This is a genomic window from Pseudoalteromonas sp. SR41-1, assembly GCF_014164015.1.
Classification (GTDB): Bacteria; Pseudomonadota; Gammaproteobacteria; order Enterobacterales; family Alteromonadaceae; genus Pseudoalteromonas; species Pseudoalteromonas distincta.
On the sequence record NZ_JACJEK010000003.1, the window covers coordinates 115343 to 230685 of the forward strand.

The window sequence follows — 115343 nt, forward strand, 5'->3', positions numbered from 1 at the left end:
CTGACGGTAATAACGTAGGCGAGCACGAAGGCTTAATGTACCACACACTTGGACAACGCAAAGGCTTGTTAATTGGTGGTATGAAGGAAGGTTCTGGCGAACCATGGTACGTAGTTGATAAAGATTTAGAACGTAACGTACTTGTTGTTGGCCAAGGCAAAGATCACCCTCGCCTATACAGTAATGGTCTTAATGCAAACCAATTACATTGGGTAGACCGCGTTGGCCCTAAAGGTACCACTCGCTGCACAGTTAAAACACGTTACCGCCAAGAAGACTTAAGCTGTACCCTACTTGTAGGTGAAGACGGCATGGCTCGTGTATTATTTGATGAACCACAAAAAGCAGTTACGCCAGGTCAATCTGCTGTATTTTATGCAGAAGATGTGTGTTTAGGTGGTGGTATTATTGACTCGGTGATTAAGTAATGAATGAACACCAAGTCATGGCGCTTGCCGCCATGTGCCAGGTTGCTAAGCAAGTTCAAAAAATTGCCCAGTACGGCAGTAATAATGAGCACGACTTAGAAGTATTACTTTCAAGCATTATTCAAACATCACCGGCATCGCCAGAAGATGTTTACCAAGGTACTGACAACTTACGTGATGGCTATAAAACATTAATGGCGCAGCTAACTGCTGGCGCTCAAAAAGATGTTGAAATAGTAAAATACGTAGGTGGTTTGATGCAGCTTGAGCGAGCACTAAGTGCAAACGACAAAAGCTTAAACGAATTAGGCAAACGAATTGATGATATTCATCGTCGTTTAGATCATTTTGCTATTACCGACGAGAGCGTTGTTGCCGGTTTAGCAGATATATACTCGTCGGTGCTGAGCCCCCTTGGGCACCGAATACAGGTTTATGGTAAACCCGAGTTATTAAAACAGCAGCTCACTCAAAATAAAATCCGTGCGTTATTATTAGCCGGCATTAGAAGTGCAGTATTATGGCGACAAATGGGCGGTAAACGCCGTCACTTTTTCTTTGCAAAAAGAAAAATACTCGCCATTGCTAAAACAAAAATTTAACTATCGTTCAAACTAAAATTTAGGAGTTATTATGGAGCTTTCAGCGTTAACGGCTATCTCTCCAGTGGATGGTCGCTACGGCAGCAAAACCACTGAACTACGCAGTATTTTCAGCGAATTTGGCTTAATTAAATACCGCGTAATTGTTGAAGTGCGTTGGTTGCAAGCGTTAGCTGCAGCAAGCGATATAAAAGAAGTACCTGCATTTAGCGAAGAAGCTAATGCACTTCTAAACGCCATTGTAGATAACTTCAGCGAAGCTGATGCACAGCGCGTTAAAGATATTGAACGCACTACAAACCACGATGTTAAAGCGGTTGAATACTTATTAAAAGAAAAAGTAGCCGATAACAGTGAGCTTCATGCAATCAATGAATTTATTCACTTCGCTTGTACTTCAGAAGATATTAACAATCTATCTCATGGTTTAATGCTTAGCGAAGCACGGAACAAGGTTTTGCTTCCTTATTGCGATGAGCTTTTAAGCGCAATTAAAGAAAAAGCGATTGAGTACAAAGCAATCCCAATGATGACTCGTACGCACGGGCAACCAGCTACACCATCAACGATGGGTAAAGAGTTTGCTAACGTATACATGCGTTTAAAGCGTCAACGAGACCAAATTGCTCAAGTAGAAATGCTAGGTAAAGTTAACGGTGCTGTTGGTAACTACAACGCTCACCTTAGTGCATACCCAGATTACGACTGGCATACTCACGCAGATAAATTTGTATCAAGCTTAGGTTTAACACTTAACCCATTTACTACACAAATTGAACCGCATGACTATATTGCAGAGTTGTTTGACGCAATTGCACGTTTTAATACTATTTTGCTCGATTTTGACCGTGACATGTGGGGTTACATCGCACTTAATCACTTTAAGCAAAAAACAATTGCGGGCGAAATTGGCTCATCTACAATGCCGCATAAAGTTAACCCAATTGATTTTGAAAACTCAGAAGGTAACTTAGGTTTAGCAAACGCTATTTTTGCTCATCTTGCACAAAAATTACCAGTTTCTCGCTGGCAGCGTGACCTTACCGATTCAACGGTATTACGTAACTTAGGTGTAGGTATGGGTTATGCGATCATTGCATACCAATCAACACTTAAAGGTGTAAGCAAGCTTGAAGTAAACGAGCAACGTTTAGCTGACGAGCTTGATCAAAACTGGGAATTGCTAGCCGAGCCGATTCAAACAGTTATGCGTAAATATGGTATTGAAAAGCCATACGAAAAACTTAAAGATTTAACACGCGGCAAACGTGTAAATCAAGAAATAATGGCTGACTTTATCGATGGTCTTGACCTTCCAGAGCACGCTAAAGTAGAAATGAAAAAACTAACACCTGCTAATTACATTGGTCGTGCTGTTGAGTTTATTGATGATTTAGTTTAAAAACTAAATTGCTCTTTTAAAAAGCGAAAGGATCATCCTTTCGCTTTTTTTGTTTTAACCCCATTGCACTAACTAGTAGGCATAATGTATGTATCATTTAAAAATAAATAATTTGTCTGAGCAAGAGTTTTTAAGCCATTTTTGGCAAAAAAAGCCGCTTTTAATCAAACAAGGTTTTGCTGATTTTCAAGACCCACTTGATGCTAATGAACTTGCCGGTCTCGCAATGGAAGAAAGTATAGAGTCACGTATTATCACCAATCATAAAAATGATTGGCAAACGCACCAAGGTCCATTTGAAGACTTTGAAAAGTTAACAGACGAAAATGCCACCTTATTAGTGCAAGCTGTTGATCATTGGCATCCTGAAGCTGCACAACTACTAGAGCCATTTAGGTTTATTCCAAACTGGCGCATAGATGATTTAATGATTAGCTATTCAACGCCTAATGGTGGTGTTGGCCCACATTTAGACCAATATGACGTATTTATTATTCAAGGCGAAGGTAAACGTCATTGGCGCGTAGGCCTGCCCGATCCAACACTTAAGCAGTTTGCTCAAAACAAAAAATTACTGCAAGTAGAAGCATTTGAAGCCGTAATCGATTGCATATTAGAGCCTGGCGATATTTTATATATTCCACCAGGGTGCCCTCACGAAGGTTACGCTGTAGAAAATGCACTAAATTATTCAGTTGGTTTTAGAGCGCCAAACCAACAAGATTTATTGTCGAGCTTTGCCGATCATATTATTGATACCGAAAGCGGACAAAAACGTTATACCGATCACAACATCACATTAAGAAAATCAAAGGGTGAACTTACAAACCTTGAAGTTGATAAAGTTAAAACATTGATGGCGGCACTTTTAGAAAATGACGATTTATTTAAACAATGGCTAGGCTCAACGCTTAGTCAGCCCAAACATGAAATGGATTTAGCGCCAGTAGAGCCTCCATTTACGTCAGAGCAAATAAGCGATGATTTAAGTAATGAAGAAGCAGTGTTTGAACGCTTAGGTGGCACACGCGCTATTTATCAGCAACTCGATACAGAAGTTTTACTAAGTGTTAATGGCGAAAATTACGCTATGCCGTTAACCGACTTAGCGGCGGTAAAACTACTTACCGATAATACTGAGTTTGAAAGTTCAGCATTAAATTTAATAAAGCCAAGTTTAGTTTTTACTCAAACTTTTACTACACTTGTTAATGAGGGGATCTGGTTTAATATAGACCACGAGTAATAATACCAATTTTATTAATAATGATGAGCACGTTACAGCGTAAGATATTATGTATACAGGTCAGTTAAAATTTTTAATTTTCATCTAATATTGGCTTAAATAATTTTGCTGTGATTGCTTACTCATTCTAATTTGGTATCAATAGGAGTTTGCAATGGGCTATCTGGTTGATAAGGTTGAATGGGATATAAAAAAAGATATGCTACAAAAAATTCGAGAGCGGGTTTTTGTTTACGAGTTACATATCCCCAAGCATATCGAATTTGATAGCCTAGATAAAATTGCATTACATGTACTTGTTACAGACGATGCAAACTGCCCAATAGCAACAGGTAGATTATGTAAAGATGGCTTAATCGGCAGAATAGCTGTATTACCTGAGCACCGTAATCGCAAAGTATATAAATCGCTTCTCAACTTTATTGTAGAATTAGCGTCAAACCAAGGTATTGAAGAAGTAAGCATTAATTGTATTTTAAATGAAGTAGAGCGTTTTAAGCGCAATGGCTTTATTCAGCAAGGGAATGTATTTATGGAGGCGGGAATTCCTAGGCAACGTATGCAATGCCCTGTTTCGGCGTTTAATACTACTCCCTTCACACTTGTCCATTAGATAAAGAAAAGGGCGATAAATAAGCTATCACCCTCTCTTTTTTACTTAACCCAAACCGTCGTTACTTTGCCTCATTTGCCCACAGCGGCTCATTATCATACATTTCGTACAAGCCATGTGCTCTATTGATAAGTAAGTTAGCAAAGTCTACCTGTGTTTTATCACGCGCGCCTGTACTCATAATCTGATCCGCTTTTAATTGCCACTGCAAAGAAAAGTAACGCATTGCATCACGAGCATCTGTAGCTGCACTTACTTCAGCATGATCTGTAGGTAACCGCCCTGTTACTACCCAATATGTTTTACCGTTCTGTGCTTTAAATTTCCACATTGCACAAAGTGGTGCTAAAAATCGACTGTCTTTATCAACTACTGATTTTGGCATAATGCCCTTTTCGGCTAAATGCTTTTGCGCTGTTTGAAAACATTCGCGTTGCCACTGCATTCTTTGCTCATCAGTTATAACTTGTTCTTTTGCTGTTAACGGCTTTTTTTCTTGTTGCTGCATTTTTATTAACCTTTTACTTCTTTTTTAACACTCTAAGGGCTTAGTAAATAAGGTGCAAGTATAAAACGGTCATTTGCACCTTAAAGCGCTCTGTTTGCTGTGTTTTTAGCCAAACTATTATTTTATATCGTGATCAAACGAACCCACATCACCCGGAAATACTACTGGCGACTCAACACCGTCTTTACTGACAGAGGCTACACCAAAGTAATAATTATCAATCACTACGTTTTTAAGTGTGTACTGTGAAACCTTACCAACGTATTTACTAAACTGCCATTGCGGCTCGCTCGTGTAACGCCAATAAATTTTATAGCCAGCAATATTTTCATCACTGCTTTGTTGCCATGAAAACGACGTATCAGCTGTAACAGCTCCCTTTATTTTAACTTCTTTTGGTGATGCGGGCGCCCACGCCATAGATGCCATCGTTACCGCATTAAGTGAAGTTAACTTAGCTGTATAATCAAAATCAACGCCTTCAATAGTATCGCCATACTCAACGCCATTTTCAGTGCGTAAATCTTGATGCTGACGATCGTAGTGCTCGTTAGTCTCCATAATACGCACTGCTGCAAAACCTGCATCATTAAATGGACGATGATGCCCACCACGGCCAAATCTATCTAATCGATATACAAGCATTGTATCTAGGTTAGGAATGTATCTGTCAGCAATAGTATCTATGTAGCGCGCTAAATTTCGACTCGCCGAATCAACTTCACCACCCGTAAAGCGGCGAGTATTAGCTTGCTCTTTTGTTTCTACAACACGGGTACCTTCTGAAAATATACGCGCAGTTGTATTATCAGTTACCCCATTAATACCGGTAATATTGCCAATCATATCGTTGTTTAAAACGCCATGAACTTGCCAGTCATGCTTTTGCGCATAAGCCGTTAATATTTTTCCACCAAACAAACCCTGCTCTTCGCCCGAAAGCGCCGCGTAAACTACCGAACCATTAAATTTGTATTTACTTAAAACACGAGCAGCTTCAATTACTCCCGCTACACCTGATGCGTTATCATTTGCCCCAGGTGAATCACTCGTAAAGTCCATAACATCACTTACACGAGAATCTATATCACCCGACATAATCACCATGCGATTAGGTTCGCTTGACCCTCGTTGAATAGCCACAATGTTAACCACTTCAACAGGATTAGGAATGCGTTTTTCGCCCGATATAGTGTCCTTTACTTCAATGATTTCCAAACAACCGCCACACTGCGCGGATATTTTTTCAAATTCATTTTTTATCCAGCGCCTAGCCGCACCAATGCCTCGAGTATCCGATTTAGTTTCTGAAAGCGTATGGCGAGTACCGAAATCCACCAGCGTTTGAATGTCACTACCAATACGTTCGGCTGATACTTGAGCTGCTATGTCATGTAATTTTTGCTGTTCTGTGTATTGAAGTTGTGTTTTCCCATGTGCTGATAGTGCAAGTGTGCAGGCACCTGCAATTGCAGTAAATTTAAGTAACGTTGTTGTGATTTTCAAAGGTGTTTTAAGCATCTATTAGCTCCTAATTATTATAGTGTAACCATTACTTAACTAAGGTTTTATGGCAATACATTTGAGGTAGATGCAGAAAGGAGCACGCTAAAGCGCATTTACTAGAGGTTACTAGGAAAGTAAAAAGCCCACTACCTTTAATAGGTACTGGGCCAAAATTTATTATGCATACTTTTAATGAGTGGTTTTAATATCAAATTCTTTCAAAAAGGCCTCATGTCCTCCTAAGCTTGCAAGCACACCAGCAGAAAACATAAATATTAATACAAATGCTAAACAGCTCAAAAACTCCGAACTATTTTCAGGCTTAATATAGTAGTTAAGTAAAAAACCACTCAATACACCTATAAAAGCTATTTTGCTAAATAAAAAGTAACTTGGGATCTCAAATGCCCAAACTGAGGTATTGTTTACAAACTGCCTATATCCATACGTCATAAAAGCCAACATACCAACAATACTAATTGCAAAAGTAGACACTGTGGTTAACACGCTCATATTTTTATAAATAAGCACATACCCTAATCGTAAAGAATAGATAAATACCGCAAACCACGCTAAAACAGCAGGCCCTAAAATCAATCCCATTTCCAATCCTTGAATAACGTCTAAGTGATTAATTGCTAATACAATATTATATTTAGAGGTTAAATTACAAACCTTGTTACACAATAATCTATAAAAAAATGCGATTTTCGTGGCACACTGTGATTGTGTATACATTAATAGTTTAAGTTATGCGTCAGCTAAAAGAAGATACAATTACAAGTAACCTTATTGAGTCGCAGCAAAGCGCGTACGGCCCCGTATGCGTGTATCAAAATAAAGAATACCGATGGTTAACGCTTGCACAAAAAACCAATGAAGACATAACAATTCAAGGCGTTATGAACCTTATACACCCTGAGCAAGTAATCGTACCGGTAAACCAGTGTATGATGTTATTTTTACTTAAACCGGTAGATACACTAAATATATTAAATCTAGGTTTAGGCACTGCTGGGTTTGAGCGAATTATGTATCACTTACAAAGTAGTACGCCTTACATAAACACCATCAATACATTTAACACGGTAGAAATAAACCCAAACATTGCCTTAATCGCCGCCCAGCACTTTAAGTTACCAATTAAGCACAGCAGCTATTTACAATGCGCCGAACAATATATTACCCAATGCTCTGATCACTTTAACGTAATCACTATCGATATTTTTAGTGGTGAATATCATCAGCCTTTTTTAACCAGCGATAGCTTTTGGCAAAATATAAATCGCTGCAGTGAGCAAAATACGCAAGTAATCATTAATTTAAACCCACAAACAGGCCAAGAGCTGCAAATGCTTTTAGTACTTTTAAGGCAACATTTTAAGTGCTTAGCTATAATAGAGTTTAACGAATACAAAAATATAGTGATCATACTAAGCCAGCAAACATTAATGCATATAAACGTTGATGAAATACAAAACTCACCGGTGTTTATAAACTTTGCACCAAACCTTTATAAAAGTATTAACAGCATTTACCACATTGAATAAAACGCTTTATCGACCAGGTTCATGTTTTTCATAGCACGGTAAGCTTGTTTCGAGCTGCTCCCAGTTAGCTTTAGACGTAACAAAATTATGCGATAATACCTGCTCAGTAATATCGGTATCGAATATTCCTAAACGAATTCGTATTCTGCTTTTGTCATCACTGTTGCTACTGTAAACAGGCGAGCCACAACATCTACAAAAATAACGTGTGCGCCCTGCTTTAAAACTATATTCACTGAGTCGTTCTTGACCTTTTGTTATTGTAAAGTCACTTGTATTTACAAAGCCATTGGTTGCAAATGCAGTCCCGCTGTTTTTTCTGCACAGTGAACAATGACAATGAATAATGCTGGTTATACTGCCCGACACTTCAACGTTTACTGCACCACACAAACACGAACCCGTATACATATAACATCCTAACTATTAAATTATTTTTATACTCAGTTAAAATTTGCTGAGTTGATTTTATAAATACAATAACAACATTATATTTCTCAAGCTCTATTAAACCATAACTTTTGTTTTAGTGATTGACATAAAAACATTAAATTGGTTACATAACCTTTACTTTAAAGTTATAGCCAAAACAATAATTGGTTAACCAAAAACATCTAAACTTACTGAGAGCCAATTATGCATTTTAAACACATGTCACTTTTATGTTTTTTAAGCGCGTTAGCGTCGTGTTCAACCATTCACAAAAGTACATCGAGCGATTGGCTGCTTATTGATAATTTTGAAAACTCTCTTAGCGACTGGCAAAGTGTCGATACCCAAAATGAAACTAAGCCACAGGTCAAAAACCCTCAAATCACGGTTATACAACCAGAACAAACAAACTCATCAACAAATCATTATTTACTCAAAAAGCCTGCGGCTGAGGGCATTGTAGGAAATCGTAAAGCGCTTTCTTATACAAAGCTTCCACAAGCGGTTGAAGTTGGTCAAACCTACACATTTTATATGCGTATAAACGTGGCTGCGTTTCCTAATAACCATGCTTTTGGATTGAGTAACCTTACTCCAGCGCTAATAAATAAACATGCGTACGATGCGTTTGAGCCAACACTTCGCGTAACCGATAAAACAGAATCAAATGGGTTTGTAAACGATGGCGCTTTAATGGTTAAAACCGACAGCGGATATAGCAACATTCAAAACTACACTACAAACCAGTCAGCTAAACCTCTGCAAACAAATACTTGGTACGACATATGGTACGTTGTGAATAACGCAGCAGCCTCAGAGCAAGGTCAGCAATATGATGTTTACGTAAAAGGTGGTGAGTTTAACAGTCAAACCCTGGTATATAAAAATGCACAATTTAGAATGAAGCGCGAACAACCTCTTATATACTTTTTAGCAAACTGTAATACAGGCCCAATTAAAAAGCCTTACGGAAATGGAGGTCTCAGATATGACGATTTATACATGAGCGAAGGAATAAACCTAAGTAACCCAACGCAATAAATAAGAATAATACTCATAATTAATGGCCTACAAACCTGCATTTAAAAATACTTAAATGGTATGATACTCGTCATTATTTGCCATTTAAGTTTTTAAAATGTATCGATTATTTGAAAAAATGACAAAAGCATTTCCTGAGGACCAACCCACTCAGCCGCCTTCTACTTTATTTGCTTTTTGTCGCCACTACACCAAAGGAATGGAACTGTCGTTGGTGCTTATGTCAATCAGTGCCGCCATGCTCGCTATTTTAGAGGTTTCTTTATTTAGCTACATGGGCCAACTTGTCGATTGGTTAACGGCCTATACACCCGAGACTTTGTTTGTAGAGCAAAAGTCAGAACTTATAAAAATGGCCGTAATGCTGTTAGTTGTGCTGCCCGTTGTTGTATTTTTTCATTCTGCTATTTTGCACCAAGCATTGCTTGGCAATTACCCTATGTCGATTCGCTGGTTAGCTCATCGCTATTTACTGCGCCAAAGTGTTAGCTTTTATCAAAATGAATTTGCAGGAAGAATAGCCACCAAAGTACTGCAAACTTCTTTAGCCGTTCGCGAAACAGTGACCAAACTACTCGATGTATTAATGTACATAGTGGTTTATTTTGGCTCAATGGTATTTTTAGTTGCCGAAGCTGATTGGCGCTTAATGATCCCTTTATTAGTTTGGTTGGTTTTATACATTTGCGTGCAACTTTACTTTGTACCACGCCTTAAAAAAATTGCCAGCTCACAAGCCGATGCGCGCTCAGAAATGACTGGTCGTATTGTTGATAGCTACACCAACATTTCAACTATTAAATTGTTTTCGTATACCCAGCGTGAAGAGCAGTACGCAAAACAAAGCATGGATGTATTTTTACAGCCTGTGTACAAGCAAATGCGCTTAGTAACCAGCTTAAACTTTGTTATTCAAAGCTTAAATTACCTATTAGTATTTTCGGTTGCCGCTGTATCACTTTATTTATGGTCACTTAGTGCAATTAGTGCCGGCGCCATTGCAGTTGCTGTTAGCTTAGCGCTCAGATTAAACGGTATGGCGCAGTGGATCATGTGGGAAATAAGCAGCTTGTTCGAAAACATTGGCACCGTAGCCGATGGTATGAAAACACTGTCAAACCCTATCGAAGTTGCCGATAAACCAAACGCTGATACGCTTAACGTAAGCCAAGGTGCTATTGAGTTTAACAACGTACACTTTAACTACGGCAAAGCTGCAAAAGAGACTAATCGCAGCCCTGTAATGAACGGTTTAAACTTAAATATTAAACCTGGCGAAAAAATTGGTTTAGTCGGTCGCTCTGGCGCGGGTAAATCAACACTTGTTAACTTATTACTGCGCTTTTACGATACCGACTCTGGAACAATAAAAATTGATGGGCAAAACATCACAGACGTTAGCCAAGAAAGCCTACGCCGCTACATAGCAATGGTAACGCAAGATACCTCCTTGCTTCATCGCTCAGTAAAAGACAATATTTTGTACGGTCGCCCCGATGCAACCCACGATGAGATGATCAACGCGACCAAACAAGCTAAGGCGCTTGAGTTTATAAACGACTTGGTCGACAGCAAAGGCAATAAAGGCTTTGATGCACAAGTGGGCGAACGCGGTGTTACGCTTTCAGGCGGTCAACGCCAACGTATTGCTATTGCACGTGTACTACTTAAAAATGCACCCATACTAATACTCGACGAAGCCACCAGCGCACTCGACTCAGAAGTAGAAGCCGCAATTCAGGCAAGTCTTGATGATTTAATGACAGGTAAAACAGTTATTGCCATAGCGCACAGGCTATCAACCATTGCACAAATGGATAGATTAATTGTACTTGATGACGGCGGCGTAGTTGAGCAAGGCACTCATGAACAATTAATCGCTAAGGGTGGAATATACGCAGCCCTATGGACACACCAAACAGGCGGGTTTATAGGCGTCGATTAGCCATTAATATTACATTACGGTAGAGGTAGTTTTATTCTGCTTCTACTTTAAACAAAAAAGCGAAGATGCCTTAAAGGCTCTTCGCTTTTTTTATCGTTATAAATAAATTTTATAACTTTTTTATAAATTAAGAGATTAGCCTTAACCCTATCATTATCAGCATAACCACATTAGCAAGTACGCCGATTAAAAAAAAGTAACTACGTGGGCTTGGGTTTTTCTCCGTTGCTATAGCGTAGTACAGCGCCATGTGAATTAAACGCGCAATTAAATACACCCAAATACACATTGCAAAAATCGGGCTTTGATAATTAATTACAAACGCAAATAACACCGTACCTATAAATAATGCACTGTTTTCAAGCGTATTATGAAACGTACGATGTGCTCTAAATATAAAGCTGTCGTGCGATAAATCCTCGTCAATTTTACCTGGTACAGCATTTGGTTCTTTAGCTTTGCTAAAAGTAGCCACAGCCCACTGTACAAGCAACATAATTAAATAGAGGTAAAATGCCAAATAGGCCGAAAGTGCAACTTCAGTCATTATTAAATCCCTTGTTTTGTTTTTAACTTAGTATTGATTGCAATTTTGAAGCCTAAGTTAACACACTGATATTCAAAGGGTTAATCTAATAAACATAATTACATATGTAAGTAACACACAGCATTGTATAAAATTTACTTGTTATAATTTTAAAAAATAACATCAAAACTAAACTGTAGACTGCTGGATTTACTCCGATCTATAAAGTTTAAACTCTTCAAGCGAAGCATCCCATAACGCTACCTGATTACGCCCCAAGGACTTAGCCTCATAAAGAGCTAAATCAGCCTGTTCAATCAACTCAGAAGGTGTTCTGGCTTTAAATTTAATAGACGTAACCCCAAAGCTACACGTAACAGGAATATCATCAAATGTCGCTTTTTCAACTTTAATACGAATAGCCTCAGCTATACGTATTGCTTGCTCTTGAGTTGTGTTGGGCAAAATAATACAAAATTCTTCGCCACCAAAACGGGCCACGCTATCACTTTTACGTATATTAGCTTGTAAAAGTTCGGCTACGCCACAAAGTACTGTGTCGCCAATGCTATGCCCATAGGTGTCGTTAACGCTTTTAAAATGATCAATATCGACCATTAAAATACAGTACTCTTCAATCTGAGGTAAATCCAAAAAGTCGCGATTCATAACCTCAAATAAAATACGACGGTTATAACAATTGGTTAAAGGGTCTCTTGCTGCCAAATAGTCTAACTCTTCATTACGTTTTTTAGAGGCAATAAAACTTCTATAAACCAGTAATACAATAGCTAAACAAGCGGCTAATAAAAATGCGAGCGCAATACTGGCGTATTTATTCTTTGAAAGCTCTAGCTCTGATATAACTCTAGCTTGGGCGGCGATTTCAATTTGATTATTTTTCTTTTCAAGCTCAAGCTGATGGCGTTTTTCTTTTTCTCTTAACGTCTCAAGCTCTATTTCCATTTTGTACAAATGCAAATGTGCTTTTTCAAGCGCCAATTTATCTTCATTTCTTTCATTTTGAATAATATCGGTTAGGGCTATTTCTTCTTCTGCATAACGAAGTGACTCTTCTATACGACCACGCAATTTTTCTGCTATTCGAATTTCACGATAGGCATATAGCATATGTAATTTATCATCTATTTCGGTTGATAAAGAGAGTGACCTTTTCAGTAAAGAAATCGCCTCATTTGTATCAATACCAATTAAAATGCCCGCAAGCGCAGTAAGCGACTTTATCTCATAAAGTTTACCACCTGTTTCTCTGGCAAACGACAATGACTCTTTGTAATACTCTATAGCCTTGTTGTTATTTCCTTGGGCACGATAAATATTACCAATAATACGTGCTGTTGTAGAAATGTACGATGTAAGGTTTTTGTTTTTATAAGTGATATAAGCTTTTTTAGCATATTGCATTGCTGATGCTAAGTCGCCAGATTCGAGGTTAATAACAGCCATTTCTCTTAAAGCTGAAGCGAGCGTTTTTTCCTCGACCATACCTTTTGGCAAATCGATAGTTATTTGATAGAAAAATTCGGCCTGATCAAACTGCCTTAATCGTGTATATACCAGTCCCATTTGATTTGATGTTTTAGCAATCCCAAGCATGTTATTTACTTTTTTATAATATAAATATGCCTCATTTATATGTTCAAGTGATTTTTCATAAAGATTAATATGACGATAAATAATACCCGCCCCTAGTAATGCTTTAGCAAAACCAACAGGATCGTCAATGTCTTTATATATTTCTAATGCGCGAGTGGAGTAATCAAGGGCTAAAACTAAGTTATCTAAATAACGGTGTGCTTCTGCTAGTGTATTTAAGGTACGCGCCATTAGCTTTAAATCACCTAAACTTGTGTATATTTCTAAAGCTTTTGTATAAAAGTGAGCCGTTTGCTCTCTATTTTTGAGGCGTTTATATGACTGAGCTAATTTTTTATACGTTTCACCTAACTGTCTTTGTATTAATTCGTCTTCGTCAACAAGGTATTTTAAAGCAGATGCGTATTGCGCGTTCGCGTTATCGTACTTTTTTTGTTCATAAAACGAATCCCCCTTAGTGAGGAGCACTTGCGCTATAAAAAAGTCATCGCCATACACAAGGGTTGTTGGTAATAAAGTTTCAATGCGGGTAGTAAGTTCGTCATAACGTTTTTCTTCTAATAATATATTTATATAATTAATAGACGCCTTTATTTGGTTTCGTGAATCATTTAATTTGCTGTAGTAAACAGAGGATTGTAAAAAGTGCTCGAGAGATTCATTAATATTGTTATTTTTTTTATTCGCCCTACCTAGCAGGTTATGTAGCTTTGCGCTGAGTAACATGTCATCAGCACTTTGCGCTTGTGACAACAACGACTTACTTAGTTCAATACTTGTTATAACGTCAGTATCTATAAGTAATTCAGCTCTTTTAAGCAGCCCTGCATTAGATTCATTAGTTAAACTGTATGAGGTGGTTTCTTGTGCGTAAGCGCTGTTTAAGCTAACAAACAAAGCAAAAAGCAAAGTTTTCACTAAAAATGTAAAATTATAAATTCGCTTTACAATGAAACTATGTATTTGCGAAGTTAAATCCATATTTCGCTTATGATTCAAGTAGGTATAAAATTCCATATTTACCATTTTAGTAATTTATTATTAATACAATTCAAAAGGCTGATGATAAAATATACAAACCGGCGCAATACATCAAGTATTGCTGCTATATGAATACTTTTAATTTATAATTTTAGCATAATTATGCATAGAGCAAGCCTAGCTTCTTAGTTTTAGTGTAACTAACACAATACCATGATCGGTACTTAAATCATCACGCTCAAATTCGGGGTTAATTAAGTGACGATCATAAGTATTATACTCAATCACCTCAAAAAAACTGCCAAGGTAGCTGGCATCAAACTCACATGATAATAAAATATAATCAAGCACGGAGCTGCTCGCGCCATAATAATGTGTTGGCGCTCTTAAGGGCATAAGCTTAGTTGCATTAACATTTTTTGCTTCGTTTTCATCAGCTAAATCAAAAATGCTATTGCTTTCACTATCGCTTATTTCATCGCTAGTCATTGCCTCACCATTAGACAGTTCATCTTCGCTTAGCTGCGACTTAACAAACAAATCCCATGAATCATTTAAACAATATTTAGCGAGGTAGGTTTTAGCATCAAATGCAGGCGCAAAGCGTAGCGTACTTGTCAGTAAATGGCTTAATACGCCATCCGCTAGTTCATTATTAAAGTCCCCCATTAATAGCATGGGTTGTTGCGTAGCTTCGCGACGGGCAATCATTTGTATCATTAGTAATGTAGCTTCACTTCCACGCTGAATAGTTGAGCCCCACCCACCCGCTACATTCGCTTTTAAAATTTCAATTATGTTTTGCTCGGGTGTAAGCTCTTTATTATGCTCATCGACATTAATCATTGGGCGCTTAGATTTAAAATGCACCACATAACAATCGGTATTACCTATATGCGGCAGCGTTATAGTTGCTCTTAGTACTTTACGACTAAAAGTAAACTCACTATTAAGGCCAAGCGCATTTGCAAGCTCACTATCGTGCTCAACCGCTGCTACTTCAACTATGGGGTATTTAGAGGCGATTGCCACTACAGGGCGTTTATAAATAAAGTCATCAATCACCTCTGGCGTATCAACTACAGCAAAGTAATTATAACCTTGCTCGCCTACTAGCTCTTTTAATGAGTCAATGCTAAACACTTCCTGAAAACCAATCACATCAGGGGCATGTTCTGTTAAGTAATCAACAATCCAACGCTGCTTTTTAGCCCACTGCTGCGCGGTATAAATTTTCTCAAACTCATAGTATGCATTGGGCGGCTCAAGATAGTTAAACAGGTTAAATGTGGCTATTTTTAGTTGAGTGTTAATAATTCCAGATTCATCACTTTTTAAATCTGTATCTAACTGTTTAAGATCTTGATTGCTGATGGGGTTCGCCTAAGTAAAGTTGAAAGTGTTGCTGGCTTATAAACTATCATTTTATTACATGTTTACGTAATAAATCAGCCAGCTTAATTGTAATTTTATGCACTCTTTTATTCTATACCAATCCGCAATAATACTTAATCATTTTGCGGGGCTAAACGTGTCGCTACCTGTGTTAAAAAATTATCATTTACGACTGCATGGATGCAGAAGGTAGAGCAATGCAGGAGCAATTGCCGAGAACAACTAAATAGCGAATTTTTTGCCTAGCTATCAACACGTTTTTCCAGCCTCAAAATAGATCACTTAATTAAGCGAATTGGTATTAGTCTTTATTATATCCCTCAATAAATAGCATTAACGTGCTTAACCATATAAAATTCGCGGCAATTAAATATGAGCGAAGCGACATTGTAATGAGTAGAAAGATTGAACTATTAGCCCCAGGCGGTGATGTTAACGCGGTAAAAGCCGCCATTGTAGCCGGTGCTAATGCGGTTTATTGTGGGTTAGATACCTTTAATGCACGTAACCGAGCGTCTAATCTTTCGTTTGATGAGCTTAACGGCGCACTTCGCCTAGCCCATGAATACGGCTGTGAAATATTTTTAACGCTAAATATAGTTATATTAGAGCACGAAATGGGCGCGCTATTTAAGCTACTTAACCAACTCGTAAATACCACGCTCGATGGCATTATTGTGCAAGATTTAGGGCTGTTTAATATAGTTAAAAAGCACTTTCCTACTTTGCATATTCACGCATCAACTCAGTTAACCACCCATAACGAATCACAGGTTGAGTTTTTAGCGCGCATTGGCGCTACACGTGTAAATTTATCGCGCGAGCTTAACTTAACTGAAATTAAAATATTGACCGACGTAGCGCACAAATGCGATGTATTAACCGAGGTGTTTGTACATGGTGCATTGTGTATTGCGTTTTCGGGGCAATGTTATTCAAGCTCAGTAAGTGTGGGTAACTCAGGTAACCGTGGACGTTGCTCACAAGCATGTCGTGATGAATACGAGCCAACCGCCATGGGTAACAAACATCCGTTAAACTTAAAAGATAATTCAGCCTATTTTGATTTACCGGAGTTGGTAGCCGCTGGTGTTGACTCGTTAAAAGTAGAAGGCCGCATTAAAGGTGCTAACTACGTTCATACCGTTATTGATAGCTGGCGCAAACAAATAGATACCTTTGTACAAACAGGTAATTTAATTGAAGACGATTCAAGCTTATACAAAGTATTTAACCGTAATTTTACTAATAAGTTTTTGCAAGGTGACATGACAAAAAACATGTTTACCGACAACCCGCGCGACCATAGCTTTGATCACGCTAACGAAAAGAGTAACGCGATTTCGGTTGTGCAAATTTACGATGCACAGCAAGAGCTCGCCGCAGAAAAAAATGACATTGATACGTTAGTTAAAAAGAAGATTGAGTTTTTAGATATTTCAAAGCGAGAACTACGTTTTGAGTTTGGCGGCCAATTAAACCAGCCATTTACAGTAACACTGACAATAAACGATAAACACGACAACACCGTAGCAGAACAAAGCGCCCTTCAACCTCTACGCTTTGAAGTTCAATCGCAAATGCCTATGCAAACCGCCGATAAATCGGTTGTTGATATTGCAGCTATTGATAAACGCTTTAAAACCTTTAGTAATGCCAATTTTGAAATTAAAAATATGGATTACTCAAACTTAGGCAACAACTTAAGCATTCCGTTTAAAGAGCTTGCCCGTATTAAAAAGCAAGTCGCGTTTTTATTAAACGAAGGCAAAGACGTCCTCGCCCCTGTTGAACTGCCAAAACTAGTAAACCACCCTAAAGCCGATAACAAAACAACACTCTCTATTTTAATATCGGACATAAAAGACGTTCATCTATGTGATTTAACAGATGGCGATGTTTACTTTAAATTACCAGAGAGCTTTAGAACCGATAACGATAAATACATTAATGTATTTTTAGAGCACCCACATTTAATTCCGTGGTTTCCGGCGGTGTTAATTGGTAAAGATTTTGAAGAAGCGGTACGTTTGCTCGAGGTTGTAAAACCTAAGCTTATTATTAGTAACAACACAGGCGTTGCATTTAAAGCAGTACAAATGGGTATTGACTGGATTGCAGGCCCATTATTAAACACCACAAATTCTTACGCGTTACTAACACTACAAGAAGATTTAAACGCAAAAGGCGCGTTTATTTCAAACGAAATAAACAAACCACAAATGCGTAATATTAAACGCCCTAACAACTTTAAAATGATGTACAGCATTTATCATCCAATACTAATGATGACTAGCCGACAATGTTTTTTCCAGCAAACAGTAGGATGTAAAAAACCACGCATTGACGCAAGCTGTATGCTGAGCTGTAAAAAAGAAACCACCGTTACCAATGTTAAAGGTATTAGCTTTGCTATTGATAAGCAAAAAGGCGGCTACCCAAGTATTTATAACCATGAGCAATTTTTAAACATGGATATTGTGAGTGACTTTGCCGACAAATTTGACGAGTTTATGATTGATTTAACCGACATTGGTTCAGGCGATAAAGAAAAACTGGATAAAGCCGTGTTACTTGCGCATTTTCAAGATTTAATTAACGGGCAAACACAAGCGGTTGAACACTTAAATAGCTTAGTTAAAGTACAAACCCGCCAGCAGTATGTTGAAGGCCTAAACAGCTAAGGTAACTAACATGACATTGCCATTATTATATTCATTACAACACTGCCCATACGCAATGCGTGCACGAATGGGTATTTTAATGGCAGAGCAACAAGTACTACTACGCGCTATAAAAACTAAAAATAAACCGCCGCATCTATTGCAAATATCGCCTAAAGGCACTGTGCCTGTTTTATTACTGCCTAATAACCAAGTTATAGATGAAAGCCTCGATATTATGCTGTGGGCTTTAAAGCAAAACGATCCGCATAATTTACTGCATACTCAAGACCCATTAGCACTTGAGCGCATGCTTGAGTTAATTAAACTAAACGATACGCAATTTAAACCGGTGCTCGAAAAGTACAAATTTTATGCTCGTACAAAAGACATGGCACAAATTTATTACCAAAAAGCCTGTGAAGAGTTTATTAAGCAATTTGAAGCAAAACTAACCACGCATAAATACTTAATTGGCGATGAAAAAAGTCTAGCCGATTATGCCCTGCTGCCATTTATTAGACAGTTTGCCCGTGTAGATAAACACTGGTACTTACAAAGTGAATACACGCATGTACGCGCATGGTTAAACGAGTTTTTACACGCCCCTATGTTCACCAAAGTCATGGCCAAATTTGATTTGTATATGGACTCCGGCGAAGAGTTTTTGTACGGCGTTAAAAAGCCTTAACTTAGCCTTTGTTTTATAAGGAATTACATTACTATAACTAGCTGTAAATCTTAGCATTGAATTATTCTCATCATCGGATTTAAGCCCAATATTTACGCTATACTGCCTCCCCATTATTAACAAACACTATGCATTATGAACTACTCAAACTTTGGCACTAAATTTACACAACCCAACGGCATTACCCAATTAATGGAAGACTTAGGCGGGGCTAAAAACAGTAACAATCCTAATATTGTTATGCTGGGTGGCGGTAACCCCGCATTAGTACCACAAGTAAATGAGGTTTTTTTAAGTGAATTACAAAAACTTGTTGCCAGCAATAAAGTATCGCAAGTATTTGGGCTTTACGATGGCCCAACCGGTAACGACGAGTTTAGAGCAGCATTAGCTGGCCAGCTAAGTAAAGAGTACGCATGGGATATTAGCGCCGATAACGTAGCACTTGGTAATGGCAGTCAAGCTAACTTTTTTGTGCTGTTTAATATGTTGGCAGGCGAAATGCCGGATGGCAGCCATAAAAAGATTTTATTTCCCCTTGCGCCAGAGTATATAGGTTATGCCGATCAAGGTTTATCGGCTGATATGTTTGTTGCCATAAAGCCTGATATAGAAATTTTAAATACAGGTAGTGCATCAAAACAGTTTAAATACGTCATTGATTTTAAAGCAGTTGAAAAAACACTAGCAAACGACAGCAGTATAAGCGCGCTGTGCGTATCACGCCCTACTAACCCAACAGGTAATGTAATTACTGACGATGAAGTAAAACACCTTGATTTGCTCGCTAAGCAATATGGCATTCCACTCATTATTGATAACGCATATGGCGATCCGTTTCCAGGTTGTATTTACACCGATGCAAACCTAACGTGGAACTCAAACATTATTTTATGTATGTCACTTTCAAAACTGGGCCTACCGGGTTTACGCAGCGGTATTGTAGTTGCAAACAATGAGATTATTAAAGCAATTGGCCGCGTAAACGGCAGCATGGTTTTATCGCCAAATAGTATTGGTCCGAGCTTAGTGACACGCTTAATTAACGACAACGAACTACTGCCACTGTGTCGTAATGTTGTACTGCCTTTTTATCGTAATAAAGCACACATAGCGATTGAGTTGTTTGACGAAGTATTTACCGAATTGCCTGTTTATTTGCACAAAGTTGAAGGTGCATTTTTTATGTGGCTGTGGTTTAAAGATGCAAAAATAACAAGCGAGGTGTTGTATCAACAACTTAAAGAGCAAGACGTGTATGTGATCCCAGGTCACAACTTTTTTATCGGCATTGACGATGATTGGGCGCACAAGCACGAGTGCATCCGTATTAACTATGCTACCGATGCAGATACCCTAAAAAAAGGCTTAGAAGCGATTAAAAGCCTAATAAAGTAAATATACTGATGCCGATATAAATATCGGCATCATTCATTTAATTCGCTTATATATTCGTTTGAAATTCATGCAAACGCACTGTATCCCCTTTAAATTTATATACTAGTTGGTATCCTACGCGCCCTTTTTTAATAGCAATTCGCTTAATTAAGTGATCTATCTGAGGTGAGAAAATCGTGTCGATAACCAGGCAAAAATTTCGTTATTTAGTTGTTCTATATCAGAAATTTTTAACGCAATTAGCGTCAGATTTAATCCCTCAAATTGATTAAGTATTATTGCGGATTGGTATAACATATGCCTATTAAAAAAGAAATCGTCAAGGAGCGAAACTGCTGCAAGGCACTTACTGTAAGTGACAGCTTTAACACAATCGGCATCGCGTATAAATATTGGTTTTAAACGTAAGATGTAACTTTAAATAGCAACATGCAATAGCACTATTAAGGTCAATTATGCGATTAGGACCAGGACTACTCGTCACCGCTGCCTTCATTGGACCAGGGACCATTACTACCGCCAGCGTGGCAGGTGCAAACTTTGGTTTTGCACTTATATGGACATTACTGTTTTCAGTAATTGCCACTATATTATTACAATCTATGGCGGCGCGCCTTGGCGTTGCCACCGGGCAAGATTTAGCCCAAGCGCTCAGAGCACATATTCAAACGCCCTTATTCAAATCTTTAGCTATATTTTTAGTCATTAGCGCGATTGGTGTGGGCAGTGCAGCTTATGAAGCGGGTAATTTAAGTGGCGCTAGCATGGGATTAATTGAAATATTCCCTCAAGTTAGTCCTCAACTATGGACACCACTTATTGCTTTTTTAAGTGCTGCTTTACTATATAGCGGCAAACATAAAGTGGTTGAAAACGCGCTAATTTTACTCGTTATTCTAATGAGCTTAGTGTTTATATCAACACTTGTAATGGCAGCGCCTTCACTGGGTGATGTATTTGCTGGTTTTATTCCTAGTATGCCTGAAGGCTCTATTACAACCATACTAGCTTTAGTTGGCACTACCATTGTGCCGTATAACTTATTTTTGCACTCCGGCGTACTCGCTGCTAGACACGACAGTAACAGCGACATGCAAAAAATGATTAAACAAACAAATGTTGATACAGGCCTATCAATCACTTTGGGCGGTGTGATCACTTTAGCTATTTTATCTACAGCTTCAGTTGCATTTTATGGCACCGATGCGGGGCAAATTAGTGCGGCCAATATGGCCGTGCAGCTAGAGCCATTGCTTGGTGACGCCGCTCATTACTTTTTTGCTATTGGTTTATTTGCTGCAGGTTTAACAAGTGCTATTACAGCGCCACTTGCGGGTGCGTATGCTGTGTGTGGCATGTTAGGCTGGTCTAACGATATGAGCAACACGCGCTTTAAAGGCGTTGCTATTGTTATTTTATTGTTTGGTGCTGCGGTGGCCTCACTCGGTTTAGACCCTGTCGCGGTAATTATATTCGCGCAAGCGGCTAACGGGTTATTACTCCCTATTGTTAGCACCTACCTTGTATGGCTGGTTAATCAAAAAGGGGTTATGGGAAACTACACTAACTCTTTGGTATTAAACCTGGTGACCCTACCCGTTTTAATCCTAATTTTTGGGCTAAGTAGCTACAAACTAATTAGTTTAATTTTTTGATTAAATTCTAAAAACCATATTTAAAGGCCGCTGTTTACAATAAACAGCGGCCTTTATTTATTAATCACTAAATAACGTATAAGCCGTACTTATATTCACACATCTAATACGCTTTTTGGTTTTTAGTTGCCTTAACTAATTGCGAAAACGCAAAACCACCTACCGCGCCTGCAAGCAGTTGAGCATAAAAACCCCAGCCTCTTGCGCCCGCTATAATATGAATATTCATAATTGACTCAATGGCGATTAACACAATAGCAAATGCCACAATGCCAGCAATAACAAATAGCTGAGTACTGTATTTTTGAACCTTTTTATAAAGCTTTGTTGTAGCAATAAAAGCGATGGCAAGTGCTAGGGCAATAATAGCGCCGTAGGTAGGTAATAGGCCTAACCAATCATCAAGCGTTAAACTAACGCGATCACTAAAGCCCACCACTACACCTACATTAACTAATTGATTGACAACGTATTGGCTATGAAACAAGCTAGCAAGTGTGAATGTAAGTAACCAAGAAACTAAAAATGAAGGCAATACACGTGTTAAAAACGACATGGTTATCTCAACTTTAAATAAAGCTTTTCTCTTATACTAGTCATGCTAGCAAAGGCTTGCCCCGTAAACAATGTATCTCTTTTTTTACTCTGCTTTCGCTTCTTTCGTTTTCTGTTAATGCAGATGCTACGTTACCAAAGGAGCAATACAGTACAAAAACACTGGCTACGCAATTACAGTCTCCGTGGAGCATGGTTGAACTACCAAACGGCACATGGCTAATTACAGAGCGTGATGGTCACGTAGTTATAGTTAAAAACAATGCGCAATCAAGAGTAAAACTAAATCTAACAGGTTTATACGTTGCAGGCCAAAGTGGTTTACTCGACATTGTATTATCACCAGATTATAACGACTCAAAAGAAATTATTTTTACCTATGCCCAAGGTGATGCAAGCGCAAACAGGCTGGTTGTTGCCAAAGCCACGTTTAATGGCACTGACTTTTCAAAGCCTAACGTTATTTATAAAGTAGCGACTGATAAAAACACACCGCAACATTACGCAGGACGCGCCCTTGTCTTACCCGACAATACATTATTAGTTTCAACGGGCGATGGGTTTGACTTTAGAGAGCAAGCACAAGCTATCACCAGCCAACTTGGTAAAATATTACGTATAAACCTAGATGGCACCATTCCAACAGATAACCCATTTATTTATCATAAAAACCTAAATGCACATGCTGTCTACTCACTTGGTCATCGTAACCCTCAAGGCTTAGTTTATGATTACGATACGCAGCAAATTGTTAGCCACGAGCACGGCCCTGCAGGCGGTGACGAGCTAAACTACTTAACCGCTAGCACTAATTACGGCTGGCCGGTAATCACCTATGGCAAAGATTACTCGCAAGCGCGTATTTCACCCTTTACCGAATATAAAGGCATGCAAAAACCAAGTGTTAATTGGACTCCATCAATAGCGCCATCAGGCATGGCATATTACGGCTCTAAACATGCAGCTTTTCCTTCGTTACAGCAACATGTGCTTATCACTACCCTTGTTGATAAAAAACTCTACAGCGTTAATCTGGCAAGTGGTGAATTTACCCAGTTTCACGTACTTCCTAAGGCCGCAGGCAGGTTAAGAGATGTGTTTATAACTGATAAGGGTAACGTCGCGGTATTAACAGACGGTAAAGAGGCAAAGCTAATGTTGATGACATCAAATTAATTCACAAAGGAGATAAGAGCCGCTGCGATTTTAAAGTAAGTAGCGGCTTTAGTGCATCTAAGTTCTTATGTATGAAGTCTATATTAACCTTTCATCTATAAAAAATAATTCTCATAAATTTTAACGATTTTTAATAACTTTAATTTATCTACTAAGATTAACACTTTAAATTAGGTACATGCCTGTTGTCTGTATAGTAGTGCGAATGCGCACCTCTTAAGTCCATCATTATCTGCTCCTTTTATTATTAAGAAGCAGTTCGTAATTAAGCTCAAGTAATCGTTCCCAAAATAATCACAATTTTAACGCGCTATTTATTTACAAATAAATCAATTGGTTTACAATTCGTACAAATTTAATTAAGAAGGAACTGAAGATGAAACAATCATTTACACTCATCGTAGTGGCTTTAGCTGTTGCCGGATGTGCTAGTACCAAAGTAGAAGATACAACTCCACTAAATCCAACTTCTGTACTGAAGGCTGAGTATGCAATTAATGGTTTATATGTACCTGACTACACAGGAAAGCAAACTGTACTAACTCGTGAATCGAAGCGAGTTATCCATGAAATAAATACATTTGATAGCTGGCTAATGCGCTGGGCAAATTCTGATAAGTCTCGTGTTTTTGATTCCCCTAAAAATAAAAGCTATTACATTGACTATGATGACGAGACATATAGCGAATGCCCTATGGCAGGTTGTGATGAAGTAAGCTTTACTGATAGCATTTTTGAGAAAGATGAAGATGCTGAAGAATATCAAACATACGAAGAAGTTGGTTGTAGTGTTGACTTGAAAGAGAATTCATTTGCTGTAGATAAAACGGGAAAAAGCCGAATAATTAATGGGTTCGATACAGAGCAGTACGTTGTTAACTGGACTACCCGCTACCACGATACCACTGGTGCAGAAGATAAAAACATCGTGACTTTTGATTTTTGGACCACAGCGCAAAATGCAAAAACTAAACGTGCATTACAAGTTCATGAGAAGTTTCAAGACAGCTACCTTAAAGCTATTGGCGATGACAATGCATTAATGAACTTATTAGGTGCGCAAGCCTATAAAGCTATTGCTGGATTTACAGGTGATATAAGTAACGAAGATAATCAGTTCGTTGGTGAGATTGGCCAAAAATTAGCAACTATTAAAGGTTACCCAATTTCAGTTAAACTTGAATGGAAACAACAATTGAAAGCCTGTAAAACCGCACGTAAACCTGTTGATTACAGCGCCGGATTAGATGAAGTTGGTTCACAACTGCTTGGTGGGCTAATGGATAAAGGTAAAGAAATGGTAATGGATCACTGGCGTAAAGATCCTGTAGTGCGCTATGTTTACGAAATAAAGTCTGTTGAAATGAAAGACGTTCGCGATAGTAAATTTGCTGTACCTAAAGATTTTAAATTAATAAATCGCTCGTAACCACTTAGCCATTAAAAGTACCGACACTTAAGTAAAATTTATATGTGTCGATAAAAATTAGTACCGATATAAATTTTTACTCAATAACAAAGCCGCTGTTTTTTAAACAGCGGCTTTTCTTTTAAAGCTTAACTAAACTGATTTTTATTGTTTACCAATCACTTCAAGCCCACCCATGTATGGGCGTAATACTTCTGGTACGACTACTGAGCCGTCGGCTTGTTGGTAGTTTTCTAGTATGGCTACGAGTGTACGACCAACCGCTAAACCTGAACCATTTAGTGTATGGAGTAACTCTGGTTTTTTAGCGCCTTCACGGCGAAAACGTGCTTGCATACGGCGCGCCTGAAAGTCAGCCATATTTGAACAAGACGAAATTTCGCGGTAGGTATCTTGTGCCGGTAACCATACTTCTAAGTCGTATGTTTTAGCTGCGCCAAAGCCCATGTCGCCCATACATAAAATTACTTTACGGTATGGTAGTTCTAGTGCTTGTAAAATTTGCTCTGCGTGGCCTGTTAGCTCTTCAAGCGCTTGCATTGAATCTTCTGGTTTTACTAGTTGAACTAGTTCAACTTTATCAAACTGGTGCTGACGAATTAAGCCGCGTGTATCGCGACCATAGCTGCCTGCTTCACTTCTAAAACACGGCGTGTGCGCAGTTAAGCGAATCGGTAAATCGCTTTCTTCGTAAATCTCATCGCGTGCGCTATTAGTAAGCGGTACTTCTGCTGTTGGGATTAAGCTAAAGCCAGCTTGTTGTTCACCGTCGTCGTTTACTAGGCCTAATGTATGGAATAAATCGCCTGCAAACTTAGGTAATTGACTTGTACCGTAAAGGCTTGCGCTATTTACTAAGTACGGTACATACATTTCTGTATAGCCGTTTTTATCTGTGTGGGTATCTAGCATGTATTGCGTAAGCGCACGGTGCATACGCGCTACTTGGCCGCGCATTACTGTAAAACGTGCGCCACTAATTTTAACGCCCATTTCGAAGTCTAGGCCGTTTAGGTCTTGGCCTACATCCACGTGATCTTTTACTTCAAAGTCGTACTTTTTAGGCGTGCCCCAGGTAAGTATTTCAACGTTGTCGTCTTCATCAGCGCCTTCTGGTACTGATTCGTCTGGCAAGTTTGGAATTGCTAATGCAATGTCGTTAATGGCGTTGAGTACTTCGTCTTGCGCTTTTTTAGTTGCGTCTAATTCGCTGCCTAAATTTGCCACTGCGTCTAGTAGTGGTTGTGCGTCTTCGCCTTTTGCTTTTGCTTGACCAATTGCTTTTGCGCTTGCATTACGTTGACTTTGAAGTTCTTGCGTTTTTACTTGTAATGTTTTGCGTTTTTCTTCAAGTGCCGTTACCGTCGCTACATCGAGTTCGTAACCGCGCGCCGCTAAACGTGCTGCAGTTTGTTCGATGTCTTGACGTAAAAATTTAGAATCTAACATGTTAGTTTTTTAACCTTTTTGCATTACTAGCTGAAGGCCCAGCCAAGCCATAAAAATACACACCATCACGTTTAAGATGATATTGAGGGCCATTTTAATAAAGTGACCTTGTTGTAATAACAACAACGAGTCCATTGAGAATGTTGAAAAGGTGGTTAATGCACCTAAAAAGCCAATACCGATAAGGGTTTTGGCGGGGCTTGCGGTGATAATTTCTTTATCTATCAAACCGTACAAAATGCCCATTAACAATGAACCCAGAATATTAACCGTCAACGTGCCAAAAGGGAATCCCCTACCGAGGAGTTTTAGCATGCTTTCGCTAATAAAAAACCGTAAACACGCACCTGAGGCTCCGCCAAGGGCGATCATCATATAAAGTTTAATCATTTTCGTATCGTCTAAGTGGGCTTTGCGCATCGCGCTCTTTTAGGTAATCGAGTTTTTGTCTAATTTTTTGCTCAAGTCCGCGCTCGCTCGGTAAGTAATATTCTTTGCCGTCCATTTCTGGTGGTAAGTATTTTTCACCTGCGGCAAATGCGCCTTCTTCATTGTGCGCATAACGATACTCAGCGCCGTAGCCTAAGTCTTTCATTAAGTTAGTTGGGGCATTACGTAAATGCTCTGGTACTGGGTAACTTGGCTCGTTTTTGGCATCTGCTTTTGCTTGATTAAACGCCATATAAACTGCATTACTTTTAGGTGCGCTGGCTAAATACAGTGTGGCTTGTGCTATTGCACGCTCGCCCTCGCTTGGGCCAACACGTTGAAATATATCCCACGCGTTTAAAGCCACTTCCATCGCACGCGGATCGGCGTTACCAATGTCTTCTGTAGCTATGGCAAGTAAACGCCTTGCTACATACAAAGGGTCGCCACCACCGGCTAAAATTCGGCAATACCAATACAGTGCACCGTCGGGGGAGCTACCTCGTACTGATTTATGAAAGGCCGATATTAAATCGTAAAACTCATCTCCGCCTTTATCGTATTTAGCTAAATGCGTTGGTAACACTTGGCTAAGTACGTGCTCATCTACGTTGTATTGACCGTTTTGCTCGGACGTTAAGTCAACTGCTTGTTCAAGTAAATTAAGTACTTTACGCGCATCGCCGCCACTTGCTTGGCAAAGTGCCTTTTTAGCGTTGTCGGCAATAGTGATGTGTTTTTGGCTTAGCTGCTCGTCTTGTTTAAGAGCGCGTTCTATTACGGTGTATAAGTTGGTATCGGCAAGCGATTTTAAAACATACACGCGTGCACGCGACAATATAGCGTTGTTAAGGGCAAACGATGGGTTTTCTGTGGTTGCACCTACAAATATAAAGGTGCCGTCTTCTATGTGCGGTAAAAAGGCATCTTGTTGGGATTTATTAAAGCGATGAACTTCGTCAACAAACATAAGGGTGCGTTGGCCACGGCTTTCTAGGTTGTCCCGCGCTTGCGTTACGCTGTCTCGTATATCTTTTACGCCTGCAGTTACCGCCGACATTTGAATAAGCGAAGCATCAGCATGGTTGGCAATTATTTGCGCAAGTGTGGTTTTACCCACACCAGGCGGGCCCCATAAAATTAAACTATGGCATCGCCCCGCGACAATTGCTTGATACAGTGGTTTATCAGCGCTTAATAAGTGCTGCTGACCAATGTATTCATCAAGCGTTGTAGGGCGCATACGCGCAGCAAGTGGGCGTACATCGGGCCCAAAATTAAAACCTAAATTACTCACCGTTACTCTGATCGTCTATTTCAACACCTTCAGGAGGCGTAAATTCAAAAGTGCTTTGATCAAGCGGTGTATTAACTTGGGCATTGTTAAACGTAAATGACGATAGCTGCCCAGAGTTGTCGGTAACCACTAGTTTAGCAAGCCCTTGCTCGTTACCCGCAAATGCTATATCAAGTTGTTCTACTTGGCTTTCTACGCCTTTATTTGGCGTTACGCTAAAGCCTGTACTTGTTGCAAGTACGCTGTATTTTTCCCACTGTGCTGGGTCTTTTGATGTCAGTAGCACAAATGGTGTTGAGTCGATTAGGCTGCTGGTTTTCATAATCGTTACTTGCTCAGCAAAGCTGTCGAAGTAATATGTTTTATCACCGTTTGATACAAATAACGTATCGTCTGGATTAGTTTGCTGCCAGCGAATCATCATAGGCTGTTGAAGCGCTATTGTGCCCTCGCCTTGCATAACTGCTTGGCCTTCTTTGTCTGTTACTTGTTGTGCAAACTGCGCTTTAAAGCTTTTTAAAGTGGCAAGTCTGTCTTGTAATGCTTGGCTGTCGTCAGCAAAGCTTGGTGCGGCAAGTACGCTGCCTAACACTAATAATAAGGCGTTAACTTTTTTCATGAATTTGCTCCATTAGGTACTAATACATCGCGAGCACCGTTATGACCTGGTGAACTCACGATACCCGATGTTTCCATTTGTTCTACTAAACGTGCTGCGCGGTTATAGCCAACACGTAATTTACGTTGCACTGACGATACCGATACTTTGCCGGTTTCAATTACAAACGACACAGCTTCGTCGTATAACGGATCAGATTCTTCATCTGCATTTTCGCTAGCTTCACCCGGTAATAAAATATCTTCAGTGGCATCGCCATTGAGTATTTCGTCAATGTAATTTGGTTTAGCACGTGCTTTCCAATCGTTTACTACGGCGTGTACTTCGTGGTCGTCTACAAACGCGCCATGCACACGCTCTGGTACGCTAGTGCCTGGCGGTAAATAAAGCATGTCGCCCATGCCTAGTAAGTTTTCTGCGCCTTGTTGGTCAAGTATTGTCCGTGAATCTATTTTGCTCGATACCTGAAACGCCATACGTGTTGGAATATTAGCTTTAATTAAGCCGGTAATTACATCAACTGACGGGCGCTGCGTAGCAAGCACTAAGTGAATCCCTGCCGCACGTGCTTTTTGAGCAATACGTGCAATAAGTTCTTCTACTTTTTTACCTACAATCATCATCATGTCGGCAAATTCGTCTATTACTACAACAATACTTGGTAATTTACCTAGCTCGTCGGGGCCTTCTTTCATGCCATCGGTGTCTTTAAATAATGGATCAAGAATTGGGTAACCCGCTTCATTGGCTTCAAGCACTTTTTGGTTGTAACCTTTTAAGTTACGCACACCCAATGCTGACATTAATTTATAACGACGTTCCATTTCGCCTACACACCAACGCAGTGCGTTAGCAGCTTCTTTCATATCGGTAACTACTTCACACAATAAATGCGGAATGCCTTCGTATACTGAAAGCTCAAGCATTTTAGGGTCAATCATGATCATACGTACATCGTCAGGACCCGATTTGTAAAGCAAGCTTACTATCATGACATTAACGCCCACTGATTTACCTGAACCAGTTGTACCGGCTACCAATAAATGTGGCATTTTACCTAAGTCAGCACATACCGGCTGACCAGCAATGTCTTTACCAAGCACCATGGTAAGAGGCGACGGATTTTGCTCAAATTTAGGGGCGTTTATTACTTCTGATAAACGAACTATTTCACGGTGTTTATTTGGAAGCTCAATACCAACATAGGTTTTACCTGGGATAACTTCTACAACACGTACACTAATTGCCGAAAGCGAACGGGCTAAATCTTTAGCTAAGCCTGTAATTTTAGACACTTTAATACCTGGCGCTAAATCTAGCTCAAAACGCGTAACAACGGGGCCTGGGTATACCGCTACTACGGTTGCTTGTACGTTAAAGTCGAGAAGTTTTGTCTCTACTAGGCGCGATACGCTATCAAGCTCTTCTTGCGAAATTGGGTTTTTAGCTTTATCCGGTCTGTCGAGTAAATCGAGCGATGGTAATGGCCCCGGTGGTGGCTCTTGCGTTAATAATTGCTCAAACTTTTCTTTTGCCGTTGGTGGTGGTTGATATTGCGCTTTTGGTTTAGGCATTGGTCTTGCTGGCGATACCACCGTTGTAACTGGTTTTTCAGGCTCCACAACTGGGCTTTGATCAAGCGCATTTAATGCAGCAGCCGTGTCCATTGGTTCGTCATCTATTGCGCTAAAGCCAATTTCTTGATCGAGTATATCGTCAAGTTCATCAAACGGCATAAAGTCATCACTAATTTGTGGTTCACTAAATGGTGTTTGAGGCTTATCTATTGCTTTTTGTTGATCTGCTTTTTTAGCTGATGTAGGCAGCTCTATTTGCTCTTTTATATCGTCTTCAAAATGGGCGTCTGCTTCATCGTTATTATTTACTTTACCTGCAGTGTGTTCTCGGTGCATCCAGCCTTTTGCATACGATACAACATAGCGATAAAGCCTAACCATTAAATCGCCAAGGTAATCTACAAAATCAACCCACGATACTCCCGTCAACAAGGTAAGCCCTGCAAAAAAGAAACACAGCAATAATATAGATGTACCGGTAAAGTTAAACGCAGGCATCATGGCTGATGCAATAACATCGCCCACTACTCCACCCGATGAAAAGTTATAAATATCGTCGAAATTAATACTACTAATAGCGGTAGCTGAGGTAATAAATAAAGCAAAACCAATAACACGCAGCGCTAAGGTAGTGTAATCAAGCTGTAAAATGCGGTGAGGTTGTTTAAATAGTAAGTAGCCAAATAACTGAATGGCCGCAGGCACTAAGTAAGCCAACCAACCAAAGGTGAGTAATAAAATGTCGGCTATCCATGCACCGGCTGCTCCTGTGATGTTGCTTACTTCGCTAAAACTAGTTTGCGACCATGCAGCATCTGCTGGATCAAAGCTGATCAAGGCACATAAAATAAATATTGCCGTAAAGGTACTGATAATCAGCCCTGTTTCTAATAGTCTTTGCACACCGTTTAGGCGCATAGTTCCCTATTCCTCTTTATTATTCTATTTTTATTCACACTTACTTAGCAGTGAAATACCTTAGCAGGAAATGCAATTTGTTGCACTTTATCTTAACCTTGATGGCCTGATTATGAACAAGTTTTTATAATTTGAGCTTATATAAGCAAATGACGCAGTTAATATAAATAACCTCAAGTAATATAAGGACGAATAATTACGCCTTCTTCACCTTTTACTTCTTCCATTACTACATAAGTTCGGCTTTCACTTACATTTGGCAGTTTCAATAGTATGTCGCCTAATACGCCACGGTATTCTGACATATCGTTTACGCGCGTTTTAAGTAAAAAATCAAAATTACCCGATACTAAATGACATTCAATAATTTCTTCGTGCTTTTTAACCGCAGCACTAAACTCATCAAATACGTCGGGAGATGTTTTAGTAATCGTTACTTCTACATACACCGATAAACCTTGCCCAAGCTTAGCGGGATCGACCACCGCTTTATAGCCAAGTATGTAACCTTCTCGTTCTAGCTTTTTTACTCGCTCCAAGCAGGGTGTGGCGCTTAGGCCAACTCGTCTGGCCAGTTCTACGTTCGACAAGCGTCCATCGTGTTGTAATTCCATTAAAATTTTACGGTCAATTCTATCTAATAATTGATGCATAGTGCCAACTAGTTTTTTATGCTGTTTATTTTTATTATCTAGATGATAACACTAGATTTGAGTTTAAAAAAGGTGAGACACACGGGCTTATGATGAATATAATAGTGGAAAATGTTAATCCGTTATTAATAAGGCAAATGATATGATTATTGGTGTTCCTAAAGAAATTAAAAACCATGAATACCGTGTAGGTATGGTTCCTGCGAGTGTTCGTGAATTAGTAAACCACGGTCACCAAGTGATTGTAGAAACTGATGCAGGCATGGGCATTGGTTTTACTAACGAAGATTACACACAAGCGGGTGCTGAAATTTTAGCAACTGCTGCTGATGTTTTCGCTAAAGCAGACATGATTGTAAAAGTAAAAGAGCCACAAGCTGTTGAACGTGCAATGCTACGTGAAGACCAAATTCTTTTCACTTACTTACACCTTGCACCTGATCTTCCACAAACTGAAGACCTTGTAAAAAGCAAAGCTATTTGTATTGCATACGAAACTGTAACTGACTCACGCGGTGGTTTACCGCTTCTTGCTCCTATGAGCGAAGTTGCTGGTCGTATGTCTATTCAAGCTGGTGCACAAGCGCTAGAAAAATCTAACCACGGTCGTGGCATGCTACTAGGTGGCGTACCAGGCGTTGAAGCGGCTAAAGTTGTTGTAATTGGCGGCGGCATGGTTGGTCGTAGCGCAGCTCAAATGGCTGTTGGTCTTGGAGCTGAAGTTGTAGTTCTTGATCGTAACATCGATGTATTACGTGCACTTGACGCGCAATTTGGTAATAAAGTAAAAGCTATTTACTCAACTGCTGATGCACTAGAAAAACACGTACTAGAAGCTGATTTAGTAATTGGTGGCGTACTAATCCCAGGTGCTGCTGCACCTAAACTAGTCACTGCTGCGCATATTAAAGCAATGAAACCTGGCTCTGCAATTGTTGACGTTGCAATCGACCAAGGTGGCTGTATTGCTACTTCTAAAGCAACGACGCATGCTGATCCTACTTTCATTGTTGATGAAGTTGTTCACTACTGTGTTGCTAACATGCCTGGCGCTGTTCCACGCACATCTACGTTTGCACTTAACAATGCAACATTGCCTTTCATCATTAATCTTGCAAACAAAGGTTATAAAAAGGCGCTACTAGATGACGCTCACTTCTTAAAAGGCTTAAACGTAATTAAAGGCCAAGTAACTTACAAAGAAGTAGCTGAAGCGTTCAACATGGAATATGTTGACCCACGCACAGCGGTAGAAAACGCATAATTTAGCGTTTATGTAGTTAGGTTGGTATTAAGTAATGTAGCTACCTAACTACAACCCATGAAAAAGCAGCTAATTAGCTGCTTTTTTTGTGTTTAAATTTTAGATTTATATACACTTATTTAGATAAGCTGGTTTAGATAAAACGTTTAATTATAAAATCTACTTTTACGCGTTTAGCTTGACCAAGTAGCTTTTTAACTGGCTGCGGATAATCATCCATTGTTTCTAAATCATCAGGACCTGTTAAACGACGGCAGTGCTGTAAGATTTCCTGCTTTTCGTTATCAATCGCTTCCATCATTGTTTGCTCTGGGTCTTCTATTAAAATACCGTTTTCGATATCTAATCCCCAAGCACGCGGGTTAAGGTTATGCCCACTTAATAAATGGTTTTTACGATCAGAACAAATCCCTTTTAAATGAAACGAATTACTTTCATCTTTCCACAGATACACATTTAAATTACCGTTATCGATGTGGCGTTTTTGCGTTTTTACAAACTTATGCAAAATAGTTTCGTATAAATAAGGTAATGCCCCTATTTTACTAAAAGGCTCGCTTGGCGGTAAATAAAAGTCATTGGCTGTTTTATCCCCTACCACAATCGTAACTTGCTTGCCTTGCTTTAATAATCGGCGCAGTGATCGCATAAGTGGCGCCGGAAAATTAAAGTATGGCGTATACAACACAAGCTCTTGCTCTGTGGTATCAAATAACGCTTTTATTAAACGATTTAACTCGTTATTACGACGACCAAGCCCTAAAAACAAACGAATACCTAATGCTTGCGTATTTAGTTGCTCTGCTGCGTTATAACTTGCGACTTTTAAATCACGCATTAATTGCTTTTGATCAAGTTTGAAGTCGTGTAAACGCTTAAGCGGTCGTGTGTCTATGCGTGGCACAGCATCGGAGCTAATTAGCTTTGTCTCAACAAAATCAACCACTGAGTCACACAGCTCGCTCTGCGTTATTAAAAAGTAACGATCGAGTCTGTAACGCTCGTTATACTGCAAATACACATTGTTTAAGCTTGCGCCACTGTAAAGTAAGGTATCGTCAATGACAAAACCCTTTAAATGTAATACGCCAAATAATTCTTTAGCTTTTACAGGTACGCCATAAACTTGTACGTTCGATTTAAACTTTTCTAAATCGTCACAGTATAAACTTGCGTTACCATCAGACTTCTCTGCACCAATTAAACCACGTTGCGCACGATGAAAATCCACCAGCACTTTTACATCAAGCGCAGGGTTCTCTAATGATACTCGATGCAGGGCTTCTAAAATCTCGCGGCCTGCTTCGTCATCCTGTAAATAAAGCGCTGTGATATAAATTCGTTTTTTTGCATTAGCTATCAAACGTAGCAATTGCGTTCGGTAATCTTGCGCATTGGTTAAGACGTTAACGTCTTTTGAAGTCAACCCGAATGCGGGTTTTTCCTGCCAAAATAACATAGTTGCCTATTCGCTTAGGTCACATAATCTATCAGTGACAAATAAAATTAGGTAAAACATAACAAAAAAAATCAAAGGGGTCATGAATTAACGCTGTTTTGTTGCCTGTTAGTCTATTTATTGAGCTACTTAGGTGTTTTAACTGTAAAAGTACTGAGCTCTAGTACACAATACTGCACAGCTTTTCGATTTGCGAAAAAAAATAATCGCGGATTTTGTTTACATCCGCCTTGTTTTTCTTAGAATCGAGCGCATTAAGACCGTATTAAACGTTTAGGATAAAATAATGACTGAAGCAAAACATTGTAAGCTACTAATTTTAGGCTCTGGCCCAGCTGGTTATACTGCCGCAGTATATGCAGCACGTGCAAATTTAAACCCTGTGTTAATTACAGGCATTCAACAAGGTGGTCAGTTAACAACCACTACTGAAGTTGAAAACTGGCCTGGTGATGCACACGGCTTAACGGGTCCTGCGTTAATGGATCGTATGAAAGAGCACGCTGAGCGCTTTGAAACTGAAATTGTGTTTGATCACATCAATAAAGTAGATGTATCTAAACGCCCTTTCACACTAACTGGCGACCAAGGTACTTACACATGTGATGCGCTAATCATTGCAACAGGTGCCTCTGCTAAGTATTTAGGTCTTGAGTCTGAAACTAAATTTCAGGGTCGTGGTGTTTCGGCTTGTGCTACTTGTGACGGTTTTTTCTATAAAGGTCAAAAAGTAGCAGTTGTTGGTGGTGGTAACACAGCGGTTGAAGAAGCGCTTTACCTATCTAACATTGCTGACGAAGTACATGTTATTCATCGTCGTGATAGTTTCCGCAGTGAAAAAATACTAGCAGACCGTCTTGCTGAAAAAGCAGCTAACGGTAATGTAGTAATGCATTACAACCGCACGCTTGACGAAGTATTAGGCGATCAAATGGGTGTAACAGGCGTTCGTATTAAAGATGCAAACTCTGATGCAACTGAAGAACTCGATTTAGCAGGCGTATTTATTGCTATTGGTCATAAACCAAATACTGATATGTTTGTTGGTCAATTAGAAATGAAAGATGGCTACTTAGTTGTAGAGTCTGGTCTTAACGGCAACGCAACACAAACAAGCGTAGAAGGCGTTTTTGCTGCAGGTGATGTGTCTGACCATATTTACCGTCAAGCAATCACATCAGCGGGTACAGGCTGTATGGCGGCACTTGATGCAGAGCGTTTCTTAGATAATTTATAAGCAATTAAATAAATAATTGAGGGCTGTCATTCAGCCCTTTTTTTATGCCCCAAATATAGTTACACTTTTACGATCAATTATAAAATAAGTACTATATGAAAAATCAGCTATACCAATTAAGCGAAACCGATATAGCATTCCCCAATCCGGAATACGCATTAGAATCCCCTGATGGCTTACTGGCAATTGGTGGCGATTTAAATCTGCCTCGTCTAAGCAATGCCTATAAAAACGGTATATTTCCTTGGTTTAGTGAAGATGAGCCTATTATGTGGTGGTCGCCGAGCGAGCGCGGTATTTTTGAGCTGGATGATTTTCATGTAAGTAAAAGCCTGCGTAAACATTTAAAAAAGCACCCTGTAAAAGTAACCATTAATAATGCCTTTGAGGAGGTAATAGAAGCTTGTCGCGATCAACGCCTTGATACCGATGGCACTTGGATCACCTCTGACATGCTCAACGCTTACGTTAATGCACACAATACTGGCATTGCCCATAGCTTAGAAGTGTGGAGCAACGGAGAGCTTGCAGGTGGCTTATACGGTATTATGCAAAATGGTGTTTTTTGTGGTGAATCAATGTTTCATCATCAAACCAATTGCTCAAAGCTTGCTATGTGGGCACTGGTAAATTGGCTTAAACGTCATAATGCGCATTTTATTGATTGCCAGTTAGAAAACCCTTATTTAATGACCTTAGGTGCACAAGTAATCCCCCGCTCAACATTTTTGACTAAACTAAAAGCTGCACATAACTATATTATTAATCCTATTATGTGGGAGCCACAAGAACTTGACGCAATCTATGAATGAGCAACTTCCTGCACGTGTTGGTTTAACCCAAGAGTTTGACTGTAGCTATTTACCCAACAGACAAGAGCAACTTTTAGTTATTCTAGATCCTAGTTGCTACAGCACAGACAAATTTGAGTCATTATTAGGCTTAGGGTTTCGTCGCAGTGGTAACCAAATATATCGTCCGCACTGCCCAATATGCAGTGCATGTAACTCTGTACGTGTATTAGCACAAGACTTTATCCCTTCAAAATCGCAAAAACGTAAACTAAACAAAGCAAAAAACCAGTTTGAAGTAAAATACTCGACGCAAGAACGCCCTGAGTATTATCCGCTCTATAGTAAATACATAACGATGCGCCATCAGGATGGAAGTATGTATCCTCCTGAAAAAGAACAGTTTCAAAGCTTTTTACTTTGCAGTTGGCTCAAAATCACATTTATTGAACTATGGCACCAAGATACTTTAGCAGCAGTTGCCGTAACTGATTGTATGAACAGCTCTATTTCTGCAATTTATACTTTTTTTGACCCCGACTTTGAACACTATAGTTTAGGCTCTGTGATGATATTAGAGCAGCTTAAATTTGCAAAAGAGCAAAATAAGCAATACGTGTACTTAGGCTATCAAATTGATGAATGCGATAAAATGAAGTACAAAACTCAGTTTTTACCAGCTCAAAAACAGCTCAATGATGAGTGGGTGGCTATTTAATTTGCAAATATAGCCCCTGCGCCTTTACTTATTGGTGTATTTTGGGCAAAATCTGCAGCGTTTAACTATTAAAGAGGTGTTACGCTAAACATGGCGAAAGAAGACGTAATCGAAATGCAAGGGACAGTCCTTGATACTTTACCAAATACAATGTTCCGAGTTGAGCTAGAAAATGGTCACGTAGTTGTGGCTCACATTTCAGGCAAAATGCGCAAAAACTATATCCGTATTTTAACCGGCGATAAAGTAACGGTAGAAATGACTCCTTACGATTTATCAAAGGGTCGTATCGTATTCCGTGCTCGCTAAGTAAGTGCGTAAACGAGATTTAGTTTTTGGCTAGTGTTTTACTAGCTTTAAGCGTTTATTAAATGTAATTGATAGACATTGACTAGCAATTACATTTAATAAACAAAAAACCCAGTTTTTACTGGGTTTTTTGTTGCCTATAAAAATGGCAAAAAAATGGCCCGCTATTATTTAGCGGGCCATTTTTATTTAACTTAGTAGTGTAATTAACGTTTTACGCTGGCGTTAAATTGCTCTCGTAATCAAAGCGAATCTTCTTGTCTTTAACCGATACTTTAACTGTACCGCCATCAACAAGTTCACCAAACAGTATTTCATTAGCTAATTGCTTTTTAAGCTCTTCTTGAATAACACGTGCCATTGGTCGTGCACCCATAGCCTTGTCATAACCTTTATCTGCGAGCCATTCACGCGCTTTAGGCGTAAGCTCAAGATTAACCGATTTTTTATCAAGCTGAGCTTGCAGTTCCACAATAAATTTATCAACCACCAGTAAAATAACTTCACGTTCAAGGTGGTTAAACCAAATAATGTTATCTAAACGGTTTCTAAATTCTGGCGAGAAAACTTTATTAATTTCGCCCATTGCATCGTGCGTGTGATCTTGCTCTGTAAAACCAATCGACTTACGCGTAGTTTCTTGTACGCCCGCATTGGTAGTCATTACAACCACTACATTTCTAAAATCAGCTTTACGACCGTTATTATCGGTTAACGTACCGTGATCCATAACTTGTAGTAAAATATTGTAAATATCTGGATGCGCTTTTTCAATCTCATCTAAAAGTACAACCGCATGTGGGTTTTTAATAACCGCCTCGGTTAATAACCCGCCTTGCTCAAAACCAACATATCCTGGTGGAGCACCAATTAGTCGGCTGATTGCGTGGCGCTCTACATATTCAGACATATCAAAACGAATAAACTCAACACCCATACATTTAGCAAGTTGCTTAGTTACTTCTGTTTTACCAACACCTGTTGGGCCTGCAAACAAGAACGAACCCACTGGTTTTTCTTCGCTTGATAAACCCGAGCGAGATAAACGAATAGCCGATGTAAGTGCATCAATAGATTGATCTTGTCCAAACACCAGCATTTTAAGATTACGATCTAGATTTTTAAGCGTCTCTTTATCTGTTGAAGACACATTTTGTGGTGGAATACGTGCCATCTTCGATATTATTAACTCTATATCAGCCACACCAATGGTTTTTTTACGTTTAGAACTAGGTTGTAAACGTTGGTTAGCGCCCGCTTCATCAATTACATCAATTGCTTTATCTGGCAAGTGGCGCTCATTAATGTATTTAGCACTAAGTTCAGCAGCTGCTTTTAATGCTTTTTGAGTGTAGCGAATACCATGGTGCTCTTCGTAACGCTCTTTTAATCCATTTAAAATTTTAGTGGTATCAGCAACACTTGGTTCAAGTACATCAATTTTTTGAAAACGGCGTACTAATGCACGGTCTTTCTCAAAGATATTTTTATACTCATTGTAAGTGGTTGAACCCATACAACGTAACTTACCACTTGAAAGAAGTGGTTTAAGTAAGTTTGAAGCATCCATAACGCCACCAGACGCTGCGCCAGCACCTATTATGGTATGTATTTCATCGATAAATAAAATAGACCCAGGTTGTGCCTGAAGCTCTTTTAATAAGCTTTTAAAGCGCTTTTCAAAATCGCCACGGTATTTAGTACCTGCAAGCAATGCCCCCATATCTAGTGAGTACACAACTGCATCTGCAATTACTTCTGGTACTTGCTCGTTCACAATACGGTACGCTAAACCTTCAGCAATAGCTGTTTTACCAACGCCCGCTTCACCAACAAGTAATGGGTTATTCTTTTTACGACGACACAATACTTGTACCGTACGCTCTACTTCGCTGTCGCGCCCAATCAGGGGGTCAATATTACCTTCACGAGCCTGAGCGTTTAAGTTAGTTGTAAAGCTGTCTAGCTTACTTGCTTCTTCGTTTTGAACTTCTTGCACTTCTTCATGTATATCATCGCTGTCGTCGCCTAGTTCATCATCAGCTTTTGAAATGCCGTGCGAAATAAAGTTAACAATATCTAAGCGCGATACATCATGCTTTTTAAGTAAATAAACAGCTTGGCTCTCTTGCTCAGAAAAAATAGCAACCAGGACATTGACACCCGTCACTTCGTTTTTTCCTGACGATTGCACATGAAACACAGCACGTTGTAATACACGCTGAAAACCAAGCGTTGGCTGAGTTTCACGCTCTTCTTCTAAATCTGGGATGACAGGTGTTGTTTCGTCAATAAATTCTAATAATTCGGTTTTTAAGCCTGAAAGATTAACACCACACGCGTTTAAGGCTTCTCCTGCTGAAGGATTATCTAATAGCGCAAGTAAAAGGTGCTCTACGGTCATAAACTCATGACGGCGAGTGCGCGCTTCACGAAACGCGGCATTTAAAGTGAGTTCTAAGTCTTTGTTTAGCATTGGCAACCCCTTACTGAGATAATAATTTATACCACAACAATCGGATGTTTGATCACCCTAATTGGTATTTATACCAATTGTATTAAATTGGTATTATTCCTGCTCACAACTACAAAGCAGTGGATGCTCGTTATCCCGTGAGTAACGGTTAACTTGTTCAACTTTGGTGTGAGCAACATCGGCGCTGTAAACACCGCAAATACCCTTACCTTTTTCATGAACCTGAAGCATCACATCGGTTGCTCTATCGCTATCCATATTAAAAAACGTCGTTAAAACTTCAATTACGAAGTCCATCGGCGTGTAGTCGTCGTTATTTAAAACAACTTTATATTTTCGCGGCGGCTGTAGCTTTTGCTTTTCACTGTCGCGAACTGTGTCGATAACACCTGAATCTTTCATACCACTCATAATTAAATATAGTCTTGTCTTTGTAACTCAAGCAAACTTGAATAAAAAATAAATAAAATGTTAAAAAATAACTCAAAACACTTGACTGGTTGGCTAAATAAACTACAGTCAAACATAGATTGATTAAACCTTAGTCAGTCTAGCAAATTATACGGTTTAGAATAACTAAATTAGTCAACTTATTGAAGGATGTAGAAGTATGGCTTGTGGTAAAGTTAAATGGTTCAACAACGCCAAAGGTTTTGGTTTCATCGTAGAAGACGGCTGCGAGAATGATATCTTCGCTCATTACTCAACAATTGTAATGGACGGCTATAAAACGCTTAAAGCTGGTCAAGATGTAACATTCGAATTAGAACAAGGGCCTAAAGGCCTACACGCTAAAAATATTGCCCCAGATGGTGACATTATTGAGTGACGATTGTTTTGTTCGACTAAAGCGAGCGACCTTTTAAGATCCTCGCTTAATTCCTTAAGCATACTAACTTATCTCTTCTTCCCTTATTTATTGCCTCTTTTCATTCAAATTCAACCCTTTTCCTTGAATTTATTTTATATACCCCAATGTTCTAAGAGTTGATTGTTTAACTGCTTATTGGGCATGCTCAAACTCTAGCCCTTTTTATTTAAGCTTGTTACACTCTTGGTGCTAAAAATTGCGCATAACACCTTATCGCCTCTTTTATATGTACTAGGCTAAAGGCTGATTTATTTTTGTTAATTTTTTAGCTATAAATACGATTCCAGTTCGTCAGGTGTGACTATTCTGCTTTTATAAAAGAGCAACGCTGAGTACCAACACCTAACAAACTATTCATTACGAGCGTACGTGTTCATTAACTTGTTTAATAATATGTACTCACTCATAAGTAATGATTTTCTTTGCATTGTTGAATAAGACCTTATCGGTCGACTATCTAGGAATGATGATGACATCAAAAATTATCTATACAAAAACGGACGAAGCTCCGGCACTAGCAACTTATTCGTTGCTACCGATCATCCAAGCATATACAAATGCGGCCGGTGTTGAAGTTGAAACTCGCGACATTTCATTAGCAGGTCGTGTAATTGCTAGCTTCCCTGATTATTTAACAGAAGAACAACGCATTGGTGATGCACTTGCTGAACTTGGCGAGCTTGCTAAAACACCAGAAGCAAACATCATCAAATTACCAAACATCAGTGCATCTGTACCACAGCTTCGCGCTGTAATTAAAGAGCTTCAAGCAAAAGGTTACGCTCTTCCAGAATACCCTGTTGAACCTAAAAATGATGAAGAAAAAGCAATTCAAGCGGCTTACGACAAAATTAAAGGCAGTGCAGTAAACCCTGTACTACGTGAAGGTAACTCAGATCGTCGCGCGCCAGGCTCTGTAAAAGAATATGCACGTAACAACCCACATTCAATGGGTGCGTGGAGCAAAGATTCTCAGTCTTACGTTGCAAGTATGAGCGAAGGCGATTTCTTCGGTTCAGAAAAATCAGTAACTGTTGATACAGCCACTGATGTGCGTATTGAACATGTTGCAACTAACGGTGACGTTACTGTTCTTAAACAAAGCACACCTCTTTTAGCTGGCGAAGTTATTGATGCATCAAGCATTAGCGCTTCTAAGCTTCAAGCTTTCTTAGCTGCAGAAATTGACGCTGCTAAAGAAAAAGGTGTTTTGTTCTCGCTTCACATGAAAGCGACAATGATGAAAGTATCTGATCCAATCATCTTCGGTCACGCTGTTAAAGTATTCTACAAAGATGTATTTGCTAAACACGGTGAGCTTTTTGAAGAGCTAGGTGTTGATGTAAATAATGGTTTAGGCGACGTATATTCTAAAATTCAAACATTAGACGATGCTAAGCGCGAAGAAATTGAAGCAGATATTCAAGCTGTTTACGCTAACCGCCCTGCTATTGCTATGGTTGATTCTGACCGTGGTATTACAAACTTACACGTACCAAGTGACGTGATCATCGATGCATCTATGCCTGCAGCAATCCGTTCAAGCGGTCAAATGTGGAATAACGATGGAAAATTACAAGACACTAGCTTTGTAATTCCTGATCGTTGTTACTCAAGTGTTTACCAAGCAACTATCGATTTTTGTAAAGAAAATGGCGCGTTTGATCCAACAACAATGGGTAGCGTTCCAAACGTTGGCCTTATGGCTCAAAAAGCTGAAGAATACGGTTCACACGACAAAACATTTGAAGCAAAAGCGGACGGTTCTATCCGTGTTGTTGATGCAAACGGTAATACATTACTTGAGCACAGTGTTGAGCAAGGCGATATCTGGCGTATGTGTCAGGTTAAAGACGCACCAATTCAAGATTGGGTTAAGCTTGCAGTAAATCGTGCACGCGCAACAGGCGTTCCAGCTATTTTCTGGTTAGACGAAAACCGTGCACATGATGCGCAGCTAATCAAAAAAGTAAATAAATACCTACCTGATCACGATACAGCTGGTCTAGATATTCAAATTTTAGCACCGCTTGAAGCAACATTGTTCTCACTAGCGCGTATTAAAGAAGGTAAAGACACGATTTCTGTAACAGGTAACGTTTTACGTGATTACCTTACAGATTTATTCCCAATTTTAGAGTTGGGTACGAGTGCTAAAATGCTTTCAATTGTTCCACTTATGAACGGTGGTGGATTATTTGAAACTGGCGCGGGTGGTTCTGCACCTAAGCATGTTCAACAATTCGAAAAAGAAAACCACTTACGTTGGGATTCTTTAGGTGAATTTTTAGCACTTGCTGCATCACTTGAGCATTTAAGCGTAACTGCTGGTAACAACAAGGCACAAGTACTTGCTGATACCCTAGATAAAGCAACAGGTACGTTCCTTGCTGAAAACAAATCGCCGTCACGTAAAGTGAAAGAAATTGATAACCGTGGTTCTCATTTCTTCCTATCTTTATTCTGGGCACAAGAACTTGCTAAGCAAAATGATGACAGTGAACTTAAAGCACAGTTTACTCAAATCGCTAGCGACCTTGAGTCTAATAAAGAGCAAATCGTAAGTGAGCTTAACGATGCGCAAGGCCCTGCAGTTGATTTAGGCGGTTACTTCCAGCCTAACGATGATGCAGCCTTTAAAGCGATGCGTCCAAGCACTACATTTAACGATATTCTTGCTAAATTAGTATAAATATCGGTTTAAATTTAAAAGCCGCTTACTTGCAAAAGTAAGCGGCTTTTTTATGTCTAAACTTTACAAAAAAAGCCGCTATTTATAAAATAGCGGCCTTTGAATAATTAAATTTATTTATTTAATTAATTAATTATTTAGTATCATACCAATTCGCTTAATTAAGTGATCAACTTTGAGGCAAGAAAATCTTGTCGATAACAAGGCAAAAATTTCGTTATTTAGTTGCTCTATATCAGAAATTTTTAACGCAGTTACCGTCAGATTTAATCCCTCAAATTGATTAAGTATTATTGCGGGTTGGTATAAGCACGTGGCATTTTTGAATCTGTCGTATAGCGGTCACGCAGTTTATCTTGACGAGATTGTGTAGATACCTCAACGCCATTAATAAACATTTTTCTCACATGGCTGCTTAACTCAAACGGGTCATTACTCCATATTACTACATCAGCAGCTTTGCCAACTTCAAGGCTACCTGCATTAATGCCAAATACATCAGCAACGTTTGATGTAAGCGCTTTTAACGCACCTTCTTGGCTCATACCGTACGACACAGCATTACCAGCATCAAAACGCAGCTGATAAATATTGTGACTTGCATCGCCACCTACCGTTAATAATACTTTAACGCCTGCTTTTTCAAGCACACTAGCATTATCTAAACTCGCATGAAGCGAATCAAAGCTTCCTGGTAAGCTATCCATTGCACTAATAATCACTGGAATATTTGCTTTAGCAACGCGCTCTTTTACTACAACAGCATCTTGCGCACCGTTAAGTACTAGGTTAATACCAAATTGCTCTTTTACTTTAATTAGCTCAATAATATCCGCCGCACGCGAAACGCCAACCACTAATGGCATTTCACCACTGAGTACTTTAGTCATTACTTTATCTTCAGTACTTGGCTTGTCGTCATCTTTTTTCGCTTTTTTACCAGCTTTATTTTTGTGCGCATCAAGCTTATTAATAAGTGTTTGCAAAGTAAAAGCACGTGAGCCTTTACTACGCTCACCTAAGTAAACAATTAAAGCCGCTTGTTTTTGCATGTCACTGTCAAAACTACCACTTAAATCAACAACACTCGCAAGGCCTGAAAAAATGCTATCGCCGCCATGAGGAGTAATTACATCGCGTGTTACGCCGCCTTTACGAGCGTAAGGAATTAAGCTTGAATGTGCGTTGTAAGCAAGGCTTACATCAAAATCAATACCGGCTTTTTCCTCACCTGCATCGCGAGAGCCTGCAACTGCACTTACTTCAACTAAACCAAGTTGATTAATACTTGCTATAAAGCCAGGAGTTACAATTTGCCCTTTTGCATCAATAATTTGATCTACTTTAATTTCAGTTGGGTTAATCGCTGTGATTTTACCATCTGTCATTACTATGCTTGCCGCTTCTAATACACCTTGATCAGAAGACGTATGCAATGTTGCATTAATAATTGCTAGTGATTGTGCGCTTACAGCACCAGATGCTAATAATCCTGCAGCAACCAGAGAAAGCGAAAACGAACGTGATAAATTTTTCATTCTGGGTGCTCCTTATTGTTGACCTAACATAAAATCACTTGTTGCTTGGTACGCGCTGTCGTTTCTATCGTAAACTTTTGCACCATCAACAAACACTTGTTCAGCTTTAGCATAGACACTAAATGGGCTTTGATTCCAAATAACAACATCGCCCTGCTTACCGGCTTCTAGTGAACCTGTTTTGTCATCAATTCCTAACGATTTAGCAGCGTTAGACGTGATCCATTTAATAGCGTGTTGCTCAGAAATATCAAAACCATTTTCGTTAGCTCGGTACATCACCTTGCCCGCTTCTTGGTTTAAACGCTGAATAGTAGTATCTGAATCTGAGTGAACAACTGCACACGAGTTTTTAACCGCATCAACAATAGCCACATTTTCTTGAACCATGTCGTAGGCTTCCATTTTAAAGCCCCACCAGTCTGGCCAAAGTGCAGCACACGAACCATTTTGCGCAAGTAAGTCAGCAATTTTATATGCTTCTACACCGTGGTGAAAAGTACCCGCGTGGTAACCAAATTCTTTTGACAGGTCAATCATCATTGCCATTTCTTCAGCTTTATAACAATGATTATGAATACGTACTTCTCCTTCAAGCACACCGCGTAGCGTATCGTGTTTAATATCACGTACTGGTGCTTCTGGATTTAAACCTGCGGCGTAATCGGCATCGTATTTATCCCATGCACGTTTGTACTCAGCAGCTTCAGCCCAGGCCATACGGTAACCAGCCATATTACCCATACGGGTTGAAGGCAATACACCTTGACGACCATAAACACGTTTAGGGTTTTCACCACACGCCATTTTTAAACCATACGGCGCCTCTGGAAATTTCATCCCTTGCATAGTGTGCGCTGGTACGTTTTTAAGCGTAACGCCGCGTCCACCAAATAAGTTAGCTGAGCCTGGTAAAATTTGTAGAGAAGTAATGCCGCCTTCGCGTGCACGATTAAAGCCTGGATCTTGTGGCCAAACAGAATGCTCGACCCACACTTCTGCAGTGTTAGGGCTGGTCATTTCGTTACCATCTTGATGCGACTCGACCGACGGACTTGGGTATGCGCCTAAATGTGAATGTACGTCAATAATACCCGGTGTTACCCATTTTCCTTGTGCATCAATTGTAATATCAGCAGTGGCTGTTAAGTCTTTACCGACTTGTTGTACTTTACCATCAACAAGTAATACATCAGCCTCATCTAAACGCTCACCAGTACCTGTCAGTACTGTTGCATTTGTAATAAGAGTGCTTGATGTAGAAAGTGGCTGATAAGTACTTGGGTAAGGATTTTTGTTAATTGTTATTTTATCGTCTTGTGGGCCGTTTTCTTGGCAGCCTACAAGTGCAGCAGCTAAGCCAACCGCTAATAAAGAAGGTGCAAATTTTTGCATGTTGTTTGGATCTCCTGTTTTTTTGCTACTTTAGCGAAACCTAAAGGATAAAGCCAAAAAAACAGGTGAAAACGCAGTTAATTAAGATGAATTTCTGTAATTATTTCTTTATATAATTGTTATATAGCTTTTCAAGCGCACCTTCGGTGGTAAGCGAGGGATCTTTACTAATAAAGTGCTTAACCGTACGCGTTACAAAATCAGAGTTTTGCTTATGTAGCTTAGAAAAATCTTTAATAAGTGTATTACCATCTTTAGCCGCCGTTACTTTGTCATGACGATGACGATACTGGCTCAATGCTTTATTAAAATCGCCTTGATAGTCTTCAACCAAAATTTTATAAAAGTCGCTTTTTTGAACATTTAAATCGTTAATGCAGTAATTTAGCGCCTCTTTAAAGTCGGTAAATATCATGCCTTCTACATCAAACTCTTTTGTTTTTTCGCGCACTGCTACTTTGGCATCTTCTGTGGCATAGCTAAAACCCGTAAAGGCTAAACGCTCAGCGGCTTCTTTTCCTAACTTCATACCCGCTTGAATACTATGGGCAAACTCGTCGCTCATGTCGCCAAGTTCGCTTTCTTCCCACATGTTATAAACGCGCAGTGGTTTAGCATATTTATTTGAGAGCTTTTTTTTAAGCTTGGTAAAGCGCTCATCAATCGTCATCAGTCTTTCGTTATGTAAAAGTGCGTGGCACTCATAACACGCAGGGATAGAGATAAAGTCAGCCTCTTCACCTAAATCAACGATACTTTGTAGCATATGCAGTGGCGGACAATGATCGCGCTCTGTCGCTTCACAGCCACAATAAAAACACTGATTAAAATGCTGCTGATCGCACGCGTATGCTTGCTGATAATAACTGGCTAACGTTTTGCTCACCGTTGCTCCTTGAAAAAACACGACTAAATTATGGGGGCGATAATAACAGCCTGAAAAAATAAGTTATACCAATTGCATTAAATTAGTGCTCTATTATTTTGCTAAGAAAATAGTGCAATAACAGGCACAAATAACAACGTGTAGTTATTCTATACAAATAATTTTTAACGCAGTAAGTACACTATTTAATGCAATAGAATGATTATGTTTTTATTAGTCGCTAGATTTAAATAACGGCCGCTATTAAACCAAATAAACCACCAAACACACCGCCCCATACTACAAGCCAGCCTAGGTGCTCGCGGATCATGGTCTGAATAATCTCTTTAACCATTTTAGGAGTAAGCTCATCTAAGCGCTCATCAACTAGTTTAAGCACCGTTTTATGTAGGCTTTCTGCGCTATTACCTTGTGAAAGTGTTTGGCTTACTAATGCTTTAAAGTCGTCAGTTTGAGAAATCTCACTAAGCGACAATTGCATTTTTTCAATAAACTTTTCACGCATCGGCTCTATTGCCGCTGTACCGCCAAACATTCCTAGCATACTACCAAACTGAGACTGCTCTATTACCTCTAACAAATTGTCGAATGCAGGGTTTAAATCAACATTGCTAATTATTGGCTCAAAGTCGATATTGGGCTGCGCTTTATTGAGTAAATTATTAATTTTTTGCTCTGAAAAAAACTCCGTTAATATCAGGTCTCGTATAGCGACTTTAAAGCTTTCAAACTTAAGCGCTATAACACCAGAACCATATAAAAACGGGACTTTTTCGAATAACATATGAATAGCTAATAAATTAGTTACCGCGCCAGAAAGTGCAAATAAACCAACAGACAACACAATTGCTTGGTTAAACATAAAACCTACAACAACACATAAACCCGCTAGCAAATTGGTTATTAAACTTTTGTTCATTTTAACTCCACTACAGTAAGTGTAATTTTATTCAATATAGCCGTTAATTTTACAACGTTTAGATTGTTAAATTAATACCTTTTTGCCATAGTTTAAGTATCTGTTTAAAAGGCGAGCAATTGTTATGTGGAAAACAGTAAATGAGCACATCAGCCGAGCCATTAATTTTGACTTTAAGCACACCTACAAACGCCAATTACAAAGTACAAACACCGACAAACTATTTCATATTACCAATGGTACGCATAACTACTTCGTTAAAATAGCACTAAAAAGCGAGCTCGAGCGTTTAGAAAGTGAATTTATTGGCTTAAAGCTTTTGGCGCAAAATAGTAATTTTAAAGTACCTGAATGTATTACAACTGGTGCAAATATAGAGTTTTCATTTATTGTTTTACAGTGGCTTGTTTTAGACAAACAACCCCACGACACGTGGACTAATATGGGACGCAACCTCGCTAAAATGCATCAAAAACATGACCAAGCTATGTTTGGTTTTGATGTAGACAATTACCTAGCCACAACCATACAGCCAAACCGCTGGCACAAAAAGTGGGATGTATTTTACGCCGAAGAACGTATAGGGTGGCAGTTACAACTACTCGCTGAAAAAGGCATTAACTTTATTGAGCCCGAACGCTTAATTAATACCGTAAAAGAGCAACTACATAGCCATCAGGTACAACCTTCATTACTGCATGGCGATTTTTGGCGTGGCAATATGGGATTTTTAAAAGCAGAACCAACAATATTTAACCCGGCTTGTTATTATGGTGATCGGGAAGTGGATATTGCAATGAGCGAACTATTTGCCCCACTACCTAAAGACTTTTATAGCGCCTATAACGCGCACTACCCGCTTTCTCAAAATTACGAAAAGCGTAAGTTAATATACCAGCTATACCCCATTTTAAATCATGCCAACATCTTTGCCGGTCACTATCTTACTGAAGCTAAACAACATATAGAAAAGCTGGTATTTGAAGGTATAAAATAAATGTCATAAGCTGCATTTGAGCACTATATTTAATGAGTAAGTAGACGTTCATCTGTAAGCGATTAAGTTGAACCCAACTTAATTATTTATAACTGGAGTGATTATGAAAGATTTTTTATCACAACGAATAACGTGCCCACACTGCGGACACCACATACATCTAGACTTAGACGCAAGCAGCGGCGATCAAGACTATATAGAAGATTGCACTGCCTGCTGTAACCCAATTCATTTAAATATGCATATAGACCATGCTAATAATAAATTGGAGCTACACGTAGACAGTGACGACGAACAAATATTTTAACTTAAGCCTGATGGCGTAAGTAGTTCTCTACCGTATTTACAATAGTGTAAGTTTGCTGATCAACTTCAATATTAAACTTGTCACCCACTTGCGCTGCACCAATGTTTGTAATGGCGAGCGTTTCCGGAATTAGGTGTATCCAAAAACCTTGTTCATCAACTTCGCCTACGGTTAAGCTTGCGCCATTTATAGCAACAAAGCCTTTATATAACACATACTTTTTCCACTCTTTTGGCAAGCTTAATTGTATTTTACAGTTATTCTCAAGTTTCACTATTTGAGAGATTTGTGACGTACAATGAATATGCCCAGACACTATATGCCCACCTAGCTCAGTACCAAACGTAACAGAGCGTTCGTAATTTACTAAACTACCTAGCTCAAGCAAGCCTAAATTAGTTAACTTTAGAGTTTCGTCAATCACATCAAAATGCACTTGCGCCACCACATCATGATTACTTAGCTCAACTTGCACAACCGTTAAACAACAGCCATTAATAGCAATACTTGCGCCTAAATCTAAATGCTTAACGTACTCATCGCTCACCGATACAACTAAGCGTAACACACCATCAGCTTGAGTTTTAGAGACCACTGTTGCTTGTGTTTGCACTATTCCTGTAAACATAAAATCACTTAAAATTATTACAAAGTGCTAGTTTAACGTATCAACTCATAAAATCATTCACTACTGTGATTTTTATTTGAAACGCAATAGATTACAATTGCCGCCTGTTTTATTTAATAGCTTTTTTTATGACCTTTTGCAATTGGGAAGCCAAGCGTTTACTTTCCCTAGCCTTACCCGTTTTTTTAGCACAAGTTACACTTATTTTAATGTCGGTAGTCGACACAATTATGGCCGGCCAAGTTAGCCCTACTGACTTAGCTGCACTTTCTATTGCAACAGGAATATGGAACCCATTATTACTTGCTCTGCAAGGTATTTTATTAGCGCTTACTGGTATTATTGCGCAGTTTTCGGGCAGCGATGACCGCAAAGGCATTAGCCACTATTTTCAACAAGCGCTTTATTTAACCGCTATTTTAAGCTTTACAGGTTTTGGTATTGCCCATTTAGCAGATGCCATTATTTTAAAGCTCGATACAACGCCTGCTATTGCAAACCTTGCCATTGACTACATCCATTTTGTGAAATGGGGTGTGTTCGGATTTTTAATTTTTACAGTATACAGAAACGTTACCGAGGGCATGGGGATGACCAAACCCGCCTTTTATATAAGCCTATTAGGTTTAGCCGTTAATATTCCAGTAAATTATATTTTCATAAATGGCTTATTTGGTTTTCCTGCTTATGGCGGCGCAGGCTGTGGCATTGCCACAGCAATTGTTTTAACTGTTATGGCAATAGCACAAGTCACTTACTGCCAAATGAGTAAAAAGGTAGATGCTAGAGGCCTGCTTTCATCATTCGAAAAACCTAATTTCACTACCATTGGTATTATTACTAAGCTAGGTATACCAATTTCACTTGCCACCTTTTTTGAAGTCACTTTATTTGCGTGTATACCGCTATTTATTGCGCATTTAGGAGCAGTGGCTGTATCGGGGCACCAAATAGCAGCGAGTGTAACTACATTGCTGTTTATGATGCCACTGAGCCTCTCTATCGCTATAAGTATTCGTATAGGTAATCTATATGGTCAAAATAATTTACAGCAGTTAAAAGTTGCCGTATCGACTAGTTATATATTAGCTATTGTAATTGCACTATTTTTGGCACTTATGACTTTTACAGGTCGTGATTTAATTAGCCAACTTTATACCGACAGTCCCGCAGTAATGGCTCTGGCTTCATCAATTATGATACTAGCGTGTGTCTACCAGTTACCCGATGCATTACAGGTTGCTGCAAATGGCATGCTTCGTGGGTTAAAATACACCACGCCTATATCGTATATTACGTTTATATCGTATTGGTTAATCGGCTTTTGTTTAGGTTACGTATTGGCAAGAACAGACATAATTGTGCCAGCTATGGGGCCGCATGGCTTTTGGGTTGGAATAATAGTAGGCCTTAGTGTCGCTGCTATTTTATTAATGCTAACAGTAAGAAAGCGTCTAAAATATGAATTTGTTAACAGTGATTCACTCAATCAAAACTAATAAACTCAGCCTTAAATCATTACCAGCTGCTTTGCTGGTAATGTGTTTTTTAATGCTTACAGGCTGCAACAAACCACAAAGTACTGTAAACGCTACTTATATTGAACGCTTAAGTAGCACAGTTAATGCAAGCCCAACACAGCCTAAGCCGCTCAAGCAACTCCCTTTACTGCAGCCTCCCCCAATAGCACAAAGTGACTTAACACTGAGTATTGTTGAGCTTGCAGGCATTAGCCAATGCAAGCTTAACGTGCTTATAAGTGAGCACAATAACCAATTAGGAAAAACAGCCAGCGCTGCTGGGCAATTAAAATATCAAATAAACTTTATTAAAAGCGCGCAGGTTTGCTTAAATACGCTTGATAAAAATAGCCCTAGTTACACAAAAATACTCGCAGCCAAAAACTATAAAGAAACACACCTAATGTACTTTTTTAATACCATGTTATTTAAAGAACCTGAGTTAAATCGTACCTGGCAACTCACCTCAAACGAGCTCACTACTGAACCCGCTGGTTTTCGCGATACCGTATTTGCGCTAAAGCAACTTGTACTCATTAAACAGCAAATTAAGGCTAAAGAATTTAGTGAAATTAATAGCGACTCTATTTTTAGTGCACTCGAGCAGCTTAATAAATTTCAATTTAACCAAGCACTCATTCAATCAGTCCGCATGCAGGTCGTGTTAAATAACAACGCTACACAGTTTGTACAAACACTAAACTTTAATACGCTGTGCCCAGAGGATAAAAATAATAAAAACGCAAAAATCATAAGCAACGTATTTCAAAAGTTTTACCTAAAAGAAATTCAGCCCTATCAAGCGCAATTAACTGGTTATCTAGAGGTACTACAACCGCTTTATAACGAGCTTTGGTTTAACGAAAGTATCTCAAGCCCTCAAATTAATAACTTAGTAAAAACGGGCTCGACAAGTAACTTACTGAACTTACTTAAAAGCTCAGCTAAAAAACATGTAGTTTGGTGGCAAGGTTTTTATAAAACGTGTGAAATAAGCCCAATATGAATAAAAAAACGGCAAATAAACTCAAAAACAACAAACTTGCTTGATTCACCAACCGCCACGCTATATATTAGCCGCCGTTGTTAAGCAATTAACACTTACTTAAATAAAGTAATACGACTGTAGCTCAGTTGGTTAGAGCACTACCTTGACATGGTAGGGGTCGGTGGTTCGAATCCACTCAGTCGTACCAACGTTTAAAAAAGTATAATTGAAGGAAAAAGCACTACCTACTCTTGATCACCCGGTCCAAAGGTCAGTAGTTCTAATCCACTCAGTCGTACCAACATTTAAGTAAAACCTCAAAAATTGTACGACTGTAGCTCAGTTGGTTAGAGCACTACCTTGACATGGTAGGGGTCGGTGGTTCGAATCCACTCAGTCGTACCAACATTTAAGTAAAATAAATAAATAAAAGTACATCTGAAGGAAAAAGCACTACCTACTCTTGATCACCCGGTCCAAGGGTCAGTAACTCGAATCCATTCAGTCGTACCAACATTAATAAACGTATAATTGAAGGAAAGAGCACTACCTAATCTTGACCACCGGTCCAAGGGGCAGTAACTCGAATCCACTCAGTCGTACCAATTAAACTATACATTTTAAACGGTTAAAAACCTAAATAATCTATCTATATAATTTTTACGCTGAATTTAAATTCTAAGTTTTTATTATTTTGTATTCAAAATTTAGAACTAACTAGAGCCAAATCCAAAAAACCGTCCTAAATATTATGCTTTTCATCGAGTTGTTCCTAAAACAATATCTGAACGCCTAAAGCTATTTTCAGTTAAAATAGACCACTTCTTAGCAAGTGTATAACTTTACAGTAGTTTAGATTGAGCAACAAAAAATTTAAACAATTACCTTTCAACAGTTTGAGGAAGAATCCCTATGTGGTATTACTTACCTTAAACTCATTTACTTGCTTAATGTTTTTATTTAGTTTTAACAATACCTCAATAAGTGTATCAAGCTCTTTTTGTGAAACCCCTTGTAATAACAATCTTTCTCGCTCTAAAGCTACATAGAGAATTTTATCATGTAACTTTTCACCTTTTTCCGTCAGCTTTGCTAATGATGAACGACCATCTTTAGCATTTTTTATAAAGCTAATATGGCCTAACGTTTGTAATTGTTTTAAAGCTCGACTCACAGCGGCTTTATCTAAACCAATGACCTGACAGATGCGATTTGCAGAAATATTTGATTCCACCTTGAGCATTGCTAATACACGCCACTCAATAACGCCTACATTAAAGTTTTTTCGATAGCATACAGATGCACCACTTGAGAGTTTATTAGAAAGAAAATTTACAAGCGCAGGTATATATCGTTCAAGATCTAGCTGCTTAGCACTAGGTTCTTTGGGTTTAGAAGGCATTGGTTTTTCCAATTTTTAGGTATAAATAAATTTTACTAGGTAAATCTTGAGATTAAAACTATTTATGATCATTGCTTATTACGAGCAAAGAGTTTTACATTCATAACGTTAACACTAAGTTAATCTCTACACCCAAATTATAGTTGACACCTCAACTATAATTCAACATTATAAACATAAAGTAACAAACATTAGGAACTTTATGTTTTCAGTAAACGTACGCAGTAAAAAGGTTGAAACACCTAATATTGTCAGTTTTGAGCTAATACCTATAAATGGGCAAGCTTTACCTAAATTTGATGCGGGTAGCCACATTGATGTGGTGCTTAATGATAAAATAACTCGTCAGTACTCACTTATCAGCCATCCTCAATCCGATGAGTTTTATAAAATAGCTGTATTAAAAGATGCCAATTCACGAGGAGGCTCAATTGCACTTCACTCTGATGTGCAAGTCGGTGATACATTATCAATTTCTGATCCTCGCAACCTCTTTGCACTCAATTCAACTCATAATAAAGCACTATTATTCGCAGGCGGTATAGGCATTACTCCGATAATCTCAATGGCAAGAGAGCTTGATATTAACGGCGTTGATTTTGAGCTTCATTATCATGCTAAATCCCCCGTAGAGGCTGCTTTTTATCAAGAATTGCTAGAGTGTTCATTTTCTGAAAAGGTATTTTTTCACTTTTCAACCCAGCCAAAAAAAGATGCCAAAGAACTTATTGGTGAATTTAAAAAGAATACGCATTTATACACTTGTGGCCCAGCAGCTTATATGGAATATATTTTTGACAGTGCAAAATCAAATAACTGGAAAGACGAGTACTTACACAAAGAAAATTTTAAAGCTGAACCTAAAGCAGAAGGTACTGAAGATATTCCGTTTAAGCTCATTTTGAGCCGTTCAGGCTTAGAAATTGATGTTTCTGCAGAGCAAACCGCATTAGAAGCAATGGAAGATGCGGGTATTGAGTTAGACGTATCATGCGAAATGGGAATTTGCGGGACATGCGTTACCTCTGTGACATGCGGTATACCCGACCACAGAGATGAATTCTTTACTGCTGATGAAAAGGCAAAAAACGATAGGTTCACACCCTGTTGTTCAAGAGCGTTAAGCGACTCTCTAACGCTAGATTTATAGAGAAAATTTTAACACTAGACTTTACACGAGACACTTATGACCACACATACACAAACTAATTCGGACACTAAAACCCCCTTTCCTCTTAACATGTGGTACTTAGCAGCACTAAGCAAAGAGTTAACCGACAAGCCACTAGCTCGCACTTTATTAAACACCCCTATAGTTTTATTTAGAGATGCACAAGGCCATGCTAGCGCACTTGAAGATCGTTGTTGCCATCGCCAACTACCTTTATCGATGGGAACACTTGAAAAAGAAGGATTAAGATGCGGTTATCATGGTCTATTATTTAATGGCCAAGGCCAATGTCTTGAAGTACCAGGGCAAAAAAAAGTTCCAAGAAAAGCAAAAGTAACGCCTTTTACACTTAAAGAGCAAGATGATTTAATTTGGATTTGGTTTGGTTCAGAGCAAGGCTCAACCCCTGATCAAGACCCACCTCGCTACCTTTATCATTCTGACGAAAAATATGTTTACGATGGTGATGTATATCACTACCAAGCACCATTTCAACTCATACATGACAATTTACTTGATCTTAGCCACTTAGGTTACGTACACCTTAAAACGATTGGTGGTGACGCTAAAACGCATATGCATGCACAAATGGATGTAGAAGCTATAGGTGATAAAGTGACCGTAAAACGTTACATGCCAAATTCAACCCCGCCACCAACATATACAGCTGCTTATCCATTTAAAGATAAAATAGATCGCTGGCAAGAAATTGAATTCTATCCATCACATTTAAGGATATGGACTGGCGGTATTGACGCAAACAGTGAATCGGTAACTAACCCTAACCGTGGCGGCTTTCATATGCGTGGCTTACATTGCATAACTCCAGAGACAGAAGAAACATGTCATTATTTTTGGACTATATCAACAAACCCAACAACTGATATTGAAAACGTAAAACAAAAAGTAGTAGAACAAACTCGTTACACGTTCAATGAAGACAAAGTGGTTATTGAAGCGCAACACAAATCAATGAAGCACTTTAAAGGGCAACCTATGATTGATATCCATGTTGATACCGGTGCAAATCACGCTAGGCGAATAATTAAGCGCTTATGTGAAGCTTAAAGGCTTGTTTTAATTATATTAACTCAAACTGAGGTATTACTTTTTCAATGGCCTACAAAGTAATACCTCATCATATTGGACCAAAAATACGCTAATTAAAAATTACGTAGATACTTAGTAGACAAGCTTGCTACCTCTGTTGCTATTAGCAATAATAAACGCATTAAAAAACCCATGTTCTCAAACACCACCTTTTATTATTTTTATAGTCTATGCGTTTAAGGATCATATTTGTTTAAACTCCCTATTACTAACATCGCGCTTATAATTGTATGCAGCGGATCTATTATCGGACCTCTCGGCATGGCCGGCGTCAACATAGCTATTCCAAATCTTGCCGAGGATTTACAAGCAAGCGCTAAAATGATTGGTTGGATGCCGACCCTTTACTTACTTAGTAGCGTGATATTTATGCTGCCTTGCGGGAAAATAGCCGATAACTATGGTCGAAAACGAGTATATGCATTTGGTTTAGGCCTAAATGCACTAGCATCACTGATGTGTGCTATTGCGTCATCAATTGAATGGGTACTTTTTTGGCGTTTTGTACAAGGCGCTGCAGGTGCCATGATTTTTGGTATTGGTGTTGCAATTATTACTTCTATTACGCCAAATAATAAAAGAGGCATGGCACTGGGCACCTCTGCAGCGTGTGTGTATATAGGCTTAAGTGCAGCCCCTGCAATAGGCGGTTGGCTCACCGAAATATGGGGATGGCGGGCTGTATTTTACTCTCAAATTCCGCTTGTCCTTCTGCTACTACTTGCTATTAAACTTTTTTTACATGGTGAGTGGAAAAACGATAAAAAATCCTCGTTTGACTGGTGGGGTACTGCGCTTTTCTCACTCTTTGCAATATGTTTAGTATTAGGACTCAGTGATTTACCCACTATGACTGGATGGGGTTTAACATTACTTTCGGTAATAAGCTTAGGATTATTTATTATTCACCAAAGTAAAAGCAGGCGACCACTAATCAGAGTACAAATGTTCTTAGAAAGCAGAGTATTTAGCTTATCGCTGTCTACATCGTTTTTAATGTACGCCAGTAATTTTTCATTGGCTTTTTTGTTAAGCTTATATCTGCAGTATATTAAAGGGTTAAGTCCTTCTCATGCTGGCCAAATCGTGTTACTGCAAGCGGTTTCTATGGCCATTATGGCACCATTGTCCGGTAAACTTTCAGATAAATTACAGCCACGCATAATAGCTACATTTGGCTGTATAATTGTTATGGTCAGCTTTTTTTTACTATCACTGTTATCTATGGACTCAAGTATCACATACATTAGTGGCTCACTGTTATTGTTAGGTATTGGCTTTGGCTTATTCTCAACGCCTAACAATAATGCAATTATGGGTGCTGTAGATAAGAATGAGTTAGGCGTAGCCTCTTCTTCCATGAATTTATCACGAACAATTGGTAATTTATTTGGAATGAGCTTGGTAAATTTAATTGTGCATTATTACTTAGGGGACAGCACGTTTTCAGCGCAACATAGTCATGCTTTAATGAGTACAATTTCACTCGCGTTTAACGTGTCTTTAGGCTTTGTAATTCTAGCAAGCTGTATCTCGGCATTTCGTGGGAAAGCCTAAATTATGCGTTGCTGATACGGGTTACACGTATAAAAGTAATTATAAATCGTTTTATACGTGTAAGTGTATTTATAAATCGAGTGTTATGGACCCTGTTTTTGCTCTTGAACAACACGGCATAATCAACTTGCCTTGTGCTTTTTCTTTGTCTGTTAAAAAAACATCGCGATGTTCCGGATTGCCTTCCACTACACCAGTTTGGCAAGTGCCACAAACTCCTGATTCACACGCAACTGGTATAAATATCCCATTAACCTCTAGCACTTGAGAGATAGACTGCCCTTCGCCTACAGTAAACTGTTTACCTGAGCTAGCAATTTTTACAGTGAATGACGTGTCTTCTAAAACATTTTCAGCAACCACTGGTGCGGCGAAGTACTCTCGATGTAATCTCTCCTCAGACCAACCTAGCAAACGAGCTTGAGTTAATACATATGTTATAAACTCAGCAGGCCCACATATATACAAGTCAGTACCACGAATATGCTCACCTAGCACCTGTTCTACATCCATACGACCCGATTGCAATTCTTGTCTAAAGTGAAACACTATTTTATCGCTAAACGGCCCTAATTTTAATGCTTCAACAAATGCTGCAGTTTCAGAAGATTTAGCGCAATAGTGAAATGCGAAAGGTGTCCCCAAACTATGTAATGTTTGAGCCATCGTTATTAATGGCGTAACCCCTATTCCACCCGCAATCAGTAATGTATTTTTCTTTGGCTTCAGCAATGAGAAGTGATTTTTAGGTTCACTTACTTCGACTCTATCGCCTATTTTTAGGTTATGCACCTCCGCTGAGCCACCACGAGATTGAGGATCTTTTAATACTGCAATTTCGTAGTAACGAGGGTCGCACTGTAACCGACATAGAGAATATTGACGAAGCAAACCATTTGGTAGCTTTATATCAATATGTGCACCTGCCTCAAATGGTGGCAAATTCACATTGTCAGCGCGTCCAAGTACGAGCCTCACAACCGCCTTTGCCTCAATGACCACATTTTTAACAATAACTGAAATCATCTTAATTCCCTTTGTTAAAATGTTACTGATTGGAGTGGTAGCTCGTCTGTAGATATATTTTTCGCATTTATTTCTTTATCGATTAAACGCTCAATGATACGTCGCGACTGAACACCACCGGCATCTATATCAAGCTTTAAAAGATCAAATTGCGGGAAACTCTTCAGATTTTGCTGCTGACGTTCTAATACCTCTAAATCTTCTTGGAAAATACTGCCTTGCCCTTCTCTAATTTTATCAGTTAATGTAACGTCTTGAGCATTAAAGTTACGTGCCATCCCCCAAAAGTACCACATCGTATTTTCAGTCTCAGGAGTAATAAAATCAACCACTGTACTGCTCGCTTTTTTATTCTTTGGTGCATCAAAACCACCATAACCAGCATGTGCTACACCCACATCAATCATTACATGTGATGGCGGCATAAAGCGACAAATTTGCCAACGGTCTACTGGTGTATCCGATGCAAGCCCATTACCCTCCAGAGCAGTTCGCCAAAATGGCGGTGCCATAATATTTTCCATATAACGGCGACAAAAAACTTTATCGCCTTCTACTTCAGTTTGCACCGGAGACTCATCAATTTCTTTTTGACCTATACTACTAGCATGAACGTAGGTTTCATGAGTTAAGTCCATTAGATTATCGATCATTAAACGATAGTCGCATTTTATATGATACAACCCCCCCCCATAGGCCCAAGTATCATCTTCAGCCCAAGGTAAGTGTGGGATAAGATCTGTATTTGCAGCCTCTTTATCACCAGGCCAAACCCAGATAAAGCCAAAGCGCTCCTCAACTGCAAATGACTTCATACACGGAAATTTCTGCACTCGTTGCAGCGGCATTTCTTTTGTTTTACCGTCCTCACCCATTTTTAGACCATGATAGCCGCATACAAGCAAGCCGTCCTCAACATATCCTAAAGATAAAGCTGCTCCACGGTGTGGACAAAAATCTAGCACCGCAGCTACTTTTCCATCCGCCTGACGATAAAAAGCAATACTTTGATCACACACTTTTCGGCCGAGTGGTTTATTGTGATTGATTTCATCACTCATTGCCGCCACATACCATGTATTTTTAATAAAGGTCTGCTTAGCCATACCTTGATCTCCTGTTGTGTTTTTGTTGTCATTGGATCCAATATAAACTAATAATCCAGATAAATAAAACAAACATGCGTAAATTGGATCCATATAATTTTATTTTTTGCACTTTTAGTCACGCTTTAGTTGTAAATTCACACTATTTCAATGACTATATGCAGTGTAGATTCTTAATTGGATCCAGTTTAAAAAGTAATTAAGGTAATTTTTTATGACTAAGTCAGGCCAAAATGCAGTAACCACATTGCGACAAATGATTTTAACTGGAGCACTAAAAACCGGAGAAAGGCTCGTTGAAATTGCCACTTCTGAACGTCTAGGTGTTTCAAGAACGCCTGTAAGAATTGCATTTAGAACACTTGAACAAGAAGGTTTGTTGACCAAACTTCCTAGGCGTGGCTACGAAGTTCGCTCAGTCTCACCAATTGAAATTGAAGGCGCTATTGAAGTAAGAGGAGTATTAGAAGGCCTAGCTGCTCGACAAGCTGCTGAAAACGGCCTTAATGAAGAACAAAAAAATGAAATGCAATCCCTGCTTACTTGTGGTGATTTATTATTTGAAGGGGCCGAGCTAACTGAAGATGACTTAGCAACCTACCATGATATGAACCGCCGTTTTCATCTACTAATTATTGAAGCGTCGGGTAACTTGGCTATCCAGGCTGCACTATCTAAAAATGAGCACCTACCATTTGCATCGGTAAGCGCGCTTGCCATCGACAAAAATAATATGCAAAAAGAGTTTAAACGCTTTGCATTTGCCCATCAGCAACATCACCACGTATTTCATGCAATGCTTTCTCGCCAAGGTGGTCGTGCAGAAGGAATTATGCGTGAGCATGCACAAGCAACACTCGGTTACGATCGAAACTATCACCGAACAGAGCTTAAAAACATACTCACTGTTATTTCGCACGCAAATAAATAACCTGCGCAGGAGTGTTACTCACTCTTACACATTGAATGAGCCATATTCTGTAAGGTATGAAGCTTGCTAATAAAGACGGCCTTTAAATATTACAACTTATTAAGCCTTTGTGCGCTCACGCGAAACCAACATAGCAATGCCCATACCACCACCAATACAAAGTGTTGCTAACCCTTTTGTTTTATTAGCTCGCTGCATTTGATATATCAGCGAGACTAAAATACGACAACCTGAAGCACCTATGGGGTGGCCTAAAGCTACCGCCCCCCCATTTACATTTAATTTTTTAGGATCAAGCCCTAATTCATTAATTACATGCAGCGCTTGGGCTGAAAATGCCTCATTAGCCTCAATTAAATCAATATCACCGACTTGCCAATCCGCTTTTTTACACACGGCTTGCGTAGCGGCTATAGGCCCCACCCCCATATAAAGCGGCTCAACACCTTCGCAAGCGGTAGCTTCAATCACAGCTAAAATAGGTAAGTTTAACTTTTTTGCATACTCGTCTGTAGTAACCACCACCATCGCTGCGCCGTCGTTAATAGTCGAACTATTTCCAGCAGTAACTGAACCGTCTTTTTTGAACGCAGGCCTAAGCTTACTAAGGTTTATAATTTGTGTATCAGCTTTTACTGATTCATCAACATCAAAACTCTGGATATCGCCTCCACGTTTTGCAATATAAATAGGGGCAATTTCATCTTTGAATAAACCACTGCTAATAGCATTTGCTGCTTTTTGCTGTGAATGAACTGCAAATTCATCTTGTTCCGCTCTAGAAACAGCAAATTTTTCAGCTATATTTTCAGCTGTAATTCCCATATGTATATTTTCGCGACTATCCCACAAACCATCTTTTATCAGGCTATCAACCAAAGATAAGTCACCTAATTTTTTAGGTACTCTATTATTGGGTAATACGTGCGCCGCCTGAGACATACTTTCTTGCCCACCAGCAACCACCATTTTAGCATCACCGCAAAGAACTGATTGCGCAGCCAATTGCACCGCTTTTAGTCCTGAGCCACATACGTGATTAATAGTAAAAGCAGACACATTAATAGGTAGTCCGGCATTAAGTGCTGTCTGCCTTGCTGGATTTTGGCCACAACCAGCTGTTAGCACCTGCCCTAAAATCACCTCCTCAATGTGTGGCTTTACTTGCGGTGTTTCATCAAGAACGGTTTTAAGTAACTGACTACCTATTTCAATAGCTGATAGGCTTGATAAACTTTGTCCAAAACCACCAATTGCGGTTCTTTTTGCAGCAACAATAACAGCCTTCATGCTACCACCTCGGGCAAGTCCATTTCGGGTACATGCTCAGGAATAACAAGCTCACCTGCTGTTAACCGTTGAATATCTTCTACCGAGACATTCGGCGCCCTTTCTAACAAATGAAATTTACCGTCTTTAATTTCCATAAAAGCGAGATCAGTTAGCACTTTTTTAATACAGCCCTTACCAGTTAGCGGCAGTGTACAATTTGCTAATAACTTTGATTCACCATGCTTTGATGCATGGGTCATAGTGACAATAATGTTATCGGCACCCGCCACTAAGTCCATAGCACCTCCCATCCCTTTAATTAACTTCCCGGGGATCATGTAAGACGCAATATTACCATTCACATCTACTTCAAAGGCACCTAATACGGTTAAATCAACATGCCCGCCACGGATCATGGCAAACGACTCTGCACTATCAAAAACAGAGGCGCCGGTTGCCATAGTCACCGTTTGTTTGCCGGCATTAATTAAATCAGCATCAATTTCTTGCTCTGTTGGAAATTGACCCATGCCTAATAAGCCATTTTCAGATTGAAGCATTACTTCAATACCTTCAGGGACATAGTTAGCAACAAGCGTTGGAATACCAATACCTAAGTTTACGTAGTATCCATCTTGTAGTTCTTGCGCAACACGCATTGCTAATTGCTCTCGGGATAAAGCCATTGTTACACTCCTTGAACTTGTTTAGCACGAGTTGTGCGTTGTTCTATACGTTTTTCAAATGAACCTTTAATAACCCGATCCACATATATCCCAGGGGTATGAATTTCATCGGGATCTAATTGCCCTGCTTCAACAATTTCTTCAACTTCAACAACCGTAACTGTGCCAGCTGTTGCAACTAAAGGATTAAAATTACGTGCTGTTTTTCGATAAACTAAATTACCATATGTATCAGCTTTCCAAGCTTTAACAATGGCAAAATCACCTTTAATCGACTCTTCTAAGATGTAAGTTTTACCATTAAAGTTACGTTCTTCTTTTCCTTGTGCAACTGGAGTTCCATAACCCGTTGCGGTGAAAAAGGCAGGAATACCGGCACCACCGGCACGTATTTTTTCGGCTAATGTGCCTTGAGGGGTCAATTCAACATCCAGTTCACCAGACATCATTTGTCGCTCAAACTCTGCATTTTCGCCAACATAAGAGGCAATGATCTTTTTGATTTGTCGTTTTGCAAGCAGCAACCCTAAACCAAAGTCATCAACGCCACAGTTATTTGATACGACCGTTAGCTCTTTTGTGCCTTTATTACTAATTTCCTTGATTAAATTTTCAGGTATACCACATAAGCCAAAGCCACCAGCTAAAACGGTCATACCGTCTTCAAGTCCTTCAAGCGCTTGAGAATACGTAATTACTACTTTATTAAATCCAGCCATTGTTTAAGTCCAAATTAAGAATGTGTTTATTAGTTTGACAACAAAGCAAGATATAGTTAATTTTATAATTATGTTTTATTAATTAGTTTTTCTTATAAATGAATATAAAACAATTGAAGGCATTTACGCAGGTGGCTTCCAGCCTAAGCTTTGTAGAAGCCGCAGCTAAATTACACTTATCGCAACCCGCGCTTAGTTTAAGTATCAAAAATTTAGAAGAGAGCTTGGGCGGTAAATTATTAACTCGCACAACACGTACATTAGTACTCACCCAAGAAGGTAAAGCATTTTTACCTGTCGCTAAAAACTTATTAAACCAAATAGACGCAGCAGAACGAGAGATGAAAAAGCGATTTGCACTGGATCTTGGGCATACATCTATCGCAGCCATGCCCTCTTTTGCCAGTTCAATTTTGCCAAAAATAATTAAGCGTTTTCATACAAAGTACCCAAACATAAAACTCTCAGTGGACGATGTGTTATCTGATACGGTTATTGACTTGGTAAATGCTGACTTGGTGGAACTCGGTATTTCATTTGAGCCTAAACATAATGGTGACTTAGTATTTCATCCGCTGTATAACGATCAATTTATTGTGGTTTTACCTCAATTTCATCCGCTTGCTAAGTGCCATAGTATTAGTTGGTCGGAGCTACTAAAGTTTGAGTTAATTACTCTGCAAAGTCCCTCTTCTGTCAGAGGGCTAATTGAAGACACTCTCTCGCAGCATAACATTGCACTCAACCCTGCATTTGATGCGCACCAGTTAGCGACTGTTATAAGGATGGTGAGTAATAATTTAGGAGTGGCTGTTGTACCTGCACTTTGCAAAGAGCAAGCATTAGAAGCAGGCGTAATATGCAGAGAAATAAATTCCCCTATTATTGCAAGACGTGTAGGCGTTATTTCTAAACCTATCACGTCTTTATCTATCGCGGCTAAATCAATGCTTGAAACAATTAAGCTCTATTCATTAGAGTTAAGAGATTGAATTTAGGCCCATTGAATGTTCAAACAGGTGCCTTATTTGTATCATCACACTTTAAATCTCTTGCACCTTTACTTTTTAGTGCAGCGACCAGCGATGCAATTGCACAACAAATAGCAATTAGCACAAGCACAGCACTCAAAGAGTCCAATGTTTTTTGAAGTAAAGTTACAACAATAGGTGCTGTAAACTGACCTAAAAAGAACATACCCGTCCACATCCCAGTTCCTTTACCACGTACATTTTCAGGGAGTAGCTTTAATACCCATGTTAAAGTCGTTGGTAATAAAGAGCCAAAACCCAAGCAACCAATAAAAATAGCTATTGATGAAATTACAATTGAAGAAGACACTGCTGTTGCAAAGTAACCAAAGGCACTTAAACCAAAACCAACACATAATAAAAGTGGCCCTGAGATATGCTTAATTTTTCCGTAACAAAATGCACCTAATGCAACACCTATATTTGCTAAAGCTCCTATTCCGCCAATAATTGCGGGCGTCACTGCCTGACTAATCGACAGTACTTCACCTAGTTTTACAATCATAGAATAAAAAATAATACCAACAAATAGTGTTATAAATAATAGAGGCAGTACTTTTTTTACAGGGAATCCCGTGAGTTGTTTGTCTTCATTTGCTCTTACTTTAGGTTCAAATAAGTTTAAAGCAACCAGCAAAGCAACAGGCAAGGCAAGTAAGTATAAAACAAATGGGCCTCTTGAACCCAATACTTCACCCAACATACCGCCAAGTGCAATGAGAAAAATAGCACTTAAGCTCACTGACGCTATTTGTATAGAAATCCATTTTTGTCTTTCTTTTCCTATGAAGTAGTCAGCAATTAATGCGGTAGCAATTGTCATAATAACCGCTTCTGTAATACCTAAAAAAATACGAGATACTATTATATGAGATAAACTTTCCAAGAAATAAGGTAATACCCCAACAGCGCTGTATATTAACAGAGCAAAAATAAGGAGCGACTTCCTGCCAAACTTATCAGAAAGAGAACCCGCAATTGGAGAGAATACAGCAACACAGAGTGCAGGAATAGTCATAGCAATAGGCACTAAAACCTCATAACCACTAATATGCTTAAACTCTTCAAGTAACATAGGCAGCACAGGAACAAGGGAGATGACTGCCATAACAGGCATAATAGCCGCTAAAATTAAAATAATACCGTGTTTAGTAGAAGCCACAGTGGGCGAGATAGTATTCATAAAAACTTCCTTTAATTATTGTGTGTTTTGCTTAGTGTGTTGTCGAGTCATTAAATACAAACCCGAAGGCTCCACTATGTGTTGAAAGTTTCCAATTGTAGAATTTAATATTTAGATAGAATGTATCACGTAAATAAATAGTTAATTGCAATTACCTTTTTTATCACCTTTCCTCGCTAGAGTGCCTAGTTCTCTCATGTATCTATGAAATAGGTAACTTCAATCATAAAAATCAATTAACTTGATATGCAGTTTTTACTTTATCTTTACTTTTGCGTTGCACACACATCGCAATCTCGTCACTTGTATTAACAAGTGATTAGTAAAACGCTTTTACACACACAATTATAAGGATAGAACTATGAACAAATCGTATTTACGTTCATGTATTCTGACTGCATGTTTAGCACCTTTAGCTATTTCGGCTCAAACTGCCGAAAAAACTACAGAACCTAAAGCAGATAGTGGTATTGAGTTAATAACGGTTACAGCACTTAGAAAAACAGAAAGTTTACAAGATGTGGCTGTACCTATTGATGCCGCAACAGGTAAAGAACTATCACGCATCGGTGTTACCGATGCAACAGGGCTTAATAAAATATCACCTGCACTCAATGTTGTCTCTGGTGGCGGCTCTAATACTGTATTTTTTGTCAGAGGCGTTGGTAACTTTGCTGTAAATGCATACACAGATGCTGCTTTAGCATTTAACGTAGACGGTGTATTTTTAGGGCGCCCAACAGCCACAACGGCATCATTTTTAGATGTAGAACGTATAGAGGTTTTAAAGGGACCTCAGGGCACTCTTTATGGCCGAAATGCAACAGCGGGTGCGATCAATGTTATTTCAACAAAACCTGAACTTGGTGAGACATTTGGCAATATTTCTATTGGTGCTGCTAACTATGGAACAATAACAGCTTCTGGTGCTGTCAATTTACCAATAAGCGATGACTGGGCAGCTCGTTTTGCGATTGGCAAAACTAAAAATGACGGCTACAACGATGATGGTACAGCGGCAACAGATGATACCGCATTCCGCGCACGTTTATTTGGTGAGTTTTCAGAAGATGTAAACCTTACCGTCACTGCAGATTACTCAACAACAAAAGGCAATGGTAATTCACCTTCATTTGAAGGTAGTTACGGATTCCCACTCCAAGGAAGTAATAACCACCCAAAAAATATTCCAGGTTACAACTTCAATCCTGCTCCAGATAACGTATCAGCTCCTCATACAGGCCCAGGTACACCAGCTGCAGTTGAATACTACACAGGCCAAATAACCTCGCCAGCATTTACTTCTATCACTCCCCTATATGACCCTTATATAGACAACGAGTATATGGGGGTGTCGGCAGAGTTAAACGTTGCAACATCATTGGGTGATCTAACAATTATTCCGGCTTATAGAGAGAATACGGTTGACGTTTTATTTAATAATCCCGCTTTCCAAGCAGCTATTAATCAAGAAAATCACCAGCAATCTAGTTTAGAAGCTCGTTTCTCTACAACCGTAGGGGCGCTTGATTTAATTATGGGTGGCTTTTACTTTGATGAAAAAGTTGATGGTCTAGCCTCATTTAACCAATACAGCTTGCAATCAACGCAAGATATTGAAAACTCCAGTACAAAGTCAACCGCGTTTTTTGTTCATGGTAAATATCACATCTCTGATGATCTTAGACTCGTTGGTGCTGTGCGTTGGACCAAAGATAAAAAAGAATTTAAGGGACAAGCGGATGTATTTCTAAATTTATGTATTAGAGATTTACCAGCCTACCCTGGCGGACCAGAAATCCCTAATTGTGACGGTGCGCCAGTTATTCCTGTTGGTGCAACTGTTGCAGAAACAATTGCATCTATTGATCCAGCGGATTTGCCAGAAGGAGCTCCTATAGCTAATCGAGGTCCTGTTCCGTATGGCCAAATTCCGTTGTTTCCTGGTGCGCCAGATAACCTGCGTGCAAACTTGCTTTTCATTAACCAAACACAAATTGACCGTGTTCAAGAAAATGACGAAATAACGTATCGAGCAGCAATAGAATACGATATTGCTGATAGTAATTTACTCTACACTAGTTACGAAACAGGCTATCGTTCAGGAGGGTTTAGTCCAACAGCAGGTCGTGAAGAGTTTTTACCTGAGTATATAAATGCATGGACATTTGGTTCTAAAAATAGATTTTTAGATAATTATTTACAAATCAATGCTGAGGCATTTATTTGGGATTATGAAGATCAACAGGCAAGTCACTTTGGTATTGATGGTAATGGTAATTCTGCATTCTTTACTGAAAATATAGGTCAATCAAGTATTAAAGGCGTTGAAGTTGATATTCTTTATCAACTGACTGAAGCAACACGAATCAAAGGTAATATTCAATACCTAAAAAATGAGATTGAAGAGTTTAGTTACCTTCAAAAAACGCCAGACGAAGCTGTAAATGTTGTGACTGGTTGTGACACAACGGTAATAAGCATGACTGATGGGGAGCCCACATATAATGTCAACTGTTCAGGTAAGGAAGGCAGAAACTCGCCATCACTTTCTTTAACTGCAAGTATTAACCATTACTTAGAGTTTAATAATGGTTATTCGGCATCGGTGTCTTTTGATGCTCGTTACCGCGACGAACGTTGGGTTGGCTTTGACTTCTTACCATCACAGCGTGCTGAAGATGTTATTACCTTAGACACTTCTATGCAATTATTTTCAGCAAATGATAAGTGGTCAATTCTCGCATATGTGAGAAACATAACTGACGAAGAGATAAAAGCAACATCACAGTTATTTGCTAATGGTGGCAACACCATGGTATCAACCTATGAAAAACCAAGAACATACGGCATTACATTTAAATATGACTTCTATTAAGAGAGCACACACAATGAAAAAAAGTAGTATTTTATTTAATTTATTTCTATCTATAGGCTGTTTAGCATTTACGTTTAACGGTAACGCAAGCGAAACAAAAAATGAGTGGATAACTCTAGGTACGATGGCAGGCCCTATTCCTAATGCAAAACACTCTCAACCAGCTAATGCGATGCTTGTTAATGGTAATACCTATTTAGTAGATGCGGGTGATGGAACTGCAGGGCAATTAGCAAAAGCAGGACTTAATATAAAGGATGTGGATGCTATATTTTTAAGTCACCTTCACTTTGATCACACAGGTGGTTTGCCTGCAATTATTAGCTTAAGGTGGCAAACAAGTGCTAATAATGAGCTTGTTATATATGGCCCGCCAGGTACTCAGCAAACCGTTGATGGTATTTTTAAATACATGACTTACGGTGCATTAGGTCATTATGGTGTTCCTGGTCAAGTTCCAGCTCCTGCAAATAACAATATTAAAGTAATTGAGGTTCAAGATGGCTCAGATATTAAATTTGATGACTTTACCCTAAATGTAATTAGAAACACTCATTATAGCTGGCCAAAAGGCAGTGACGAATGGAACAAGTTTCAAGCTTTATCGTTTAAGTTTACACTGGATGATGGTTATACTGCTGTTTACACTGGTGACACGGGCCCTAGTAAGGCCGTAGAAAAACTCGCAAACGGCGTTGATTTATTAGTTAGTGAGATGATGGATATTGATCATACCGTTAATCAAATTAAGAAAACGAATCCTCGTATGCCAGAGAAAAAATTTAAAGGTATTCATAGGCACCTTTCAAAGCATCACTTATCTCCTCAGCAGGTCGGTGAGCTGGCTAAAGCAGCAGACGTAAAAAAACTCGTCATTACTCATATGGCGCCAGGGTTAGATACTTCAGAGGAAATCGACTTTTATACCAAGCAAGTGCAAGGTGAATACAAAGGGACGATATCAATAGCTCAAGATTTGAATCGGTATGAATTAAAGCACTGACCTAATTATATAAAACTATAAGTCGCCTATTAAGGCGACTTTTTTATAAGTTTTGTGCAGTAGAAATTACTTTTTCTCTTAACCACCGGTGTATAGGGTCGTTATTAAGTGTAGGGTGCCACATCATTGATTCAACTAAAAGGGGTGTATCAAAGGGAAATGAAACGACCTTTAAACCATGCTTTTGTGCGTGTATATTGGCAAACTTTTTGGGTAAAATAGCTACGCGTTGAGTCCCCTTCAAAGTATAAATCATAGTAGAAAAGTCATTTGTAATAATATCAACTTTTCGACTTCCTCCCATCGTCTCCGTTAACCATGTTTCAATACTTAAATGACTTGTTCGTGCAAAACCTACCGACACATGCCCCATACTGCCAACTTGTTCAGCTGAAATTACATCACCAGCAACTAACTTGTTATCCATATCGACTACACATGCAAGTTCATCAACCATAAGTAATGAACTAGGGTAACCATCAAGCATTACCGATTCCGGTGCTATAAATAAATCGGCTCCTCCTTTGGTAAGTATATTAACTTCATGCGAAAACGGCGATAAAAACTCAAACGTCAATAATGGAGCTAACGTAGCAAGCTCGGTTAAAATACTAGAAAACAGAACTTGAATAACATAATCCGATGCAACAATTTTGAAATGACGTTCACTTTTTAATGGATCATTAAATCGCTTACCAATAATCCCGCCTCTAATGGTTGTCAGTACTTCAGTAATTGGTACTTGAACTTCAAGCGCAAAAGGGGTCGGTTGCATAGTTTTACCAACTTGCACCAACAAGTCATCCTCGAAAAAGGCACGTGCTCTACCCAAAATACTGCTCATAGCAGACTGCGATAAATGCAGTCTCTTAGCGCTTTTGGTTATGTTTTTTTCTTCTAGTAAAACATCTAATGCAACCAGTAAATTTAAATCTAAATGCTCAAATCTCATAACATTGGCCCACTGCTGATTTTTAAATTTTGATTATTTTTAAGTATTAAAATTATTGATACAACCTATCTAAACATTCAATTTCATCAATTGCAAATGAAGTATTAATATGACTTAAACCAAAGTTTAACAACATCTGCGGACACACAATGAAATTTGCAACAATTAATAATTCAAAACCAGATGGTCAGCTTGTATTAGTCTCAAAGGATCTAACTGACTACGTAGACATTAGCGACCTAGCCGGCACGCTCCAAGAGGCACTAGATTTATGGCCTGCTATACAAGATAAGCTTTTACTTCGCTACGAGGCACTTAACGCACTTGAGCTAACAGGCATTAATAAAGTGTGTAACACTCAATTAATGGCCCCTTTACCACGTAGTTGGCAATGGTTAGACGGTTCACTTTTTTTAAATCATGGCGTGTTGATGCAGCAAGCATTTCATCTGGACCCAATCGAAGATGCTGATATTTATCCACTTGTTTATCAAGGTGCTGGCGATAGCTTTCTTAGCGCTAATGATAAAATTGCAGCTCCAAGTAACGAAGTTAGTCTTGATTTTGAGGGCGAATTTGGCGTGATGGTCGGTGACATCCCAATGGGGAGTAGTCCAGAGTTTGCACTTGAGAAAATACGTCTAATAGTCATGCTTAACGACATCAGCTATCGCGCACTCGGGCCAAGAGAAATGAAAACAGGTTTTGGCTTTGTACAAGCTAAAGGCCCTACCAGCTTCGCACCATTTGCTATTACCCCTGATGAGCTTGGTGAAAACTGGCGTAATGGTCGTATTTCACTGCCACTAGAAGTTTACCGTAACGACAAATGGTTTGGTGCGCCTGATGGCACAGAGATGTTTTTTGGTTTTCATGAATTAATTGCCCATGTCGCTAAAACTCGCCCTATTAAAGCGGGCACCGTGTTTGGCTCAGGTACTGTTTCTAACGCAGATATTAGTAAAGGACATGCCTGTATCTCAGAGCTACGTGCTAAGGAAATGATTGCCACAGGCAAACCACAAACAGACTTTTTACAATCTGGCGAAACAGTTCATATGCGAGTACTAGATTCGCAGGGCAAGTCAATATTTGGAGATATAAAACAAGAAGCCATAATGGAGAATACACATGTTTAATCCATCACAATACACATTAATCGATTTATCGGTAACGCTTGAGAATAACCCCTATACCGATCCACCGCCATTATTACCAAAAATCGAGTATACCGACCACCAACAAGGTTGGCCAGAAATGTCATCAATGTTCCCTGGTTTAAAAAAAGATCAACTCCCAGGGAATGAATCGTGGGCGGCTGAACGTTTAGAGATCACCACTCATAGTGGCACTCACATGGACGCACCATGGCACTATGCCTCTACCACAGATGGTGGAAAACCAGCCTTTGGTATTGATGAGTTGCCCTTGGAGTGGTGTTTTCAACGCGGTGTTAAATTAGATTTTAGAGATTTCCCTGATGGTTATGTAATTACTGCCCTAGACGTTGAAAAAGAGCTAGCCCGAATTAATCACACCTTATCGCCGTTAGACATCGTTTTAGTCAATACCCGTGCAGGCTCTGTTTACGGTAAGCCTGGTTACCTTGATGCTGGTGTTGGTATGGGCCGCGAAGCCACCTTGTATCTTTTAGAGCGCGGTATAAAAGTTGTGGGTACCGACGCTTGGAGCTGGGATGCTCCTTTTAAATTCACTAAACAACGTTTCGAAGAAAGCGGCGACCCATCAATCATTTGGGAAGGCCATAAAGCGGGTCGCGACATTGGTTATGGGCAAATGGAAAAGCTAGCAAACTTAGCATCACTACCAAGTAGTGGTTTTTTAGTTTCATGTTTTCCTTACAAAATTAAACATGCCTCAGCAGGTTTTGTCAGAGCTGTCGCATTTCTAGAAAAGTAGTTGAGCACAACACATTAATTTATTAAGAGGTTATTATGTTTAAGTATTTCCCGACGAATTATGTATGGAATTTATCAGTAAATTTAGCTATCGAAATGGGCGCTCGCATTGGCGAAATCGAAGAAATGTGTGGCCCTTTACAAGAGGCTGCAAAATCACCAGATAAAGAAGGCGTTCAAGCATTTAGAGACACGTGGGCTAAAATGGCCGATAAACTATGTGGTCTTGCTGAAGAAGATCTAGAACGCGGCAGACTGCTTTCTGCAGGGTACAAATATAATCGCGCTGCAACCTACCTTATAACCTGTGAACGCATTCAAGCACATGGCGCCTCGGGAAGAACAGAGCTGTATAAACGTTCACTTTCGCTTTTTCAAAAATCAATCGAACTGGGTCACGAAAACTGTGAACGCGTGGAAATTCCTTATGAAGGCAAACACCTTAGTGCTCTTTATGTCAAAGCCAAAGGCGTTAAAGGCCCTGCCCCTATTCTTATACAAATAAACGGCCTAGATTCATCAAAGGAAATGAAATATCGCGTTGGTTTACCACAATGGTTAGCAGAACGTGGCGTTTCATCACTTGTTTTAGATCAACCAGGTACAGGTGAAGCGTTAAAGCTACAAGACTTCCATGCTCGTTTTGACACTGAGCATTGGGCAAGTGTTGTTGTTGATTGGTTAGAACAACATGATGAAGTAGATAGCAAGCTAATTGGCATGGAAGGTGTCTCTTTAGGTGGCTATTACTGCCCTCGTGCGGTAGCGAATGAACCGAGACTTGCCCTAGGCTGTGTATGGGGTGCAAACCACGATTGGCGTGACGTTCAAAAACGTCGCTTAGAAAAAGAAGGTGACTTCCCCGTACCTCATTACTGGGCACATGTGCAATGGGTTTGGGGTGCAAAAAATATGGATGATTTCATGGAAATTGCTGAAAACGTCCACCTTGATGGTCAAATTGAAAAAATTAAAGTGCCATTTTTAGTCACTCACGGCGCTAAAGATTCGCAAATTCCACTTAAATGGGCCGAGCGCACCTTTGAGCAACTAGTCAATAGCCCTAAGCGTGAGCTAAAAATCTTTACAGAACGAGAAGGTGGTGTACAGCACTCTAGCTTCGACAACAGTTCAAACGCGGGTCAGTACATAGCTGATTGGGTAGCTGAAACATTTAACGAATTAAAAAAACAATAAGGATCACACCATGAATATTATTGGCCCCGATACGCTTGTTTTTGGTGTTGAAGACACCGAGAGTTGTAAGCAGTTCGCACTAGATTATGGCTTAACACAAAAAACTGAAACACGATTTGTTGCTCTTGATGGCACAGGTATTGAGATTAAAAAAGCAGATGACAGCTCATTACCGAATCCTCTTGCTACTGGTTCAATGCTGCGTAAAACAATTTACGGTGTAAAAGATCAGCATACAATAGATGCTTTAAAAACAGAGCTTGAAAAAGACCGAACAGTAACAACTTTAGACGATGGCAGTATCGAATCTGTTGACGATTTAGGGTTTGTTATTGGTTTTCAAGTGACCATACGGCAATCGCTCGAGAATCTACCAGCAGAAAAAGTCAACGCGCCAGGGTGTGAAAACAACCGTGCTGTAAACAATATTGGTATTAATACAGACTTCAAGGCAAAGCCTCGTAGCCTTTCTCATGTTGTGTATTTTGTACCGGATGCCGTTAAAGCTGAAGCTTTTTACGCACAGCGTTTAGGCTTTATTACTACGGATCGTTTTACCCATGTAGGTCCTTTTATGCGCCCTGCCGGTACCAACGATCACCACACATTATTTTTTATAAATACCCCGCCACACATGCAAGGTATTGAGCATTTCACTTTTCATATGAGCGGACCAACAGAAGTTTCTCAGGCAGGTACTGCCTTAGTTAATAAAGGCTATCAAAGCTTTTGGGGGCCAGGTCGTCATATATTCGGATCAAACTGGTTTTGGTACTTCAAAAGTCCGTTTGGCTGCAACATTGAATATGATGCTGATATGGATTTACACGATGATGAATGGACTGCACGAGAAGCAATGCCGGGTGCTGATAATTCGCAAGCTTTCTTGCTTCAGTACCGCGAAAAGTGGGCACCAATGGGCCCACCTCCCGGTAAACCAGAGTAATCATGAGTAAAGTATTTATCGCCTATAAAAGCGATATTACAGAGGGTCAAGCTAAAGGCTTTGACCCTCTTAATCAAGGGCGCGACAGCCTCTTTATAGTTCATAAAAATGGGGAGTATTATGGCTATAAAGATATCTGTCCTCACTACGGTGATACCACATTACCTTGGAAAAAAGATAAATACTTAGATTCAAAAAGTGATCAAATAGTCTGTGCTGCTCACGGCGCTTTATTCGAAATTAGCACTGGTATTTGCACACAAGGGCCATGTAAAAATCAGGCCTTAACAAACATTGAATTAGATATTCACCAACACAATGAAATTTGGGTGGATAAAACAACAATAAAGGAGTTCTAAAATGAACCCGTGTATTTCTAATGTATTAATAATTGGTGGTGGCTTCTCTGGTATGTCGGCAGCCATCGAACTTGAGAAAAAAAATATTGCTGTCGATTTGGTCGAAATTGATCCTAACTGGCGAGCAGAAGGGGCTGGGATCAGTTTAGGTGGAGCTACAATTCGAGCTTTTCAACAACTTGGAATTTTAGAAGAGTTTTTAGCAAAAGGCAGTGCCCATGAAGGGTTAGATATATATGCCCCACATGGTTTGCACCTGGCCCATATACCAACGCCATTAATGGCTAATGCTAATATTCCAAAAGCGGGCGCTATAATGCGACCAGCACTTGCACAAATTTTGGCAAATAAAACGAAACAAACCAATGCCAATGTTAGGCTTGGCTGTACATTTTCATCTATTGAACAAGACGAAAATGGTGCAACAGTAACCTTTACCGATGGCACAACAAAAACATATGACCTAATTATTGGTGCTGATGGCTTGTACTCAAAAGTACGACAAGTCACATTCCCTGAAGCTGAAAAGCCTAAATTTGTAGGCCAAGGTGTATGGCGAGCCGTACTGCCTCGCCTTGAAGGCATTGATAACACGGTAATGTGGGTAGGCGAACATATTAAAGTAGGGGTTAACCCTATGTCGAAAAACGAAATGTATATGTTTGTTACAGAGGATAAAATTGAAAATAATTATATTGAACCAAAAGACTTTTTACCTTTATTAAAAGCACTTGTAGCCAAATTTCCAGCACCGGTAGTACAAGAAATACATGCTCACCTAAATGAAAACTCTAAAATTGATTACCGACCACTTGAAGGGCTATTAGTTAAAGAAGCATGGCATAAAAACCGAATCGTACTTATTGGCGATGCAGTACATGCAACGACACCTCATTTAGCGTCGGGTGCATGTATAGGTATTGAAGACGCTATTGTACTGGCTGATGAACTAACTAAGCATGCTCAGTTAGAACACGCACTAACCGCTTTTAAAGAGCGTCGTTGGGAGCGTTGTAAGCTTGTTGTTGAAAACTCAGGTCGACTTGCTCAAATTGAAATAGAAGGAGGCGACAAAGCTGAGCACTCTGCAATTATGCGCGACTCCCATATTGCTTTAGCTAAAGCAATATAACTGACCCGATTTTAGGTTAACTAGGTTGTTAATACCCTTTCGCTGAAAATGAGTGACAGCGAGGGGGTATTATTTATATTATCCCAACTAATTATAAAAATAACGGACGCCTTGCCATATCAAATGCAGAGATAAAAAGCTCAAGATAAGTCGTAATACCTTTCTAAAGTTAGCTCCATGAGTTTTATTTAATACATGTAAACCTACAAACGTTCCGAACACACCACTAATAACCATACAAAAAATTAAAGGCAGCCAATTAAAAAATGCAAATCCAACAACACTAAAAACTCCCGCTTTTAATACATGCTGAAGTGCCATACAGCTTGAAAATGTTGCCGTAAATTTTAATTTTTCATACTCGTTTGTATACAAGTAACTGCTTACAATTGGGCCGCTAGCGCCAACAAATACAGAGAGAAAGGCAGTACTTAACCCTGCAATAAAGCGCACGCTTGGTGATGTGCCACTAAATTTAGGCTTTGGGCCCCACAACAAATAAAAAATAAATATTGCCAACACAATTTTCATCGGCTCAAGTGCTATTTGTGTTACTACAGTAGTCGATAGCACAGCACCAAACAGCCCCCCTACTGAAAAATAAGCCAACATATCTAGGTCAATGTATCTATACGTTGCTATTGCACGAGTCGCATTAGAGCCTAACTGAACAAGGCCATGAACGGGAATAACAATTGACATAGGCAGTATAGAGGCCATTGAAAGCAGTAGTAATAAGCCGCCTCCTGCACCAAATGCGGCGGTAATAAATGATCCAAAAAAAGCGGATGCAATTAAAATCCCCGCATAAAGCGGGGTGAGTAAATCATTTAGTAATAAGCTCAAAACGAAAAACCTTAATTGCTACATTTAAAACTCTTCGGTGTCTATTTCCGCTTGAGTTGCTTCAGGATAACGCGGACCACTAACTGAGAACGGTGAGAATAAAGCTGATAGTTGCGTTAACTGCTCTGCTGACAGTACAATTTTTTCAGCACTTACATTATCGGCTAAATGTGCATTATTCTGTGTGCCAGGGATAACATGAACATGCTCACCTTGATGAAGGACCCAGGCTAAACACAATTGAGCCAGTGTTAAATTTGTGCTTTGTGCGATAGATTTTAATGCACTTAACAATTGCTTGTTTTTGCTAAAATGAGGTTCATTAAAGCGTGGCATACCACGTCTAATATCACCTTCAACTAGTACCTCTAGACTGGTAACCTGCTCAGTTAAGAAGCCTCTCGCTAATGGTGAAAATGCAATAAAAGCAGCCCCTATATGCTTACATGTTTCGAGGACTGCAATTTCAGGATTACGCGTCCATAACGAATACTCTGTTTGCACTGCTGCAATCGAATGTACGCTATTTGCTCGCATTATTGACTCGGCTGATACCTCAGATAAGCCAATTGCTTTAATTTTTCCTTCACCAACTAAGCGCGAGAGCTCGCCAACACTCTCCTCAATCGGCACAGATTTATCCATACGATGTAAGTAATATAAATCTAGAACTTCTGTATTTAGACTAGTTAAAGACGCCTCTATTGTTGATCGAAGCGTTTGTGGACGCCCATCAATAACACGCTTGCCATTAACGCCCGCCATACCACATTTGCTCGCCAAAAAAATTTTATCTCGGTGTGGAGCTAAAGCTTTACCTAGTAGGGCTTCATTTTTACCAAATCCATACAAAGCGGCAGTATCAAAATGCTCAACACCTAAATCAATCGCTGCGTGTAATAAATTAATTGCAGCTTCATCTGAGGGAGGACTCCCATAGGCATGGCTCAAGTTCATACAGCCCAACCCAATTGGATTAACGCTATGACCATTAATTTTACGCTTATTCATACGCCCTCCTTTGCGATTAATTATTGATTATTTAATTGCTGCTCTAAGTCGTGAAGCACCCGATAACAATCAAGTACCTGCTCCACACTTGAATTAGGCTCGCGACCTTCTTTTATAGCAGTAAAAAACTCTCTATCTTGCAGCTCAATACCATTCATTGATACATCAACAGCGGAGACATCAATCGCATTTTCTTTGCCATCCACTAAATCATCATAGCGTGCTATGTATGTTCCTGTGTCACCAATATAGCGGAAAAATGTTCCTAAAGGCCCATCATTGTTAAACGATAATGATAAGGTACAAATTGCACCATTTTCAGCTAGTAATTGAATAGACATATCTAAAGCAATACCAAGCTCTGGGTGAATTGGTCCCTGAATAGCATTCGCTTTAACCACTTTAGCGCCTGCTTGATAAGCAAATAAATCAACAGTGTGCGCAGCGTGGTGCCATAAAAGGTGATCAGTCCACGACCGGGCCTCGCCTTTAGCATTGATATTTTTACGACGGAAAAAGTACGTTTGTACATCCATTTGCTGAATACTAAACTCATCAGCCGTTATTTTATTATTAACCCATTGATGTGATGGATTAAAGCGCCGAGTATGCCCAACCATACAAGTCAGCCCCGTGCGCTTTTGTACCTCAACTACCTTTAATGAATTCTCCCAGCTATCTGCTAATGGGATTTCAACTTGCACATGCTTACCCGCTTCCATACATTGGATAGATTGCGCAGCGTGTTGCTGAGTAGGTGTACATAAAATAACTGCATCTGCGTCAATTTTAAGCGCATCATTTAAGCTTGTAAAAACCTGTGGAATGCCATACTCATCAGCCACTTTTTGAGTTTTTTCTAGCGTACGACCAACAAGTGCTACCACTTCAACACCGTCGATATTTTTAATACCGTCAAGGTGCTTAATTCCAAATGCGCCTGGTCCAACAACAATTACTTTCATAAAATTTCTCCAGGTTATTTATTTTCTAAAACAAGATGACCAACAGCAGTATTAGATGCGGGTACATGATAATGACGCTTCTTTAATTCAACCTCATCATTGAGCGCACCACGCATTACGAGCCACATAATAAGCTCAATGCCTTCAGAGCCAGCTAGGTTAATGTATTCAAGATGTGGTTTTAGGGCTAAGTTTTCAGCATCATCAACAATGTCATCTAAAAAAGCATTATCAAATTCTTTATTAATTAAACCTGCACGCGGTCCCTGTAATTGATGGCTCATGCCGCCCGTCCCCCAAATTTGTACATTCAGGTCTTCATCAAAACTTTCTACAGCTTTACGTAACGATTTACCTAAATTGTAACAACGCTGCCCAGATGGGGTTGGATAAAGCACTACATTTACTGCAATAGGAATAACTTTACACGGCCAATTTTCAGGCTGACCAAACATCAGTGATAACGGGACCGTTAAACCATGATCAACATCTAAAGTATTGACGACAGTTAAGTCAAAATCGTCTTGAATAACAGATTGAGCAATATGTGAAGCAAATTCAGGATAGCCTTTTACATTTGGCACAGGACGTGGCCCCCATCCTTCATCGGCTGGCTTAAACTCTTCACCCGTTGCAATCGCAAAGGTAGGGACTAAATTAGAGTCAAACGCGGTTGCATGATCGTTATATACTAATAATACAACGTCTGGTTTTTGCTTTTTTATCCACTCTTTAGCGTAATCATAACCCTCAAATAATGGTTTCCAATACTCATTATCTGTTATGCCATTATCAATAGCAGCCCCAATAGCCGGAACATGTGATGTAGCAACACCTGCATTTATTTTGGCCATGATTAACTTCCTTTCTTTAATGTATTACTGCTGTCGGGTGCACGACCCCCTGATAGCATCATTTGCGCGTATTCATCTTGTGTCATCCCCGTCATCGTTGATGCTGCGGCTTGAAAACTAATACCGTCGCTAGAAAATATTTTTGCAAGAAAATAAATATTGCCGCCTAGGCTCATCATTCTGTTGTAATCACGTGCTATAACCGCTTCTTTTTGTGCTTCGCTCATTGGCCACTCATCAAGGTAGACTTTCTCACCTGCTTTAAATTTCTTCCGATTTGGCGCTTTCATCAACGACATGCAAAATTGATTTAAGTGAAAACCTAAACGCGCCATATCGGCGTCAAATATAATGGTACCTGGCACCTCTTTGTAAGGTTTATTAATAGCCATATGTATTCCTTATTTCGACCAATACAAACGCATTGGATTATCAATTAATAACTTTTTCTGTAATTCAGCAGTAGGTGCAAAAAGTGGAATCATGTCCACTAATTTACCATCGTCAGGCATGTGGCTTTTCATATTTGGGTGAGGCCAATCTGTGCCCCATAAAACACGGTCAGGAAAACTTTCGACGACTTTGCGCGCAAAAGGAACAACATCTTGGTAGCCTTTATCAGGACCATCAATAGAAATTCGTTCAGGGCAGCTTACTTTAGACCATACATTTTCATTTTCGCGCATAAACTGTAAAAACAACGCAAAGTCTTCGCCTTCAACAGGTTTAGTAACATCTGGGCGCCCCATATGGTCAACGACTAATGTCGTTGGCAAACTAGTGAAAAAATCATAAAGCTCGGGCAAATCTTGGCTTTCAAAATAGATAACAATGTGCCAATTACGTTTAACAATACGATCAGCTATACGTTTTAACGAGTCAAATGGCAAGGCATCAACTAGGCGCTTTACAAAATTAAAACGTACACCGCGTACACCTGCAGCATGTAATTTATCAAGCTCGGCTTCGCTAATATCTTCTTTAATAGTTGCAATACCACGTGCTAAACCATTTGATGCTAAAAGCGCATCTACCATCGCATTGTTGTCAGCTCCATGACAGGTTGCTTGCACAATAACATTTCGACTAAATCCTAAGTAATCGCGTAAATCCCAGAGCTGCTGTTTTGATGCATCGCACGGTGTGTATTTACGCTCGGGCGCAAAACCAAACTCATTGCCGGGGCCGAATACATGACAATGCGCATCAACCGCACCTTCGGGTAACTCAAAACCAGGTTTTGATGGCGATTGATGCCAATGAAGCCAATCGGCATCCATTATAAATTTACTCACAAACCCATCCCTTTTAATTTGACGTCCAAGCGTGGGTATACGCGACGCGCATTCTCTTCAAAAATCGCTTTTTTGTCTGCTGCCGATATTTCTAATGTGTCAATGTAACGTTTAGTATCATCAAAATAGTGTCCTGTTTGCGGATCAATACCGCGCACGGCACCAATCATTTCAGAGCCAAATAAAATGTTTTTAGTATCAATAACGTCTACTAATAAATCAATCCCCGGTTGGTGATAAACGCAGGTATCAAAATACACATTTTTCATTACGTGCTCATTTAAAGGTGGCTGCTTCATCATATCAGCCAATCCACGATAACGCCCCCAATGATAAGGCACCGCTCCACCACCATGGGGTATAATAAACCGTAAATCAGGAAACTCTTTAAACAAGTCACCTTGTAAAAATTGCATGAATGCGGTGGTATCAGCATTCATATAATGCGCGCCCGTCGCATGAAAATTTGGATTACATGAGCCCGATACATGGATCATTGCAGGAACATCGAGCTCAACCATTTTTTCATAAAGTGGAAACCAACTCGGATCGGTTAACGGAGCTGAAGTCCAATGACCACCAGAAGGGTCAGGGTTTAAATTACAACCAACAAATCCTAATTCATTAACACAGCGCTCTAGCTCAGCAACTGAATTTTCAATTGGTACTCCCGGCGATTGTGGTAATTGGCACACTCCTATAAAACGCGTAGGGTATAAGTCAACAACTCGCGCTATTAAATCGTTACAGGCTGAGGTCCATTGTTTTGATACCTCCTCATTACCTACGTGATGAGCCATAGCCGATGCACGAGGTGAAAAAATAGTCATATCTAAGCCGCGTTCATCAAGTAATTTTAACTGATTTTTTTCAATACTTTCGCGAATTTCATCGTCCGAAATATAGGGAACGCCTGGAAGGGCTCTTCCCTCTTCAAATGCTTTAATTTGCGCTGCTCTAAAAAGCTGTAATGACTCTGGCGCTGTTGTGTAATGTCCGTGGCAGTCTATTATCATTGTGTGTCTCCTGCTGAGAGTATTATTGAAACTATCTTTTAGTAGTCGATCAAGCCATTGCGGAGCCGACCATTAATAAGCGCGCGGTTCTTAACAGCGCAGAACGATGTATTTTATAAGTGCTCAGTTGAGCGATACCTGATACCTGCATTTCAACAGTAAACTGACCCGTTGGATGCTCAACAACGATATCAAACTCCCCATCAATAAAGTTTTGGTTAGCATGCCTATAGGCTACAGTACCTTTTAAAACACATGCACTTGCTACGCTCACACTGCCTAACACCCCAATAGCCTCATGAACACGGTGGGGTATAAATGTTCGAGTGTTAATTACCCCACCATTTTTTGCAGGGCTTACTAAAGACATTTTTGGAATCGTTTTATTAGTTACATCCCCTAAATTCATCATCTTAGCCGCGATTAAACGAATAGCTTCAATCTTTTGCTTTAAATCGGTATTATCTTCGAGTGAATTAGGCGACTCATCACCCACTAAACCAAACTCGCTAGCATCTAAAATAACCACCGGCATGCCGTTATCAATACAGGTTATTGAATACCCATTAATTTCATCTATGGCATTACCCGTAGGAAAAAGTGCACCACAATTGGCACCCGCTATATCTAGAAAGTCGAGCGTGATAGGCGCTGCTGAACCTGGTACACCGTCGATTACGGCATCCCCTTTATAGCTTACTTTGCCATTAGGAGTTTGAACGCGTGCAACAGCTGAGGCTGCAGTATTTAGCATATGAATTCGTACATCGGTTGTTTTTTCTTTTGCATTCACTAAGCCCTGCTCAATTGCAAATGGCGCAACACCGGCGAGTAAATTGCCACAATTTTGTGTATCACTCACCACCGCTTTATCAACTACAACTTGTAAAAAAAGGTAATCCACATCAGTATTTGCTCGCATTGATTTTTCAACAATAGCCACTTTACTGGTGAGAGGATGCGCACCACCTAAACCATCAATTTGCCTTGTGTCAGGCGACCCCATTATGTGTAACAGTAATTCATCGCGCTTTGAGGAATCACTCGGAAGATCACTGGCTAAAAAATAAAGCCCTTTAGAGGTACCACCGCGCATAATTGAGCAAGGAATAGCCGCGTGCATTTACTTATCCTCACTTTGCTTTATATAAGTTAAGCCTTTAGCTGCTAAACGCTCGCGCATAGCATATATATCCAAACCTAACTCACCCGAAGCTAAACGCTTTCGCTTGTCTTCTTCGTTAGCAACACGTTTCAGGACTTTTTCATGAACCTCTTCACCACGACTTTGTTCAACAACAACAACGCCGTCATCATCAGCAACAATGATGTCTCCAGGTTTTATATAAGCCCCTGCGCACACAACTGGCACATTGACATTTGCAATGGTTTCTTTAACTGTACCTTGCGCATAAACATCTTTAGACCAAACCGGGAAGCCCATTTCAGTCAGTGTTGCGATATCGCGTACGCCACCATCAATAATTAAACCTTTAACGCCTCGCGCTTGTAATGAAGTTGCCAACAAGTCACCAAAAAAACCGTCAATACACCCGCTCGTAGGTGTAACAACAAGTACATCACCTGGCTGACATTGCTCTACAGCTACATGAATCATCCAGTTGTCGCCAGGAGCCACTTCACATGTTACTGCACTGCCAGCAATACGAGCAGAGCGATAAATAGGCTTCATATAGCTGGCTAATAAGCCAACGCGACCTTGTGCCTCATGTACCGTTGCAACTTCAGCATTTTGGTATTTTTCTAATATCTCTTTATTAGGGCGCGCTATATCTGTAATACACACAGCCATACTATTTACCTTATTTATAATTAAACGCTATTGATGCAATGAGTATATTGAAGTCAGCTATATAAAGAACTTTAAAAAGCTGTCAAAGGACATTAGTTTTTTCTATAGTGGTAGTAATCAAATATTAATGTGTGAGTTAAATAAAAATGAATTTTAACAATAGACATTTGTTAAGCGCCTTGTATATAAGGAACTTAATGTCGTTAAGCAAGGCAGCTAATACTGTTCACTTAACCCAGTCGGCACTCACCCAAGGCATTAAAAAACTTGAAAACGAACTTAATCAAGTCCTATTTATTCGGACCCACTCGGGGATGACACCGACGCCAAGCGGTATATTTTTTCTAAATCGGGTTGAACGTGCATTTGAGTATTTGGATGAATTTTCGAGGGTTATTTTTAATAATAAACATAAGCAAGATGCCTTTAATCGCTCTGTCACTTCAAAGCAATTAGTAGCACTCATACACTTAGTACAAATGAAAAACTACACCGCTGCAGCCAATAAACTTAATTTGTCGCAACCCACCTTACACCGCAGCATCAAAGATTTAGAGCAACTATGTAAAAAGGACCTCGCGGTACGTTCACCCGTGGGTATTGAACCTACTTGGACGGCAAACTTGCTAAATCGTTTTGCAAAGCTGTTTTTCTCTGAATTACGCCAAGGTATTTATGAAATGAGGGAGTTTAATGGACAAATGGATGGTGCTCTAAAAGTAGGTAGCTTACCATTGGCACGCTCAGCTATTGTGCCATTGAGTATTATTGCTTTAAATAATGAATTTCCTGATGCCCAGCTAAGTATTATAGATGGTCCATACCAAGAGCAGCTAGCTAACTTACTTCATGGTGAAATTGACATCATTGTCGGTGCATTACGCATCCCTGCTCAACATAATGATATTGAACAAATTCCATTATTTAAAGATCAACTTTGTGTTGTAGTAAATGCTCAACACCCTTTGGCAAGCCGCCAAACAATATCAACAAAAGAGCTCCAACAACTTGATTGGGTAGCACCTAACAAAAGCACACCCGCGTGGCAGGTTTTTAGTAACATATTTGTTAGCCGAGGTTTACCACCACCAAGCCATGTAATAGAGTGCAGCTCACAAGTTGCTGCGCGCGGTATTTTATTAAACAGTTCTCGAGCGGCCTTGTTACCAGCCAAGCAAGTTGAAATAGAAGTACAAACAGGAATATTAGCTATCTGCCCGATGACACTGCCCGATACTGACCGTAGTATAGGACTGACGATACGAAAAGACTGGCAGCCTACCCAAATGCAATCGCGTTTTTTAACAATAATTAAAAACAATACGCGCATGCTTTAATCGAGCTAGTTAATATTCGACTGTTGCTTGAATAATGTTGGGGTTGTATTAGTGGCTAACTTAAAAAAACGGCAAAAATACGCGCTATCTTTAAATCCTAAATGAAGCGCTATTTCGTTGATTGTTTGTGTAGTATAGATTAAACGTCGCTTTGCCTCAGTGATCAGACGTTGATGAGCAATTGCTTTGGGAGAATCATTTAATAAACTTTTACAAATACGGTTTAACTTTGAAGTAGATATATGTAGCTTCTCAGCGTAGTCAGGAATAGTCATATGTGAGGTATAATTTAGCTCAATTAAGCTTCTAAAATTAACGACTATTTCTGTTTCTCGACTGCGGGCGTTACTTGCCAAAAGAGTAGTGTTTTTTTGCCTAAAAATATTTAATAATATCAATTTTAGCATTTGCTCAACGGCAATAGGCGCACCTAATTCATTATAATTAATTTCATACATTAGCAGCTCTATGTAGTGCTTTAAATGCACTAAACGTGCTGCATTTTCAAACTCAACCGTTAATGGCTTTAATAACAATTGATTCAGGCTAGTCTCACCATAATTGCTTACTAAAAAACTGTCGTCTATTGAAATCACAAAGCCTTGTGTGCGTGGTTTAAAATGAAAGCCATGTACAACACCAGCCGGAATAATTACCCCCCAATCCCCATTCAGTTGATACTCTCTTTCATCTAACCTCGCAGCCCAAGAGTTATTAAAAACAATTACAATTTGAACTAACTTATTATGACGATGTGGGGATATCTCCCATTTAAGCTCACTGCTTCGATAAGCTATATCTTCAACATGAACAGCACCTGGCTCTTGGCGAATAAACGGCTCTCCGTATAGGTCATAAAATGGAATTTTTTTATTCATGTGCACGTGTACTCAAATTAACTTTGACTCAAAAGTACAACAGATGACATCAATTGTGAATGGTTTAAACATTAACTAATGAGCAATATAAAAGAACACGATGTTTTCAACGAGTATAAAAATGCAATCATTAAAAACTAAAATAGCAATCATTGGCGCAGGGCCCTCTGGATTGTTACTCGGTCAACTTCTAGCTAAAAAGGGGATCGATAACATAATTATAGAGCGCGCATCAGGCGAATATATTTTAGGTCGTATTCGTGCAGGTATTTTAGAACAAGGATTAGTGAGTCTACTAGCAGAAGCTGGTGTAGATGAGCGAATGAAAAAGGAAGGCCACATTCACGATGGCTTTGAAATAGCACATTATGGTCAACGTCATCGAATCGATATAAAGGCACTTACAAATGGCAGCACCGTTATGTGTTACGGGCAAACAGAAGTTACCCGTGATTTAATGCAAGCGCGCCAAAACATAGGGGCAACGACTTATTATGAGTCTAGTGATGTTGCCATTCATGAGCAAAGTTCAAACTCCCCATTTGTAACGTTTACACAAAATGGTATTGAATATAAATTAGACTGTGATTATATTGCTGGATGCGATGGCTTTCATGGCGTTTCTCGACAATCTATCCCTAAAGAAAAACGTAACGAATTTGAACGTATTTATCCTTTTGGCTGGCTTGGGTTACTTAGCGATACTCCCCCCGTTGCTGATGAGCTTATTTACTGTAAAACTAAACGAGGCTTTGCTTTAGCTAGTATGCGCTCTTCAACCCGTTCACGTTATTATTTACAGGTGCCATTAACTGATAAAATTGAAGATTGGTCTGATGATGAATTTTGGACTGAGCTTAAAAAACGCTTACCTGAAGACGTAGCTGAGATGCTGATTACCGGCCCCAGCATTGAAAAAAGTATTGCCCCTCTGCGTAGCTTTGTATGTGAACCAATGCAAGATGGACGCTTATTTTTAGTTGGCGATGCCGCTCACATTGTACCACCTACAGGCGCTAAAGGTCTTAATCTGGCAGCATCTGATGTATCCACCCTCAGCAAATTGCTAGATAAGACATACAATGGTGAGGAACCTGATGCGGTAGCCAAATACTCCGAAATAGCATTAAAAAGAGTATGGCACGCCGAGCGATTCTCATGGTGGATGTCAAACATGCTGCATGAATACGATGATGACAACATGAATGAAAACGAGACTAAAACGCTTGAACGATTCATGGCATCCGACCTTGATTTTCATCTAAATTATGAAGAAGGTAAAAAAGTAATAGCAATCCAATATGTGGGAATGCCATACGAGAAAATTTAAACAAGTTCCCTTAAAATAATAAGCTCATATGATATTAGTAACATGGGCTTTATTTATTAATATATACGATTAGTTAACTAACTTAGTTATATCGTTTAAAAGCTTAACTATCTGATCGTTTTTGATAGCTTACCAAAACTGATTAAATTCAATAATTTCATTCTTTATCGCTGAAAGTAGTGGCAAATTTTGAGTAAAATAAGGTGATGGGTTGCCATATGTAACAAATTTAACCCAAACAACATACATTTCAGTGGCAACATTTTATCTGGAGGTGATTAGCTGCTGAAATTTAACTTTCACAGAATCAAAACAATTGAATTCAAATTGTATAATATGCCTCCTAAACTTTTCCTTTTAAGCTATAAGCTATGTATTTGAATCGTTAAGGCCATGTCTGCTACCCAATAAATACGGCTTACCTAGCTACAATTTTACTGAATCAATGAAATTTTTCGTAATAATTAAAAAGTTAACAGCAACGCTTTGGTCAGGGTTTGCGCCTTGATTTAATGCTATTGTGTGGTATTTGAGTTTAATTTAAATGGCACATATGCAGCTTTAGCATACTGAATCAGCCTAACAGACGGACCAAATGGTTAATACATTAAAATCTAATATCATGCTTAAAATGCACTAAACATGCTTTGTTTAATTTTTTAATAAACACATATCAACACGCTCTAAAAATATAAATTTTAGTTATGAAAATTTAATATTTATGCCAATAAAAGCCCGTATATATACGGGCTCTATAAATGTTTATTGGCTAATTAGATTGGTTATCTCATTTAAGCGATTCTCAAGTGGGTCTTGTTTTACCTCACTTCCGTTCTCGTTAAATTCAATTATTCTATTATCTTTAGCATTGTAATTAGGCCAAGCAATGCCTTGCTTAGGTGACGGGTTGCTGTATTTAGCAAACCTTACCCATGCAGCGTGCATTGCACTGGCAATTTTAAAATCGTTTTGCGATGTTAACGGATTTTGCGCAAGAGTATTAAATACAAAAGGTATTTCAGTGGCATGGTATGCGCCATCAACTTTGCCTTTTAAGTGGCTAGGGACGTAATTAAAACGATAAAGCCATGTAGGCTGTTCACTCATACTCGCTTTGCTTGCAATATAGCGCGCAGGTTCTACAAAACGCTTATCACCGAATATCATAGAGCCTAGCAGTGGATAATTTAACTCCCCATTTTTAGCTAGCACAAATGGCGCATACGCTTTAGTAAACTGAGCTTTATTGTTCACTGATTCGATCGTTTCTGTGGCTATTGCAATAGCACCTTTCGGATTGTAGTCTTTTAAAAATCCCCACTCAAAATCCGTACTGCCAATAAAAAGTGGAACTTTTGTTTGTAGAGCTTGAGCAAACCCCCTCCTCGTCACTTGTTAATACAATAGATGAGTCAATCATAGGCCCGCTGTAAGTAGGCGTATTTGCGTTCATCATATTCAAACCGCTCAATACCTTTTCTGCAGGTAAAGCACGTAGTTTTGCGAGTGCTTTTATATCATTGGTATTAATTCCCACACTTCTAGCAAATTGAATGCCAGCATCCTCAGCTGAAGGGTTACCTTTAGTGCCTTTTTTATTTAAGTATACGACCGTCTCTGTCGAATCACTTCTACCACCCCCTGATTGCACAATCGCTTTGTGAAAAAGCCCTTTAGATTGGGGCGATAACATATGAAAATTCACCGAGCGACCACCAGCTGACTCACCAAAAAGTGTTACATTATCAGCGTCTCCACCAAAATGGGGAATGTTATTTTTAACCCATTTTAGGGCCGCGATTTGATCCATTAAGCCGTAATTTCCAAGCGGTGTATTTTTGCTTTGTTCACTCAACCCAGGATGAGCAAAGAAACCAAAACGCCCTAACCTGTAGTTAAAACTAACAAATACAACGCCCGATTCGGCAAACGACTGACCACTATAAATAGCCGCTGACGAACCACCATTGACAAAGCCTCCACCGTGTATCCACACCATAACTGGGCGCTTTTGAGTGATATCTTGTGCTGGTGCCCATATATTTAAGTAAAGGCAGTCTTCACTCAATGAGCCTTTTAGGGGCGCCGAATCACCAGGAAATGTGGTTTGCATACAGTCAGGGGCATATTGAGTTGCATCAAGCACGTCTCGCCACTGAGTCGCACTTTTAGGTCCCTGCCAGCGTAAAAACGTGTAACTTTATCGTCCTAAATAGCTAAATTTAGGACGATAATTTTTTAGTGCCTACCCAACTAATCTATAACCTACCGCTGGCTCAGTTAAGATATGAATAGGGCTTGCAGGGTTTACTTCAAGCTTTTGTCTTAGTTGCGCTACATGTACACGAATATACTCAGGTCTATTAATGTATTGCTCCCCCCATACCTGACTTAAAATAGCATTATGAGTAAGCACTTTATCTTTATTTTGAAATAACATAAGCAAAATTTTATATTCTTTATTAGTGAGCTTTACATCGCTACTGTTAAGCGTAACTGTGTGCTTATGCGGATCTATAATGATGCTACCGCATTGCAGTGCCAAACTCGGCTGTGTATTTACTCTTAGTAGCACACGCATTCTTGCCAGAAGTTCGTTTGCACTAAAAGGTTTGGTTATATAATCGTTTGCCCCATTATCAAGGGCTGTAACCTTTTCCACCTCGCCATCGCGAGCCGAAAGCACTAATATTGGTATTTGGCTCCATTGTCGTACTTCAAGTAACCAAGCTTGTCCATCCATATCAAGCAATCCCAAATCAAGTAACACTAAGTCAAAGCTTTGCTCACTCATTAATGAAAAACCATCAAGCCCTTTCGCACTAATTGATACGTTATAGCCACTGGCACCTAGTAATGTTTTTAAAAAACTTTGCAGTGCAGGTGAGTCTTCTAGCACCAATACATTAATCATTCTTTGCACTCCAGCTAAGTATTGCTGTCGCTACTTGGGTCAGCTCATCAATAGCTAATACAAATTCGCCTTGATGAAACTGAGCAACTACATCGCAAATTACGCTACCAAGACCAACTCCTTCATCCGAACTGCTTGGATGAGTAACTATGAGATTGCTTACGGCTATTTTATAATGTGTTATATTACCAATTCGTTCAGTATTAAAGTCCACTGTCGCCACTCCATCACCGTAACGTGCCGCGTTTTCGAATATATTCGCAAGCGCGATTTCTAAAAGTGTTATATCACCTATACAACAAGTAGCTTTATCAAAGACTAACACTAAGTTAAAACCACTTAATTGCTGCTGCCTGCGTGCTTTAGCCTCAGTAACAAGTGTATGTACGTTGATAGCTTGCCATGCTAGCTGCTCTCCTATTTTATTTACCCGGCTAAGCTCCATCACTTTATTAAAATGCTGATTTAAGATTTCACTTTGCTCATAAATATTTTTTGCTTGTTCTGTAATTGATGCCTTACTCAGCTCAATATTTTCGTCAGCTAACATACTCGATGAGCCCATAATAGTAGCTAAAGGCGTGCGTAGATCATGAGATAAACTACGCAGCAATGCGTTTTTAGCACGTTCTAACTCTGCTTGTACTTTCATCGATGCCGACTGGTTTCTAAGATTTGAGTTTTCGTGGACCTGAAACAACAGAGACAGTGCCGTATCTATAAATGCACGGTTTTCAGGACTAAGTTCGGCATCTGCAATAAAGCCGCCCCATTGTGTGTTTTGTTCGATATTAAAGTACTCTCCATTATCCATTGTATTATTGTTCCAACGAAGTGTAATATCTAGATGGTTTTTAATCGATATTGTAAATACTTGGCGCTGAGCGTTTATATCATCAAGCCCATTAAGCGCCTTAGCTAACTCATATAAACATCGTGTATTGCTGGCATGTAACTGGGTATCACGAACGTTTTTACTTAGCTCGCCCGCCAATTTGCTTATCATCAAGCCAACTATAAGCATGACAGTAAAAGTGACTAAGTATTCAATTTTTTCGATATGAAATGTAAAGTACGGCAGTACAAAAAACCAGTCGGTACATGCCACACTAACTAACGTTGTAATCCCCGCTAAGGCTGCATTTTGACGCACCGCAACCCATGCCACCCAAAGTAATTGCAACATGACAATGTCGGTGGTCGTTAGCCACTCTCGAACTGGAAAAATAGCCAGCACAATAAAAATAGGCGCAATTGTTGTTAATAAAAGCGGCTTAAGCCATTTATTAATACCCATTTGTGCACTCCCATAAAATTCTCTTTTTATAGGTTACTGCTTTTTAATACGTTGTGTATAAAGTTTTTATAAAGATTTTTGGCTGTAGTGTTAAATGTTTATAAAGCTTAATTGATATGGGGTGACTCTTTTTTAAAATTCCATAGTCTTTGCTATGTAGTATTTTTTAAATAGGAACGCACATGGCACAGTTTGCAGTAATTGGATTAGGTAGTTTTGGTGTTACCGCCTCGCTTGAGCTTGCTAATCAGGGGCATCACGTTTGCGCAGCCGATATAAGCGAAAGCACCATTAACACGTTTGCTAATCAGTTAAATTACACTGTCATTTTAGATGCTAGTGATGAAACACAGCTTGCTCGACTCGACTTAACCAGCTGCCAAGCTGTATTAGTTGCAATTGGTGAAAACATAGAAGCGAGTATTTTATGCGTGCTGCATTTAAAAAACCTTGGTGTTAAACAAATATGGGTTAAGGCGTGCTCTAAAAGTCACCATCAAATTTTAAGTAAACTTGGCGTATCTCGTATTATTCACCCCGAAGAAGAAATGGGGATCAGAGTAGCACATGCACTTAACTACCCTATGGTTAACCAGTACTTTGCGCTTACACAATCTACATTTATTGTTGAGCTTGCCATAGATTTACATTTATCAGGGCGCAATATTGGCTGGCTTCTAAAAGAGCGTAACTCAGATATAAAACCGCTCACCTTACGCCGAGATGATAATTTCAATACAGACCTAACACTCGACACCGAGTTACGCCATGGTGATAGCCTTGTATTACTGGGCTCTAAACATTACCTAACAAAACTCACCAAACGGTTTAAAGCTTTATGATTAACTGGCAAGCACACGTACTTCCAAAGCAATTTAATCGCCGTTTAAAAAATTTCAAAAGGCCTGTTAACCCCCCTTTAATTTTAACTGCTGGTTTTTTTGCTCTCATTATTTTAGGCACTTGCTTATTACTATTACCTTTTGCAAGTGTTGAATCGCTTAGCTTTATTCAAGCTTTTTTTACTGCATCCTCTGCGGTTACAGTTACAGGCTTAGTTGTTATTGATACAGGTACTGCGCTAACCACATTTGGGCAATGTGTTGTTATGGTACTTATTCAAATTGGAGGAATCGGCTTTATGACCGTAGCCGTTATTTCATTTTTAAGTATTGGTAAAAACTTAGGATTAAAACAACGTTTACTTGCAAGCCAAGCATTCGATACAAGCGATTTAAATGGAGTGATCCATGTAGCTAGATGTGTAATAACTTACTCGCTAATAATTCAGACTATAGCATTTTGCTTACTTTTTATTAGCTGGGTAGATGACTATGGTATTGCGGGTAGCGCCTATCAAAGTCTATTTTATACTATTTCGGCTTTTAACAATGCCGGGTTTGCACTCGACAGTAATAGCTTAATGGCTTTTAAAAGTGATGTATCTGTTAATCTTATTATCAGTGCATTATTTATAATCGGTGGCTTAGGGTTTACCGTTTTAATAGATATATATCAACAACGTCGCTGGCATAAATTAGCAACTAATACACGTATTGTATTAATTGCAAGTGCTGTAATAAATTGCAGTGCATTTTTGCTTATTTTTTTATTTGAATATTCAAATCCAGCCACACTTGCCAACCTACCTATTAACGAGCAAGTAATTGCTGCTTGGTTTCAAGCAGTTACACCACGTACTGCAGGCTTTAATACTTTACCTATTAGCCAGCTCAGTTCCGACTCGACATTGCTTACATTGTTATTAATGGTAATAGGTGGCGGTTCGGTAAGTACAGCAAGCGGCATTAAAATAGGAACTTTTGTTATTTTACTACTTGCTATGTATAGTTATTTACGCCAAAAACCACAGGTAACCATATTTAACAGAGAGCTAAGCGACAAACTTGTGATAAAAGCATTGAGTGTTGTAATTTTATACTTATTTACGGCTTTTTTAAGCATCATGATTATGAGTAAAATCGAGCAAGCGTCTCTTTTAGATATTACTTTTGAAGTAATTTCGGCATTGAGCACTGTAGGGCTATCTCGTGATTTTACTAGTAATTTAAGTATGCCAAGCCAGCTAATAATAATTTTACTTATGCTGATTGGCAGAGTAGGTCCACTGACATTTGCTTATTGTTTTGCAAAACCTAAATTACAACCTCTTAAATTTGCTAAAACAACCATACAAATAGGGTAACTATTATTAAGGCCACTTAGCCAGCATAATTTATGTAAGGTACTATTGCGGTGCAAGTTAGAAAATTAATGACTCCTAAATATAACTTTATCTATTAGGAGTCTTTTATAGAAAAATAAAAATGAATATAAGCACTCTTTTTCATTGTAGATATGAAAATAAATAAAATAAGCGCCAAACTATTACAATAGTTTTGGCGCTTATTAAAGGGGTAATATTTACCCTTTCATTTGTTCAAGCTCTTTGCCTTTGGTTTCGTGTAAAAACTTAAATACAAATATTTTTCATGATGTTGATATTGCCCCTGAAGGCAAAACACTACAAGAAAGCCTCGATAACGTAACGCACATAGCTAACATTATCTAAAAAGAAATGCAACGCACTGGTGTAAAGCCACTGTGGGGTACTGCTAACTTGTTCTCAAACAAACGTTTTTGTGCCGGTGGTGCAACAAACCCTAATCCTAATACGTATGCATATGCAGCAGCGCAAGTTAAACATGCAATGGAAATTACGCATCGTTTAGGCGGCGAAAACTACGTACTTTGGGGTGGTCGTGAAGGTTACGACACACTACTAAATACAGAACTTGCGCAAGAAAGCGAGCAGTACGCACGCTTTTTGAAAATGGTTGTAGAACACAAGAAAAAAATTGGTTTTAAAGGCACATTATTAATTGAACCAAAACCACAAGAGCCAACTAAGCACCAGTACGATTACGATACAGCAACGGTTGCAGGCTTTTTACACAAGCACGGCTTACAAGACGAAATTAAAGTAAACATTGAAGCAAACCACGCAACACTTGCAGGTCATAGCTTCCACCACGAAATTGCCGTTGCTTGCGCTAAAGGTATTATGGGTAGTATTGATGCTAACCGTGGTGATATGCAAAACGGATGGGATACAGATCAATTCCCTAACGATGTAGCTGAGTGAACACTTGTCGTTTACGAAATTTTAAAGAATGGCGGTTTTACAACCGGTGGCTTTAACTTTGATACTAAACTTCGTCGTCAATCGTGTGAACGCGATGATTTATTCATCGGTCACATTGGTGGTATGGATACGATGGCAAAAGCATTACTCAATGCAGCAGCAATGATTGAAGGCGGCGAGCTTTCTGACTTTGTAGAAAAACGTTACGCAGGTTGGAAAGAAGACCTAGGCCAAAGCATTTTAAAAGGTGAACAATCACTTGAGAGCCTTGCTGCGTTAGTACACGAAAACGACATCTATCCTAAGCAAGTTTCTGGCCGACAAGAGCTGCTTGAGAATATTGTTAACCGCTACGTATAAGGACATCTCCTCGGTTTTAAAGCCGAGGCGTACATCATTATGAACTTGTTAGAACAACTCAAAAAAGTAACCACGGTCGTTGCCGACAGTGGCGATGTAGAGTCAATCAAAGCCCTACAACCGGTTGATGCAACAACCAATCCTTCGTTAATTTTACAAGCTGCAAAATTACCTCAATATAAACACTTAAATAAGTTTTTCACATATATGTAATTGTTATATCTGATAGTTTTTAAATTGCTCCCACACGGCCTCTCCTACAGGTCCCAACACTTCTCCCCTTTTCTTAATAATGTAATATTTTAGAGGCGTTATATTTTGCACATCACTAAGTGACAGCATTTTCAGAGTATTATTTGCAATACCTTCATCAGCTAAATAACCTGGTAATTTGCCCCAACCCATTGCACTTTCGATAAGCATTTTTTTAGTTGGAAAGTCATTTACATACCATCGTCGCTGACCTTGCTGTACACCCCACTCTATGTTTTTTGAACCAGTGCCTGAGTCCTGCACAATTATTTGGTATTCGTTCAACAAATCAGTGGCTTGCCTTAGGTTTGGATTTCGCTTTAACAACAAAGGGGAAGCTACATTGATTAATGAGCCGCTATTTAACAAATGCTTTTCAATTTTCTCTTCTTGTGCAGAAAATTCCATTGTTGGTGTTATACACAGATCGGCACAGCCATCAAGTAAGGCTTCAATTGCACCTGTTATGTACTCTTGCCTGATTATTATTTGAGTTTCAGGGAACTGATTTTGCATATTTTTTAGTAATGGTAAAATACCTTTTAAATTAAATGATGCTTCAATTGCAATCGTTATACTTACCTCGTTCCCCTGTGCTATGTGGTGTGCAACTTGTTTAAGTTGTGCTGCATCATCTAGCAATTTCATAGCCTTATGAAACATAGTTTTTCCTGCACTGGTAAGCTCTAACCGATAACCATTACGACTAAATAAGGCAAAGTTAAGGGTATTTTCTAGTTGCTTAATACCTTGGCTTATAGCTGGTTGAGTTTTGTGTAAAAGAGCACTTGCTTCACTCAATGATCCAACCTGAGCAACAGTAACAAACATACTAAGCTGTTCTAATTTCATAATTTACGCCAAACATGTAAAGCTAAAGTTTATATCTTATAAAAAAACATTCAATATTAATTAATAAGAACTGTGATTATTCTAACGTCAAAAGCTAAGCATCTGCTTAAATCACTCTTATTAAAGTTGGGAATAACATGAGCACAAAAGTAAAAAAAATTTTTATGTATACATCACTAGGATTAACAACACTTGCCTTTATAGCTGCAGGCTCTGCAAAACTAGCAGGAGTTGAGCAAATGCACTTATCTTTTGCACTCATGGGTTTACCTGCTTGGTTTGGCTATTTTATTGGTGCAAGTGAACTTGCAGGTGCTGTTGCTATTTGGATAAAAAAACTAAGCATTATAGCTGCAAGTGGTTTGTTAGTTATTATGGCTGGTGCAACATTTTTTCATGTAGTTTACGACAGTGTTGCCAATGCAATACCTGCCGTTATTTTATGTGCTTTTTTAATTAATATCATAATTAACCGAGTCAATGATATAAACGCCTAGGATAGTAAGTAACCTAGAGCTATTTTAAATACAATGAATAACGATATATTCGCTTCTATCGTTATTCAAACCCTCATTTACAAAATGACTAATGCTTTCGCATCTCTCATTTAGGATAAAGATAACAAACTCGATCTCTAAACAAACAAAGGCTAAGGTTGTTTTATCCATTAAATTTTAATTTTGAGTTCATACCCTGTATTTAATAATTAAATAAACGGCGTACTAAAGTTTATTACTTGGGCTTTTAATATGCCTAATTAACTAAGGTGTAAAATATGAAAAAAACATTTTTAGGCATTTTCTCGATTACAGTAATAACTTACTTACTGAGCGGCTGCACAACATCAAATAACGGTAATATTACAAAATTGAGTGAAGATAAAATAAGTACTAGATTAAATAAATTACCTTCCTCGCTAACCTCTAGTGATCTGTTCAATACCACTGTTGTTGAACCCACTCAGCTATTTGATAACCTTTATTTTGTAGGATATATCAGCGTAGGCACTTTTGTTATCACTACAACTGAGGGCATTATTTTAATCGATACCATGTGGACCCCGCACGATGCCAAACATGTGATTGTTCCTGGACTAAAAGAGTTAGGCTTAAATCCTGAAGATATTAAATACGTGATAGTTACTCACGGCCACAGCGACCATTATGGCGGCGCTCACTACTTTGAATCACATTATGGCGCTAAAATTTTAATGAGAAAAAATGAGTGGGACTACATCCATAATCCAAATGCACCTGTATTAACTGATCCTTTCGGTAACTTTTCTACCGAAATACCATTACCTAGCACTTACACCCAAGTTATCGATGGCGAAAAAATAAGTTTAGGTAAAACTAATTTAACTGTACTTGCTACACCAGGACATACGCCTGGTGGGTTGTCTTTGATAATACCTGTTACAGCTAATGGCATACCTCATACAGTTGCACTTTGGGGAGGTACCGGTTTACCGGATACTAAAGAAGCAAATCAAACTTATTTGCACTCTTTAAATTATTTTCAAAAAATTGCAAACAAAAACGATGTTGATGGAAGTATCTCAAACCACCCGTTTTCACATGATCTAATTAATCAAATTAATACATTAAAAAATCGTAAATCTGATCAACGAAACCCCGTGATAACCGGTAATAAGGCATTTAATGAGTACATAGACGATGTATTGCGAAATAACGTTCAAAAGAAACTTTCGTCATTTGAGTCAAACTAATATAGCTTTTCACGCACCGGCGTTATCGTGCTAATGTATTTATAATAACGGTATATGTCGCTTTAAAGCGATACTCATTACTAATATAAAAGCATAGTGCACTTCTTTTTATGAAACCCCACATTTGATAGCCTGTATAAAAATACAGACTATCAAATGTGGGGTTAATTACTTTTAGTTTGGTTTATTGTTCTACCAAAATGACCGATACGTCGTCTGCATGAAAATCAGCAGTCAGTTCGTTTGACTCCACATAAAGTAAAGCCGCACTTTCCTCGGTTGTTATTGAATGGGTATAAGTGCCCGAAAGCTTTACCCAATCGCCTGCAACTACGTTTGTAACAGTGGTTAGCTCGAGGTATTCAGTGCTCGCATGCTCAATTTGCAGTGTAAGTTTAATTCCTGGCGATACCGCTGTGTTATCGTCAGATAACTTAACCCACGCAGATACATTATAGGTTTTGCCCGCTGTGAGCTTGGGTTGTTTCAAGTGAAATAGTAGCACTGCCTCGTGATTGCCATGAATCAAGACCGGCTTCAAAGTCACCATTAGTTAGCAGCTCTGCGTGTTGTTAAAAGTACGACCGGTGTTGAAAACCTTTATTTAGATCAGTTAGGTGCGTTTGGTAACGTTGACCGCTACCCTGCCAGACGTATTATAACCATTGTTTACTATTCGCTCGTACGCTTTGAAGAAACCAATCTTGTGAGCGGCGACAATGCTTTAGAATGTGAATGGTTTGATGTAAATAACGTTCTCCCTTTAATGTTTGACCACGCCGACATTTTAAAAAGTGGCTTAGATTACTTACGCTATAAAGTAAGGCACGAGCCGATTGGTTTTAGCCTGCTCCCTGAAAAGTTTACCTTGCTTGAGCTACAAGGAATTTACGAGTCGATTTTAAATAAATCACTCGATAAGCCTAACTTTAGACGTAAGTTCCAAAAAATAAACTTACTAATAAACTGCAAAGAAAAACAAATCAACGTAGCTCACCGAGCTGCTACTTTGTACCGTTTTGATATAAACGTATACGAAAAACTAAGAGAGTTTGGTTTTACATTTGAGTTTTAAATAAGCAAATGCATAATTAAATTAATGTTTGGTCTTTAAGGCCAAATAACATATTGCTAATATATATGTGATGTTTATAATTCGTCCGCATTATTAATGTAAACTAATCAAAAGGAGCTTTTTTCTTGAAACTTACGCCGCCCTAGGCAACCACTCCCCTTTTTCATCAGCACGTTACGTGCAACCTTAATCGCCGCCTGCGCGAGAATCACTGTTATTTAAATAAAATACTCCCCTATACTTTGGGAAACTAACTAATTAGGTTTATTACATGTTTGATCACGTAAAAAGAGATTGGCTCTCTAATGTTCGTGGCGATGTGCTTGCTGGTATTGTTGTGGCGCTTGCCCTAATACCTGAAGCGATTGCCTTTTCTATTATTGCCGGTGTTGATCCAAAAGTAGGTTTATACGCCTCATTTTGTATTGCGGTTATTATTGCCTTTGTAGGCGGACGTCCTGGCATGATATCGGCGGCTACCGGTGCAATGGCACTGTTAATGGTAACGCTGGTTAAAGATCATGGTCTGGAATACTTACTGGTTGCTACCTTACTCACTGGTGTACTACAAATATTTGCAGGCTTTTTAAAGCTCGGTGAATTAATGCGCTTTGTATCGCGCTCTGTTGTAACAGGGTTTGTAAATGCGCTGGCGATTTTAATATTTATGGCGCAGTTACCTGAGCTGACTAATGTTACTTGGCATGTTTATGCGATGACCGCAGCGGGCTTAGGTATTATTTACTTATTCCCATATATTCCAACTATTGGCAAAATACTTCCCTCTCCTTTAGTGTGTATTGTTGTTATTACACTGGTTTCAATATTTTTGGGTCTTGATATAAGAACCGTTGGCGACATGGGCGAACTACCAGACACCCTACCTATATTTTTATGGCCCGATGTACCGCTAACACTCGAAACACTGCAAATTGTATTACCGTATTCAATTGGTCTTGCTGTTGTGGGCTTACTTGAGTCAATGATGACCGCCACTATTGTTGATGACTTAACTGATACAACGAGCGATCGTAATAAAGAATGTAAGGGCCAAGGTATTGCTAATATTGGCGCAGGCTTATTTGGTGGTATGGCGGGTTGCGCTATGATTGGGCAATCAATTATTAATGTTAAATCGGGCGGTCGCGGCAGGCTTTCTACCTTTATTGCAGGTTTATTTTTAATCATCATGGTGGTGTTTTTAGATGAGTGGCTTCAGTTAATTCCTATGGCAGCATTAGTTGCGGTAATGATTATGGTATCGATTGGTACGTTTTCGTGGACATCTGTTAAGGATTTAAAAAAGAACCCGCTTTCATCAAATGTTGTGATGATTTCCACCGTTATTGTGGTTGTTGCCACGCATAACCTAGCCATTGGCGTTTTAGTTGGTGTGTTGTTAGCTACGCTGTTTTTTGCCAATAAAATTGGTCGCTTTATGGTGGTTAAAACCAAGCATGATGAAAGCAACGATAAAATAACCTATGAAGTCGTTGGCCAAGTATTTTTTGCCTCAGCTGAGCAATTTATTGCATCGTTCGATTTTAAAAATGCGGTTTCTAACGTGGTAATTGATTTAACCCATGCACATTTTTGGGATATAACTGGTGTATCGTCACTCGACAAGGTGGTTATTAAATTTAGGCGTGAAGGCGCAACGGTTAATATTATTGGTATGAATAGCGCAACCGAAACTGTAATTGATAAATTTGGTGTGCATAACAACCCTGAAGAAGTCGAAAAACTACTTGGCGGACATTAAGGAGAATGCAATGACTAAAATAATTACCTATGTAGATGGCTCAGCCATTACTAAAAATGTAACCGATGCTGCTATTTGGGCTTCAAAAAAGCTAAATAAACCAATTAGCTTTGTGCATACAATTGAAAAAACGCAGCAAACTAATATCGGCGACTACTCTGGTAGTATTGGGCTTGGTGCACAGTCAACACTTCTTGATGAAATGACTAAGCTTGACGAACAACGCTGCAAAGTAAGTTTAAAAATGGCTGACGAATTATTAAATTCAGTAAGTGAGCATGCTAAATCGGCAGGTGTTACTAATTTTGAACTAATTAAGCGCCACGGTGATTTGCTCGATACCGTTATAGACTTAAAAGACGATACACGCCTCATTGTTATTGGCCAAAATGGTGCTGGACATAGTAATAGCTTTGCGGTGCTGGGTTCACATATAGAAACCTTAGTGCGTAATGCAACACAACCTATTTTGCTTATTCCTGAAACATTTAAACAACCTAAATCATTTATGATTGCGTATGACGGCCGCGAAACAGCCGACAAAGCGCTACAACAAGTGATTGATGGCGGCTTGTTACATGGTTTGCATTGTCATTTAGTGAGTATTAAAAACAACGAAAAAGACCTTGAAGAAAAATTTGTTAATGCACAGCACAAGCTTATCAGTATGGACTTTGAAGTGTCGGCAAGCTTTTTAGAGGGCAATATTTTCGACTCGTTAATGCAATATAAAGAACAAAATAATGTAGAACTAATTGTAATGGGTGCATTTGGGCACTCTAAATTAAGGCAGTTTTTTGTGGGCAGTAACACCATTAAAATGCTCGAGAACAGCGATGTGCCTGTGGTTATTTTAAAGTAAGTAGCTATTTTAAATAAGTTTAAACCAGTCTCAAAAGCCTAAAATCACTTAACTGATTTTAGGCTTTTTGTTTTTGGCTTAGCTTCAAACTTTTCAAATAAAAACTGAATAAACGACGTAACCTTTTGAGCCACAAACTTTCTATGCTGCTTTGGCATAAATGAGCGCACGCCACGTTTGCCAAATGTTTCCATTATTTCTCGTTTACCGAGTTTGTCTTGTATTGCCAACTCGCCTTCGTGAAAAGGGGAATCATCTATTGAATTTGTGTTTATCATTTTGCTTGTAATTCGTGTGCGTATTTTATGGGCTAAATTTAACTCAATACACAATGAATGATAATGGGTGTTTTATTGACTGATAATGCACAATACAATGACAATACTTGCACCCTCTTAGTGCCAGGCGCGCACCAACATATGTCAAAACGGGTTTTTCATTCACTCTAAAAAAACATTAAATACTATTTAAACAACAACTTAAAAAACTGGCTATGTTTTTGCAAACACTCTATTAACAAGCCAGTTTTATTTACGGCAAAAATTTAGGTTGTGAGCACAATAGCTATTAGCAACCATCGGCAAAGAAGCCCGCACACAGTTATGCATATTGCGTATTTGTGGCGGGCTTTTTTGTTATTTGTATCTAAACCGTCACTTTAAGGAATGCCCTATGCAAACCTCGCAAAAAATACTCATTATTGGTAATGGTATGGTCGGACACCACTTTGTTGAGCAAATGCGCCAAAGCGATGCCAACGCAGACATTACTGTACTTTGCGGAGAAGCAAATCTTGCATACGATCGCGTGTACTTATCAAGTGTATTTGATGGCAAAACAGCCGCCGATTTAGCACTTACCACTCACGACAACTACAAACAACTTAATATTAATGTGCATACCAGCCAGTGGGTTGAAGGCATTGATAGAACAGCAAAAATAGTAACCACGCTAACTGGTGAGCAATACCCGTACGATAAGCTTATATTGGCAACAGGTTCATTTCCATTTGTGCCGCCTATAAAAGGTAACGACCAACCCCATTGTTTGGTGTATCGCACATTAGAAGATTTAGAACAAATAAAAGCCAGTGCAGCTGTAAGTAAAAGTGGTGTAGTTATTGGCGGTGGTTTGTTAGGGCTTGAAGCCGCAAATGCGATTAAGCAACTAGGACTTGATACCCACGTAGTTGAATTTGCACCGCAGCTTATGGCTGTTCAGCTTGATGGACAAGGCGGTACGCTTCTAAAAAATAAAATAGAAGAACTTGGCGTAACGGTACACACATCAAAGGCAACCAGTGAAATAGTAAAAGGCGAAACCAGTCGCTTTAGATTAAATTTTTCGGATGAGTCATTTTTAGAAACAGACCTAATTTTGTTTTCTGCTGGTATTCGCCCGTACGATCAGCTTGGTAAAATTGCTGATTTAGAACTCGGTGAGCGCGGCGGTATTATTATTAATAACCAATGCCAAACATCTGATCCTGATATTTTAGCCATTGGCGAGTGCGCCCTGTGGGACAAAAAACTATTTGGCTTAGTTGCACCGGGTTACAACATGGCGCGCGTTGCAGCGAGTCAATTAAGTGGTGGCGAGCTTGAGTTTTTAGGTGCCGACATGAGCACTAAACTTAAGTTGTTAGGCGTAGAAGTAGGCTCAATTGGCGACGCTCATGCAAAAACGCCTGACTGTAAAGAGCTTATATACCAAGACGCTATTCGCGGCTGTTATAAAAAAATCATACTAAGTGAAAAAGGCGATAAATTACTGGGCGCTGTACTAGTTGGCGATACCAGCGACTACGATACTTTATTGCAGTACATGCTTAACGACATGGACTTACCAGAAAACCCTGAGTGTTTAATTTTACCAGATAGCGGCGGCGCGCCGTCGTTATCTGGCAGTGCCCTACCCGACACCGCCACTATTTGTTCGTGTCACAATGTTAGTAAAGGCGACATCGTGGGTGCAATCGATGGCGGCTCATGCGATTTAGCCTCGGTAAAATCATGCACTAAAGCAGCAAGCGGCTGTGGTGGTTGTGCTGCGTTACTAAAATCAGTTGTTGATAACGAATTAGCAAGTCGTGGTGTTGAAGTTAACAACCATGTATGTGAGCACTTTGCGTATTCACGCCAAGAACTATTGCACATGGTAAAAGTAGAAAGCATTAAAACGTTTGATGACTTACTAACTAAACACGGCAGCGGTCATGGCTGTGAAATATGTAAACCTGCCATTGGCTCTATTTTAGCCTCAACATGGAACGACTTTATTTTAGAGCCCGCTCATGTTGGTTTGCAAGACACTAACGATACGTACCTAGCAAATATGCAAAAAGATGGTTCGTACTCTGTGGTACCGCGTATTGCTGGCGGCGAAATAACACCCGACAAACTCATTGTAATTGGACAAGTAGCCAAAGACTTTAACCTGTACTGCAAAGTCACCGGTGGTCAGCGTATCGATTTATTTGGTGCGCGTTTAGAAGAGCTTCCTGTTATTTGGGAGCGACTTATAGAAGCCGGATTTGAGACCGGTCATGCCTATGGTAAGTCTCTTAGAACTGTTAAATCGTGTGTGGGTAGTACGTGGTGTCGTTATGGTGTGCAAGATAGCGTTGGACACGCAATAGAAATTGAAAACCGCTACAAAGGGTTACGCGCACCGCATAAATTTAAAATGGCGGTATCGGGTTGTACCCGCGAATGCGCCGAAGCACAAAGTAAAGATATTGGCATTATAGCCACCGAAAATGGCTGGAACTTATACGTGTGTGGTAATGGCGGTATGCGCCCTCGCCATGCTGATTTATTTGCGACCGATTTAGACACGCCAACACTAATTAAATACATTGACCGCGTAATTATGTTTTACATTAAAACGGCTGACAAATTGCAGCGTACGTCGGTATGGATGGAAAACCTTGAAGGCGGTTTAGACTACCTTAAAAGCGTAGTAATTGACGACAGCTTAGGCATTTGCGACGAGCTAGAAGCGCAAATGGAATTAATTACACAAACCTATGCGTGTGAATGGAAAAAAGCGATTGAAAGCCCAGATGCTGCCAAACGATTCCGCCAGTTTGTTAATAGCCCCGAAACCGACGACAACATTCTATTTGTGCAAGAGCGTAATCAAATTCGCCCTGCTACAGAAGCCGAAAAACGTGAGCAACGTAATACACAAAACCGTATTCCAGTAATGGAAGTTGAACAGGAGCAAGCTGATGTCTTGGCATAATATTGGAACAATCGACAACCTAGTGGCTAATAGCGGCGTATGTGCATTAGTTAATAATCAGCAAGTGGCTATTTTTTACATTCCACAAAATCCAACGGCTGTGTTTGCTATTAGTAACTACGACCCAATTGGCAAAGCTAATGTATTATCACGTGGCATTATTGGCTCAATCGACAATAAATTAGTTGTCGCATCGCCTTTATATAAGCAACACTTTTGCCTAGAAACAGGCGAATGTTTAGAAGCAGAAGCAATACACCTACCGGTTTTTAATGCAAAAATTGAAGACGGCAGTGTATTTATAAGCGCTGAACCAAAAGTTACAACAGCAGTGGCTTAAGGGAATAGTATGAGTGTACTGTCTTATTTTTCGGGTATTGAAAACGTGTGGCTAAATAAGCTTGTTACTAAGCTAACAAGCTCAAATAGTCGCAGCGTCAAAAGCGGCAACGTTTATATAATTGGTGCGGGCCCAGGAGACGCAGAGCTAATTACAGTAAAAGCGCAGCGTTTAATTAATACCGCCGATGTTGTTTTATACGATTGGTTAGTAAGCGATGATTTATTAAAAACGCTTCCTAAAAAAGCACAGCGAGTATTTGTAGGTAAACGTGCGGGTAAACATTCGATGACCCAAGCTAACATTTGCGAACTACTGGTTAAATACGCACAACAAGGCTTAAACGTAGTGCGTTTAAAAGGCGGCGATCCGAGTATATTTGCACGTATTAACGAAGAAGCCGATGCGCTTAGTGAGCATAATATTAATTTTGCTATTGTTCCGGGTGTGACAACGGCTTGTGCTACGTCCGCTTATACGGGTATTCCGCTCACTGCACGCGATGTAGCGCGTAGTGTTACATTTTTAACAGCGCAGTTTGCCGATCCTAACAAGCAACCTCATTGGCAAAATTACGCGTTTATGCCTGCAAACAACAACCCCACTTTAGTGGTTTATATGGGGCTTTCGCGCTTACAAACGCTAAGCTGCGGTTTGCAATCAGTGGGCTGGCCAAGTAATACACCCATCGCACTAATAGAGAATGCCACTAGTACTAAGCAAAAAGTAATTACCAGTACGCTTGAGAAAATAGTAAATGAGCATGCTAAACACAACCTTCAAGGCCCTACCCTAATTATGATTGGTGAAGTAATAAATCATAAAATGGCTATTAGTCCTGAGTTACTAAACAGTGTAAATGTTAACGCATGACGTAAAATGAATAATGCACTTTTCGCGCTTACTACCTCCCCAGGAGTAGGCGCTTTTTTTGTTTTTAATTTGGGTTCAAGTTGTGTGCAATAACATACTTAAATGCACCAAATAAGTTAAAAGTAATGGCAAGTTAAATTATAGAAACACAGTGACAAATAAAAATAATACTTTAAGCAATTGTATTAGCTTGATTTTAAATTCAATGATGAAATTTATTAATGATTGGAACAGTGGTTGCACTTTAAAAACAAAAAAGTGTGGAATAATACCAATGGCGACAAGCAACCCTCTCACAAAACAGTTTTTATTAGCGGCTAAGTATCAAGAAATACACGCGCTAAAGCAATTACAAAACAGTTGTGCCTCGCTTACTAAGTTAGGCGATTTTGTACATCAGTTACAAAAAGAACGTGCAATGAGTAATATCTTTTTGGCCTCAAATCGCGAGCGATTTAAAACCCAATTACAAGAACAAATCCCTTTAAGCAGCAGCGCACAAACTGCATTTTATGATTCTCTTAAACAAACATTTATAAACGACAACGCCGATACTGGTCATACTCGGTTATTTAATTTAATTACCTATAGCCTGCAAACACTTGACGCATTGCCCGAACTACGCAATCAAATAGCACAACAAAACATTAGTGCAGTGCATGCTACGCAGTCATTCACTCAGTTAATTGCTAGTTTACTCAATATTATTTTAGAGGCAGCAGATGGCGCAAGCGATCCTAAAATAACGCGTTTGTTAGTCGCATTTTTCAATTTTATGCAAGGTAAAGAGTACGCAGGACAAGAGCGCGCCTGTGGTGCACAAGCATTTGCAGCGAGTAAATTTACCACTGAGCAAAAACAACAACTCGCGCATTTTGAACAAGAGCAAAACCACAGCTTTGACTTTTTTAATGAGTACGCCGATGCGCACCTTTTAAAATGCTTTGCCACACTAACAACACATCAGGTTAATAATCAGGTAGAGCAACTTAGAAGTTTACTGCAAAAACTCGATGACGAGAATGCTCAACCGCTCTCGCAACTAAGCGAAGTATGGTACGAAGTAACCACTACGCGCATAGATATAATGCACAAAATTGAACAAAATATAGCAGATCAATTAATTGATACCGCAGCAATGCAAATAGCCTGTGCTCAACGTAGTTTAAATACAAATAAGCAAGTACTTAACAATATGGCAGAGCAACACATAGCCCCTACTTTTGGCCAATTAGCCATTAAGCAACCAGAGCCAGAAGTAAACCAAAATATAGCGGCCGATAAGCTCAACAGTAATAAAACTATGTATGATTTAATTATCGAGCAAAGCCAGCATATAAAACAAATAAACCAAGCGTTACTTGACGCTAAAAAAGTTATTAGTGAGCAAAAGGTAATTCACCAAGCCAAGTACATACTTATTGAGCAGTTAAAGCTCACCGAAGAGCAAGCCCATAAACAGCTACAAAAACAAGCAATGGATACGCATAAAACCTTATTTAGCGTAGCGCAAACAATTGTACAAATGAGCGATTAAATATGCTGTTTTTACTTGGGCATGTTGATCTTTAGTAATACCACTACCCTAAATAATAGTTATTTATTAAGTTACAAATTTCACACCCATATTGAGTTTTGCCTTATTTTAAAATTGATTCATAACCTGCTGACTATAATAAGGTAAAACCCTAATTTGAAGTCTATTTATAATGCAAATTATTCAACGCATTCAAAATAATCAACTACAATAAGTTAATCATTTGTTGCATCTCATTTTAATGAGGCATATTTAATACTGTTGTAGGAGTCTGAATGCCCAATGTAGAGAGTTATATAGAAGGTGTATCATTAATAGATGAGCAGCAATTAACAACTTCTCTTGATAATGACATTCAAACAAACATAAAAAACATTGCTGAGCTAATTTTAAACATTTTTGATGCGAGCTCATTTTCTATTGTTGCTAATCAGCCTTCAGGTGTCGTTGAGCTATATAAATCAGGTTCAGAAATAGCAGTAGCTAAAGAGCAACTAGCTGATGATATTTTTAATGAATCGATTATTGAGCATGACCTTAAAATATTTAGAGTTATATCGCCTATTATATTGCCCTCAAACCTTAAGTTTGGATGGTTGATATTCGAGCGAGCAAGTGATTCACTACTTACAGAAAAAGAAAAATCAATTTTAAATAGTTTACAAAAAAACTTTGTAAATCAGTTAGTCCAACGTAAAAACTTATTAGATAAAATAAACAGTGCTAAGTATAATTCAACAATTTGCGAGCAAAACAAAAAAGACGAAACTGAAAAAGATCGCTTAATTAAAAAATTACAAAAAATGAGCGATGAACTTGATGAATTTACCAGTATTACTTCACACGATCTCAAGTCACCATTAAATGCTATAAAACGTTTATTAGAATGGGTTTATGATGATTGCAAAGATTTACTCCCTCAAGAGCACCTAGAAAATTTTCAGCTTGTGTTCAGCAGAGCTAATAGAATGCAAGTACTCCTAGAAGATTTACTAAGCTACTCGAGAATAAATAGCTGTGATTCAACTCGTGCAAACATATCTTTAGAAAGTCTTTACCAAGATATAGAAAAAATTTTAGAAGTTCCACAAGCTGTCACTGTTGATATACATGCCAATAACGAAGTACTCGATATACCACTGATCCCTTTTAAAACTGTTTTTCAAAATCTTATTAGTAATGCAATAAAACATAACAATAAAGAGCACTCGGTTATCGACATTTCACTTATCCCCTCTAATCAATATTACATTATTGAAATAAAAGATAATGGCCCTGGAATTGACCCTAAATATTTTTCACTCATATTTAAGTTATTTCAAACATTACAATCTCGAGATGACGTTGAAGGTAGCGGCATTGGACTCTGCATTGCCAATAAGCTCATTATTAATTACAGGGGAAAAATTGAAGTAGCCTCCGGTGGAAAGCTTGGCAGTACATTCACTATTTATTGGCCAAAATTTTAACTATGAAATTATCAATTATAAACGAGCATCATGTTGATGCTGCTCTTAGAAGGAACGTATGAATATTTTAATTGTTGATGATGACTTAGTTGATCGCAAATTAATAAAAAAAATGCTTATTTCTGATGGCTCTCAACTTCATAACATCACTGAAGTAACATGCGTTTGCGAAGGGTTAAAAGTAATTGAAAACAACCACTTTGACATAATTTTACTCGATTATAATATGCCCAAAGAAGACGGTATTGAAATGCTAATTGAAATGCGCAAAAAACCTAAACTCGGTAATACCGCAATTATCATGATCAGCTCTTCAGAAAATTCAACCTTGGCAATTGAGTGTATAGAAGCCGGTGCTCAAGATTTTTTACCTAAAGGAGATATAACAGGAAGCAGTTTAAATAAAGCACTTATATATGCCAAAAAACGCTTCGAGGCAGAACAACGTATGCACAACAGTTATCTTGCTGTAAAGCATATGGCAGAACGGGATCAGCTTACTGGTTTGTCTAATCGATATCATTTTGAAGAAATACTAAAAGTAATGATAGCTAACAATAAACGTGCTAAAAACTGCGTGGCGTTACTTGCTTTAGATTTAGATAACTTTAAAAATATTAATGATACGCTTGGCCATAGTGTCGGCGACGAAATTTTAATACAAACAGTAGAAAGAATTCATAGTTGCCTGAGACAAAATGAAGGATTTGCTCGATTAGGTGGTGATGAATTTGCAGTTATAATAGGTGGAATTTGCAATATTAATCAAATAGGTATGATAGCAAATAGAATACTAGCTGAAGTGTCTAAACCCTTTTTGCATGAAGGTAGAACTTTAAATTGCAGTGTTAGTATAGGAAGTGCTTTATACCCAAACGATGCGACTGAATCTCATGAACTGCTAAAATGTGCTGACATTGCAATGTATCGCTCAAAGCAAAGTGGTAAAAGTAGAATTAGCTTTTACAAAGAGCAATATCAGTACGAATTTAGTCGCCGAGTGGATATTCAAAATAGTATAAAAGAGCATATAGAGGAAAAAAACTTTAGGCTATTTTATCAACCTGTTTATTGTTCAAAAACACAAATAATGACAGGTGTCGAAGCCCTTATCCGTTGGCCAGATACAACCATTCATTATACTCCTGATGAATTTATTCCTATTGCTGAAGAGTGCCGATTAATAGCCCCTCTTGGAAAATGGATAATTGCGAGCGCTTTAGAGCAGTTATCTTTATGGCAGCAAAGCTATGAAACTCCCTTAACACTATCTATCAATATTTCACCTATTCAGCTACAAAAAGAGATTTTAGAGAGCTATTTATTAGAGACAGTCAAAACATACAACTTAAAAACCAACAGTATTATTCTTGAAATAACAGAAACAGCTTTTATGGAAAATAGTAAAGAAGTGATTGAGATATTAACTTCTTTGTCTAACAAGGGATTTAGGATTGCTTTGGACGATTTTGGTATGGGGTACTCATCCATATCTCATCTAATATCTTACCCTATTGATATAGTAAAATTAGACAAAAGCATGCAGTCGTTGGATGGAGAAAATAATAAGCGATTAAAAATAATCGAGAGTTTATCTTTAATGCTAAAAAAATTAGATTTTTTTGTGGTAGCTGAAGGAATCGAAACGAAAGCCCAACATCAGCTATGTAAAAAACTAAACATAGACTACTTGCAAGGTTTTCTATTTTCAAAACCTATGCCTGCAAACGAGATTAACTTGATACTCGATGACTATTGTAAAAAATCATCCTTAAATAAATAGGTTATTTTGAGCCTCTGTAAAATTGAAGCTTAAATCAGACACCTATATAACTTTAAGCTAAAAACCTTTGGTTTGAGCCACATACTCAAACTAAAGGCTCTTCAATTGGCACAGCCTAATAGGTTAAAACTTAAAATACATGCACATCAGCTGTATTTATCTAAATGCTGACCAATAACAGCCATGACTTTTTCTTTTAACTCTGCTGCCTGAAAACTTCCTTTTACAAGGTAACCTTTTACAAAGTCGTGTGACATTATAATCTTTTTTTCTTCTTCTCTTTCAGATGAGCTAAACATCATAACTACACACGAGCTTATCTCTATCATTTTTCTGAGTTTAGAGAACTTCTCTAAAAATTGAATGCCATTAACTTTTGGCATATTAATGTCTAAAAATATAAGAATTGGAGGAAATCCATCAGGGTACTTTATTCTATTAGATTCATAATTTTCTAAAAATTCTAATGCTTCTTGACCATCTTTTTTTTCAAAAATTGTAAGGTCTAACTTGGCTTCTTTTATTAGCCTTTTAAGAATATACCGGTCAACTTCGTTGTCATCGACAATTAATATAGGGGGTTTAATTTTTGTCATATTAGCTTATCCAATGGTATTACTATTTTAAATGTTGTGCCTTTATCAGAGCTTTGCAGTGATATTTCACCGTTTAAGTACTCAATATGTTTTTTAACCAACGCCATCCCTAAACCAGAGCCCGTACTCGTCTGTGCATGAAATCGCTTAAACATATCAAACACTTCACCTTGATGCTTTTGTGGTATTCCCATTCCGTTATCTGTAACAGTAATAAAAAACGTCTCTTGTTCATTAAAAATATTACAGCGGACATAAGGGGAGTCTTTATTTCTGTCGTAATACTTCAACCCGTTTGAAATTAAGTTTTCAATAATTTGAGCAAAACGCGCTTTTTCTGACTTTATAGGTACTGATAGATTAATTGTTGTCTCGAGCTTACAAGGGTTGTCTTTCATAAGCCAAGTGAGTCGCTCTTTCATATCAATAATCAACTGATTAAAATCAATTACATATCTATCTTCACTACCAATTTCAGCTTTAGCTAATAGTAAAATATCAACAACAAGTATCTCTAACTTTTCCATTTGTTGATAGATAACCAATGCATTTCGACTTGCCTCTTCAGTATCTCCTGCTTTTATATCTTCAATAACAAAATGCGCTAGGGATTTAGCCCCTGACAACGGTGATTTCAGGTCATGAGAAGCTCGATAAGCAAACTGTGCAAGTTCGTCATTTGCTTGCTGCAGGGAGGCTGTTTGGCTATTTATAATCTCTTTGAGTTCAATACTGTTTTCAATATTTAAAAGATCATTTTTAATCCGCTGCCTGGCCGCGATAACGAGTGCTTTTAATTCACCCGACGTTTTTATATCAAGCTCATCATCTAGGTTAATATTGCTTTCGGGTTTACTTGATAAGAGCAGGGTAAGATTTCGAATAGAGCTGGATATAGTACGAGAAAGGTAACTTATAAAAATAATATTAAAAAAAGATATGACGATAACAAGTGGAATTAACGTCATTAGTATAAACGATACTGTTTTTCTGATTGGTTCTTCAAACATCTCAGAGTGTTTGTTAAAGCTGACAAGTGCAACATTAAGGTTTAGTAAAAAATCAGCTCTACTGAGTTCACCTTTTTCATACTGAGTAACTGACAGTAGTGTTTTATCCGCAATTTCTATATCTTTTTCACAAATTGTTAAAGTTTGCTCTGTGTTAATAAATTTCATAACAGCATAATTTAATGGATTTATTTCTTCAATACAGTCAATTGGTTGCTGCCTAATTAACAATATATCTGACTCAATGGTATTTATATCTATGGGGAGATCATTTTCTATTTTTTTAACTGACTTAGTAAGTTGATGAGTATATTTTAAGTGAAGAAAATTAAGTTGGTGAAACTTGGCCCCTTTAGCTATTTCAAAAGCTGAGTAAACAGTAATACTTACCTCTGCAGCTGTTAAAATCACAATAAGCATCAGTTTTCTGGAGATATTCATATACGACACCTATTTTAGCTACTAACCCAACAGTTTATTAATAACACTATAATAATTATAGTATTTATCACATTAGGTATAGCAGGTTTTATCTTTTTTACTAGCTCCTCTATAAATAACAATTTACGCTTAACTTAGTTCATTTTTAATACAAAGCTTCTTTTTAATTTTAGTTTGCCACTCAAGAGCAAGCTCCGGCAATTCGAGTGCTGCTAATAATACACTTTCATAATCTGGATATTTTTTATCAAAAAAAGCCTGGAACAGTTTTTTTACTGATATGTCGTGCGAGGCTTTCTTCTCGATAACAACACTATCACCCGTTTTTGCAACGCCCTGCTCTAGTACCCTAAAATACACGCCAGTGCAGTAATGCTGCGTAAACAGTTTAAGGCTGTTTTTATTATTAAGGGCGATAGCTAATTTAAAACAAGGCACACGAGGCTGGCTTACTTCAAGTAATGCAGTACCAATTCGAATATGGTCACCTATGTGTATATTCGCTTCATCAAGGTCAGAAATCGTGAAGTTTTCGCCAAAGGCACCTACTGCCAAATCATCATTCTCGAGGGTTTGTTTCCAATAATCATAATGATTGTGCGAAAACGCGTAAACCGCTTTATCAACCCCGCCGTGATTAACTAAATCAGCTTGCTCATCCCCTATAATATTTAGCTTTTCAATAACAACAGGTTCGTTAGTTGGCGTTTTGAATATTCCCGTTTTCACCTCTTTACCATTATGAATAAGAGTTTTAATTTTAGAGATATTAGTCGAGATGATTTTCATTGCGATACCAACGGATGAGGAAGTAAAGATTAATTATGCAGGTTTTAAAATTATTATAAATAAATTTAAGCAAAAAAATGACCGCTTAAGACTAAGCAGTCATTTAACAATATACAGTTTTTATTATTCTGCTTGTTTTAAAAAATACGTTTCGGCCAGTCCGTTATGTATTCCAGCTAAGTCTATTTGTATTTCATCGATAAAGTCATGCAACAGACCATTTTTAAGTACTCGTACGTCTTTATTTTCTAACTCAACAATTGCATCATCAATTGATTTAATAATTTCTGTTGAGTTTGGCAAAGGTAAAACCAATGCTTTTAATTCATTCATACAAAATAAAATAGATCGTGGGAATACTTTGCTGTGCATCACAAATTCTATTACATCAGCACGCTGTACTCTAACGCCCATTTCTTGGCGATACATTTGATAAGCACTTAACGAACGCAATAAACTGATCCACTGAATATTATCAAACGGCTTCACTTCTTCTTCATTAGTAATTAACGTAGCAGAGCGAATATCTAAAATTCGCGATGTCATATCTGCGCGCTCTATAATCGAACCAAAGCGGATAAAAACATAGCCCTGATCATGATTAATTGTGGCATCTAACGCCCCAAATATTTGATGGGCTGAATCTATAATCTTTTTTAAATAATCAAAACGTCCGCGCTTTGTTATCCCTTCTTTTTGATTATCTTTTACATAATAATAAAGAGAGTTAATTTCTTCCCATACATCTCGCGGTATTACATCGCGAATTGTACGCGCGCTTTCTCGTGCC

Annotated in this window: 103 protein-coding genes, 2 tRNA genes and 3 pseudogenes (2 of these 108 running past the window's edge); 57 read left to right on the top strand and 51 right to left on the bottom strand. The window is 38.9% G+C overall.

All coding sequences use genetic code 11. The features are described 5' to 3' along the window. From mnmA to H5118_RS03470, 5 genes are all read left to right on the top strand, one after another. Positions 1 to 428, top strand: the final stretch of a protein-coding gene (mnmA, locus tag H5118_RS03450) for a tRNA 2-thiouridine(34) synthase MnmA (protein ID WP_002962705.1). Its footprint begins 673 nt before the window's first position; only the last 428 of its 1101 coding nucleotides appear in the window; its start codon lies beyond the left edge, outside the window; the stop codon is at positions 426 to 428. Next, entirely contained in the window at positions 428 to 1030 is a 603-nt protein-coding gene (hflD, locus tag H5118_RS03455) for a high frequency lysogenization protein HflD (protein ID WP_007375707.1), read from the top strand. Before mnmA ends, hflD begins: the two co-directional genes overlap by 1 nt. 31 nt (positions 1031 to 1061) lie before the next feature. Then, positions 1062 to 2432, top strand: a complete 1371-nt coding sequence (gene purB, locus H5118_RS03460) for an adenylosuccinate lyase (RefSeq protein WP_149602566.1) — start codon at positions 1062 to 1064, stop codon at positions 2430 to 2432. Positions 2433 to 2520: 88 nt separating this feature from the next. Then, positions 2521 to 3678: a cupin domain-containing protein gene (locus H5118_RS03465; RefSeq protein ID WP_182747803.1), complete on the top strand. Its 1158-nt coding sequence runs from the start codon at positions 2521 to 2523 to the stop codon at positions 3676 to 3678. A gap of 154 nt (positions 3679 to 3832) precedes the next feature. Then, positions 3833 to 4291: a GNAT family N-acetyltransferase gene (locus H5118_RS03470; protein ID WP_024594684.1), complete on the top strand. Its 459-nt coding sequence runs from the start codon at positions 3833 to 3835 to the stop codon at positions 4289 to 4291. 61 nt (positions 4292 to 4352) lie between these two features. Here H5118_RS03470 and H5118_RS03475 read toward each other — a convergent pair whose 3' ends face one another. From H5118_RS03475 to H5118_RS03485, 3 genes are all read right to left on the bottom strand, one after another. After that, a complete protein-coding gene (locus H5118_RS03475; protein ID WP_024594685.1) occupies positions 4353 to 4799 on the bottom strand; it encodes a DUF4826 family protein in 447 nt (148 codons plus the stop codon). A 117-nt stretch (positions 4800 to 4916) separates the two neighbouring features. Continuing rightward, positions 4917 to 6320, bottom strand: a complete 1404-nt coding sequence (locus tag H5118_RS03480; protein ID WP_182747805.1) for a M28 family peptidase — start codon at positions 6318 to 6320, stop codon at positions 4917 to 4919. 174 nt (positions 6321 to 6494) lie between these two features. Further along, entirely contained in the window at positions 6495 to 6908 is a 414-nt protein-coding gene (locus tag H5118_RS03485; protein ID WP_002962719.1) for a hypothetical protein, read from the bottom strand. A 149-nt stretch (positions 6909 to 7057) separates the two neighbouring features. On the opposite strand from H5118_RS03485, the gene H5118_RS03490 reads away from it, so the two are divergent. Continuing rightward, entirely contained in the window at positions 7058 to 7855 is a 798-nt protein-coding gene (locus H5118_RS03490) for a hypothetical protein (protein WP_182747806.1), read from the top strand. A gap of 6 nt (positions 7856 to 7861) precedes the next feature. Here the strand turns inward: H5118_RS03490 and H5118_RS03495 are convergent, their stop codons facing one another. Then, positions 7862 to 8266 carry a GFA family protein gene (locus tag H5118_RS03495; protein ID WP_182747808.1) on the bottom strand — a complete coding sequence of 135 codons (405 nt, stop codon included), beginning with the start codon at positions 8264 to 8266 and terminating at the stop codon, positions 7862 to 7864. Positions 8267 to 8491: 225 nt separating this feature from the next. On the opposite strand from H5118_RS03495, the gene H5118_RS03500 reads away from it, so the two are divergent. Together H5118_RS03500 and H5118_RS03505 are read left to right on the top strand one after the other, a co-directional pair. Next, complete coding sequence (locus H5118_RS03500; RefSeq protein WP_182747810.1) at positions 8492 to 9328, top strand: hypothetical protein; 837 nt, start codon at positions 8492 to 8494, stop codon at positions 9326 to 9328. A 97-nt stretch (positions 9329 to 9425) separates the two neighbouring features. Continuing rightward, positions 9426 to 11273, top strand: a complete 1848-nt coding sequence (locus H5118_RS03505; protein WP_182747812.1) for an ABC transporter ATP-binding protein — start codon at positions 9426 to 9428, stop codon at positions 11271 to 11273. A gap of 127 nt (positions 11274 to 11400) precedes the next feature. Here H5118_RS03505 and H5118_RS03510 read toward each other — a convergent pair whose 3' ends face one another. The 3 genes from H5118_RS03510 to H5118_RS03520 form a co-directional block, all read right to left on the bottom strand. Beyond that, a complete protein-coding gene (locus H5118_RS03510; RefSeq protein ID WP_002963227.1) occupies positions 11401 to 11820 on the bottom strand; it encodes an MAPEG family protein in 420 nt (139 codons plus the stop codon). A 189-nt stretch (positions 11821 to 12009) separates the two neighbouring features. Next, positions 12010 to 14397, bottom strand: coding sequence for a diguanylate cyclase (locus tag H5118_RS03515; RefSeq protein WP_182747814.1), 2388 nt, complete (start codon positions 14395 to 14397; stop codon positions 12010 to 12012). A gap of 177 nt (positions 14398 to 14574) precedes the next feature. Then, the gene (locus H5118_RS03520; RefSeq protein WP_182696483.1) at positions 14575 to 15678 is read right to left on the bottom strand and encodes an endonuclease/exonuclease/phosphatase family protein; all 1104 of its coding nucleotides are present in this window, start codon (positions 15676 to 15678) and stop codon (positions 14575 to 14577) included. Between the two features lie 506 nt (positions 15679 to 16184). Here H5118_RS03520 and H5118_RS03525 point away from each other — a divergent pair. The 4 genes from H5118_RS03525 (at position 16185) to H5118_RS03540 (ending at position 22199) form a co-directional block, all read left to right on the top strand. Next, positions 16185 to 18476: a peptidase U32 family protein gene (locus H5118_RS03525; RefSeq protein ID WP_182747815.1), complete on the top strand. Its 2292-nt coding sequence runs from the start codon at positions 16185 to 16187 to the stop codon at positions 18474 to 18476. Positions 18477 to 18486: 10 nt separating this feature from the next. Beyond that, complete coding sequence (locus H5118_RS03530) at positions 18487 to 19146, top strand: glutathione S-transferase (RefSeq protein WP_182747817.1); 660 nt, start codon at positions 18487 to 18489, stop codon at positions 19144 to 19146. A gap of 135 nt (positions 19147 to 19281) precedes the next feature. Next, on the top strand, positions 19282 to 20544 hold the full coding sequence (locus tag H5118_RS03535; protein WP_182747819.1) for a valine--pyruvate transaminase: 1263 nt from the start codon (positions 19282 to 19284) through the stop codon (positions 20542 to 20544). A 455-nt stretch (positions 20545 to 20999) separates the two neighbouring features. After that, entirely contained in the window at positions 21000 to 22199 is a 1200-nt protein-coding gene (locus tag H5118_RS03540) for an Nramp family divalent metal transporter (RefSeq protein WP_182747821.1), read from the top strand. A 103-nt stretch (positions 22200 to 22302) separates the two neighbouring features. On the opposite strand, the gene H5118_RS03545 is transcribed toward H5118_RS03540, so the two are convergent. Next, positions 22303 to 22755 carry a hypothetical protein gene (locus tag H5118_RS03545; RefSeq protein WP_182747823.1) on the bottom strand — a complete coding sequence of 151 codons (453 nt, stop codon included), beginning with the start codon at positions 22753 to 22755 and terminating at the stop codon, positions 22303 to 22305. A gap of 17 nt (positions 22756 to 22772) precedes the next feature. Here H5118_RS03545 and H5118_RS03550 point away from each other — a divergent pair, with 17 nt between their 5' ends. Together H5118_RS03550 and H5118_RS03555 are read left to right on the top strand one after the other, a co-directional pair. Next, on the top strand, positions 22773 to 23930 hold the full coding sequence (locus H5118_RS03550) for a PQQ-dependent sugar dehydrogenase (protein ID WP_310736088.1): 1158 nt from the start codon (positions 22773 to 22775) through the stop codon (positions 23928 to 23930). A gap of 376 nt (positions 23931 to 24306) precedes the next feature. Beyond that, positions 24307 to 25359 (top strand): hypothetical protein, encoded by a 1053-nt coding sequence (locus tag H5118_RS03555; RefSeq protein WP_182694558.1) that lies wholly within the window; start codon positions 24307 to 24309, stop codon positions 25357 to 25359. Between the two features lie 144 nt (positions 25360 to 25503). Here the strand turns inward: H5118_RS03555 and serS are convergent, their stop codons facing one another. The 6 genes from serS to lrp all read right to left on the bottom strand — a co-directional run bounded on the left by serS (position 25504) and on the right by lrp (position 32301). Beyond that, positions 25504 to 26808: a serine--tRNA ligase gene (gene serS / locus H5118_RS03560; protein ID WP_182747825.1), complete on the bottom strand. Its 1305-nt coding sequence runs from the start codon at positions 26806 to 26808 to the stop codon at positions 25504 to 25506. Positions 26809 to 26817: 9 nt separating this feature from the next. Next, positions 26818 to 27198: a fluoride efflux transporter CrcB gene (gene crcB, locus H5118_RS03565; protein ID WP_021032117.1), complete on the bottom strand. Its 381-nt coding sequence runs from the start codon at positions 27196 to 27198 to the stop codon at positions 26818 to 26820. Then, positions 27191 to 28534, bottom strand: a complete 1344-nt coding sequence (locus tag H5118_RS03570; RefSeq protein ID WP_182747827.1) for a replication-associated recombination protein A — start codon at positions 28532 to 28534, stop codon at positions 27191 to 27193. The genes crcB and H5118_RS03570 overlap by 8 nt, the downstream gene beginning before the upstream one ends. Beyond that, positions 28527 to 29153 carry an outer membrane lipoprotein chaperone LolA gene (lolA, locus tag H5118_RS03575; protein WP_138489158.1) on the bottom strand — a complete coding sequence of 209 codons (627 nt, stop codon included), beginning with the start codon at positions 29151 to 29153 and terminating at the stop codon, positions 28527 to 28529. Before lolA ends, H5118_RS03570 begins: the two co-directional genes overlap by 8 nt. Then, on the bottom strand, positions 29150 to 31648 hold the full coding sequence (locus H5118_RS03580; protein WP_182747828.1) for a DNA translocase FtsK: 2499 nt from the start codon (positions 31646 to 31648) through the stop codon (positions 29150 to 29152). The genes lolA and H5118_RS03580 overlap by 4 nt, the downstream gene beginning before the upstream one ends. Positions 31649 to 31821: 173 nt before the next feature. Beyond that, positions 31822 to 32301 (bottom strand): leucine-responsive transcriptional regulator Lrp, encoded by a 480-nt coding sequence (gene lrp / locus H5118_RS03585; RefSeq protein ID WP_007582985.1) that lies wholly within the window; start codon positions 32299 to 32301, stop codon positions 31822 to 31824. Between the two features lie 142 nt (positions 32302 to 32443). Here lrp and ald point away from each other — a divergent pair, with 142 nt between their 5' ends. Beyond that, positions 32444 to 33565 (top strand): alanine dehydrogenase, encoded by a 1122-nt coding sequence (gene ald, locus H5118_RS03590; RefSeq protein ID WP_182196997.1) that lies wholly within the window; start codon positions 32444 to 32446, stop codon positions 33563 to 33565. A 133-nt stretch (positions 33566 to 33698) separates the two neighbouring features. Here ald and pssA read toward each other — a convergent pair whose 3' ends face one another. Continuing rightward, entirely contained in the window at positions 33699 to 35024 is a 1326-nt protein-coding gene (pssA, locus tag H5118_RS03595; RefSeq protein WP_182747830.1) for a CDP-diacylglycerol--serine O-phosphatidyltransferase, read from the bottom strand. A 286-nt stretch (positions 35025 to 35310) separates the two neighbouring features. Between pssA and trxB the strand changes: the two genes are divergently transcribed. The 4 genes from trxB (at position 35311) to infA (ending at position 38079) form a co-directional block, all read left to right on the top strand. Next, on the top strand, positions 35311 to 36261 hold the full coding sequence (gene trxB / locus H5118_RS03600) for a thioredoxin-disulfide reductase (protein WP_166109300.1): 951 nt from the start codon (positions 35311 to 35313) through the stop codon (positions 36259 to 36261). Positions 36262 to 36356: 95 nt separating this feature from the next. Beyond that, positions 36357 to 37073, top strand: coding sequence for a leucyl/phenylalanyl-tRNA--protein transferase (gene aat, locus H5118_RS03605; RefSeq protein ID WP_182747832.1), 717 nt, complete (start codon positions 36357 to 36359; stop codon positions 37071 to 37073). Then, complete coding sequence (locus H5118_RS03610) at positions 37066 to 37770, top strand: arginyltransferase (protein WP_024606094.1); 705 nt, start codon at positions 37066 to 37068, stop codon at positions 37768 to 37770. Before aat ends, H5118_RS03610 begins: the two co-directional genes overlap by 8 nt. Positions 37771 to 37860: 90 nt before the next feature. Next, entirely contained in the window at positions 37861 to 38079 is a 219-nt protein-coding gene (gene infA, locus H5118_RS03615) for a translation initiation factor IF-1 (RefSeq protein ID WP_002962494.1), read from the top strand. A 214-nt stretch (positions 38080 to 38293) separates the two neighbouring features. Here infA and clpA read toward each other — a convergent pair whose 3' ends face one another. Both clpA and clpS read right to left on the bottom strand, forming a co-directional pair. Next, positions 38294 to 40555: an ATP-dependent Clp protease ATP-binding subunit ClpA gene (gene clpA / locus H5118_RS03620; protein ID WP_024595509.1), complete on the bottom strand. Its 2262-nt coding sequence runs from the start codon at positions 40553 to 40555 to the stop codon at positions 38294 to 38296. A 93-nt stretch (positions 40556 to 40648) separates the two neighbouring features. Continuing rightward, a complete protein-coding gene (clpS, locus tag H5118_RS03625) occupies positions 40649 to 40957 on the bottom strand; it encodes an ATP-dependent Clp protease adapter ClpS (RefSeq protein ID WP_002962498.1) in 309 nt (102 codons plus the stop codon). 208 nt (positions 40958 to 41165) lie between these two features. Here clpS and cspD point away from each other — a divergent pair, with 208 nt between their 5' ends. Then, on the top strand, positions 41166 to 41384 hold the full coding sequence (cspD, locus tag H5118_RS03630) for a cold shock domain-containing protein CspD (RefSeq protein WP_002962500.1): 219 nt from the start codon (positions 41166 to 41168) through the stop codon (positions 41382 to 41384). A gap of 511 nt (positions 41385 to 41895) precedes the next feature. Then, positions 41896 to 44118 (top strand): NADP-dependent isocitrate dehydrogenase, encoded by a 2223-nt coding sequence (locus tag H5118_RS03635; RefSeq protein ID WP_182672153.1) that lies wholly within the window; start codon positions 41896 to 41898, stop codon positions 44116 to 44118. Between the two features lie 290 nt (positions 44119 to 44408). Here H5118_RS03635 and H5118_RS03640 read toward each other — a convergent pair whose 3' ends face one another. From H5118_RS03640 to H5118_RS03655, 4 genes are all read right to left on the bottom strand, one after another. Continuing rightward, positions 44409 to 45656, bottom strand: a complete 1248-nt coding sequence (locus tag H5118_RS03640; RefSeq protein WP_182747833.1) for an amidohydrolase family protein — start codon at positions 45654 to 45656, stop codon at positions 44409 to 44411. Positions 45657 to 45668: 12 nt separating this feature from the next. Then, a complete protein-coding gene (locus H5118_RS03645) occupies positions 45669 to 47051 on the bottom strand; it encodes an amidohydrolase (RefSeq protein ID WP_138489162.1) in 1383 nt (460 codons plus the stop codon). Between the two features lie 100 nt (positions 47052 to 47151). Beyond that, positions 47152 to 47937: a hypothetical protein gene (locus H5118_RS03650; RefSeq protein ID WP_002962505.1), complete on the bottom strand. Its 786-nt coding sequence runs from the start codon at positions 47935 to 47937 to the stop codon at positions 47152 to 47154. A gap of 226 nt (positions 47938 to 48163) precedes the next feature. After that, positions 48164 to 48856 carry a DUF445 domain-containing protein gene (locus H5118_RS03655; protein WP_182747835.1) on the bottom strand — a complete coding sequence of 231 codons (693 nt, stop codon included), beginning with the start codon at positions 48854 to 48856 and terminating at the stop codon, positions 48164 to 48166. A gap of 124 nt (positions 48857 to 48980) precedes the next feature. On the opposite strand from H5118_RS03655, the gene H5118_RS03660 reads away from it, so the two are divergent. Continuing rightward, positions 48981 to 49853, top strand: a complete 873-nt coding sequence (locus H5118_RS03660) for a fructosamine kinase family protein (RefSeq protein ID WP_182747837.1) — start codon at positions 48981 to 48983, stop codon at positions 49851 to 49853. Positions 49854 to 49956: 103 nt separating this feature from the next. Next, positions 49957 to 50160 carry a CPXCG motif-containing cysteine-rich protein gene (locus H5118_RS03665; RefSeq protein WP_002962509.1) on the top strand — a complete coding sequence of 68 codons (204 nt, stop codon included), beginning with the start codon at positions 49957 to 49959 and terminating at the stop codon, positions 50158 to 50160. A 1-nt stretch (position 50161) separates the two neighbouring features. On the opposite strand, the gene H5118_RS03670 is transcribed toward H5118_RS03665, so the two are convergent. Beyond that, positions 50162 to 50788 (bottom strand): riboflavin synthase subunit alpha, encoded by a 627-nt coding sequence (locus tag H5118_RS03670; protein WP_182673399.1) that lies wholly within the window; start codon positions 50786 to 50788, stop codon positions 50162 to 50164. 128 nt (positions 50789 to 50916) lie between these two features. Between H5118_RS03670 and H5118_RS03675 the strand changes: the two genes are divergently transcribed. From H5118_RS03675 to H5118_RS03690, 4 genes are all read left to right on the top strand, one after another. Beyond that, complete coding sequence (locus tag H5118_RS03675) at positions 50917 to 52287, top strand: MATE family efflux transporter (protein WP_182711673.1); 1371 nt, start codon at positions 50917 to 50919, stop codon at positions 52285 to 52287. Further along, positions 52250 to 53314 carry a DUF3080 family protein gene (locus tag H5118_RS03680; protein WP_182747839.1) on the top strand — a complete coding sequence of 355 codons (1065 nt, stop codon included), beginning with the start codon at positions 52250 to 52252 and terminating at the stop codon, positions 53312 to 53314. Before H5118_RS03675 ends, H5118_RS03680 begins: the two co-directional genes overlap by 38 nt. A gap of 113 nt (positions 53315 to 53427) precedes the next feature. Further along, positions 53428 to 53504 (top strand) — tRNA-Val (locus H5118_RS03685). Positions 53505 to 53624: 120 nt separating this feature from the next. Next, positions 53625 to 53701, top strand: a tRNA-Val gene (locus H5118_RS03690). Between the two features lie 505 nt (positions 53702 to 54206). Here the strand turns inward: H5118_RS03690 and H5118_RS03695 are convergent. Next, the gene (locus H5118_RS03695; protein ID WP_220486909.1) at positions 54207 to 54710 is read right to left on the bottom strand and encodes a MarR family winged helix-turn-helix transcriptional regulator; all 504 of its coding nucleotides are present in this window, start codon (positions 54708 to 54710) and stop codon (positions 54207 to 54209) included. A gap of 190 nt (positions 54711 to 54900) precedes the next feature. Between H5118_RS03695 and H5118_RS03700 the strand changes: the two genes are divergently transcribed. The 3 genes from H5118_RS03700 (at position 54901) to H5118_RS03710 (ending at position 58536) form a co-directional block, all read left to right on the top strand. After that, positions 54901 to 55848: a PDR/VanB family oxidoreductase gene (locus H5118_RS03700; protein ID WP_182747840.1), complete on the top strand. Its 948-nt coding sequence runs from the start codon at positions 54901 to 54903 to the stop codon at positions 55846 to 55848. Positions 55849 to 55884: 36 nt separating this feature from the next. Further along, entirely contained in the window at positions 55885 to 56937 is a 1053-nt protein-coding gene (locus tag H5118_RS03705) for an aromatic ring-hydroxylating dioxygenase subunit alpha (protein ID WP_058429815.1), read from the top strand. A gap of 246 nt (positions 56938 to 57183) precedes the next feature. Then, on the top strand, positions 57184 to 58536 hold the full coding sequence (locus H5118_RS03710; protein ID WP_404936168.1) for an MFS transporter: 1353 nt from the start codon (positions 57184 to 57186) through the stop codon (positions 58534 to 58536). Between the two features lie 69 nt (positions 58537 to 58605). Here the strand turns inward: H5118_RS03710 and H5118_RS03715 are convergent, their stop codons facing one another. Continuing rightward, positions 58606 to 59562 carry a PDR/VanB family oxidoreductase gene (locus H5118_RS03715; RefSeq protein WP_182747842.1) on the bottom strand — a complete coding sequence of 319 codons (957 nt, stop codon included), beginning with the start codon at positions 59560 to 59562 and terminating at the stop codon, positions 58606 to 58608. A gap of 14 nt (positions 59563 to 59576) precedes the next feature. Then, positions 59577 to 60668 carry an aromatic ring-hydroxylating dioxygenase subunit alpha gene (locus tag H5118_RS03720; protein WP_182724897.1) on the bottom strand — a complete coding sequence of 364 codons (1092 nt, stop codon included), beginning with the start codon at positions 60666 to 60668 and terminating at the stop codon, positions 59577 to 59579. 214 nt (positions 60669 to 60882) lie between these two features. Between H5118_RS03720 and H5118_RS03725 the strand changes: the two genes are divergently transcribed. Next, entirely contained in the window at positions 60883 to 61599 is a 717-nt protein-coding gene (locus H5118_RS03725) for a GntR family transcriptional regulator (protein WP_182747844.1), read from the top strand. Between the two features lie 99 nt (positions 61600 to 61698). On the opposite strand, the gene H5118_RS03730 is transcribed toward H5118_RS03725, so the two are convergent. Genes H5118_RS03730 through H5118_RS03740 form a run of 3 tightly spaced genes read right to left on the bottom strand, consistent with a single transcriptional unit; the run spans position 61699 to position 64276 of the window. Next, complete coding sequence (locus H5118_RS03730) at positions 61699 to 62889, bottom strand: acetyl-CoA C-acetyltransferase (protein ID WP_182747846.1); 1191 nt, start codon at positions 62887 to 62889, stop codon at positions 61699 to 61701. Further along, a complete protein-coding gene (locus H5118_RS03735; RefSeq protein WP_182716394.1) occupies positions 62886 to 63557 on the bottom strand; it encodes a 3-oxoacid CoA-transferase subunit B in 672 nt (223 codons plus the stop codon). Before H5118_RS03735 ends, H5118_RS03730 begins: the two co-directional genes overlap by 4 nt. 2 nt (positions 63558 to 63559) lie before the next feature. Further along, positions 63560 to 64276 (bottom strand): CoA transferase subunit A, encoded by a 717-nt coding sequence (locus H5118_RS03740; RefSeq protein ID WP_182747848.1) that lies wholly within the window; start codon positions 64274 to 64276, stop codon positions 63560 to 63562. A 98-nt stretch (positions 64277 to 64374) separates the two neighbouring features. Between H5118_RS03740 and H5118_RS03745 the strand changes: the two genes are divergently transcribed. Continuing rightward, on the top strand, positions 64375 to 65268 hold the full coding sequence (locus H5118_RS03745; RefSeq protein ID WP_182734027.1) for a LysR family transcriptional regulator: 894 nt from the start codon (positions 64375 to 64377) through the stop codon (positions 65266 to 65268). 19 nt (positions 65269 to 65287) lie between these two features. Here H5118_RS03745 and H5118_RS03750 read toward each other — a convergent pair whose 3' ends face one another. After that, a complete protein-coding gene (locus tag H5118_RS03750) occupies positions 65288 to 66490 on the bottom strand; it encodes an MFS transporter (RefSeq protein WP_154902995.1) in 1203 nt (400 codons plus the stop codon). Between the two features lie 361 nt (positions 66491 to 66851). On the opposite strand from H5118_RS03750, the gene H5118_RS03755 reads away from it, so the two are divergent. Together H5118_RS03755 and H5118_RS03760 are read left to right on the top strand one after the other, a co-directional pair. Continuing rightward, on the top strand, positions 66852 to 69368 hold the full coding sequence (locus H5118_RS03755; RefSeq protein WP_154902994.1) for a TonB-dependent receptor: 2517 nt from the start codon (positions 66852 to 66854) through the stop codon (positions 69366 to 69368). A gap of 13 nt (positions 69369 to 69381) precedes the next feature. Further along, the gene (locus tag H5118_RS03760; protein ID WP_182695754.1) at positions 69382 to 70371 is read left to right on the top strand and encodes an MBL fold metallo-hydrolase; all 990 of its coding nucleotides are present in this window, start codon (positions 69382 to 69384) and stop codon (positions 70369 to 70371) included. A 43-nt stretch (positions 70372 to 70414) separates the two neighbouring features. Here the strand turns inward: H5118_RS03760 and H5118_RS03765 are convergent, their stop codons facing one another. Then, positions 70415 to 71323, bottom strand: a complete 909-nt coding sequence (locus H5118_RS03765) for a LysR family transcriptional regulator (protein ID WP_154902992.1) — start codon at positions 71321 to 71323, stop codon at positions 70415 to 70417. A 149-nt stretch (positions 71324 to 71472) separates the two neighbouring features. Here H5118_RS03765 and H5118_RS03770 point away from each other — a divergent pair, with 149 nt between their 5' ends. Genes H5118_RS03770 through H5118_RS03795 form a run of 6 tightly spaced genes read left to right on the top strand, consistent with a single transcriptional unit; the run spans position 71473 to position 76876 of the window. Continuing rightward, positions 71473 to 72462: a fumarylacetoacetate hydrolase family protein gene (locus H5118_RS03770; protein WP_182747850.1), complete on the top strand. Its 990-nt coding sequence runs from the start codon at positions 71473 to 71475 to the stop codon at positions 72460 to 72462. Continuing rightward, the gene (locus H5118_RS03775; RefSeq protein WP_154902990.1) at positions 72455 to 73243 is read left to right on the top strand and encodes a cyclase family protein; all 789 of its coding nucleotides are present in this window, start codon (positions 72455 to 72457) and stop codon (positions 73241 to 73243) included. Before H5118_RS03770 ends, H5118_RS03775 begins: the two co-directional genes overlap by 8 nt. Before the next feature lie 35 nt (positions 73244 to 73278). Then, entirely contained in the window at positions 73279 to 74439 is a 1161-nt protein-coding gene (locus H5118_RS03780) for a S9 family peptidase (RefSeq protein ID WP_154902989.1), read from the top strand. Positions 74440 to 74449: 10 nt separating this feature from the next. Beyond that, positions 74450 to 75385, top strand: a complete 936-nt coding sequence (locus tag H5118_RS03785) for a VOC family protein (RefSeq protein ID WP_154902988.1) — start codon at positions 74450 to 74452, stop codon at positions 75383 to 75385. A gap of 2 nt (positions 75386 to 75387) precedes the next feature. Then, a complete protein-coding gene (locus H5118_RS03790; protein ID WP_182747852.1) occupies positions 75388 to 75744 on the top strand; it encodes a Rieske (2Fe-2S) protein in 357 nt (118 codons plus the stop codon). A gap of 1 nt (position 75745) precedes the next feature. Beyond that, positions 75746 to 76876 (top strand): FAD-dependent oxidoreductase, encoded by a 1131-nt coding sequence (locus tag H5118_RS03795; protein WP_182681167.1) that lies wholly within the window; start codon positions 75746 to 75748, stop codon positions 76874 to 76876. An 87-nt stretch (positions 76877 to 76963) separates the two neighbouring features. Here the strand turns inward: H5118_RS03795 and H5118_RS03800 are convergent, their stop codons facing one another. The 9 genes from H5118_RS03800 to H5118_RS03840 are packed head-to-tail and all read right to left on the bottom strand — an operon-like array spanning position 76964 to position 84676. Next, the gene (locus H5118_RS03800; RefSeq protein ID WP_182747854.1) at positions 76964 to 77722 is read right to left on the bottom strand and encodes a sulfite exporter TauE/SafE family protein; all 759 of its coding nucleotides are present in this window, start codon (positions 77720 to 77722) and stop codon (positions 76964 to 76966) included. Positions 77723 to 77746: 24 nt separating this feature from the next. Further along, positions 77747 to 78733, bottom strand: coding sequence for an aldo/keto reductase (locus H5118_RS03805; RefSeq protein WP_182734037.1), 987 nt, complete (start codon positions 78731 to 78733; stop codon positions 77747 to 77749). A 20-nt stretch (positions 78734 to 78753) separates the two neighbouring features. Continuing rightward, entirely contained in the window at positions 78754 to 79698 is a 945-nt protein-coding gene (locus H5118_RS03810; RefSeq protein ID WP_182681164.1) for a Gfo/Idh/MocA family oxidoreductase, read from the bottom strand. Between the two features lie 14 nt (positions 79699 to 79712). Next, a complete protein-coding gene (locus H5118_RS03815; protein ID WP_154903788.1) occupies positions 79713 to 80552 on the bottom strand; it encodes a class III extradiol dioxygenase subunit beta in 840 nt (279 codons plus the stop codon). Positions 80553 to 80554: 2 nt separating this feature from the next. Further along, positions 80555 to 80944: a protocatechuate 4,5-dioxygenase subunit alpha gene (gene ligA / locus H5118_RS03820; protein ID WP_154903787.1), complete on the bottom strand. Its 390-nt coding sequence runs from the start codon at positions 80942 to 80944 to the stop codon at positions 80555 to 80557. 9 nt (positions 80945 to 80953) lie between these two features. Beyond that, positions 80954 to 81847 carry an amidohydrolase family protein gene (locus tag H5118_RS03825; protein WP_310736087.1) on the bottom strand — a complete coding sequence of 298 codons (894 nt, stop codon included), beginning with the start codon at positions 81845 to 81847 and terminating at the stop codon, positions 80954 to 80956. After that, entirely contained in the window at positions 81844 to 82863 is a 1020-nt protein-coding gene (locus H5118_RS03830) for an amidohydrolase family protein (protein WP_182747856.1), read from the bottom strand. Before H5118_RS03830 ends, H5118_RS03825 begins: the two co-directional genes overlap by 4 nt. A gap of 49 nt (positions 82864 to 82912) precedes the next feature. Beyond that, a complete protein-coding gene (locus H5118_RS03835; protein ID WP_182720883.1) occupies positions 82913 to 83986 on the bottom strand; it encodes a 4-oxalomesaconate tautomerase in 1074 nt (357 codons plus the stop codon). Continuing rightward, positions 83987 to 84676: a 4-carboxy-4-hydroxy-2-oxoadipate aldolase/oxaloacetate decarboxylase gene (locus H5118_RS03840; protein ID WP_154903784.1), complete on the bottom strand. Its 690-nt coding sequence runs from the start codon at positions 84674 to 84676 to the stop codon at positions 83987 to 83989. A gap of 197 nt (positions 84677 to 84873) precedes the next feature. On the opposite strand from H5118_RS03840, the gene H5118_RS03845 reads away from it, so the two are divergent. Then, positions 84874 to 86013, top strand: coding sequence for a LysR family transcriptional regulator (locus H5118_RS03845; RefSeq protein ID WP_259395096.1), 1140 nt, complete (start codon positions 84874 to 84876; stop codon positions 86011 to 86013). A 5-nt stretch (positions 86014 to 86018) separates the two neighbouring features. Here the strand turns inward: H5118_RS03845 and H5118_RS03850 are convergent, their stop codons facing one another. Then, positions 86019 to 86891, bottom strand: coding sequence for a helix-turn-helix domain-containing protein (locus H5118_RS03850; RefSeq protein WP_182747858.1), 873 nt, complete (start codon positions 86889 to 86891; stop codon positions 86019 to 86021). Between the two features lie 121 nt (positions 86892 to 87012). Between H5118_RS03850 and pobA the strand changes: the two genes are divergently transcribed. Continuing rightward, complete coding sequence (gene pobA, locus H5118_RS03855) at positions 87013 to 88221, top strand: 4-hydroxybenzoate 3-monooxygenase (RefSeq protein WP_182711651.1); 1209 nt, start codon at positions 87013 to 87015, stop codon at positions 88219 to 88221. A gap of 762 nt (positions 88222 to 88983) precedes the next feature. Here the strand turns inward: pobA and H5118_RS03860 are convergent. From H5118_RS03860 to H5118_RS03875, 4 genes and pseudogenes are all read right to left on the bottom strand, one after another. Then, entirely contained in the window at positions 88984 to 89475 is a 492-nt protein-coding gene (locus H5118_RS03860) for a carboxylesterase family protein (protein WP_182747860.1), read from the bottom strand. A 67-nt stretch (positions 89476 to 89542) separates the two neighbouring features. Next, positions 89543 to 90397: pseudogene (locus H5118_RS03865) on the bottom strand (carboxylesterase family protein); the annotation flags it as partial. A 69-nt stretch (positions 90398 to 90466) separates the two neighbouring features. Further along, the gene (locus H5118_RS03870; RefSeq protein ID WP_154903778.1) at positions 90467 to 91135 is read right to left on the bottom strand and encodes a response regulator; all 669 of its coding nucleotides are present in this window, start codon (positions 91133 to 91135) and stop codon (positions 90467 to 90469) included. Beyond that, positions 91128 to 92432 (bottom strand): DUF4118 domain-containing protein, encoded by a 1305-nt coding sequence (locus H5118_RS03875; protein ID WP_182747864.1) that lies wholly within the window; start codon positions 92430 to 92432, stop codon positions 91128 to 91130. The genes H5118_RS03870 and H5118_RS03875 overlap by 8 nt, the downstream gene beginning before the upstream one ends. A gap of 182 nt (positions 92433 to 92614) precedes the next feature. Between H5118_RS03875 and H5118_RS03880 the strand changes: the two genes are divergently transcribed. The 4 genes and pseudogenes from H5118_RS03880 to H5118_RS03895 all read left to right on the top strand — a co-directional run. Further along, a complete protein-coding gene (locus tag H5118_RS03880; protein WP_024596486.1) occupies positions 92615 to 93274 on the top strand; it encodes a TrkA family potassium uptake protein in 660 nt (219 codons plus the stop codon). After that, positions 93271 to 94638 carry a TrkH family potassium uptake protein gene (locus H5118_RS03885; RefSeq protein WP_101163049.1) on the top strand — a complete coding sequence of 456 codons (1368 nt, stop codon included), beginning with the start codon at positions 93271 to 93273 and terminating at the stop codon, positions 94636 to 94638. The genes H5118_RS03880 and H5118_RS03885 overlap by 4 nt, the downstream gene beginning before the upstream one ends. A 282-nt stretch (positions 94639 to 94920) precedes the next feature. Continuing rightward, a pseudogene (xylA, locus tag H5118_RS03890) lies at positions 94921 to 95937 on the top strand (xylose isomerase); the annotation flags it as partial. Positions 95938 to 95973: 36 nt separating this feature from the next. Next, a pseudogene (locus tag H5118_RS03895) lies at positions 95974 to 96126 on the top strand (transaldolase family protein); the annotation flags it as partial. A 27-nt stretch (positions 96127 to 96153) separates the two neighbouring features. Here H5118_RS03895 and H5118_RS03900 read toward each other — a convergent pair. Then, positions 96154 to 97041, bottom strand: a complete 888-nt coding sequence (locus tag H5118_RS03900) for a LysR family transcriptional regulator (RefSeq protein ID WP_182747865.1) — start codon at positions 97039 to 97041, stop codon at positions 96154 to 96156. Positions 97042 to 97178: 137 nt separating this feature from the next. On the opposite strand from H5118_RS03900, the gene H5118_RS03905 reads away from it, so the two are divergent. Together H5118_RS03905 and H5118_RS03910 are read left to right on the top strand one after the other, a co-directional pair. After that, positions 97179 to 97538 carry a DoxX family protein gene (locus H5118_RS03905; protein ID WP_182747867.1) on the top strand — a complete coding sequence of 120 codons (360 nt, stop codon included), beginning with the start codon at positions 97179 to 97181 and terminating at the stop codon, positions 97536 to 97538. 278 nt (positions 97539 to 97816) lie between these two features. Continuing rightward, a complete protein-coding gene (locus H5118_RS03910; protein ID WP_182747868.1) occupies positions 97817 to 98770 on the top strand; it encodes an MBL fold metallo-hydrolase in 954 nt (317 codons plus the stop codon). Between the two features lie 184 nt (positions 98771 to 98954). On the opposite strand, the gene H5118_RS03915 is transcribed toward H5118_RS03910, so the two are convergent. Beyond that, on the bottom strand, positions 98955 to 99260 hold the full coding sequence (locus H5118_RS03915) for a carbohydrate binding domain-containing protein (RefSeq protein ID WP_253947683.1): 306 nt from the start codon (positions 99258 to 99260) through the stop codon (positions 98955 to 98957). A gap of 216 nt (positions 99261 to 99476) precedes the next feature. Here H5118_RS03915 and H5118_RS20540 point away from each other — a divergent pair, with 216 nt between their 5' ends. From H5118_RS20540 to H5118_RS03930, 3 genes are all read left to right on the top strand, one after another. Continuing rightward, positions 99477 to 99845 (top strand): NrtR DNA-binding winged helix domain-containing protein, encoded by a 369-nt coding sequence (locus H5118_RS20540; protein ID WP_259398397.1) that lies wholly within the window; start codon positions 99477 to 99479, stop codon positions 99843 to 99845. A gap of 271 nt (positions 99846 to 100116) precedes the next feature. Beyond that, a complete protein-coding gene (locus H5118_RS03925; protein ID WP_182747869.1) occupies positions 100117 to 101607 on the top strand; it encodes a SulP family inorganic anion transporter in 1491 nt (496 codons plus the stop codon). 10 nt (positions 101608 to 101617) lie between these two features. Then, positions 101618 to 102469 carry a universal stress protein gene (locus tag H5118_RS03930; RefSeq protein WP_024596346.1) on the top strand — a complete coding sequence of 284 codons (852 nt, stop codon included), beginning with the start codon at positions 101618 to 101620 and terminating at the stop codon, positions 102467 to 102469. 44 nt (positions 102470 to 102513) lie between these two features. On the opposite strand, the gene H5118_RS03935 is transcribed toward H5118_RS03930, so the two are convergent. Then, positions 102514 to 102747, bottom strand: coding sequence for a hypothetical protein (locus tag H5118_RS03935; protein ID WP_182747903.1), 234 nt, complete (start codon positions 102745 to 102747; stop codon positions 102514 to 102516). 394 nt (positions 102748 to 103141) lie between these two features. Here H5118_RS03935 and nirB point away from each other — a divergent pair, with 394 nt between their 5' ends. The 6 genes from nirB (at position 103142) to H5118_RS03965 (ending at position 111717) form a co-directional block, all read left to right on the top strand. Further along, on the top strand, positions 103142 to 105715 hold the full coding sequence (gene nirB, locus H5118_RS03940) for a nitrite reductase large subunit NirB (protein ID WP_182747871.1): 2574 nt from the start codon (positions 103142 to 103144) through the stop codon (positions 105713 to 105715). After that, positions 105702 to 106055, top strand: a complete 354-nt coding sequence (gene nirD / locus H5118_RS03945) for a nitrite reductase small subunit NirD (protein WP_008167772.1) — start codon at positions 105702 to 105704, stop codon at positions 106053 to 106055. Before nirB ends, nirD begins: the two co-directional genes overlap by 14 nt. A 9-nt stretch (positions 106056 to 106064) precedes the next feature. Continuing rightward, positions 106065 to 106928: a uroporphyrinogen-III C-methyltransferase gene (gene cobA / locus H5118_RS03950; RefSeq protein ID WP_154903771.1), complete on the top strand. Its 864-nt coding sequence runs from the start codon at positions 106065 to 106067 to the stop codon at positions 106926 to 106928. A gap of 274 nt (positions 106929 to 107202) precedes the next feature. Then, a complete protein-coding gene (locus H5118_RS03955; RefSeq protein WP_024606321.1) occupies positions 107203 to 108465 on the top strand; it encodes a nitrate- and nitrite sensing domain-containing protein in 1263 nt (420 codons plus the stop codon). A gap of 275 nt (positions 108466 to 108740) precedes the next feature. Then, the gene (locus H5118_RS03960; protein ID WP_182747873.1) at positions 108741 to 109934 is read left to right on the top strand and encodes an ATP-binding protein; all 1194 of its coding nucleotides are present in this window, start codon (positions 108741 to 108743) and stop codon (positions 109932 to 109934) included. Between the two features lie 58 nt (positions 109935 to 109992). After that, entirely contained in the window at positions 109993 to 111717 is a 1725-nt protein-coding gene (locus H5118_RS03965) for a GGDEF domain-containing response regulator (protein WP_154903770.1), read from the top strand. Positions 111718 to 111863: 146 nt separating this feature from the next. Here H5118_RS03965 and H5118_RS03970 read toward each other — a convergent pair whose 3' ends face one another. From H5118_RS03970 to H5118_RS03985, 4 genes are all read right to left on the bottom strand, one after another. Next, on the bottom strand, positions 111864 to 112313 hold the full coding sequence (locus H5118_RS03970) for a response regulator (RefSeq protein ID WP_024596059.1): 450 nt from the start codon (positions 112311 to 112313) through the stop codon (positions 111864 to 111866). Beyond that, the gene (locus H5118_RS03975; protein ID WP_182747875.1) at positions 112310 to 113764 is read right to left on the bottom strand and encodes an ATP-binding protein; all 1455 of its coding nucleotides are present in this window, start codon (positions 113762 to 113764) and stop codon (positions 112310 to 112312) included. Before H5118_RS03975 ends, H5118_RS03970 begins: the two co-directional genes overlap by 4 nt. A 129-nt stretch (positions 113765 to 113893) precedes the next feature. Beyond that, positions 113894 to 114553 (bottom strand): MOSC domain-containing protein, encoded by a 660-nt coding sequence (locus H5118_RS03980; protein ID WP_024604871.1) that lies wholly within the window; start codon positions 114551 to 114553, stop codon positions 113894 to 113896. A gap of 123 nt (positions 114554 to 114676) precedes the next feature. Next, positions 114677 to 115343 carry the 3' portion of an alpha-E domain-containing protein gene (locus H5118_RS03985; RefSeq protein WP_007585221.1) on the bottom strand. Its footprint extends 266 nt past the window's final position, so 667 of the gene's 933 nt are visible here — the last part of the coding sequence; the start codon falls outside the window, past its right edge; its stop codon occupies positions 114677 to 114679.

What these genes read in the sequence shown, in the direction of transcription:
- H5118_RS03660 (WP_182747837.1), top strand. Translation starts at nt 48,981, where the DNA reads ATGTGGAAAACAGTAAATGAGCACATCAGCCGAGCCATTAATTTTGAC.
- H5118_RS03875 (WP_182747864.1), bottom strand. Translation starts at nt 92,432, where the DNA reads ATGGGTATTAATAAATGGCTTAAGCCGCTTTTATTAACAACAATTGCG.
- H5118_RS03830 (WP_182747856.1), bottom strand. Translation starts at nt 82,863, where the DNA reads ATGATAATAGACTGCCACGGACATTACACAACAGCGCCAGAGTCATTA.
- H5118_RS03500 (WP_182747810.1), top strand. Translation starts at nt 8,492, where the DNA reads ATGCATTTTAAACACATGTCACTTTTATGTTTTTTAAGCGCGTTAGCG.
- H5118_RS03740 (WP_182747848.1), bottom strand. Translation starts at nt 64,276, where the DNA reads ATGGCTGGATTTAATAAAGTAGTAATTACGTATTCTCAAGCGCTTGAA.
- H5118_RS03735 (WP_182716394.1), bottom strand. Translation starts at nt 63,557, where the DNA reads ATGGCTTTATCCCGAGAGCAATTAGCAATGCGTGTTGCGCAAGAACTA.
- H5118_RS03540 (WP_182747821.1), top strand. Translation starts at nt 21,000, where the DNA reads ATGCGATTAGGACCAGGACTACTCGTCACCGCTGCCTTCATTGGACCA.
- aat (WP_182747832.1), top strand. Translation starts at nt 36,357, where the DNA reads ATGAAAAATCAGCTATACCAATTAAGCGAAACCGATATAGCATTCCCC.
- H5118_RS03580 (WP_182747828.1), bottom strand. Translation starts at nt 31,648, where the DNA reads ATGCGCCTAAACGGTGTGCAAAGACTATTAGAAACAGGGCTGATTATC.
- H5118_RS03905 (WP_182747867.1), top strand. Translation starts at nt 97,179, where the DNA reads ATGAGCACAAAAGTAAAAAAAATTTTTATGTATACATCACTAGGATTA.
- H5118_RS03810 (WP_182681164.1), bottom strand. Translation starts at nt 79,698, where the DNA reads ATGAAAGTAATTGTTGTTGGACCAGGCGCATTTGGAATTAAGCACCTT.
- H5118_RS03715 (WP_182747842.1), bottom strand. Translation starts at nt 59,562, where the DNA reads ATGATTTCAGTTATTGTTAAAAATGTGGTCATTGAGGCAAAGGCGGTT.
- clpS (WP_002962498.1), bottom strand. Translation starts at nt 40,957, where the DNA reads ATGAAAGATTCAGGTGTTATCGACACAGTTCGCGACAGTGAAAAGCAA.
- H5118_RS03755 (WP_154902994.1), top strand. Translation starts at nt 66,852, where the DNA reads ATGAACAAATCGTATTTACGTTCATGTATTCTGACTGCATGTTTAGCA.
- H5118_RS03505 (WP_182747812.1), top strand. Translation starts at nt 9,426, where the DNA reads ATGTATCGATTATTTGAAAAAATGACAAAAGCATTTCCTGAGGACCAA.
- H5118_RS03705 (WP_058429815.1), top strand. Translation starts at nt 55,885, where the DNA reads ATGACCACACATACACAAACTAATTCGGACACTAAAACCCCCTTTCCT.
- H5118_RS03610 (WP_024606094.1), top strand. Translation starts at nt 37,066, where the DNA reads ATGAATGAGCAACTTCCTGCACGTGTTGGTTTAACCCAAGAGTTTGAC.
- H5118_RS03655 (WP_182747835.1), bottom strand. Translation starts at nt 48,856, where the DNA reads ATGAACAAAAGTTTAATAACCAATTTGCTAGCGGGTTTATGTGTTGTT.
- trxB (WP_166109300.1), top strand. Translation starts at nt 35,311, where the DNA reads ATGACTGAAGCAAAACATTGTAAGCTACTAATTTTAGGCTCTGGCCCA.
- H5118_RS03785 (WP_154902988.1), top strand. Translation starts at nt 74,450, where the DNA reads ATGAATATTATTGGCCCCGATACGCTTGTTTTTGGTGTTGAAGACACC.
- H5118_RS03980 (WP_024604871.1), bottom strand. Translation starts at nt 114,553, where the DNA reads ATGAAAATCATCTCGACTAATATCTCTAAAATTAAAACTCTTATTCAT.
- H5118_RS03535 (WP_182747819.1), top strand. Translation starts at nt 19,282, where the DNA reads ATGAACTACTCAAACTTTGGCACTAAATTTACACAACCCAACGGCATT.
- H5118_RS03465 (WP_182747803.1), top strand. Translation starts at nt 2,521, where the DNA reads ATGTATCATTTAAAAATAAATAATTTGTCTGAGCAAGAGTTTTTAAGC.
- H5118_RS03485 (WP_002962719.1), bottom strand. Translation starts at nt 6,908, where the DNA reads ATGGGATTGATTTTAGGGCCTGCTGTTTTAGCGTGGTTTGCGGTATTT.
- H5118_RS03490 (WP_182747806.1), top strand. Translation starts at nt 7,058, where the DNA reads ATGCGTCAGCTAAAAGAAGATACAATTACAAGTAACCTTATTGAGTCG.
- H5118_RS03850 (WP_182747858.1), bottom strand. Translation starts at nt 86,891, where the DNA reads ATGAATAAAAAAATTCCATTTTATGACCTATACGGAGAGCCGTTTATT.
- H5118_RS03790 (WP_182747852.1), top strand. Translation starts at nt 75,388, where the DNA reads ATGAGTAAAGTATTTATCGCCTATAAAAGCGATATTACAGAGGGTCAA.
- H5118_RS03845 (WP_259395096.1), top strand. Translation starts at nt 84,874, where the DNA reads ATGTCGTTAAGCAAGGCAGCTAATACTGTTCACTTAACCCAGTCGGCA.
- H5118_RS03515 (WP_182747814.1), bottom strand. Translation starts at nt 14,397, where the DNA reads ATGGATTTAACTTCGCAAATACATAGTTTCATTGTAAAGCGAATTTAT.
- H5118_RS03770 (WP_182747850.1), top strand. Translation starts at nt 71,473, where the DNA reads ATGAAATTTGCAACAATTAATAATTCAAAACCAGATGGTCAGCTTGTA.
- H5118_RS03925 (WP_182747869.1), top strand. Translation starts at nt 100,117, where the DNA reads ATGTTTGATCACGTAAAAAGAGATTGGCTCTCTAATGTTCGTGGCGAT.
- H5118_RS03745 (WP_182734027.1), top strand. Translation starts at nt 64,375, where the DNA reads ATGAATATAAAACAATTGAAGGCATTTACGCAGGTGGCTTCCAGCCTA.
- H5118_RS03675 (WP_182711673.1), top strand. Translation starts at nt 50,917, where the DNA reads ATGACCTTTTGCAATTGGGAAGCCAAGCGTTTACTTTCCCTAGCCTTA.
- purB (WP_149602566.1), top strand. Translation starts at nt 1,062, where the DNA reads ATGGAGCTTTCAGCGTTAACGGCTATCTCTCCAGTGGATGGTCGCTAC.
- H5118_RS03780 (WP_154902989.1), top strand. Translation starts at nt 73,279, where the DNA reads ATGTTTAAGTATTTCCCGACGAATTATGTATGGAATTTATCAGTAAAT.
- H5118_RS03470 (WP_024594684.1), top strand. Translation starts at nt 3,833, where the DNA reads ATGGGCTATCTGGTTGATAAGGTTGAATGGGATATAAAAAAAGATATG.
- H5118_RS03555 (WP_182694558.1), top strand. Translation starts at nt 24,307, where the DNA reads ATGAAACAATCATTTACACTCATCGTAGTGGCTTTAGCTGTTGCCGGA.
- H5118_RS03730 (WP_182747846.1), bottom strand. Translation starts at nt 62,889, where the DNA reads ATGAAGGCTGTTATTGTTGCTGCAAAAAGAACCGCAATTGGTGGTTTT.
- H5118_RS03930 (WP_024596346.1), top strand. Translation starts at nt 101,618, where the DNA reads ATGACTAAAATAATTACCTATGTAGATGGCTCAGCCATTACTAAAAAT.
- H5118_RS03670 (WP_182673399.1), bottom strand. Translation starts at nt 50,788, where the DNA reads ATGTTTACAGGAATAGTGCAAACACAAGCAACAGTGGTCTCTAAAACT.
- H5118_RS03495 (WP_182747808.1), bottom strand. Translation starts at nt 8,266, where the DNA reads ATGTATACGGGTTCGTGTTTGTGTGGTGCAGTAAACGTTGAAGTGTCG.
- H5118_RS03530 (WP_182747817.1), top strand. Translation starts at nt 18,487, where the DNA reads ATGACATTGCCATTATTATATTCATTACAACACTGCCCATACGCAATG.
- H5118_RS03835 (WP_182720883.1), bottom strand. Translation starts at nt 83,986, where the DNA reads ATGCACGCGGCTATTCCTTGCTCAATTATGCGCGGTGGTACCTCTAAA.
- H5118_RS03680 (WP_182747839.1), top strand. Translation starts at nt 52,250, where the DNA reads ATGAATTTGTTAACAGTGATTCACTCAATCAAAACTAATAAACTCAGC.
- hflD (WP_007375707.1), top strand. Translation starts at nt 428, where the DNA reads ATGAATGAACACCAAGTCATGGCGCTTGCCGCCATGTGCCAGGTTGCT.
- H5118_RS03910 (WP_182747868.1), top strand. Translation starts at nt 97,817, where the DNA reads ATGAAAAAAACATTTTTAGGCATTTTCTCGATTACAGTAATAACTTAC.
- H5118_RS03970 (WP_024596059.1), bottom strand. Translation starts at nt 112,313, where the DNA reads ATGACAAAAATTAAACCCCCTATATTAATTGTCGATGACAACGAAGTT.
- nirB (WP_182747871.1), top strand. Translation starts at nt 103,142, where the DNA reads ATGCAAACCTCGCAAAAAATACTCATTATTGGTAATGGTATGGTCGGA.
- H5118_RS03640 (WP_182747833.1), bottom strand. Translation starts at nt 45,656, where the DNA reads ATGAAAAATTTATCACGTTCGTTTTCGCTTTCTCTGGTTGCTGCAGGA.
- H5118_RS03935 (WP_182747903.1), bottom strand. Translation starts at nt 102,747, where the DNA reads ATGATAAACACAAATTCAATAGATGATTCCCCTTTTCACGAAGGCGAG.
- H5118_RS03900 (WP_182747865.1), bottom strand. Translation starts at nt 97,041, where the DNA reads ATGAAATTAGAACAGCTTAGTATGTTTGTTACTGTTGCTCAGGTTGGA.
- H5118_RS03475 (WP_024594685.1), bottom strand. Translation starts at nt 4,799, where the DNA reads ATGCAGCAACAAGAAAAAAAGCCGTTAACAGCAAAAGAACAAGTTATA.
- crcB (WP_021032117.1), bottom strand. Translation starts at nt 27,198, where the DNA reads ATGATTAAACTTTATATGATGATCGCCCTTGGCGGAGCCTCAGGTGCG.
- H5118_RS03805 (WP_182734037.1), bottom strand. Translation starts at nt 78,733, where the DNA reads ATGAATAAGCGTAAAATTAATGGTCATAGCGTTAATCCAATTGGGTTG.
- clpA (WP_024595509.1), bottom strand. Translation starts at nt 40,555, where the DNA reads ATGCTAAACAAAGACTTAGAACTCACTTTAAATGCCGCGTTTCGTGAA.
- H5118_RS03775 (WP_154902990.1), top strand. Translation starts at nt 72,455, where the DNA reads ATGTTTAATCCATCACAATACACATTAATCGATTTATCGGTAACGCTT.
- infA (WP_002962494.1), top strand. Translation starts at nt 37,861, where the DNA reads ATGGCGAAAGAAGACGTAATCGAAATGCAAGGGACAGTCCTTGATACT.
- H5118_RS03885 (WP_101163049.1), top strand. Translation starts at nt 93,271, where the DNA reads ATGATTAACTGGCAAGCACACGTACTTCCAAAGCAATTTAATCGCCGT.
- lrp (WP_007582985.1), bottom strand. Translation starts at nt 32,301, where the DNA reads ATGCATCAATTATTAGATAGAATTGACCGTAAAATTTTAATGGAATTA.
- H5118_RS03665 (WP_002962509.1), top strand. Translation starts at nt 49,957, where the DNA reads ATGAAAGATTTTTTATCACAACGAATAACGTGCCCACACTGCGGACAC.
- cspD (WP_002962500.1), top strand. Translation starts at nt 41,166, where the DNA reads ATGGCTTGTGGTAAAGTTAAATGGTTCAACAACGCCAAAGGTTTTGGT.
- ligA (WP_154903787.1), bottom strand. Translation starts at nt 80,944, where the DNA reads ATGGCTATTAATAAACCTTACAAAGAGGTGCCAGGTACCATTATATTT.
- H5118_RS03880 (WP_024596486.1), top strand. Translation starts at nt 92,615, where the DNA reads ATGGCACAGTTTGCAGTAATTGGATTAGGTAGTTTTGGTGTTACCGCC.
- H5118_RS03635 (WP_182672153.1), top strand. Translation starts at nt 41,896, where the DNA reads ATGACATCAAAAATTATCTATACAAAAACGGACGAAGCTCCGGCACTA.
- H5118_RS03965 (WP_154903770.1), top strand. Translation starts at nt 109,993, where the DNA reads ATGAATATTTTAATTGTTGATGATGACTTAGTTGATCGCAAATTAATA.
- H5118_RS03525 (WP_182747815.1), top strand. Translation starts at nt 16,185, where the DNA reads ATGAGTAGAAAGATTGAACTATTAGCCCCAGGCGGTGATGTTAACGCG.
- nirD (WP_008167772.1), top strand. Translation starts at nt 105,702, where the DNA reads ATGTCTTGGCATAATATTGGAACAATCGACAACCTAGTGGCTAATAGC.
- lolA (WP_138489158.1), bottom strand. Translation starts at nt 29,153, where the DNA reads ATGAAAAAAGTTAACGCCTTATTATTAGTGTTAGGCAGCGTACTTGCC.
- pobA (WP_182711651.1), top strand. Translation starts at nt 87,013, where the DNA reads ATGCAATCATTAAAAACTAAAATAGCAATCATTGGCGCAGGGCCCTCT.
- H5118_RS03645 (WP_138489162.1), bottom strand. Translation starts at nt 47,051, where the DNA reads ATGCAAAAATTTGCACCTTCTTTATTAGCGGTTGGCTTAGCTGCTGCA.
- H5118_RS03960 (WP_182747873.1), top strand. Translation starts at nt 108,741, where the DNA reads ATGCCCAATGTAGAGAGTTATATAGAAGGTGTATCATTAATAGATGAG.
- H5118_RS03700 (WP_182747840.1), top strand. Translation starts at nt 54,901, where the DNA reads ATGTTTTCAGTAAACGTACGCAGTAAAAAGGTTGAAACACCTAATATT.
- H5118_RS03765 (WP_154902992.1), bottom strand. Translation starts at nt 71,323, where the DNA reads ATGAGATTTGAGCATTTAGATTTAAATTTACTGGTTGCATTAGATGTT.
- H5118_RS03795 (WP_182681167.1), top strand. Translation starts at nt 75,746, where the DNA reads ATGAACCCGTGTATTTCTAATGTATTAATAATTGGTGGTGGCTTCTCT.
- H5118_RS03840 (WP_154903784.1), bottom strand. Translation starts at nt 84,676, where the DNA reads ATGGCTGTGTGTATTACAGATATAGCGCGCCCTAATAAAGAGATATTA.
- H5118_RS03760 (WP_182695754.1), top strand. Translation starts at nt 69,382, where the DNA reads ATGAAAAAAAGTAGTATTTTATTTAATTTATTTCTATCTATAGGCTGT.
- H5118_RS03815 (WP_154903788.1), bottom strand. Translation starts at nt 80,552, where the DNA reads ATGGCCAAAATAAATGCAGGTGTTGCTACATCACATGTTCCGGCTATT.
- H5118_RS03480 (WP_182747805.1), bottom strand. Translation starts at nt 6,320, where the DNA reads ATGCTTAAAACACCTTTGAAAATCACAACAACGTTACTTAAATTTACT.
- H5118_RS03955 (WP_024606321.1), top strand. Translation starts at nt 107,203, where the DNA reads ATGGCGACAAGCAACCCTCTCACAAAACAGTTTTTATTAGCGGCTAAG.
- cobA (WP_154903771.1), top strand. Translation starts at nt 106,065, where the DNA reads ATGAGTGTACTGTCTTATTTTTCGGGTATTGAAAACGTGTGGCTAAAT.
- H5118_RS03870 (WP_154903778.1), bottom strand. Translation starts at nt 91,135, where the DNA reads ATGATTAATGTATTGGTGCTAGAAGACTCACCTGCACTGCAAAGTTTT.
- ald (WP_182196997.1), top strand. Translation starts at nt 32,444, where the DNA reads ATGATTATTGGTGTTCCTAAAGAAATTAAAAACCATGAATACCGTGTA.
- H5118_RS03975 (WP_182747875.1), bottom strand. Translation starts at nt 113,764, where the DNA reads ATGAATATCTCCAGAAAACTGATGCTTATTGTGATTTTAACAGCTGCA.
- serS (WP_182747825.1), bottom strand. Translation starts at nt 26,808, where the DNA reads ATGTTAGATTCTAAATTTTTACGTCAAGACATCGAACAAACTGCAGCA.
- H5118_RS03725 (WP_182747844.1), top strand. Translation starts at nt 60,883, where the DNA reads ATGACTAAGTCAGGCCAAAATGCAGTAACCACATTGCGACAAATGATT.
- H5118_RS03545 (WP_182747823.1), bottom strand. Translation starts at nt 22,755, where the DNA reads ATGTCGTTTTTAACACGTGTATTGCCTTCATTTTTAGTTTCTTGGTTA.
- H5118_RS03750 (WP_154902995.1), bottom strand. Translation starts at nt 66,490, where the DNA reads ATGAATACTATCTCGCCCACTGTGGCTTCTACTAAACACGGTATTATT.
- pssA (WP_182747830.1), bottom strand. Translation starts at nt 35,024, where the DNA reads ATGTTATTTTGGCAGGAAAAACCCGCATTCGGGTTGACTTCAAAAGAC.
- H5118_RS03510 (WP_002963227.1), bottom strand. Translation starts at nt 11,820, where the DNA reads ATGACTGAAGTTGCACTTTCGGCCTATTTGGCATTTTACCTCTATTTA.
- H5118_RS03720 (WP_182724897.1), bottom strand. Translation starts at nt 60,668, where the DNA reads ATGGCTAAGCAGACCTTTATTAAAAATACATGGTATGTGGCGGCAATG.